The following is a 115,343-nucleotide window of genomic DNA, read 5'->3' as shown; positions in this document are numbered from 1 at the left end:
TGACATGCCATATGCAATTAATACTGCTAGTGGTCCGGTTATTGTTCTTGAAAATAGAACAGCTGGTGCTGCAACACTGATTGTTTCAGGTTTTGCTTCTCCGAGTGTTAATCCAACTGGTATAAAGTCACAACCAACTTGTGCATTAATGGCAAATAAAGCAGGTAAAGCAATACTCATTTCAATATTTCCGCTTCCAATCTCATTACCAATTAATGTACCGATAATAGCACCAATAACTGCACCTGGAGCTAATAATGGAGATAAGAATGGCAACCCTGTAATAAATGCTAATATTACAAGACCGATGAGATTATCCGATAAAGGACTCAGTAATTTGGCAATAATATCACCAATTCCGGTATAATTGATAATTCCAATTAACGTTGCGACAAACGCCATAAAAGGTATAATATTTTTAATTACTGTATCAACTGTATCTCTACCAGATTGATACATAATATTCATAAACTTACCTGCACCTTTAGCGATTTTATCAATGATAAGCATCATTTTGTTTTTAGGTACTTCTTCCTCTTGCTGATGTTCTTGTTTTGCTTCTTTGATTTTTGTTTTTATATCTTCATTTCCAGATTGTGTCTCACTTTCACTTTTAGTAGCAGCTAATTCTTGAGTTTCTCCATCACTTACATTCTCTAAATCTTCCGGTGTTACACCAGATACAAATATATCTTCTGTCATGAACTTAGCTAAAGGACCAGACGGACTCATAACTTTTACATTTATCGTGGGAATCCCTATTCTTGGATAAGTTCCACATCTAGCTGTACCACCACAATCAATTACTGCAACCATTGTTTCTTCTTTTGGCACTGGATCTTTAAAGGAGTCAACTGCAGTTGTTCCCGTCATTTCTGCTATTTTTTTGGCAACAGGGTGAATACCACCACCGGTTACACTCACTACATATTTCAGTTCATCAGTGGCTTTCAATGTTAAGGGACCACCCCAACCTTGTTTCCCTTTATTAACCTTCACTATTTTAGACATTTCTTATCCCCCCTTAAATCATTTATCTTCGTTTAGAATATGATTTAAACCTTGTTTTTTGAATAAATGCATACTAATTTTTTCAGTTATAAAGCCTCTCATCAATATGACAATCAAACCAGTTAATAGAAACATTAAAGCTAGTGATGATTGATTCCCACCTGCTTTTGAAAAGCCATGCGCAATACCTAACCAAATAAATAATTCAGCAGAGTTGGCATGTGGGAAAAGTCCTGTTACTGGATGTAAAAATGAAACCGTTGAATCATAATATGCTGGTTTATATCGTTCAGGCAAAAATCTCCCAACCGTATAACACATAGGATTTGTAAAGAAGAATACAGCTAAAAATGGAACAAGTGTGTATCTTAGAATTGTAAATTTAGTGATTTTCTGAATAAAATTATTTACATTGTCTTCACCAATCAATTTTACTAATGCATTGATTGCCGTGATTAATACGATTAACAATGGAATAATATCCGTCATAAATCCCATAAACACTTCTGCGCCTTCTTCAAACATTCCTATGAAACCATCAGCTACTTTTGTTAAGAAATTCATTAAACATCACCCCTATATTTTTAATAAAGTTTAATCTTTTCATTTAAAGCAAGCTCTGGAAAATGAGATGGTGTTACTAAAATCGCGCCAGGTAAAATTTCTGTATTTTCAACATCTGAGAAATAAATTGAAACATGACCTAATGTATCAAAATTTTCATTGGCTTCTGATCCTACTTGAACAATATGATATTCATTATTTCCAATAGATAATGTGCTACCTTCAACTAAATTATGACCATTGTCTTCTTCAGGTACATGTAAGACTGATATGTCAGCTAATTCAGGTGGTGCATCCTTTCCAAATAATACTAATAAATTTTCCTGTTTAAACTCTTCTACTAACGATCCTATTTCTACTATTTTTGAACTAAACATTTTGACACCTCTTTATATTATTTGAATGTTTGATCTTGTAATTTTCTAAGTTTCCAAACTGTTGTATTTGTATCTAATGAAACATTATCTTCTGTTAAGAATTCACCTTCATTGATATCTTGATTTGCTGTTACATTTCCTGAAATCAAGCCAATCGGAATATGTTTTTTTTCTACAGTTTCTTCATGCGTTTCCATCAACCCTCTTACACAATAACCACCAATACCATCAATGCTTTCGCCGGCTTTTATATCTTTCTTAGCAACTGCAACTGTTTCTGATACTGGCCCTTCAATTGGAATAATGGCATAGTCATGGTTTAATACTGCTTTAGCAATTGTTAATGGTGTTTCTAAACTTGCTAAATGGAAAGGTCTATATAAGATATGGTGATCTCTATCACCTTTTTTCAATAAATAATTTAATTCGTTTGCCACACCAACGTTCTTACCTTTAACAATAATAAATACACCTGGTGCTAACCCATCGACGTATTCAACTACTTCAAAATTATTTAATACGCCACCATTTTCATTTGAATTCAAATCATCTAGTACAGAATCTAAATCTCCTTTTAATCCATGCATACCAACAACATCTGGTTTATATCCAGTTGCATTAGATAATAATGTCATCTCTGCCATTGTTTTTGTACCATCTTGAAAAGCAGCTAACATATGAGGTGCCATATGTTTACTCAATGCTTCTTCCCTTGCAGTATCTGGATTAGCTGTAGGGATAAGCGGATTATTCTTACCTTTACCTGCAACAAGTACTTCCAATCCCATTGATTTAGCAAATTCAAATAATCCAAGTGTTACTGCAGGTTCATCTCCATCAGATCCTGTATAAACTAAATTAGCTGAATCATACAATTTCTTCATGATTGGTCCAATTGTGATATCAACTTCAACATTCAACAATACTAAATGTTTCTTAGCTAATAATGTTTCTAAAGCAATTTGTGCGCCAACTTCAGGTACACCTGTTGCATCAACTATTACTTCTGGTGCTTCGTCATGAATAATTTCTTTAAAATCATTTGATACTTTTATATCTACATGAACTTCACTAGACTCATTAAATGCATCTTTAGCTTTCTCTGCATTTTCTAATTTAATATCACTTATACCTACAATTACCATTCCTGGAATATGCGCAATTTGTGATACCATACCAAATCCCATTTGACCTGCTCCAATAATACCGACACGTATTGGATTACCTTCACTTTCTCTTTCTTGCAATTGGCTGTATATAGTCATTCAAACATCTCCTTTTACATTTGTTCAATCATTGAAATTATGTTCTTGAGTGTTATAATAACAATGTAAGCGCTTAAAGTCAAATGTAAATTTACATAAAATGATTCTAATAATTTCCAATTAATCATGTTATATTTATAAATAAGGAATAGAAAGGATTTAAATTATGTCTATATTAGATGATACAAGAATGATGATTAAAGTATGCAAAATGTACTATCAAGAAGGACTCAGTCAAAATGAAATTGCAAAAAAAATGAAAATAAGTCGACCTACAGTATCGAGGCATTTAAACCAAGCCAAAAGAAAAGGTATAGTCGAAATTAAGATTAATGAAAATGATTTACTAGAATTGGAAAAAGAATTAGAAGAAAAATACAAAATAAAAGAAGTCATTTGTGTTCAAAAAAACCACAACTTAAAATCTACATTAGGGAAAAGCGCAGCCGACTACATTTTAAGAAACTTAAAAGATGGTGATACATTAGCCGTTTCAGCAGGAACTACTGTTGATCAAGTCGCAAAAATGTTAACCACTCATAAAACTTTTCCAAATTCATTATTAATTCCTTTAGTCGGTGGTATGGGGAATGTCACAATAGACATACATGCAAACCACATAGTTGATACCTTTAGCAAAAAATTAGGTACAAAAAGTTTATTCTTGCATGCACCAGTCGTTGTAGATGATAAATATTCGAAAGAATTTATCATGAAACAGAAATTCGTTCAGAACATTACTGAAAACTATTCCAAAACAAAAATAGCAATTGTCGGAATAGGATCTAATCCTTTAGAATCAACAATGGTATCTGCTTATAACGATGAACTATCAATAAGCGATGTTTCTAAAATTAATGCAACAGGTGATATATTCTATAATTTTATCGACAAAGACGGTAAACAACTTGATTGTGAATGGAACGATAAAGTAATCAGTATTTCTTTTGAAGAATACAAAAAGATTCCACTCAAAATTGGTGTCGCAGGTGGTATAAATAAAGCATCAGCCATACATGCGGCATTAAAAAATGAATTAATCGATGTGCTCGTAATAGACGAAGAAACAGCGATTAATATATTGGAGAAATACTGATAAAACAAAAAACTTCACATTAAAAAACCAGTATAAATCCATTTTATAATGGATTTATACTGGTTTATTTTGTTATTTTATTATGTTAGATGTGTTTCATTGAGCTGACTTAATTCGGAAATAATTTTCCTGCTATCTGTATTTAATTGTTTAACAAATACTGTATTGTTTTTATCTTCGAATTTTTTCACCATTGAATCGATTGCATTGACTGCTGAGTCATCCCATAAATGTGCGTGTGTAAAGTCTAATTCAATCTGACTATTCTCAATAGAAAAGTCTAGCTGATTCATCATTGAATCGATTGAAACAAAGAATATTTGTCCGGTGAATGAATATTTATAATAATGATTTTCTATCGTTTGATGAACATGAACATTCGATATTTTAGTAGCAAAGAATAACGAGCTAAATATTACGCCGACAATAACGCCTATAGCTAAGTTATGTGTAAACAACACGATTATCACTGTCAAAATCATAACGACCGCATCTGTTCTTGGAGCTTGCTTAACGTACTTAAATGATTTCCAATCAAATGTACTTATTGATACCATCACCATAATACCCGCTAAAATCGGCATAGGAATTTGTACAACTACATCTCCTAATAATAGGATGAGAATGATTAAGAAGACACCCGCCGTAAATGTTGATAATCTACTTGTTGCACCTGATTTTACATTGATGACAGATTGACCAATCATAGCACAGCCACCCATTCCTCCAAATAGCCCAGTGATAATATTGGCAATACCTTGACCTCTAGATTCTTTATTTTTATTACTATGAGAATCTGTTGCTTCATCAACAATTTTAGCAGTTAATAAACTTTCTACTAATCCTACAATTGCCATTGATAAAGCATACGGCAAAATGATAGTTAATGTCTCTAAGTTAAAAGGAACTTGTGGTATTAAGAAATTCGGAAATGCTCTTGTTATCGTACCTAAATCGCCAACTGTTCTTACATTAGAACCTGTTACCATATATAGCGTTGTTAATAAAATAATTGCGATAAGCGGTGCAGGAATGGCTTTGAAATATTTTGGTACAATATAAACAATAAGTAATGTAACAACTATATAAATATATGTACTTATTGAAATACCGAATATATGCTCAAGTTGAGACATAAAAATCATAATCGCTAAGGCATTTACAAATCCAATCATGACTGACCTTGGTATAAACTTCATGAGTCTACCAATTTTGAGAATTCCTAATATTAACTGTATAATACCCATGAGTATCGTTGCTGCAAATAAATAATCGACACCATGTTCTCTTACTAAAGGTGTTACAATAAGCGCAACAGCTCCAGCAGCTCCAGATATCATAGCAGGTCTACCGCCTACTATTGAAGTTGTCGTAGCAATAATAAAAGCAGCGTACAATCCTACCATTGGATCTACACCTGCAATTATAGAAAACGCAATGGCTTCAGGTATAAGTGCTAGCGCTACAACAATACCAGCTAGTAAATTTTTCCCTGGATTAGAAAGCCATTCTTCTATATAAGATTTAAACATTATACATACTCCTATTTTATATATTTTCAATAGTGCTATTATAAACAAAAGAGTTTCATATGTATACATTTATGAAACTATTGAGGTGAAATTTATGAATTATGGTTATATTAGACCAATCGAATTATATGATACAGTCGCTGAACAACATTCAAAGTTAAGCAAATTTTCGTTAACAATTATTGAAGAATCTCATGCACAAACTGACATCAGAAAAGAATTAAATACTTTATTTTATAGTAAATTACAAAGCGGGGATAAATTATACATAACTGATTTATGTATACTTGCAGATACCTCATATCAGTTAGAAGAACTCATTGAAATTGCCCAGGAAATCAATGTGGATATTCACATTATTAATGCTCAAATAATAATTAGCCGACATGAACAAATGAATTTTAATAAATTTTTAAATCTACTTAATCAGTTTCAAAGCGATATGATTAAATTCAGAACTAAGTCTGGTATTGCAAAAGCCAAAACAGAAGGTAAGACTATCGGAAGACCAAAACGAAATGATCTTAATTTAAAAAATGCCATCGAAATGTACCATTCTAAGAAATATACTTTAGAAGAAATTAAAGAAGCGACAAACATTAGCAGAGCAACATTGTATAGACACTTAAATAAATAATAATTAGGGACACAATTCTGGGAAATGTCTCTTAGACATACTGTTGGAGACACAATTCTGCAAAATGTCCCTTAGACATACTGTTAGAGACACAATTTGGAATTATGTCCCTTAGACATACTGTTAGAGACACAATTTGGAATTATGTCCCTTAGATATGCTATTAGAGACACAATTCGGAATTATGTCCCTTAGACATGCTATTAGAGACACAATTTGGAATTATGTCCTTTAGACATGCTGTTAGGGACACAATTCTGGGAAATGTCCCTTAGACATACTGTTAGGGACACAATTCTGGGAAATGTCCCTTAGACATACTGTTAGAGACACAATTCAGAATTATGTCCCTTAGACATGCTGTTAGAGACAGAATTCTGGGAAATGTCCCTTAGACATACTGTTAGAGACACAATTCGGAATTATGTCCCTTAGACATGCTGTTAGAGACAGAATTCTGGGAAATGTCCCTTAGAAAAACCCTCTCTTATTACCATTATTCAGAATTATGATAGTTAGCGCGTTCTTATTACCACTTTTCAGAATTATGGTAGTTAGCGCGTTCCCATATAACAACTAAAGGCTGAGACAATTTCTGTCTCAGCCTTCTTACTTCTCCTATTATTTCATAACGCCTGCGTCTTTAGGGTGGACGCCATGTTTATAGTAATCTATTTCTTCTGGTTCTAATGGTTTTTTACCACGAATGATGTCTGCTGCTTTTTCTGCTAGCATCAATACTGGTGCGTGGATATTACCATTTGTTGTACGTGGCATTGCTGATGCATCGACTACTCTCAAGTTCTCCATACCGTGTACTTTCATTGTTAATGGGTCAACTACAGCCATTGGATCTGATGCTGGTCCCATTTTTGCACTACATGATGGGTGAAGTGCTGTTTCTGCATCTTTTTTAACCCAATCTAAAATTTCTTCATCTGTTTGTACTGAAGGTCCTGGAGATATTTCACCATCATTATATGGTGCTAAAGCTGGTTGTTTCAAGATGTTTCTTGCAACTCTAATTGCTTCTATCCATTCTTGTTCGTCTTCTTTTGTAGATAAGTAATTAAAGACAAATTTAGGTTTTTCAAATGGATCTTTAGATTTAATCTTCAAGCTACCTCTAGAGTTAGAATACATTGGTCCAATATGTACTTGGAAACCATGTTTCGTATCTGCTTTTTGTCCATCATAACGTACTGCTAATGGTAAGAAGTGGAACATTAAGTTTGGATAATCAACTGTATCATTAGATCTTACAAATCCTCCACCTTCAAAGTGGTTACTTGCTGCTGGTCCTTTTCTACCGAAAATCCATTGTAATCCGATAAATGGCATTTTAAATTTATTTAAACTTGGTTGTTCAGATACTGGTTTAGAAGATGCGTGTTGTACATATACTTCTAAGTGGTCTTCAAAGTTTTCACCTACACCTGGCAAGTGTACACGTGTCTCTATACCTAATGAGTTTAAATGTTCAGAGTCACCAATTCCAGAAAGTTGAAGTAATTGTGGTGTATTGAACGCTCCACCTGATAGAATGACTTCTCCTGCAGCAACTGTATGTGTCTTACCATTTTTCTTGAATGTTACACCAGTTGCTCGTCTACCTTCATAATTGATTTCTGTAACAAAAGCTCTTGTTTGAACAGTTAAATTCTTACGTTTCATAGCTGGTCTTAAATAAGCAAGTGATGCTGAAACGCGTCGACCATTATGAATTTGGCTATCAAATGGTCCAAATCCTTCTTGTCTAAATCCATTTACATCAGGTGTCTTATTGTATCCAGCTTGAACGCCCGCTTCAAAGAAAGCTTGGAATAATGGATTTGTTGCTGGTCCTCTTCTTAATTTAATTGGACCATGGTGACCACGATATTGATCTGATTTATCTGCTCCAAAAGCTTTTTCTAATCGTTTAAAATATGGTAAACAATTCGCAAACTTCCATGTTTCCATACCTTCAGGTTCTCCCCAACCTTCATAGTCCATTGGGTTTCCTCGTTGATAAATCATACCGTTGATTGAACTTGAACCACCGAGTACTTTACCTCTTGTATGTGCTACTTTTCTACCGCCCATGTGAGGTTCGCCATCTGTTTCATATTTCCAGTCATAGAAACGATTACCTGATGGATACATAAGTGCTGCTGGCATTTGAATCAATAAATCCCATGGATAGTCACTTCTACCCGCTTCTAATACTAATACGGTCTTATCTTTATCTTCACTTAAACGATTACCTAATACAGATCCGGCACTTCCGCCTCCAATAATTATATAATCATAAGATTGCTTCATCTCAAAATCCTCCTATATACTCGTTCTTCTTTGTTGTATTTATTTACTAAACCAATTCACCGGCTCAGGTTGAATATTTGTATAAATGTGTTTAGAAATTAAATATTCTTCTAAACCTTCTTTACCTAACTCTCTACCAATACCAGATTGTTTATATCCACCCCATGGTGCTTGTGCAAAATATGGATGGAAGTCATTAATCCAAACAGTACCCATTTTCAATTTATTGGCTACACGATTTGCTTTAGCGATATCTTGCGTAAATACGCCGCCTGCGAGTCCATAAATAGAATCATTCGCTAATTCAATCGCTTCTTGTTCATTAGAGAATCCTTCAATTGTTACGACAGGTCCAAATACTTCTTCTTGGACAATTCTCATAGATGTATCACAGTTTGTAATAACAGTTGGTTCAAAGAAGAAACCATCTTGTAAGTCTGCCCTGTCTGGTCGTTTACCACCAGCAGCAATTGTCGTACCTTCTTCTTTCGCAACTTCTATATATTTTTCAACTTTATCGCGGTGTTCTCCTGAAATTAATGGTCCCATCTCAGTTGTTTCATCAAAGCCATTACCGATTTTAATTTTATTAACACGTTCGACTAAAGCTGCTTCGAATTTATCTTTAATATCGTTATGTACGATAATTCGTGACCCTGCTGAACAAACTTGACCGGCATGGAAGTAGCCACCATTTAATGCTTGATCAATTGCTAAATCAAAATCTGCATCATCGAATATAATATTCGGATTCTTACCACCTAGTTCTAGTGCAATATTCGTTACATGGTCTGCTGCACGTTTCATAATATGCTTACCTGTTTGAATACCACCTGTAAATGAAACTAGATCGACTTCTTTATGAGATGCTAATACTTCACCAACTTCAGAACCTTTACCTAGTACAAGGTTGATGACCCCGTTAGGAAATCCAACTTGTTCCATTAATTCAAATACACGAATTGTTGTTAATGGGGTAATTTCACTTGGTTTCATAACTAACGAACAACCTGTTACAAGAGCAGGTGCTATTTTCCATGAAGCTTGAAGTAACGGATAATTCCAAGGCGTAATTTGCGTTACAACGCCTACAGGTTCTTTTACTAATTTACTTTCTGAATGAGGTATTGGAGAATCAATAATTTCACCACCATCATGTCCTGCTAAACCTGCAAAATACATAAATACATTATGAATATCATCCATATCTGCATATGATTCTTCTAATGTCTTACCAGTATCTAATGTTTCAAGTTCTGCTAGTTCTTCTTTATGTTCTTTAATTAAATCTGCAATGGCTCTAACTTTACGACTTCTATTCTCAGTCGTTTCACCTGACCATTCACCAGTTTCAAATGACTGCCTAGCTGCTAAAATTGCTTTTTCAGCATCTTCTCCTGTACCTTCTGCTACTGAAATCACAACTTCTTGATTATATGGATTCACAATGTCGCGAGTCGCTTTATTAGAAGCTTCTACCCACTCACCATTTATAAATTGTCGTCTAGATAAATGCTCTATATATCCCATTCAAAATACCTCCGTTAACTTTGTTAAATTTTTATTTAACGAACTTTACAGATTTTATGTTAGCATAGAATTATGAAAGACGTCAAATTTCCAAAGTTCATTTATGGTTTGTTTTTAATAGGTATTTCAAATAGACAAGTAATGGAAAAGCAACTACAATGTATAAGGATTCATGGTACAATTAAGGTAACTATTGGAGGTGTATGTAGTGGTACGTTCAGATAACTACGAAAAACAATTAGACCAAGCTAAAGACATCGTGATTAACGGTATTGGAGAAACGATGGATTTATATGGTATTAATCGAAGTGTTGGAAATTTATATGGGACGATGGTATTTGAAGGTAGTATGACACTAGATGAAATGCGCGAACAACTTCAAATGAGCAAACCAAGCATGAGTGCTGGTGTTAAGAAACTACAAGAATTTGATATCGTCAAACAACAATTTACAAGAGGAAGTAGAAAACAACATTTCATCGCTGAAAAAGACTTCTTTATCTTCTTTAATAACTTTTTCTCTAGAAAATGGGATCGAGAAATTTCTATTAATATGGATTCTGTTAAAGACGCAGAAATCTTGCTACAAAAAATCATAGATGCAGATGATGTCGATGAAGAAACTAAAGAAGAAGCAATCACCATTCATACACAATTAGAAGAATCAAAAGTATATTATGAATGGTTAGCAAATATCAGTAATGCTATTAAAACTGGAGAGATATATAAGTATTTCCCAATACCAAGTCATGATGACAAATAAGTAAAAGCGCGAGGTAGCAATGCATACCCCGCGCTTTTGTTATTTTTAGTGATATTAGTATTTGCACCTTTGGCCAGAACTGCTTGTAACGGCTACTTTATTTACAAAACTCGTAAAAATTGTAAATACTAACAGCCTTATGAACACTTCTTGCCAAACTTGTTCATAAACACTCCACCACAATACAAAAAGCTCACAACACTAGCTAGCGTTGTGAGCTTCTTCATTATAAATATTGATTTTCTTTTAAGTATGCAACGATTTTATCTACAGATTCTTCTACACTTTCGTTTTCTGTATCAATGACTATTTCAGGGTTTGATGGTTCTTCATATGGTGCATTAATGCCAGTGAATTCTTTAATTTCACCGCTTCTTGCTTTCTTATACAGTCCTTTTGGATCTCTTGATTCACACTCGTCTAAACTACATTTAGTGAAGACTTCGATGAATTCACCGTCTTCAAGGATATCTCTAACTGTATTACGGTCTTCTTCATATGGTGAAATGAATGCTGTCATTGTGACAACACCTGCATCTACCATTAATTTACCGACTTCACCGATACGACGGATATTTTCTTTTCGATCTTCTGGACTGAATCCAAGGTTTTGGTTTAATCCATGACGAATATTATCTCCATCTAAACGATATGAAGTGATATTTTGTTCAAATAATGCTTTTTCTAATGCTACAGATATTGTTGATTTACCTGATCCTGATAAACCAGTAAACCAAATCACAACACTTTTATGACCGTTACGTTCTTGTCTTTGTGCTTTTGTTACTTCAGAATCATGCCATGTAATATTTGTTGACGCGCTCATTATTCCACTCCTAAAGAAATTAATTTTGTCTTAAACCTTTAATTAATACATCTGCTACTTCTGGTCTTGAGAATTCTTTTGGTAATTGTTCACCGTTACGAAGTTTCTCTCTTACTTTTGTTCCACTTAAATGAACATGATTTGATTTGTCATGAGGACATGTCTTTGCTGTTGTCATGTTGTCACAAACTGTACAGAAGAATGCATGTTCAAATTTAAAGATTTGAATGCCAATTTCATTTTCATATTGTGAAATTAATTCTTGTGCGTCATATGTACCATAGTAGTCACCGACACCTGCATGGTCACGTCCGACGATAAAGTGCGTACAGCCATAATTCTTACGTACTAATGCATGTAAAATGGCTTCACGTGGACCAGCATATCTCATTGCTGCTGGATAAATAACAAGACGTGTTCTTTCTTTAGGATAATAATGTTTCAAGATAACTTGATAACTTTCCATTCTTATTTCAGCTGAAATATCATCAGACTTCGTTTCACCAACTAAAGGATTTAATAATAATCCATCAACTGATTCAAGTGCTATTTTTTGAATATATTCATGCGCACGATGAACTGGGTTTCTCGTTTGGAAACCTACAACTGTTTTCCATCCTAATTCTTTAAATAATTCACGTGTTTCACTTGGGTCTAAATGGAAATCACTAAATTCATCATGCTTTGGTCGATCAACTAATTGGATTGGACCAGCTAAATAAACATTACCTTTTTCATATACACGTTTCACACCTGGATGATCCACATCTGTTGTGCCGTATACATTTTGAGCTTCTTTAGCTTTATCATACGTGTATTTCTCTTCAAGTTTTAACACACCATATAAATGATTGTCTTCTCCATATAAAGCGATGTCTGAACCTATTTCATATTTGTTTGCTTCTTCTTCAGTAACCGGTAATGTAATTGGAATACTCCATACAAGTCCGTTTTCTAGACGTAGATTTTCAACGACACTGATATAATCTTTCTCGCTTAAAAATCCTGTCAGTGGACTGAAACCACCAATTGCGATTAATTCTAAATCTGATAGACTCCAAGGATTTAATGTTAATTTAGGATATGATTGTGCCGCTTCAATAAGTTCTGCTCTTTCTTGACCTGTTACTTGGCGATTAATTAATTCTCCACCATGAGCTTCGATTGTTTCTTTAGTCTTTTGAGTTGCTGATACCATCAATATTCACTCCTATTAATTAATTTGATCTACTTCTTTTGATTTTTGATTTTGAATATTAAAAGGAAATTTATTATGTTGGTAAAGTGTGAATAGTACTAGACCTAACCAAGCAAGGATAATAACACCTTTTATAATATTGACTGTTGCTTCACTGCTAATTAAAGTACCTAATAAAACACTACTATTTGTAAATATGATTAGACCACCGACAAGTACTGCTAAAACATACACCGGTAAAGTCTTCACTAGCCATGCTGAGAACGGTGCTGCTACGACGCCACCAAATGCTAACGCAACGACGAGTAAAATATTTATTTGACTCCAACCTAAGAAGATAATAAATCCTAATGAAGTTGAAATTGTCACAAAGAACTCACTCGCTGAAACTGTTCCGATAACATATCTTGGTTCAATTTTATTTCTTGATAGTAATAATGGTGTGTTGACTGGACCCCAACCACCACCACCAATTGCGTCTAAGAATCCTGCAATTGCACCTTGTGGAACAAGTAATAAAGCTGAAAATCTGCCATCTTTCACTTGTTGGTTTTGCTGTTTTTTAAATACAAATTGATAAATAATATAAATTCCCATTGATAATAAGAATAAGGCGATGAATGGTTTAATAAAATCACTGTGCAGGTTGCTCAATACACCCGCACCGATAAATCCAGTTATCGCGCCTGGTAAAGCAAGTTTTAGAATAATAGACTTGTCAACATTTTTAAACTTTAAGTGTGAAAGTCCTGATGCTGCTGTTGTTGCCACTTCTGAAAAATGAATGGTTGCAGATGCGATTGCTGGTGCCACTCCAAAAGTTAATAGTAATGATGAAGAGGTTGCACCAAATCCCATCCCAAGAGAACCATCTATAAGTTGTGCTAAAAAACCTACTAATGCAAATATCGTTAACTTTCGCATAAGCTACTCCTCTCTGGCTTTCTATTTAAGTTGTCGTTTCAACCAATTGATTAATTTATTTTGCTCATCCGTATCAAAATATTGATGAGACAAAATGTTCTCTAATAATTGGTTTTTTTCTGTTTGCTCTATTTCTAGTGATTTAATGATTGTGCGACATTCATATAAAAAATCTACATATTCTGTATAATCTACTGAATATTGTTGTTCTAAATCTTTCAAAATATTACGCACTAACTTTGGGCTTGCACCATTTGATGTGACGCTTATCTGCAACTTACCTCTATTTAATGTCCCAGGAAATATCACATTGCCATCTTGTGCATCACCGACCATGTTGATTAGACAATGTTTAGGGGTGTTATCTTTAATGACATCGGTTATTTCTGGTGAGTTCGTGGCATTTATAATAAAATCAACATGTTCTATATCAGATATTTCAAAGTCCTTTTTGTGCCATTTCAATTTCCCTTCAATTTCATATTGCTTTAAATGGTCTGTAAGTTCTGGTGAAATAACATGAATCAACGCTCCACTATCTATCAGTGCGTTCACTCTACGTTCAGCAATTTTACCGCCACCAATAACTTTGACGATTTTATCTTGTAAATCTAAATTGATTGGAATGTATGCCACAATAAATCATCCTTTAATCTGATATTTAAACTGTTTGAGTCGTCAGTGTTTCTAATACGCGATCTTTCAATGCTTCTTGTATGGATGGATGATGACCTAAATGTTCGCATACAATGATGTCGCTTTTCGTATTATGTTCTGCTGCTGTTTGCTCTATGTGACGCTCCAAGACACCTGTAAACCAAAGATACGGTGCAATGAATACTTGTGAATATTCTTCATGTAATGCATCTTGCAAAGCTTCTTCAAAAGATGGCTCACAGGCAGCTAAGTAACACACTTCTACATTTTTAAATGCTGTCGATTCATATAAAGCTTGACCTATAGCTGTTATATCTATCTTCGTTTGCGGATTGTAACTGCCTCTTCCAACAACAAGTAATTTAGCATCTTCTTGAATCGCAACTTTCGTTTCTTCAATACGTTCTTTAAGAATGGCTGTTAATCTTGATTGAACACCTAAAGGCTCTCCATAAGTGAAAGTTACTTCTGGATATTGTGTCTTAATTTCATCTATCTCTTTCGGTATATCTTTAAAATAGTGACCTGCACTTAGTAATAATACGGGTATAACGGATATTTCGGTTGCACCTTTTGCTATTAACTTTTCGACACCTTGCTGAATATCCGGTTGTGCTAATTCTAAGAAACAAATTTCTTGTAAAGGTATATCAATAGACTGTTTCACTGATTCTATAAAAGAAATTGCCTCATCTGTCGCTTCTTTAATTCTGCTACCGTGACTGACATATAACACGCCTATCATTGTATCCCTCCAGTATTAATAAATAAGTTGTGGAACGTTCTGTTCTGATGCCACTTCTTCAAACCAGCTCATGCGTTCTCTTAGTTTGACGACTTCTCCAATAACAATCATTGCAGGGTTTGTGATTTGTTCTGATTTCTCTACGATGTCTTCTAAAGTCCCTGTCACTGTTACTTGTTTCTGTGAAGTTCCACAATGAATTAATGCTACTGGTGTTTGAATATCTTTACCATGTTTCACTAATAATTTTTGGATGTCAGGCAACTTCTTTACACCCATATAAATACAAAGTGTCTCAGGTCCTAGTGCTAAGTGTTTCCAATATTCATCTTCATCAACACTGTCTTTCATAACACCTGTTATAAAGGCAACAGATGAACTATAATCTCTATGTGTTACTGGAATACCAGCATAAGCTGGTGCTGCAACACCAGCAGTAATACCTGGAACCACTTCGAACGGAATATCATAGCTATTTAATGTTTCTGCTTCCTCGCCACCACGACCAAAGATAAATGGATCGCCACCTTTAAGTCTTGTTACGGTATAACCTTCTAGAGAAAGTTTTACGAGCAATTCATTAATTTCTTCTTGAGTTAAAGAGTGCTTATTTGGACTTTTACCGCAATAAATCATTCTCGTGTCTTCAGTTGCATAATCTAATAATGCTTTATTAACGAGTCGGTCATATAATATGACATTAGACTGTTTAATGGCTTTAATACCTTTAACCGTTATTAAATCTGGATCGCCCGGTCCTGCACCAACCAAAAATACTTTCCCCATTCTTACACCCCATTTTCTGATTAACTGTGGAAGTCTTGTCCTGAATGCACTTCTTTAATAATGCCTTTACGGATAACAAAGTCTCCAAAGTGTTCTCCATCATTTTTTTCTTTACCGTATTGAATCAGAATTGGTTTTAAGCTTTCTAAAATCTCATCTTCACCAATATTTTCTTTAAATAGTTTATTTAAACGATCTCCAGTGAATCCACCGCCAAGATACATATTATATTTACCTGGCGCTTTACCAATAAATGCAATTTCAGCTAATGCTGGTCTTGCACATCCATTTGGACACCCTGTCATACGAATCGTTATTTCTTCTTCATTTAATCCTGCTTCATCTAAAAGTCCTTCTATTTTATTAATAAGTGTTGGTAGATAACGTTCTGATTCAGCCATCGCTAAACCACACGTTGGAAACGCAACACATGCCATTGAATTTCTTCTAAGTCCTGTGTAATGTTCACCATCTGTAATTCCGTATTTATCAATAATTTTTTGAATTTGTTGTTTTTTACTTTTAGCTACATTGGCAATGATTAAGTTCTGGTTTGGTGTTAGACGGAAGTCTCCAGTATGAATTTCAGCAATTTCTCTAAGTGCTGTCTTCAATTTGTAGTCAGATGTATCTTTGACACGTCCATTTTGAATAAATAATGTAAAGTGCCATTTTCCGCTTCCTTCAGTCCAGCCATATCGATCACCATTATGTTTAAATTCAAATGGTTTCGCTTCTTCAATTTCCCAACCTAAACGTTTATTCAATTCTTCACGAATAAAATCAACACCAAGACGGTCAACAGTATATTTAAATCGTGCATTCTTTCTGTTTTCTCTATTACCATGATCACGTTGGATAGTTAAAATTTTCTCACAAACATCTACCGCTTCTTCTTTAGGGAAGTAGCCTAATAAACGTCCTACTTGAGGGTATGTCTTCGTATCACCGTGTGTCATACCCATACCGCCACCGACTGTCACATTAAATCCGACTAATTGTTCACCTTCAATAACTGCAATCAATCCGATATCTTGTGAATAAACATCAATATCATTTGATGGTGGTACGGCGATACCTATTTTGAATTTTCTTGGTAAGTATGTCTTACCGTACATTGGTTCAACTTCTTCTTTTGTATCGATAATTTTTTCATCGTCTAACCAAATCTCGTGATACGCACCAGTTTGAGGTGATAAGTGATCACTTATTTGTGTAGCAAGTGTATCTACTTCTTTGTGCACGCCTGACTGATATGGATTTGGATTACACATGACGTTTCTGTTAACGTCACCACATGCTGCTAATGAATCCATGACTGCATGATGGATACTTTGCATTGAACTTTTTAAATTTCTTTTCAAGATGCCATGGAATTGAAACGCTTGTCTTGTTGTAAGTTTGATTGTGTTATTAGCGTATTCTGTTGAAATATCATCCATCGCAACCCATTGATCAGCAGTAGCCGTACCACCTGGAACTCTAACTCTAATCATGAAACTATATGCTGGTTCTAACTTTTGTTTACGACGCTCATCACGAATATCCCTATCATCTTGCATATAACTACCATGGAATTTAAGTAATTTAGTATCGTCTTCAGCTATTGCGCCAGTTATTTCATCTGCTAAACCTTCTTTAATTGTTCCTCTTAAATAATTACTTCTATTCTTAATGTGTTCCATTTCATCTAATTTGTCGGATAAATTAGTTTGAGTGCTCACAATATTGCCCCCTCTTAATAAATATCTCTTTGATATCTTCTCTCTTTTTTCAATTCAGTTAAAAATTCTTCTGCTTCTTCTTCGTTATAATGTCCTTCTTTTTGAATGACATTTAAAATGGATTGATGCACATCTTTAGCCATATGTTTTTCATCTCCACATACATAGATTGCTGCACCTTCTTGAATCCATTGATAAAATTCTTTACTGTTTTCTTCAATTCTATGTTGTACATATACTTTTTCTTCTGAATCTCTTGAGAACGCGACACTTAATTTATCAAGTACGCCATCTTTCAACCAACCTTGCCATTCCGTTTGGTATAAGAAGTCTGTCGTAAAGTGTTGTTCACCGAAGAATAACCAAGCTTTATTAGTAAGTTCTAATTCTTCTTTTTCTTGAATATATGATCTAAATGGCGCAACACCTGTACCTGGTCCTATCATAATGACAGGCGTTTCACTTGTTTTAGGGAACTTAAAGTTAGGATTCTTCTTCAAATAAATCGGTACTGTATCACCTGGTTGTAATCGTTCTGCAAATTGTACTGAGCAAACACCTTTTCTATCTCTATCATGAGAGTGATAACGAACTGCTCCTATAGTAAGATGTACTTCATCAGGTGCTGCTTGATGACTACTTGCGATTGAATATTCACGAGCTGGTAATTTTCTCAATATTTGATGCAAAGCATCTGGTTGCAAATCTTCAGGTGGAAAATCATTTAATAAGTCTATTAAATCGCGACCTTCAACGTATCCGTAAATCCATCGATCTTTTTTAACTTTTTCAGATAACACACCATTCCCGAAGATATTCGCAGCCTTTGTGACGATTGGTTTAGTTAATTTTGTAATTTCGAAATGATTAGTTAATGCATCACGTAAACTTAATGTATCGCCTGAATCATTAATTGGCACAATTTCTTCTGGATCCCAAACGAGTGTTTCAATTAACTCTGATACAATTTCGGGATCATTTTTAGGGAATATGCCGATACAATCGCCTGGTTCAAATGAATCATTGAAACCTTCTAAAGAAAGTTCGATATGTCTAACTTCTTTATTTGAACCTCTACCGTTTAAATTAATATTCTCTAAAATTTCAGCTTCATACGGATTAGAGCGTGAATATGTTTGAGTAGCTGATAAATCTTCAGCATCTAATTTAACGGGTTCCTCTGCCGCTTGACCTGATACTTGTCCGATTGAATTTAAAATGTCTTCCATCCATTTCTCAGCAGGTTCATCAAAGTCTAGATCACAATCTACTCTTGGATGTATTCTCTCTGCACCTAACTCTTCTAATCTCTTATCAAAATCTTTACCAGTCTGACAGAAGAATTCATATGATTCGTCACCAAGTGCTAACACTGAGAATCTAACATCATTCAACTTAGGTGCCTTACGACTATGTAAAAACTCATGGAATGTAATTGCATTATCTGGTGGATCTCCTTCTCCATGAGTCGCTGTGATAATAAATAAATCTTCTACTTTCTTTAAATCTTTAGTCTTAAAATCTTCCATACATGCAAGATTGACATTGAATGATTTTTCTTTTAATTTACTTTCTAACGTTTCAGCTAAACCTTGAGCATTACCTGTTTCAGAACCAAACAATACCGTAATATCTCGCTTCTTAAACTTAGGTTCACTGCTTACTGCTGTAGATTGTTCAACAACAGGTGCACTTGCTTGACCACCTTGCACGACTGACGCCGATAAGTAACCACTCAACCAAATCTTTTGTTCAGTTGTAAGTGTTGCAAATACTTGATTTAACTTTTCTGACTGCTCTTGATTAAAAGGGCTATTTGTTACTGATAATTCCAAAGATGTCACCTCATCCTGTCCAATTATTTAAGTTTTAAATACTATTCTTATGGGAATAGTCTGATTTATGCTAAAAAAAGATTAATAAATCTCTTAATTAGATTACTTAGGTTTATTATTTACTGTATGCAAACCACATTCAGTTTTGTTGAAATTCGTCCATCTTCCTTCACGTGAATCACCTGAAGAAGATACTTGAGCTGTACAAGGAATACATCCAATACTTGGATAATTAAAGTCATGAAGTTCATTGTAGGTTAAATCGTGGCGTTCAATATATGCCCATACATCGTCCCAAGTCCAATAAATTAAAGGACAAACTTTTATAGATTTAAATCTTTCATCTTTATTAATAAAATCGGTATTTTGTCTGCTTGGAGATTGTTCTCTTCTTAATCCTGAGACCCAAGCAGTAGCGCCCGATAATACTTCTTCTAATGGTTTAATCTTTCTGATATAACAACATTGATTCGGGTCACTTGTCCATAGTGCCGGTTCATATTGATCTGCTTGTTGCTCTAGCGTTAAATCAGGCTTTTTAAGTTCAATATTTAATGTTGGATATCTTTCTTTCACACGGTCAATCAAATCGTACGTTTCTTGAAAATGTAAATCAGTATCTAAGAAGACAATTTTGGCATCTGGTTTAACTTTTGATATTAAATCTATCAAAATCATACCCTCTGCCCCAAAACTACAAGAATACACGATAGAATCTCCATAATGTTCATACGCCCATTTAATTATTTGATATGCACCTTTAGTTTCATCGTCAATATCAATATCTTTAAAAGGATCAGTGTCAAAACGTTCATAAGTTAACACTTCGGCCATAATATATAACGTCCTCCTTATACTTATTTCTACAAGCTTTTATGTTTAAAACCAATGTTTTTAGCAGAAATTATTTTAAACAGATAAGTTTACTAAGAAATAATAAATTATGATGATTAGCATACCCGATACATCATATGATGTCAACTATTCTTTTTAAATTTTCAGTCTATTTAATGAAGAAATTATTCACTGAAAATGTTAGGTATTGTGAACACTTCAGTGTTAGTTTGTTTTTAACTGGGGGCTTAGTTACAAAACTACTCAAATTTGTAACTACTCCTATCGTTATTCACACTTCTCATGAAAAATGCTTCTAACAAAATTAAGATATAAAAATTCCAACAAAACTATAAGATTTTGTTGGAATTTTTATTATAAGTTATCGTCTTCTTTTTCTGCCCGTACTTGAACGATTCTTAATGATCGTCGTTCTACTGCTTTTAATTTTTCAGCTCGTTCTTCTAATTTAATTCGATCTCCGCCTAGTGTCCGGATAAATGAAACCATCATCATCACAAATATAACGGTTAGTGGCACACTCGCTAATATGGATGCGGTCTTCAAGACGTCTAACGCGCGTTCTCCACCTACTAACATTAATGAAAATGGCAATAAGCATAATGCAAACGCCCAGAATAATCGATTTGCTTTTAATGGTTCGTCTATGACTTCTTTTTGAGTTGCTGCTGCTAATATATATGACCCTGAATCAAATGTCGTTGCTAAATATAAAAATGCTGAGATTAAGAATAGAACAATCATTACTTTTGGAAATGGTAATTGATGCATCACTTCTATTATAGTGGCTTCAGCGCTATGTTGATTCAAGAATTGAATGACATCAAATTGTCCTGAAATTTGTAAGAACACTGCATAGTTACCAAAGATACCAAAGAATAATACACATCCTAAAGTTCCATAAATAATTGTACCTAATACGACTTCTTTTAACGTACGGCCTTTGGAAATTCTGGCAATAAATAAGCCAATAAATGGCGCATATACTAACCACCAAGACCAATAGAATATCGTCCAATCTTGAGGAAAGTTTGTTTCTTTTCTATCTCCTACACCACCAAATGGTTCTAACCATGTTGCCATTCTAAAGAAATTCTTCAACATATTTCCTAATCCTGATACAGTCGTTTCCATAATAAATATCGTTGGCCCAACAATCAGTACGATTCCTAAAATTAAGAACGTTAGCCAAACGTTAATATCACTTAATTTTTGTATACCCTTTTTCAAGCCAGTATAAGAACTAAATGCAAAGATGACTGTAATGATGAGTAAGATAATGCTTCTCATAACCATATTCTCACCGTCAAGCCCTGTAAGTCGCTCTATCCCAGCAGAAATCATTGGTACACCCAATGCTAATGATGTCGCTGCACCGCCTAATAATCCAAAAATAAATAAAATATCTACAATTTTACCGAGTAATTTATCCGTTTGACCTTTTAAAATTGGTCTACATGCTTGGCTGATTTTATAAATTGGTTTCTTCTTAACAAATACTAAATAACCAATTGGCAAAGCAGGTAACACATAAATCGCCCAAGCTATTGGTCCCCAATGAAACATGCCATACATTGTTGCGTATTCGAGTGCTTCATCCGTCATACTACCTGCCCCATACGGCGGCACTTGATAATAGTATGCCCATTCGATGACACCCCAGTATAGAATATCAGAACCGATACCCGCACAAAACAGCATCGAAATCCAACTAAAATTATTAAATTCAGGTTTATCACTTGCTTTACCTAAAGTGACATTCCCGTATTTCCCAAACGCTATGTATAATACAAATGCAAAAACAATCAATCCAAGTAATAGATACCATGATCCTAATGAGTCTGAAATAACATCATTAATACTTGTGATGACTTCTTGACTAGCTTTAGGGAATACCATCATCGGTATAACAGCGATAAGTAATACTGCAACCGTCCCATAAAATGTCCACCAGTCCATTACTTTATGTTTCTTCACTTCTGAACACTCCTCGTTGTCGATTAATGTACATCGTTAAATAATCATTATTAATGAACACGATGATTTAAATCACAATGAAGACACTATAGAACTTTAAATAAAAATGCAAATTACATACAATGAAAAGCATCATTACTTATGAATAAATATATATAATACACTTTTTATAATCATTATAAATATTGCTACAACGGTTGTGTTAAGTTAAAATTTAACGAACGTAACAAATCTAACGTTCTTTTATTATGAATTTTTATACATATTCAATGAATATAAATTTATATAAAAAAGAAGGAGATATGACATGAATTTTGCCATATCTCCTTCTATATCTCATTAAATATAAGTGGTCATTAAATAAAGTACTGGTAACATAATCGCACTGAGTACAGCTGTTAAAATCATACCAATTGTACTAAATGCACCTGCTTCAATATTGGATTCTAAAGCTTTTGCTGTACCAAAAGCATGTGAAGCATTACCATATGTTAAACCTTTCGCTAAATCACTTTTAAACTTCGCTTTACTAATATAAAAATTACCTAAAATACTACCAATTAAGCCTGTCGCTATAATAAACATAACCGTTATCGTATCTGTTCCACCCATTTGATGAGACACTTCAATGCCTACTGCTGCTGTCATCGATCTAGGTAAAATTGTTACAATCGTTGAACTCGGATATCCCATTATATATAGGACACCATAAATAAGGACAAAGTTAACCATGATACCTGCCAATACACTTGAAATAATAATTTTGAAGTTCGCGACAATCAACTTTCTATATTTATATAACGGATACGCTAAACTCACAACTGAACAATCTAAAAATTGATGAATCCATGAACCACCTACCATGTAGTCTTTGTAATTCATACCTAAGACTAATAAAATTGCGACAATCATAATTGAAGCAATCAGTGCTGGATTAAGAATAGGATGTTTATATTTAATTTGTAGTTTCTTAGCGATGATAAAACAAGCTAATGTTAAAAGTACCATCAATAAAGACTGTATAATCATGATGCATTCTCCTTATCCGTTTTATTAATATTTAAAAACTTCTCACAAACATAACCAGATGACAGTGCTACTAAACTTGTACTCACAATGAGTAACACGACCATAATGATATAACCTGGTCCAATCTGATCTGCAATATCCATAATACCTACAATTGAAGGCACGAAAAACAAAATCATAACATTAATTAATTTATTAGCACCGACTTCTATCCATCGTTCAGGTAAAATACCTGTTAGAAGTAATAAAAATAATAATGCTAGTCCAACAATACTACCTGCAATTGGTATATGTAATATTTCTTGAAGCCATTTACCAATTTGAGTAATCATATATATGAGAGATACTTGAAATAGTATCTTTATAAACGTTTTAATCATCTAAACTCATCCTTTTAATAAGACCTTATAGACAATATTATAGGACGGTTCAAAGTATTAATAAAATACATATTATCGATTACAACTATTCCACTTTGGAATAGTTCAATTATATTTTTATTGTTCAAAGCAAAAAACAGGCTAGAACATTATGTTCCAGCCTGTTTCTTGATTAATGATTCTTTTAGAAATAATATCCATTCTTTTGTAACGCGATTCACATAGGCACCTTTTTTCCAAATTAATCCGAGATGCCAATATATCTTTTCACCTTCAAGTTCAATCATTGTCACATCATCACTCATTTGTTCAGCAATACTTCGTGGCACAATAGATAGACCAAGTCCTCTTTCTATCATATTGCTGATAAAGGTAAGCTGTGATATTTTAGCAACTGTCTTTGGATAGAAGCCTTCTTTCCGGCAGTTCTCAATAATCATATCTCTTAAATAGTAGTCATCGTGGAACAAAACAAATTCTTCATCTTTCAATTCACTGATTGATACTTGATGTCTCTTGGCAAGTTTATGTGACTTATTCACTACTAAAAACAATTCCTCTTTATAAAGTGGCACGCTGTTATATTTAGATGAATCTACAGGTAATGTCGTCACACCAATATCTACTTCATCTTTATTAATATAATGTTCTACCGCTTTACCGCCACCTTCAGTAACTTCGTATGTGACGTTAGAATATTTACCATGAAAATTCTCAAGACTGTCTGTTATAAGATCCACTTTAATCATAGGCGACAACCCTAATCTAATATGTCCACGTTGCACTTCAAAGATATCATTCAATTCGAGCGTCAAATGATCAAATAGCGTTAAGAATTCTACTGCTTTATCGTAAAATACTTCGCCAGTATCTGTTAGTTTAATGTGTTTTTGTGAACGATCAAATAGCGTGACATCAAATTCATTTTCAAGATTTTTTACAGCTTTACTAATTGTAGATTGCGCTACAAATAAATGTTCTGCAGCTTGTGTCATACCACCATTTCTAACAATTTCCACAAAATATTTTAACTGTTTAAACTCCATTTGCTATACCTCATTTCATGGATTTCATGACAGAATTAAAGCGAACATATAAATACGATAAGTATAATAATCGGAATGATATATCTCATTAAGAATTTCCATAATTTAAACCATTTTAAAGAAAGTTGATTCCCCATTTGGAATTCTCTTTTTACAATAGCTTGATCCATTCTAAACGAAATAAATATTGCGATTAGTAAACAGCCAATTGGCAATAATATGTTGCTCACTAAATAATCTGTAGCATCAAATATAGACTTCCCAAAAATCGAAACATCTGCAAGAACACCATATGACAGTGATGATGGAATACAAGCGATAAATGTCAGTAATCCTAATACCCATACTATTTTTGAACGCGATCTTTTGCCTTCTTTTTCAAAAGCTGAAATGATAATTTCAAATTGACTAAATGAAGAAGTCAATGTCGCAAATAAGAATAACAGTAAAAATAACGTTAAGAATACTGAACCAAATGCCATTTGGCCAAATACATTAGGTAATACGATAAATAATAATCCAGGACCTTCAGTAGGTTCTAATGAAAAAGCAAATACAACTGGGAATATCGCCATTCCCGCTAATATAGACACGATAATATTCATAATCGATACCGACATAGCTGACGTTGGTAAACTTTCTTTTTTACTTAAATACGAACTATAAGTAACCATACATGAGAATCCCACAGCTAACGCGAAGAATGACTGACCTAACGCATATAACACGCCTTCAGCTGAAAAGTCTTCAAAGTTGAAACTAAAGAAGAACGATAATCCTTCAGATGCGCCTTCTAAAGTTACTGCTCTCACAACAAGAATAATAAAGAATATAAATAATAAAGGCATTAATACATTATTTGAACGTTCAATACCTTTTTTAATACCGAAGTTTAACACAACAACATTCATCAAAATAAAGACAAACACACCGATTAATACAGTAAATGGCTCTCCTATAATTTGTTCAAAGACTTTACTGTAATTTGTATCATCAGATATAAGATTGCCTGTTAATCCCAATGCTGTATAAATTGTAATCCAACCACCTACAACACTGTAAAAGGATAATAATAAGAAACATCCAATAACACCAAGTCTTCCCGTTATTCTCCATGGTGATTTGGGTGCTAGCGTATCATAGGCAGCAACAGCTTCTTTGTTTGTTGCACGTCCAATGATAAATTCAGAAATCAACATCGGTAATCCGATAAATAATGTAAATATAATAAATAACAATAAGAAGGCGCCACCACCGAATTGACCTGCAACATAAGGAAACTTCCATATTGCGCCAATACCGATTGCAGCACCTGCTGATGCCATAATAAATCCTATCTTAGATGACCATTGATCTCTTTGATTGACCATGTTATCACTCCATTCAGTTCTTCCTTAATTGAAGTATAACGTAAATTAATCATCTACACAGTAAGAATTTTTATGACATTTGTTCTACATCTGTAAATATACTGCCCATTTTTTTAGCAGCATTATTTGAAAACATTAAATCTAAATTATCTTGAGATTCTTGTGCGTGCTCTTCAGAAGCTTTGTACATTTCATCTTCGTATGCTGTTATCACATCTTCTAAATTGTCATGATTTTTAAATGCACGTGCTAATAAATACGCATCATATAAAGCTGTATTAACACCTTCACCAGCGAATGGACTCATAACGTGAGCAGCGTCACCTAACAATGTCACATTCGATTGACGTTCCCATTTAAAACCAATTGGCAATTTATAAATTCTTCTAAACAGAACTTTATCATCGGCATATGAAATGTATTTTAACAGCTCTTTATCCCAATCTTTAAAATCTTGTAATAAACGTGATTTTAGTTGGTCAGGTGACAAAGCTTTATACGTATCTAAATCTTTATATGGTATGCGATAAGTGATATAAACTTTAATCGATCCATCACCGTTTAATTGTCCAAGTATAGCTTGATCCCCGCCAAGCGCCATTATTTTACCATTCTTATTAAAAGCAGCTAAATCTGGAAATTGTTGTTTCACATCAGAAATGTTTAGTTCGACCATTGATATGCCTGTGTAGCTGATTTCTTGCTCTGTAATAAATGGTCTCACTTTAGAAAAGGATCCGTCTGCACCTACTACAACATCAAAGATTTCACTCACATTATGATTAAAAGTAACTTTCACTTTATGATTATCTAACGTTTCGATTGCTTTAAATTCATAATGATAACGGATGTTTTCTGGATTAATTTCGTTAAGAATCATATCGCAAAGTTCGCCACGATCAATCTCTGGTCTTCCGCCTTCACCTTCAGCATCATCTTCAAAATACAATGTGCCATCTGGTCCAAGAATTTTTGTATCTTCGCCTTCAAATCTTGCCATACTTTTAAATGTTTCAATAAGACCAGCTTCTTTAATCGGCAATTGTCCTGATTCTTCGTGAATATCTAATGAACCACCTCTGTTGCCGTTAATATCACGTTCACCTTTTTCAAATATAGTAAATGGAATTCCTTGTTTTTGTAGTAACAAACCGAGCATTAAGCCACCAGGACCGCCACCTATAATTGCGACTTTATTATTTTTATTGCTTTTCAACATTTTTACCTTCTTTTTAATTTTTATATAAGTTTTTTGCTTTTTCTTTTGTTTCATTTATAAATGATTCGAATTTCGCTTTTTTCTCATCATCTTCCACTGCTTCTCTTCCTGCTAACATAATTTCTTTAAATAAATCTCTAAGTTGATTTCGTGCATCTTCCATTGCTTTAATATCAACATTTTGGAATCCTTCTAATCGTTTCGTAAATTCATCTTGATTGATGTTTTCATTTAAAAATACTTCGCCTTCATCTGTAATTGTATAAACTTTTTTACTACCATCTTTAGAAATTGATACAAAATCTCTATCTTCTAACATTTGTAAAATTGGATAAACAGAACCAGGACTTGGTGCATAGAATCCTTTAAATCTTTCTTCTAAATCTTTAATGACTTGATAACCATGTTTCGGTTCTTCTTTTAACATTTTTAAGATAATAAATTGTAAGTTCCCTTTCTTAAAGAAACGATCTCTTCCCGGATGACCGCCAAAACCTTTTCCAAAATCAAAGCCATCACGATTCATCATATGGCCTCTGTGATTGTTAAATCTTCCCTCAAAATTTCTTCTAAACATATAATCACCTTTCTCCTTTTCGATATATCGTTATATTATCCGATATATCGAAAAGAGTCAAGCGATATATCGAAATAAATTTTATCGACATCTTTTCATACAATATTTTTACAATTTTATGTTATTTTCATGGAATTCCCTAATACTGAGAATGCTTCTCATATAATATAATTGAGATATATAGAAGGTAACTATTTTAAAGGAGGTCATTACATGATTACTAAAGAGCGTCATGTTGCTGATGTCGTAACAGATATTCCAAAGTCTGCTGATATTTTCCGTAAATACGGTATCGACTTTTGTTGTGGAGGTGATGTATCCATTGATCAAGCTGTGTCTAATAATAAAAAGGTCGATTTAGAAACATTGTTAAATCAACTCAATAGCATACCTGTCGATCAACAAAATGGTGGAATTGATATTAAATATTTAGATGCTGCTTCACTTATTCAGTACATTCAATCTCGATATCATGAAGCATTGAGAACTGAGTTCCAAAACTTAACACCTTATGTTACAAAGTTGGCTAAAGTTCACGGTCCAAGTCATCCATATTTATTAGAACTAAAGGACTTATATACTAAATTGAAGTCTGCATTATTAGAACATATTGACGAAGAAGATCATCAGTCGTTCCCTAAACTTTTAGATGTATCAGCAGGTAAACAAGTTAATCAATTAAACGAAACCATTACATCCCTAGTTGATGACCATGACGAAGCAGGACAATTATTACGAGAGATACGTGCCATCACAAATGATTACCAACCACCTCTAGAAGCATGTGGTACATGGAGACTTGTCTATCAACGTTTAGAACAATTAGAACGCGACACACATGAACATGTTCATTTAGAAAACCACGTATTATTCAAGAAATACAAACATCTACTTTAAAAACTTTTTAAAGGAATGATTCATTATGAAAAAAGAAGCTGGACATACATTTTTAGCAAAGTTAGGTAAGAAACGATTAAGACCTGGTGGAAAAATTGCGACAGATTGGTTCATTAAAAAAGGCCATTTTACGAGAGATAAATATGTATTAGAAGTTGGATGCAATATGTGTACGACAGCTATGCAAATTGCGAAAACTTACGGTTGCAGAATTGAAGGTGTCGACTTAAATGCTAAAGCTCTAGAAAAAGGCATTAAAAATGTATCATCTGAAAACTTATCTCATTTAATTAATGTTCAAAAAGCTAATGCGATGAACTTACCATTTGAAGATGAACAATTTGATATCGTATTAAATGAAGCGATGCTTACAATGTTGCCAATCAAAGCGAAAGAACAAGCATTAAAAGAATATTATCGTGTCTTGAAACCTGGCGGCATCGTATTAACACATGATATCGCAATTATTAATGTTAAATCTAAAGATGAAATCATCTATCATTTAAGTGATGCCATTAACGTGAAAGTAACCCCACTACCAACAGCAGAGTGGTACAAACTTTATCAAGATGCTGGTTTCAAACAAATAGAATCGCACATCGGCACATTAACACTTATGACACCTGCTGGCATGATACGAGATGAAGGTGTTCTAGGTACATTTAAAATTATTAAAAATGCCTTAAAGAAAGAAAATCGATCTATGTTCTTTAATATGTTTAAAACAATGAAACGATATAAAAAAGATATGAATTATATTGTTCATGCTGTTAGGAAATAACCGTCTCAACAGATATAATAGTTATAATATAACTATTAACTGAATTGGAGATGTAAACATGAAATTAAATAAAATGGACCATGTAGGTATTATCGTTGAAGATTTAGAATCTGTTAAAGCATTTTTTACTACGTTAGGATTGGAACTGATCGGAGAACAAAATATTAACGGTGAATGGATCGACAATATTTATGGTGTAGATGCTTTAGAAGCAAGTATTGCTATGATGAAAGTTCCTCACGATGAAACAGCTATAGAACTCATACAATTTCGTGACCAATCATCAACGACCAACAAATCTATACATTTCCCAAGAAATGTAGGCGCTAATCATTTTGCATTTTCAGTTCAAAATATTGAACAAGTTGTAGAACAATTGGCCGCAACATCTTCCAATGTGATTGGAGAAATTACGCAATTCGAAGACATGTATAAATTGTGTTATATCAAGGGTCCAGAAGGCATATATATCGAATTAGCTGAAAAACTCAAATAAGTTATGGTAAAAACATTTTGGAAATCAGGATAAATGGTTTCTAAAATGTTTTTATTTGTATTTTAGTGGAATATTATATATAATAAATGTAAAAAAATAGGAGATTGATAGATGGAACTCACACGATATAATAAGGCAATCTTTGGTCGAATAGATGCCAATCAAGACACCCAAGAAATTTATCGACAAATCCAAGGTGAAGAAGGTGAACAAATTGTACAACAAATGTTAGAACAAGAACTTAAGTTAAATTATGTACATAACATTGAATTAAATATAAAGAACAAAATTCAACTCGATTTCCTCATTGTGGATGATGATATGATAATCAATTTAGAAGTCAAACACTATAAAGGCGACTACTATATCATCGATAATCAAATGAAAAATAGTTACGGGAATATATTCCAAACCCCCTTTTTACAAATGAAAAGAGCCGAATATGAACTCGAACTGATTAAATCACATCTCAATATTAAACGAGATATAATATCTTATCTCGTCTTTACAAACCCCACATTTACACTTCACTCTGACATACCTAATCGTAAACAGGTACTGTTACCAACAGAGTTACACAAAATTCCAAAGCTATTTAATAATTTTAAAGTAGACGAAAATAGAGCCATCCTCAATAAAATCCAAACACTTAAACAAGATTTTTCGAAGACCTACCCTAGACATATAATTCCATTCGAACAAATCAAACCAGGCTTAAGATGCCCACATTGCCGTAAAATCAACCAAATACAATTAGAAAAACGGATGAGATTCGGTCCTTGCATGTATTGCTCAAGACAGATACAGAGACAGTTACTCTACTTAGAAAATTTAAAAGAATTATACGTATTAAAAAATGGGCCGTTTACATTGAAAGAAGCAGAACTGTGGTGTGGTGCGGATGCGCATGCTATCAGAAGAGTATGTAAACGTCATTTTAAAAAGAAGGGGAAACATAAAAGTTATTTTTATTTATAGAATAGTACCTTCTTAATCAAAGAATTTGGGCTCTTCTTGGCTTTACTCCTACTTTAAGCCAAGACTTGGGGGATCTCTTGGCTTTACTACCTCTTTAAGCCAAGACTTAGGCAACCTCTTGGCTTTACTCCTGCTTTAAGCCAAGACTTAAGCGATCTCTTGGCTTTACTACCTCTTTAAGCCAAGACTTAGGCAACCTCTTGGCTTTACTCCTGCTTTAAGCCAAGACTTAAGCGATCTCTTAGCTTTACTACCTCTTTAAGCCAAGACTTGAGCCCAAATTTATAAAATGACTATATGTTTCCCTATATTTCTAATTTTGAAAAGTGAATCTACTGACCCCCATCCCCCATAGATTCACCCCCTCTCAAAAATAAAAACCATGGTATCAGCACCCAAGCTGAAACCATGGTTTTCTTCATGCCCACCATATATTATCTAACGATTCGTTTATATTCACTGTTTGTAAATTATGTGCTGCTTTTTGGAATCCTTCTTCTACTGACATGATTGGGTCTTCATGTTCTATACTCACGACATAATCATATCCATTGATTCTCAATGCACTAATAATATCTCCCCATACTTGTGGGCTATGTCCATAACCGACTGTTCTGAATGTCCAAGCTCTTGATTGAACTGAACTATACGGTTGCATATCTGTTAATCCGTACATATTGACATTTTCTTGGTCGATATAAGTATCTTTTGCATGAAAATGATGAATCGCACCAGCTTTACCTAAAATTTTAATAGCTGCTATCGGATCAATGCCTTGCCACCATAAATGACTTGGATCTAAGTTCGCACCAATAGCATCGTTTGTCGCTTCTCTAAGTTTTAAAAGTGTATGTGGTGTATGTACTGAGAATCCAGCATGTAGTTCAATCCCTATTTTAACGTTGTGGTCCTTAGCAAACTGCGCCGCTTCTTTCCAGTAAGGTATCAACTTCTTCTCCCATTGCCACTCTAATATTTCTGAGTATGCTGTTGGCCATGGTGTTACTGGCCAGTTTGGATGTTTAGCGTCTTCATCTGATCCTGGTATACCTGAAAATGTATTAACAACTGGGACACCTAGGATTGAAGCTAATTTTACCGATTTAATAAATGTCTCATGTGCTTGTTTAGCATGTTCTTTATCTGGTGAAACAGGATTGTCATGACAACTGAATGCACTGATTTCTAATCCACGTTTCTTTATAGCGTCCATAAATGCTTGTCTTTTACTTTCATCTTCTAACAATTCATCTACATTACAAAAATGGTTACCCGGATTCCCACCTGTACCGATTTCGACCATTTTCAATCCAGATTCTGCAACATGATCTAACATTTCTTCAAACGTTTTATCTTGAAAAAGTACTGTAAATACACCAATTTTCATATGTAACACCCCTTATTTTATTTTAACACTCGTTCCTTGTTCACTACTTTCATAAATTGCATCTATTAATGCACTCACGCGTCTAGCTTCTTCAGGTTTCACGACCAACGACTCTAGTCCTAAACAACTGTTCACAAAGTTTAAAGTCTGACGTTCTGCAGCAATATTTTCATTATGATCAGCATATGCTTGTTCGTTGAAAAATGTACCAAATCGAGGTTGATAAATTTCAAATGGATAAAGGTTAATGCCTCCATCTACACCAGACATACTTAAGTGCATTTTATCTTCTTTAATATTCGCAGACCATGAGCATTCAAACTGCATCGTTGAACCATCTTCAAATGTTATAAATGATGAAACATGGTCATCTACTTCAAATGTTTCATGATCAAATGTTCCCCAATCATTGATTTGATTAGGTGTTTTACTCAAACGGTTGTATGTCTTACCTAATACTTCGACTGGTTTCGCATCTGTTTGTAACCATAAAGCAAGGTCTAATAAATGGCATCCATAATCAATTAGACTGCCTCCACCTTGAAGTTGTTTATTTGTAAACACACCCCAGCCCGGCACTTTTCTTCGACGCAATGCTTGTACTCTCGTTACAAGCGCATCACCTACAACACCTTCGTCAATTGCACGACGGGCTGTTATTGCCGCATCTGTAAACCGATAATGATAGCCTATTGCGAGCTCTTTACCGGATTGATTTGCCGCTTCAATCATTGCATCACATTCTTCGCGATTCATAGCCATTGGTTTCTCACAAAATACATGTACACCTGCATTTAACGCTGAAACTGTTATTTCTGCATGAAATTTATTCGGAGTACATATGACGACCGCATCTACACTTTTGAACATCTCCCCATATTCAGAAAAGACATTTGGAATTTGAAATTGTGATGATACTTTTTTAGCGAGCTCTTGATTGATATCTTGTACACCAACAATTTCAACTAAGTGATTTAATTTTTGTAAAGCTGGTATATGTCTGTTTTGTGCGATACCGCCGACACCTATAACACCTAGTTTAAGTTTATCCATAAATATAATCTCCTATTTTATTTCTTGCTAATTTCTTCTAAAGGTTGTGCATTACCATATTGATGTTTTGGTGTGCGATCATTTTTCGCCCACTTAACAGCATTTTTAATAACTTGTTGAATTTCTTCATTATAATAAGTAGGGTAACTTTCGTGTCCCGGTCTAAAATAAAAAATCTTTCCGTTTCCGCGCTTAAATGTCGCACCACTTCTAAACACTTCTCCACCTTCAAACCAACTGATAAATACTGTTTCATCTGGTGCCGGTATATCAAAGTGTTCGCCGTACATTTCTTCTTTTTCTAATTCAATATACTGCCCTAATCCATCTGTAATTGGATGCGTTGGGTCAACTACCCAAAGTCGCTCTCTATCATCTGCTTCGCGCCATTTTAAGTCACATGTCGTACCCATCAAACTTTTGAATATTTTAGAGAAATGTCCAGAATGTAACACGATAAGACCCATACCATCTAGTACACGTGCTTTTACTTTTTCGACGATTTCATCTTTCACTTCATCATGTGCTTTATGACCCCACCATAACAAGACATCAGTCTCAGCTAATACTTCATCCGTTAATCCGTGTTCTGCTTCATCTAATGTTGCTGTTTTAACGTCGTGCTCTTCACCTAAAAATTCAGCAATTACATTGTGAATACCATTAGGATAAACTGCTTTAATTTCTTCACTTTCTACTTCGTGTCTATATTCATTCCATACTGTTATGTTCATTAATAAAACCCCTTTTTAGTCAAAATATACTGCTTTACCAGTCTTAGCTGATTCATAAAGTGCTTCTAATATTTGTGTAATCACAATTGCTTGTTCTGGTTTCACAACAGGCTCTGTATCATTAAGAATACTGTCAATCCAACTACGTGCCTCTACTTCAGCTTCATCTACTTTTTCGCCTTCATAAAAATCAACGCCTTTATTCTCAAGTTCTACTTGCGTTGTATATAAAGAACCAAAGTCTTCTCCGTGGATTCTTAAGCCATCTTTCATATCGGCACCACCTTCAGTACCAGATAATGAACATTTTGCTTCATCTACTTCTAAAGAGTTTAACGCCCAACTTGATTCAAGCATGATTGTCGCACCATTTTTCATCTTAATAAAACCAAAAGCTGAGTCCTCTACTTTGAACTTTTCAGGATCCCATGGTCCCCATGCATTAGCTGCATTTTCTTTCTTACCTAACTTATGGAAAGTTGAACCCATTACTGATTCTGGTTCGTAATTATCCATCATCCATAATGTTAAATCGAGTGCATGTGTCCCTATATCAATTAAAGGACCGCCACCTTGTTGTTCTTCGTCTAAGAAGACACCCCAAGTCGGCACTGCTCTACGACGAATAGCATGTGCTTTCCCAAAATAAATATCCCCTAAGTCGCCACGTTCTGTCGCTTTATGTAAATATTGACTGTCAGGTCTAAATCTATTTTGATAACCAATCGTAAGTTTCTTGCCATTACGTTTAGCCGCTTCAATCATTTCTTGCGCTTCTTCTGTCGTCTTAGCCATAGGTTTTTCACACATAACATGTTTACCTGCATCTAATGACGCAACCGTTAATTCCTTATGAGAACTGTTCGGTGTACATACATGAATGACATCAATAGCATCATCCTTTAAGAGTGATTGGTAATCTTCGTAAACTTTCGCATTATCTGTACCATATTCCTTAGCTGCTACTTGTGCTTTTTCAATATCGATATCACAAAAAGCAACAATGTTCACTTCGTTTATTTTTTGTAAACTCGGTAAATGCTTACCATTCGCAATACCACCACAACCAATAATTCCTACATTCAAACTCATATGTACAACCCCTTTTATGTATTTATGCTCAATTTAATAACATTAAGCAATCGCTTACATTTTTGTTTATATAACTATGTTAAAATAAAAAACAATAAACACCAACGAATAACACTTGCAAAGACACTTATATTTTACATCTGAATATATTTTCATAAGTTAAAAATATTTTCAGTATGATAAATAGAAAAAACAATTGAATTATTTGAAATAAAAGACCAAGACCAAAATCGCAAATTATAAAAATACCACCTCATTTCTAACTGATTAAATCAGCGAAATGAGGTGGTATTTATTTTTATTTTATTTATATCTTCACTTCAGTTGTTTGTGTGTATGAATGTTCTCCGAGGTTAATCATGGATTCTGATATATTTCGTGAATGGTAACCAATTCTTTCAAGAATTGATATCATGTCGATATATACAAGGCTACCTTCTGGTGAACATTCGCCAGAGCTTAATCTTTTGATATGTTTTTTACGCAAGTCATGCTCTAGTACATATGAATCTTGGCTTCGTTTAACAACTTCGTCTTTTTTAAGATTGTCATAAACATCAAATACTTCAAACGTTTTTTCATATGAAATTTTTACATGATCATATAATCGTTCAATGCTTTCTTCTGCTTTTGATGAAATTTGAATATCAGCTGATTGTTTCTTCTGCAATTCTTCTAAGTATGATTCTGTTAAAGTTGATACTTTCAATATTGTTCTATTAACATCATATAAAACAGATAGCCTTTCAGCATCTTTAGCTGATAGTTTTTTCTCAGATAATTTATTTAAATATTGACGAACATTATCATACATATTATCTACTGCAAGGTGTTTATCTTTATGCTTTTTAATTGCTTTTTCATCAATATTTTCAACATTATTCAACATTGAAACAGTCATTTTACCGATATTTTGAATTTCATCTTGAGCCTCTTGAAGTGCGATACTAGGCGCTCGATTAATTAAATTATTATCAAGATATTTCGGTTTATATTTTTCATTTACATCTTCACCTGGAATGATTTTCGTTACAATCCAAGCTAGTGCGAAGATGAATGGTAACTGTATAAGTGTATTTGTTACATTGAATGTTCCGTGTGCAAATGCTATAACCATTTTTGGATTTAAATTCATAGCGTGTTGAATCCATTCCATTGTCATTTCGTAGAATGGTAATATTAATAGAAATACTGCTGCACCGATAACATTAAACATAACATGCGCCATCGCAACACGCTTAGCAGCGATAGAGCCAGCTAAACTTGCTAATACAGCTGTAATCGTCGTTCCAATATTGTCACCTAATAAGATTGGTAATGCACCATGCAATGAAACTAAATCATTGGCATAGAACCCTTGTAAAATACCAATCGTTGCACTTGAACTTTGAACGATTAACGTCACAAATGTACCTGCAAGTACACCTAATATCGGAGTAGAAGACATATCTAACATAATTTGTTTAAAGCCTTCTAAATTAGCAAGTGGTTTCACTGCACCACTCATTAATTCTAGACCATAGAATAGTGATCCAAATCCGAAGAAAATCATACCGATATTTTTAACTTTTCTTTTTTGAATGAAGAAAATTAAAAACGCACCTAATGCTAGTATTGGTAAAGCATACTCACCAATGTTAATCCCAATAATAAACGCTGTGACCGTCGTACCGATATTGGCACCCATGACAACACCTATTGCTTGTCGCATCGTCATAAATCCAGCACTTACGAGTCCAATTGTGATAACCGTTGTTCCTGAACTACTTTGTATTAAAATTGTCACGATCATACCTGCAAGTACACCCATAATAGGATTACTTGTAAATCTATTTAATATACTTCTTAATCTATCGCCTGCTGCTGCTTGTAATCCATCCCCCATTTGTTTAATCCCGTATAGGAAAATACCTAATCCACCGATGAATGTAAAAATCATTTGTAAAGCCGAGAGTTCCATAACACACCTCTTTAAAGTTATTGTAACCATTGTGAATAATAAACTATAATTGTTAAGCTAATGTAAATTTTTAATTAACTTTTATTAAAATTATGATTATTCTTTGCTACTTAATTTTTAAAAGGTTTTCATTATAGATATCTGGCAATTATTTATTAAATTGTTCTTCTATATTATGATGCATTTTAAAGATCATCATACGTTCACCTGTTCGTGAACTTAAATCTGTATGGAAACTTTTGACGTCTTGTTGTGTAATTTCAAATATCATTTGATATAAATGATCCATATCTGATTCTACTAATTTTGAACGTGTACGTTTTATACTCAGTAAACCTTCTTGCGTTTCACAAACGCTATACTCTGCAGGTGTAAGCACACCTTGTAAATCAACAATAATCATATCTCTCATAATATCTGTCTTTACAGATAGAGATCCTCTACCTAAATATTCTTTTTCCCATTGTGTAATGGCTTTACTAATTTTTGATTCACATGCTCCTTTTGTCATTTCCATATTTGTCTCTCCTTAATGCTTATTTTGCTTTATGTTAAATATTCAGCAATTGTTTCAATATTGCTTTGATTAATGGTCATACCGTTTATTGTAATACCAGATGGTATAAGTGGATGATTAGAAACTTGATGAATACTTTGTTTAATACTTTGGTGAATATCACTTTCACCATTTAACCATTCATGAATATTGTCACTACTAAACTCAGGCTTACAGTTATTAAACAAGTAATCGAGTGTTTTAATTTTTTCTGTATGACTTTTAACACTTTCAGGTAATGCGATAACCTGTTTATCGTCTGACTTTCTAATGATATAAATATTCTCTATATCATATTCATAAATCGCGATAATAATAGATCGCATCACATCACCATATGCATGCGAAATTTCTGCTTGATAGCTTTGTATCGACATAACATGATTAGGGTTGAAATTTAAAGATTCAACAAGTTGGCTTTCTAGATGTGTATTTAAATCAGATAGTATGAGTATATTTTTTTCATCATTCATATTATACATCCTCTCGAGTCTAGGACATAAATTGTTGTCCTGCTCATTTATTTACCATTTATGCCATTCACCATTTTCATCTATACTTGATAGCAATAACCAATCATTTTTAACTTTTGTGTTAAGCGCGGTATTTTCATTGAGTAATTTACGAATATAATCATTCGGCGCTTGTATTACAACTAATAATCGAATCGGTGCATGATAATATTCTCCATCAGCTTTCATGACTGATTGCCAAGGAAGACCTGTCAGTAAATCACTACCATTTCCTTGCATAACACCAATACCACTCGTCACCGTTTGTGTGATTTTATTGCCGCTTCCGTAATAGTAAGGTGCTACCGTTGAAGCATAATATTGTAAGTTAATCCATTGTGCAACTGTCGCTGGACCACTTAAAATTGTATTTAAAATTTCACCGTCATGATCTTTCATCCAGTCATAATTATGCAGAAATGCACGACCATTTAATTGAGATTGCTCTGTTAATGTTCTCTTACCAATAACAAACGTTGCATTTCTAGCTAATCCCCATTCTGGTCGGATTTCACTCCAGTCACTTGCTAACTGTTCTGCTTTAGTTGTGGATTGTGCATTTGAATGTTCCATGCCCGGAATATCTTCAAGTCTTAAACGATTTGCTTCTTGACTAGCTTTAGGCAAAGCTGATTTTAATTTTTCTAAAGCACGCTCAGCTTGATTCGAGAGTTCGGGTACATAAAGCCATTCTAATTGATCTGTTGTCGTGCTATGTTCAGCAGCAACAAATACTGTATCTTCCGGAATTATAATGTTATTGCTTTTGAGTCCTTCTCTAACTTCAGGCAAATTACATAAAGTCGCTAATACTTTTCCATTAAAACCACTCGCTGATCCACCACACGCGCCACAATCTAATGAAGCTGCATAAGGGTTGTTTGCACTATGACTACCATGTCCGCAAATGACAACTAATGGCGCAAAATCTTCCGTTAAATCCATTAATTTCAATGCTTCTCGTGCGTAAGTAAGCTGTTCTTGTTTCGTAAACCCAATAGGTAAATCACCAAACCGATTTGACGCATAATCTATAGAAAGTTTCGTTTCCGGTTTATTCATAAGATTTTTATTAAATCGATTGACCAAATCTCCCGTACGTTTAGGCATAAAGCTTCTCGCTATCGTTTGTACACTTAGCCATGAACCTGTTAGTTCTGGAAGCAATAGACTTGGTAATACATTTTGTTTCATTTTTTTAAATGTATAAAATATTGACGAAATACTTTTTTTCTTTTCAACGTAATGATTGGATTGATGTGCATCTTCGTATTCATAAATCTTATGTTGCGGTTTATTCATTACTGGTAAAGCATTGTGTGTATGTTGATGTCCGAGTTCACACTTTTCAATTGGTAGTCCAAAGAATCCTGCAATACCAATCGTTTCGAAAGGACCTTCCATTTCTAATTGTCTTCTAAAAGGTTCTGACCGTGTATCAATACAAAAAGCGAGCTGTGCCTCGACAAATGCTTTATCATCTTCATGATGGAAATGAGATTGAATTTCACTTTGTAATTGTGACCCATACGTATCTTCCCAAGCTTCTAGCAATAATTTATGTTGTGTAATGCGATCAAATTGATGCGCAAATGTTACATAATCTTCTCGTTCACCTTGAGATAATGCGAACCAATTTTCCAACGTTAAGATTCCACTTTCAAACCAAGATAGCACTTGAGACATATCTTCTTCAGTATGTTGTTGCTCTTGAGCATGTTCACTCATCAATGTCCATTCTAAAGCCAATCTTATGGCTAAATAATCCGTCAGCAAGTTTAAACGTTCGTCTTTCCAAAGCATCATACCTGCCCATCCTGGTAAAGCCAACAAGTGTATTTCAAGATATGATTGTACTTGTGCTTCTGATATACCAAGTTTGTCTAAACAACTTTCAATTGTTTCAATAGATGTTGATGGTAGCATTTTTATTTTATGCCTTTCTGCCTTCGATAAAGATGGATCCAAATGAGCTAACCTTTTCCAATTTTTGAAGAAACCTTTACCATCTTTATGGATTGCCCATCCTGATTGATTATCATCAAGATATAATTTACTCCACTTAATCATTTGTGCATCCAACTTATCTAAATATGCCTGTCCAGAATATTGTTTAATACGCGTACTTAAAATAATGTCATCCTCTTTTTGTTTACTCAGTTCAACATTTTCTAATGATGTTCTTAATTGCTTTTGATCTTGTTCAGTAAGATTTACTTTGTGAGTTCTATTAAACAAGATACTTTCAGCGTATTCTCTTAACATCACTTTATTTAATGGCGTATTATCATTCGATAGCCATGCTGATAACCGTTCTTCTATATATTCCTGTTTAATTTCTCCTTTTTTAATTGCAGCAAATAATAAACTTTCATTCGGATACAAATCGACATTCTGTACCTTTTGAAACCATCTCGCGACATTTTCAAAAGTACAATCTTCTAGGCTTGCCCAAGGATGTCTTGCTGCAAATATATTAATAGGAGAAAGTGGTGTTATGACACGACTCGCCTCTTTAATTGAATATGTGATGTCATTTTGTGATTCAATTGTTTGCGTCATGCTGATAACCTCCTTTAAACTCATGATTTTTCAAATAGCGTGGATGTGTTTCAATATTTTGCACTTTCGATTCACCTAAATGTACAATCCATAAATATATAATCGTGACAATTTTAGATGAATGATTTCTTGCAACCCACAAGTTCAGTGCACTTCCTATTAAAAGCAATACAATCATGATAATGACTGCAAATATTGGTGTATGATTCACACTTGTAGCGTATTGATGTAACAAATCATGGAATAAATGATGTACACCAAAGTAAGATAAACCAACAATTAATAGTGCTAATAATCCAATGATTCTACCTAACTTGCCCTCACCATATGCGACAAGTTGCGTCCATGAAACAGACAATGACCAAGCTAATATAAGTGCACTAATGATTTGGTAACTACTTGTTGGATCCATAAGCCAAAAGATAATACCAATCATAATTGATAATAATCGACCAACTAGAACCCATATATAAGACACACTTTCATTTATTCTTGAAGGCATATCAAAAGTTCTTACAGCAGAACCAGAACGTAAAAATAGCGTCGCTTTAAATAATCCATGTAACATAAGATGAACGATAGCTGCTGAATAAACACCTAAAGCACATTGGATAAGCATAAAGCCCATCTGTCCAATCGTTGAACCTACTAACTGCCTTTTGTAATCCACATGTACTAAACTAATGCCCGCTCCCATCAATACTGAAATCGTTGCGATAATGATAAGTAACCCAATTATCCATTCATTTGTAAAAATCGGTGCAAATCTCGTTAAAATAACACCACCTACATTTACAATACCAGCATGCATAATCGCTGAAACAGGAGTTGGTGCCGCTACAGATTCTATTAGCCATCTATGAAATGGCCACTGAGCTGCTGGAATGATGACCGATATCACTAACATCAACTGAATAACCACACCTTGCCACGAATCAAATTGGTCAAGTTGGCTTTCACTAAATATAGTAGACTGTTGCCATTCACCCGTTACATTGTATGTCAGTATAATCGCGATTACTAAAGCAACCCAACTAACGATAAAGATCATGCTAGTACTTTTCGCTAAACGTTTCGTAATGTGCCATTGTTTGTTTAAACCGATTAAACGCGTTAAACAAAATAATGTTAACCCCCATAATATCGCCATTAATCTTAAATCATTACTTAACCATGCAATCGAAGCAAACACTGTCATAAAAGTAAATAATGAAAAATATTTACGATACTGTGCATCTCCATCTAAATAACGTACGGAAAACCTTTGAATAATAAGACCAATACTCAAAATAAAGAGTGAGAGCAACCATGACAATTTATCTAAATGCCAAAATCCTATATATGTATTTCCGCTTGTCATACACAAGCCTATTAATGCGATAATCACTGGTATAAATGCGATTACTAAGTGAACATTAATATATGACTTTGCCACTTTTGGCAGTAAATATATGATGCTACTTATAAGCGCTAATCCAATTGAAATAAAAAATAATACTAATAAACCTGTCATGTCGGTCGCTCCTTTTCTGTTAAAAGCAATAAAAAAAGCCGACAATTTAAAACAAACCTCTCGTGCAGATTTGCTTTAATTGTCGGCTTCAATCAAACTAACGCTTACCGTTATTTTAATTGCTTCCTTATTATTTATATGTAATCTTTTTGAAATTTTTAATCGTGAGTCATTGCAACGTTTTTACTTTTTCAATTAGCCAATATCGATTAGCCACTTGCTAAAGTTTAGATGCTATGAAATTTTATATACTTTTATAACATATATTTATTTTCAACAAATGTCAATAGTTTGACTATTTAAAATATTCTATAGTTTCATTTATTCGTATTAATGATTATTCACTGTTAAAATAAAACAATATCTTAAACAAACGAGGAGATTAACATGAATAGATCAGACTTAATAGCACCAGAAACATACAATATTGTTAATGAAATCGAAAGACATGCAGTAGATGAAACGAAAGAAGCCATTATATTCGAAGATGTCGATGGCAACGTAGAAACGATTACGTACGCTAAACTTCTACAAAATTCAAATAAAGTGGGCAACATCTTTAAAGCACAAGGTCTTCAAAAAGGCGACAAAGTACTTATTATGATGCCACGCTCAATAAAAACATATGAAGTATACATTGCTGCACTTAAACTTGGGCTTATTATCATTCCAAGTTCAGAAATGTTAAGAACTAAAGACTTACAACATCGCATTACGCATGGTGAAGTCAATGCAGTCGTAGTCATCGATCAATGTACAGGCGAATTTGAAAATATTCAAGAATATGATCAACTCACTAAATTTATTGTAGGCTCTAAACAACAAGATTGGATTTCTATCGATGAAGCAATACAAACTGCAAGCTTAGAACTTACAGTTGATGAAACAAAACGTGATGATATCGCAATTTTATCATATACATCTGGTACAACTGGATTACCAAAAGCTGTTATACATACACATGGATGGGGATTTGCACACATCCAAACAGCGCCAAAACATTGGTTAAGTATTACAGACAAAGATACTGTATGGGCAACTGCAGCACCAGGTTGGCAAAAATGGATTTGGAGTCCATTTCTATCAATATTAGGTTCTGGCGCCATCGCATTTGTTTATAATGGTAAATTTAATGCAGCTAAATATTTGGACTTACTCGAAAAACATCAAATTAACGCATTATGCTGTACACCTACTGAATATCGATTAATGGCTAAACTGCCAAATCTTTCAGACTATACATTGAAACATTTACACAGTGCAGTATCAGCTGGCGAACCATTAAATAAAGAAGTCATCGAACAATTCAATCATAACTTCAACATTAAAGTAAGAGATGGATATGGCCAAACTGAGAATACATTACTTATCGCATTTTTAAAAGATACAGAAAGCAGACCAGGTGCCATGGGTAAAGCAATACCAGGTAGTTATGTAACCGTAATAGACGAAGATGGCGACCCAATAACTAACGGTGCCACAGGAGACATTGCCGTATCATTAGATTCACCATCATTATTCCAAGGCTATTTTAAAGACGAAGAACGTACCGAAAAATCAAAACGTGGAAACTATTATGTAACTGGAGACCGCGCAAGATTAGACGAAGATGGGTACTTCTGGTTTAAAGGAAGAGAAGATGACATTATCATTAGTTCAGGTTATACAATCGGACCATTCGAAGTAGAAGATTCACTTACTAAACATCCGAAAGTGCAAGAATGTGCAGTCGTCGCAAGCCCAGACGAAATCAGAGGCAATATCGTCAAAGCATTTGTCATTTTACAAAATGATATCGTAGGCGACGAAGCACTCGTCAAAGAACTACAAACTTACGTAAAAAGTGACGTCGCACCATATAAATATCCAAGAGCAATCGAATTTGTATCCGAACTACCAAAAACTAATTCAGGCAAAATACGCCGCGTTGAATTAAGAGAAGCAGAAAAAGAAAAATATAATAAACAATCATAGGAAAAGAAGTATTGAAAAGTAGTGACTGGAGGACGAGACAAAATGTATGTCTCGTCTTTTTTTGTTTGAGATGAGATATGTAGAGATGTCTTGGCTTTACTCATCCATTAAGCCAAGAATCCCCCACCTCTCCCACCAAATCTCCAACACACCCACCTTATACCATCAAAAAAGCATTCGACCGTATGATCGAATGCTTTATAAATATTATCTAACATATTCAAATATGCCAGCTGCTCCCATTCCGACGCCGATACACATTGTTACCATACCGTATTTGGAGTCTGGGCGTTTACTCATTTCTGACAATAGCTTACCTGTTAACATAGCACCTGTAGCACCGAGTGGGTGTCCGAGTGCTATTGCACCACCGTTAACGTTTGTCTTATTAATATCTAACCCTGCTTCGTTTATAGATGCTACTGTTTGTGAAGCGAATGCTTCATTGAGTTCTACTAAATCGATATCATCTACTGATAAATTTGTTAATTCTAATACTTCTGGTATTGCATAAGCTGGTCCTATGCCCATTAATTTAGGGTCTACACCTACTGCTTTAAATCCTACAAATTTAGCAATTGGTTTAACACCTAATTCTTTTACTTTGTCGCCTGACATCAATACAACAAATCCTGCTCCGTCTGTAAGTGGAGCCGATGTACCTGCTGTAACTGTGCCGTCAGCTTTAAATACTGTTCTTAATTTAGATAATGTTTCTAAATCTGTTTCTGGACGAATGAGTTCATCTTGTTTAAATATTTCTTTCGTTACATTTGGACCATTCTCATCGTATTTAACTTTATGCACTTCAATTGGTATAATTTCATCTTCAAACTTACCTGATTTTTGTGCTTCTGATGCTCTTTTATGACTTTCAACTGCATAAGCATCTTGTTCTTCTCTTGAAACTTTATATTCTTCAGCAACCATTTCTGCCGTTAGTCCCATAGGATAAGAAACACCTGTATCCGCTTCTTGTAACTCCGGATTATTTGTTGGCTCATTACCCCCCATTGGTACGGCACTCATTAATTCAACGCCACCTGCTACAAGCACATCTGCCTGCTTAGACATAATTTCATTTGCTGCTATCGCAATGGTTTGCAAGCCTGAAGAACAATAACGATTAACCGTTTGTCCAGGAACTTCATTTGGTAATCCAGCAAGTAATGCTATTGAACGTGCAATATTTTGACCTTGTAATCCTTCTGGAAAAGAGTTCCCCACGATAACATCTTGAACCATACTTCCATCAAATGTACCACCTACACGATTGAGTACACCTTTTAATACTTGAGCTGCAACTTCATCAGGTCTTTCATGAAATAATGCACCACCTGGTTTAGCTTTACCTGCTGCAGAACGTCCGTATGCTACTATATATGCCTCTTGCATTGATATCCATCCTCTCTTATTCAACACTTCATTAGTTACGTAATGGTTTACCTTTTTCTAACATATGCGTGATACGATCATATGTTTTTTCATTTTTGAGTAGAGATAAAAAGCCTTCTCGTTCAAGCTTTTGAATATATCGTTGATTAATATACGTATTACGAGGTAAATCTCCACCTGCAAGTATATGTGCAACTTTTAAAGTAATTTCGTAATCATAATCACTAATGAAGTGACCAATTCTTTGCGCATCTAGTTCAGCTTGTGCTAAAGCTTTAAAATCTCTGCCTAGCGCTGGATATTGAGCTTTAGGTTTAGGAATATAGTTTGTTTCAGATTCATATCTCGCTTTATTTAAAGCAACTTCAACACGTCTTTCTTTGTTGAAAATGATTGTATCGATATCTCTTAAATAACCATATCTCTTAGCTTCGTATGCATTTGTAGATACTTTAGCTAAACCGACATTCATTAATACTTTCGTAATCGATGCTTGTTTATCATCATTTTTATGATTTGTTCTAAGTACTCTATCTGCAAACTCTGCTAATCCACCACCTGAAGGTAATAGACCTACACCAGTTTCAACTAATCCAATGTATGTTTCACTCGCAGCAACGATAAATGGTGAGTGTAAGACAACTTCACAACCGCCACCTAAAGCTCTACCATGAACTGCAGTTACGATAGGTTTTAGTGAATATTTCATTCTTCCGAAACTTTCATGTAATTTATCAATTGCCGGACCTACTAATTCATCTACTTTCTGACTTTCATGTGCTTGTTTCATTAAGAACAAGTTTGCACCAACACTGAAATTATTGCCATCTGCATATATAACCATGCTTGTATAATCTTCTTGTTCTAATAAATCAATCGATTCTATTAAGTCGTTCGCAAAGCCATCAGATATAATATTATTTTTACTTTGAATTTTAAGTAATAATTGATCTTTATTTGCTACTGATAAATTAGAATCTTCTCTATTCCATACTTCACGGTCAATAAAAGCTGATGTCGGTGTGACACGTTCTATTGATTCGCCTTCTTTATAGAACCCACCACTTTGTTGTTCGATCCATTCAGGTAATTCACCGAGTTCTTGTTTCATTCTATCTTTAACACGGTCAAAGCCCATTAAGTCCCAAAGTTGGAATGGTCCCTTTTTCCAGTTAAATCCCCATACAAGCGCACGGTCTACATCTTTAAAGTCAGTTGCAGCTTTAGGAACATTAATCGCTGAATAATAGAAATTATTCCTTAATGTTTCCCATAAGAATTTACCTCCATCATCTTCAGCATTAAAAATGACATCTAAATTGGATTTTAAGTCTTTACTAAATCTAGTAAGAATTTCGAATTTAGGCGGTTCAGGTTGTACGTACGAATCACTTTCTATATCGTAAACAAGTCTTGTCTTTTTATCTTTTTTATAGAAACCTTGTTTCGTTTTTCTACCTAACGAGCCATTTTTGACAAGTGTATCGGCAACTTTAGTATCTTTGAAATACGGTTGCTCTTCAGGCACTTGTTGGAGTCCTCTCGTAACAGTAACGGCTATATCTAAACCAACTAAGTCAGATAAACCATATGTTCCGGTACTCGGTCTACCAATTGCTCTACCCGTTAAAGCATCTACTTCAATAATTGAAAATCCTTGTTCTTCGCCACGATACATAATGTCATTCATCGTTTGTGTACCGACTCTGTTCGCTACAAATCCAGGCACGTCATTCGCAATGACAACACCTTTACCAAGTACTTCTTCAGCAAATACTTGTGTTCTTTCAACAATCGCATCTGACGTATTACGATTCGGAATGACCTCTACAAGTTTCATAATGCGAGGTGGATTAAAGAAATGTAATCCTAAAAATCTTTCTTTATCTTGATCACTAAATGCTTTAGATATTGCTTCAATTGGAATACCTGAAGTATTCGTCGCAAATATCGCATTATCTTTCGCAACTTGAGTAACTTGTTTCCATACTTGATGTTTAATATCTAATTCTTCTTTAACCGCTTCAATATAAATATCTGCATCATCTTCACCTATTAAATCATCTTGAAAATTACCGTAAGATAAATTAGATGCAAATTCTAAATCGAATAATAAAGGTCTTTTAGCATCTGTAATTACATCATATGCTTTTTTAGAAATTTTATTCGGGTCTTTTTCATCGATTACTATATCTAATAATTTTACTTTTAAACCTGCATTCACTAATAGTGCAGCAATTTGGCTACCCATTGTACCTGCACCTAGAATGGTCGCTTTACTTATCGTCATAAAAAGTCCTCCAAATTCATATATTCTGAGTGTGTTTCATCTTGCTCAGTTAACTTAAATAAATGCTGAATCTCCAGTTAATGCACGTCCAATTAACAGTGCATTGATTTCGTGTGTACCTTCGTATGTGTATACTGCTTCTGCATCTGAGAAGAATCTCGCAATATCATATTCAGCTAAAATACCGTTACCGCCTGTGATACCTCGACCCATTGCGACAGATTCTCTTAATCTAAGTGAATTCATCATCTTAGCAGTTGAAGTGGCAACTTCGTCGTATTCACCATTTTCTTGCATTCTAGCAAGTTGAGCACATATAGACATTGAATGTGCTAAATTCCCTTGCATCATTGCTAATTTCTCTTGGATTAATTGATATTTACTAATTTCTTTACCGAACTGTTTACGTTCTGTTACATAATCAAGAGTTGCGCGTAAAGCACCTGCTAAAGCACCCGTTGCCATATATGCAACACCTGCACGTGTAGAATAAAGTACTTTCGCAATATCTTTAAAACCATTTATATTTTGAAGTCTTTGATCTTCTTCAACTTCTACATTGTCTAATTTAATAATTGTATTTGGAATGATTCTTAAAGCAATTTTATTTTCAATCACTTCAATATCCACACCTGCTTGTTCTGGTCTAACAATAAAGCCTTTAGGTTTACCTGTTTCAACATCTACAGCATACACCGGAATAACATCCGCTAAATTTGCACCGCCAATCCATTTCTTTTCACCATTTAAAATCCATTTATCGCCTTCACGTTTTGCAGTTGTTTCTAACCCACCTGCAACATCTGATCCGTGTTCTGGTTCAGTTAACGCAAAGCATGTTCTTAGTTCATGTGATTGTAATTTAGGGATGTAGTATGCAACTTGTTCTTTACTACCACCGAATAAGAATGAATTATGTCCTAATCCTTGATGGACACCTAATAATGTTACTAAAGATACATCGAATCGTGCTACGACATAAGACATGAAAAATTGGAATAATTGACTAGGTGTCTTAGCACCTTCACGCCCTTCAAATAATAATGGATTTTGGAAATAGTTGAGTTTCCCCATATCATCGAAGAAGTCTTCTGGCACTGTCGCATTCACCCAATGTTCGTTGATTGTTGGACGATATTTTTCTTCTAATAAATCATCAAGTTGTTTTAAGAACTTGACTTCACCATCTGTTAATTGTTTCGAAATATTCAATACATCCTCTGGAAATAATGCTTTTAATGTTTCTAATTTTGTTGACATATATATGACCTCCAAATGTTATTAAAGCGCTTACATAATTCTCTAAAAAAATTTAGTATTCATGTTAGCGTCATCTTTGTTTATTGTTGAAACTTTCTCTTCATCATAGCTTTCACTTCTAACTTGTCTGGTTTAGCAGTTGAAGTTAATGGCATTTTCGTAACGGTTAGATAATTTTTAGGCACTTTGTAACTTGCCAAGTTTTCACGCATATAAGCATCTAATTTCTCTACGAAATCTGGATCTTGTTCATTAAGTAACACAGCAGCCGCTACAGTTTCACCAAATTTTTCATTTTCGTAACCTACGACAACACATTGTGCGACGAGTGGATGACCAGCTAGAACGATTTCAACTTCAGATGGTAAGACGTTCTCTCCACCTGTAATAATCAGTTCTTTTCTTCTATCTACAATAAATATATCGCCATCCTCATCTATACGTGCTAAATCACCTGTTAAGAAAAAGCCATCATGGAAAGATTCTTCCGTTTCTTTTGGTTTTTGCCAATAACCTGGTGTAACTTGTTTACCTTTAATCGCTAATTCACCAATTTCACCTACAGGTACGTCGTTGAAATCTTCGTCAAATAATCTTGATTCTACATACATAACTGGCTTCCCTATACTCATTGGCTTTTCAAGTGAGTTAGTAGGTGTATTAATCATCGCTAATGGTGCTTCTGTTAAGCCATAACCATTAATAATATTTAACCCCATGCTTGCAAATTTTTTCTGAACACCAGGCAATGGTGCTGAACCACCTTGAATAAGAAAATCAATATTGTCAAAGTTCTTCACATCAAAGTTAGGTGCTACTAACATGGCATAATACATTGTTGGAATAAGCGATAAGTAATTCGGTTTATATTTAGCCATTAAATCGTTGAGTTGTTCACCTTCGAAGTAACGATGTAATACGAGTGAACCACCCGCCATCAACAATGGAATCACTAAATCATTAAATCCAAATACATGGAACATCGGTAACGAAATAATAGATGAAAATCCTGAATTCACTTTATAAGTGAGTATCGTATTAATCGCATTTGATGTGAATGAATCATAAGTAAACATGACACCTTTTGGTAATCCTGTTGTTCCACTTGTGTACATTAATGCCGCTAAATCATCACGACCTACATCTACTGTCTTGAATGGTTTATGATTTTTAGGATTTACAAGTTCATCATATTCAGGTGAATCGATATCCATGTGTAAATAGTCATCTGCAATCCCTTGTAAACTACTTAAATGACGATTCGCATAGAATATAAACTTCACACCTGAATCTTCTATGACACTTTCAATTTCGTTCGGTTTGAGTCTCCAGTTCATTGGGAAGTATACTGCGCCAATCTTAAATGAAGCGAATAGTAGGTCAAGAACCGCTACATCATTTGGTGCAAATATCCCAACGACATCTCCCTTTTTAATACCTTGTTCTTCAAGATGGTTGGCTAAGTTCTCAGCACGAATATTTAAATCTTGATAAGTCCATTCTGTTCCTTTTAGTGGATCGGTAACTGCTGCCTTTTCTTCGTCATATTGCGCTCTTGTTTTAATCCAATCGTAATTCATATTAAACTACCCCCTTAATAGTTTGAACCATTGTCTTTAATACATTGTTGCAATCCTCCCCAATTTTCTTGATAAATTTGCTGATCCGTTACTTTAAGTTCTTCAGCAATTATCGGTTGAAATGCTATATTGGCTAGAATATCTTTCTCTAAATCTAATCCAGCTGCAATTTCAATCAATTTCACACCTTCATCGGTTAATTGGAATACAGCGCGTTCCGTTACATAATAGATCTCTTGATTTAATGACTTAGCATAAGATGCATTGAAGTCCATATTATGCACTTGTTCAACAAATTTCTTTGCATGACCTTCTGTTTCAATAACTAAACCTTTATCATTCCAAGTAGCCTTACTTCCTACTACCATTGTTCCTGAGAAAATAATTTTTTGGACCGTTTGGCTAATATCTATGAATCCCCCACAACCATTCATTCTATCGCCATATTTTGAAACATTGACATTACCAAACTGATCCACTTCAGCAAAGCTTAAATAAGCTACATCTATGCCTCCGCTATAAATAAAGTCCCATGTCATTTCATGTCGCATCTTCGCATCTAAATTGTAATTTAATCCGAAGTTTTGACCACTTCCAATCATCCCACCAAACACTCCTGTATCTATATTCAGTTGAACTAAGTCTTCAGCTTTTTCCTCAACCAATAAATTCGATAATTCATTGTTAATACCAAACCCTATACTCACAACATTATCTACATTTAAAAATTGGGCAGCACGTCGTAAAATCACTTTACGTGTACTCAATTCATTAATTGGTTCAGGCATACTAAGTACTTTATATTCACCCGAAATAGCTGGGTCATAATAATCTTGAATGGTTTGTCTATGATGTTTTGGGTCATCATTTACACATACATAATCCACAAGCTCTCCAGGAATAAAGACTTCAGTTGGTTTGAAGCTACCATGTTGTACAATTTCTTTAACTTGTACAATAACTTTCCCACCATTTTGATGCGCCGCTAGAGCAGCACCATAGCCTTCTCCTAAGTGTGCTTCATGATGCATATAAATGTTCCCCTCGCTATCAGCGTATGTACCACGAAGCAATGCAATATCAACTTTAGGAAATTTATATTGTAAATATTCCTCATTATTAATTTCTAATAAAGAAACGATATCTTCCTTAGTCACATCATTGACTTTTCCGCCATCAAATCTAGGATCCACGGAAGTGTGTAAACCTATTTTAGAAATCATATCTGGAAATTTGGCTAACGAATTCCGATAATGTGTAGCTAACAATCCTTGCGGTACAAAATATGCTTCTACATCATTATTCTTTATCGCTTCTATCGTTTTAGGTGAACCAATGATAATACTCATAATGAGTCTTTTAACCATACCTCTACTCACAAATGAATCTAAATCATAACCATCACCACGATAATCACTAATATCATTCGCAACCATAAAAGTTAAATCATTAAGGTTTCCATATTCATCATGAGCTTTAATCAAATGTTTTAAGACACTCACTGGTAAATTACTCACTGATAAAGCTGCCAGTGAAATAACATCTCCACTTTTTACAATGTCTTTCAAATCTTCGAACGAAATAATTTGCATACGATTATCCCCTATCTTTCATAATTACAATCATTCCATAAAAGACCTCCCCAATAAAATGTAAGCCCTTACATTAGTAAATATAACATAGTGTAAATATGAAAGAAAAGTAAAAAGGTATACGACAATATCTTTTTAATTACAAATTAGAAATAATTACAACTAACACTTAGTACCTCCTCACATACCGTAGTTGTAATATTTTTTAAAATAATTACTGCTCGTTCAGAACATACGTATACCCTGAAAATTATCACACACATAAAAAACTTCATTATATCAATAAAATATTACGGTCATTAAATTACTCATGCATCGTATAATCAACAACATTGAAATACCAATCACCAAGCGAAAATATCACTTCTCACTCTAAAATAATTTGAAATTTTATTATTTGATAAATGAAACATTAACACACAAGTAAATAATTAGAAGGAATAGTTGGAGTGGACAATTCTATATGTAGGATTTCTTAAAAATTGAACGATTCATTTATACGCGCACGATATCTCGAAGTCTTCGTGCGATACACCCTGATTTTATACCTCAGCGCACGATATCTCCCAGTCTTCGTGCGATATGCCCTGATTTTATACCTCAGCGCACGATATCTCCCAGTCTTCGTGCGATATGCCCTGATTTTATACCTCAGCTCACGATATCTCGAAGTCTTCGTGCGATATGCCCTGATTTTATACCTCAGCTCACGATATCTCGAAGTCTTCGTGCGATACATCCTGATTTTATACCTCAGCGCACGATATCTCGAAGTCTTCGTGCGATATGCCCTGATTTTATACCTCAGCGTACGATATCTCGAAGTCTTCGTGCGATACACCCTGATTCTGTACCTCAGCGCACGATATCTCCCAGTCTTCGTGCGATACACCCTGATTTTGTACCTCAGCGCACGATATCTCGAAGTCTTCGTGCGTTTAAACATAAAAAAGTCATTCCGACTTACCGGAATGACTTCTTTTTTCAAAATTATTTATTTAATTCTAAAGCTTCTGCTGTTTGTTTACGTGTTTTCTTCAATAATGCTGAGTCTTCAATTAAAGATTCTCCATATGAAGGGATGATTTCTTTAATTTTAGATTCCCATTTTTCCATATATTGAGGGAAGTTTTTCTCAATTACTTCTAAAGCTACAGATACTGATGTTGATGCTCCTGGTGATTCACCTAATAAAGCAATTACAGTATGGTCTTCTGAATTTACAACTTCTGTACCGAATTGAATAAATCCACGGCCATGTTCTTCTGTATCTTTAATAACTTGTACACGTTTACCAGCGATATGAATATCCCAATCTTCGTCTTTTGCATCTGGTACAAATCGACGCAATTCTTTCATACGATCTTCTTTACGTTGTAATACTTGTTGAATTGAATATTTTACAAGTGATAAGTTTTTAACACCTGAAGATAACATTGTCACAACATTACTTGTATTAATAGATTTAAATAAATCTAAGTTAGATCCATTTTTCAAGAATTTTGGACCGATTGCTGCGAATGGACCAAATAGTAAACTTTCTTTTCCTTGAATATAACGTCTGTCTAAGTGAGGTACAGTCATTGGTGGTGTGCCAGGTGGCTCTTTACCATAAACTTTGGCATTATGCTCACTTACTACTTTAGGGTTGTTACATACTAAGAATGCACCACTAATTGGGAATCCTCCAAGATGTCTACTTTCAGGAATTTTTGTTTTTTGTAGTAATGGAATGGCATGTCCGCCTGCACCGATAAAGATATAATCAGCAACATGCGTTTCTACTTTACCAGTTTCTAAGTTACGAACTTTAACTTCCCATTTACTATTAGAAAGTTGTTTAAAGTCTACTACTTCATGACGGAAATGAACTTGTGCATTTTCGTGTTTTTCGATATTTTTAACTAATTTACGCGTTAATTCACCGAAGTTAACATCTGTACCTTCGTCAATTTTACTTGCTGCAAGTGGTTCGTTTGAATTACGACCTTGCATCATCAAAGGCATCCATTCAGCTAATACTTTATGATCTTCTGTATAAGTTAAGCCTTCAAACATAGGTAAAGATTTTAATGCATCATAACGACGTTTTAAGAAATCTACATTTCGAATACCCATTACGAAACTGATGTGTGGTAATGGTCTAATGAATTCTTGTGGATTCTCGATAGCTTTGCTCTTAACTAAGTATGACCAAAATTGCTTAGAAATTTCGAATTGCTCGTTGATTTCTTTCGCTCTTTCAACATCAATTGAACCGTCCTCTTGCTCAACTGTGTAGTTTAATTCGCATAGCGCAGCATGACCTGTACCAGCATTATTTTTTTCATTTGAACTTTCAATAGCTGGTTGTTCTAATCTTTCGAATAACTTAATATTCCAATCTGGTTCAATATTTTTCAAAAAAGAACCAAATGTCGTACTTAAAATACCAGCACCAATAAGAATAACGTCTTTTGGTTGGTTATTATCCATTTTGATCACCTTTCTAAAATTTAAGATGTATTATATTCATGAATTGGGTGTACATAAATATAATAGTCTGAAAGAATTGCAACTTTCTTTAAGAGATATCTTAATTCTTTATATACCAATTCTAAATCAATATTGTGTAAAAGTAAATCATAAGGTGTGCAGGTCATATGATGTGTTGTAAAAATACATTGAAAATTTTATTTGAGCTTTCTAGTTGTAATTTCTACCTTGTAATAATACACTAATATTAAATAGATATTTGTCTCTTGCTTTGAATTTTGGATATTCATTATGCGTAATCAAGGAGGTTTTTCAAATGACTGTTGAAGGTAAAAATCTTATAAAAGTGAACCGACAGAATGAACAAAGATCTTCAGAGATTTCAGTTATGATTGAAGAAGGTGGATTAGGCGCTGATAATTACTATCAAATTATTAAGCCAAACGCGAGCCATAGGGAAACAGAAGAAAACATTTTCCAATTCGAAGATGAAGTTAATCAAAAAAGTGATTCTGATTTAATCGACTTACTTATTGTCAATGCACAGGAACATACTGCAGAAAATTACAAAGAAGCACAAAATATTATTAAAGCTGAGTTATTGAAACGAATGTGTTAAGTAGATTTATATTATGAGGCTGGACCATGATTGATTTGGTCCAGTTTTTTTATTTTACCGCCTAACACATCTTGTTTTACTTTTTTTAATGTTACCATTGCCTCTCTTATTGAATTAACCTCCTAATCATCATCCTTTTTTGTAAATATTTTGTAAAACATGATAGAATAGACTTCACCAAAGATTTTATAATATATTGAGGAGTTATTGAGTAATGATTGAACGACAAAGAAAAAGTACGAATTCAAACTCAATTCGTTATTTATATGGTTTAGATGGCTTACGCGCAATTGCTGTTATAGCTATCATCATTTATCACCTTAATCCTAAGTGGTTATCGGGTGGTTTTTTAGGTGTGGATACTTTTTTTGTTATTTCTGGCTATTTAATTACAAGCTTATTAATCTATGAATATCAACATACTGGCACGATTGACCTCTTACACTTTTGGAAGAAACGTATTAAAAGGTTACTCCCAGCAGTCTTATGTTTATTATGTATTGTTTTAATATATACCTTATTATTTGAACCGAGCATTATTAAAAATGTAAAACAAGACACATTTGCAGCTTTATTTTATGTATCTAATTGGTGGTATATTTTTCATCATGTTAGTTATTTTGATAGCTTTAAAGTGATGCCACTTAAACATTTATGGAGTTTAGCGATTGAGGAGCAATTTTATGTATTTTGGCCAATTTTATTAATGATGTTACTTCGCATAAAAAAATTAAAAAGACATTTCTTTTTAATTGTGTTTATAACTTCTCTTATTTCATTATTGTTAATGATCTTAATTGCTGAACCGAACGTTGATAATTCGAGAGTATATTTCGGCACTGACACTAGGTTACAAACTTTGCTATTAGGTGTTTTACTGGCATACATATGGCCGCCTTTTAGATTGAAGCAGCAAATTATAACACCGTTAAAAATAGGTATTGAAACAATAGGTTGTATTTCATTAGCGCTATTAATTTACTTTATGTGGACTGTCTCATCCAATAACAATTGGTTATACTTTGGTGGCATTTATCTTATATCTTTAAGTTCTTTACCTATCATTGCGAGCGCCGTTCACCCTAGTACGTTATTATCAAAAATATTAGGTAATCGATTATTGGTATGGATTGGACAAAGATCATATAGTTTATATTTATGGCATTATCCTGTCATAACATTTATCAATAAACATTTTGTTCAAGGGCAAATACCTATATATATTGTATTAGTTGAAATCATCCTAACGTTATTGCTAGCTGAAAGCTCTTATCGATATGTTGAAGTACCTATTCGAGTAAATGGGTTAGCATACTTCAAGCCTGGAAAATCACAATTAAAATCACTCATTGCTAAGAGTAGCATTACTTTAGTATTAGTTGGTCTTACGTTAACAATACTTTCAGGGCATTTTGATTATTTACAACAAACGCAACATCATCATGCTAAGACGACTTTTAAAGTTTCAAATCACGACCATAAGAATAGTTTGATATTACCTATTCCTAAAATAAATGTTAATAGCGAACAAACCATTAATCATAAAGGAAAGCATCAAGATAAAATGTTATTTATCGGTGATTCCGTCATGGTTGATATCGGGGAAGAAATACATAAGACATATCCAGGTGCAATTATTGATGGAAAAATAGGTCGCAATTTAAATGACGCTATTCCACTCGTTCAAGAAAAATACAATAACTTTAAAAAAGACAATCAAAAAGTAGTGCTCGAGCTTGGTACGAATGGTGATTTTTCATACGATGATTTGACAAAGCTCATTAAAATGTTTGGCAATGCGCATGTATATGTCGTTAATACACACGTACCAAGAGATTGGGAACAAAGTGTAAATGAGAAACTTTCGAAAGCAGCAGATTCACATAAGAATGTTCAATTAATCAATTGGTATCAAAAAGCTAAAGGCAATCCTGGATACTTTGCATATGACGGCGTTCATTTAGAATACAAAGGTGTACAAGCACTCGTGTCCGAAATAAATAAACATGTAAAATCATGATATTTGAAATTAACAAAAAAACAGTCTAGAACCCTATTTTGTTCTAGACTGTTTTTTTCGTTTAGCTCGTATTGTTTCTTCTATAATTGAACCGACTATGAGACCGACTGAGATGATGATTTTTCCTATTAATAAAATCATACGAAATCATCCTTTAATATCATATTTGAGTTCTGAAACAAATATTTATATTTGTGCTAATAATCTATAAGATTGCATTCTATCCTCATGCGTTATTGTATTTGTACTTACCATGATTTCATCACATTGATATTCTGCTTGAATAGCTTGAAGTCTTGATTGAACGGTTTCGACATCACCTATGATCATATTGTCTTTCATGTCATAAAGCATTTCTTTTTCTCGTTCACTTAACGCATCAAATGTCAGTACTTTTTCTTTTTTATCTTCACCTTGTGCTTTAGTTATTAAACTTTCTATAGCAAGTGCTTCCGCTTCTTCTTTAGTCTCAGCACATATGACAGATACCGTAACAATCACTTTAGGTGTTTCTTGATTTCTTTGCTCAAAATGTTCACGGTAACGATCCACAATTGCACGGCCATCTTGATCACTCATAAAAGCACCGTACACATAAGGCATACCATTTTTAGCTGCAAGTAAAGCACTTTTCTCACTTGTTCCCAATAACCATGGTGTTGGTGATACATCAGGTTGCGGTAACACATTTACTTTATGATATTCGTGTTCTAAAGGGAATTGCCCTTCCAAGAACATTAATAATTCTTCTAACAGTTCTGGTAAAGCCCACACCTGCTTTAAAAACTGCGTCGATAATGCATTAGTAGCTTCCGCTGAGCCACCTGGTGCTCTACCTATACCTAAATCAACTCTATTTGCAAATAAAGTAGCCAATGTATTAAACTGTTCTGCAACTTTATAAGGTCTATAATGTGGTAACAATATGGCACCTGCGCCAATTCTAATATGATTCGTATGTGCACCAATATATGAAAGTAATACTTCTGGCGCTGAACTTGCAAGGTTAGACAAACCGTGATGTTCAGTTAGCCAATACCTTTCATAACCTAAATCCTCTCCTAACTGTGCTAATGCCAACGAATCTTTAAAAGCATCACTGGCTGTTTGACCAGGCACAATCGGTGATTGGTCAAGTATACTCAATTTCATATTGCTCATCCCTTTTGGTCCTCTCGTATTTCTTTAAGCACAAGACGGTACACCGCAACTTGATTGTCTTTATATAAATTTGTTAAAGATGTTGAATAATTATAAATTTCACCTTTAAATTTCTTATCTTTATCCGGAATTTCTACATCAAAACGCCCTCTATATAATAAAACAGCAATATCGTGATACGCTTTACTCGTTACATTAAATTCAATTGTTACTTTATATAAACCATCTACAGTTTCATCTTCAAAATGTGTTAATGGAATTTGCGTTTTATCTAAATATATATTTTCAACCAATTATGTCACCTTCAAAGTTTATATTTATTATCTAACTTCAGTATAATATGTTGAAAGATATAATACATGCATTCTGTTTATAGCGCATGAATACTTGAATGAGTGTCTAATCATTTATTTGTCACCCATTCTTTAAACGCTTACAATATAATATGAATCTAAATGTGGACTTGAAATGTGGTGGGATTATTGTTAAAAAGACATGTGAAATTAATGAGACTATTACTTTTAAATCGTGATAGTTATTTAAACGGGACTGAAATAGCTGACTATTTGAATGTTTCAAATAGAACTGTAAGAAGCGATATTAAATATATTAATAGTGAAATTAAAGATGTCATTATTAGTATTAAAGGGCGTGGTTATCAACTAAATCACGAGTTGTATCAAGCTGAAGAGATAGAGTCTATTCTGAATCAATATACGGAAAAGAATGGTCAGACGCTCATCAAGATGGCTTATCAATTATTAATGTATAAGCAATCTGTTACCCTTGAGCAATTATCTGATGACTTTGCTTTAACGAAGAATGAACTTATCGATCATTTAAACCAAATTCAAGCTTGGTGTGAATCTTATGATGTTGTGATTAATCTTGTTAAAAGAAAAGGTATTACGGTAAGTGGTAATGAAATGGATATTCGCAACGCCATTCTTCATTTAAACCAACTCTCTACAAACAATGTTAAAGTAGAAGACTTTATTATGAATGAAATACCAAAAGCACATAGAGAATTAATGATGCAAATTATGGAACAACATTTAGAACATTACCATATTCAAACTTCAAAAGTGCATATTAAACAGTTGCTCGTACACCTTATTATCATTTTCAAAAGAATCCACGATACGACAGAGCAATGGGATATTAATCAAGAAGCTTTAGTCATTTCCCGAGCAATAATAGAAGACATCAACCGAAAGCTTAAATACACCTTAAGCGATGAAACAGCAAAGCTATTTTCATTTTTTATTAGCTATTATTTTGATAAATATGACCTCGGCTTTAAACAAATATTTATTCAAAGTTATATTGAACGCTTAATTTATCAAATGAACTCGAAAGTCGGTATAGATTTTATGCAAGATGCTGTACTTCGTGAAAATGTTTATTCGCATTTTAGTAGAACATATTTGCGTATCGTTAAGAATGTTTATATTAACAACCCGCTTACAGAGGATATTAAACAGCAATACCCTTTTGTGTTCAACGCATTATATGAAACGGTTCATTTACTTGAAGAAGATGCACAACTCAATTTAAGTGAAGATGAGATAGCCTTTTTAGCATTGCATTTTCAATCATCAATAGATCGTAATGTACAAGATCAATTTAATGTTGTCATTACTTGTTATTATGGACTGGGCATTTCAAGCTTGTTAGAAGCAAAAATTCAAAAGTTAAACCATAAAATTAATATTATCGATACGATTAAACTTGAAGATGTTTCAACATACCCATTCACTAACACAGATATACTTGTTACAACACACGACATTGATATGACACATCTACCTAGTAACGTACAAGTTGTTAAAGTATCGCCGTTATTTTCAGAAGAAGATGCACATAAATTTCAAACCATTTTAAATCAGAAGCAAAACCCTGTTTTAAACAACGACGCATTATTGCCTATCGATTTTCTATCAGTACCGATCGAAACAGACATACATTCTACTGTTGATATATTCCAACATGCAGAACGTTTGCTTAATCAACAACATGCTATATCAAGTGGGTATATTGAAAGTGCATTAGAAAGGGAGAAGTTCTCATCAACTTATATTGGAAACGGCATTGCTATTCCACATGGCGATCCTACTAAAGTCTTTAAGTCACATGTATTAATGTTTAGACTCCGCCAAGATATAGCATGGAAGCAGCATAAAGTTCATTTAGTATTTTTCTTATCTATTGCAGACAAAGATAAACAAGTAATGAAGAAAATCATGCACAGTATTGCTACATTAACAGAACAAGATGTTACGCATTTACTAAAAATAGAAGATGAACCATTCAAACAATATATCATTGAACGTTTTAAAGAATAATTGCCACTACTAACGGCAATTATTCTTTTTTATGTTTTAGTGAATGCGTTTACAATTGAATTAAGAAGGAGCTGACGTTATGAAAATTTTAGCAATTACATCATGTCCAAACGGGATTGCACACACTTATATGGCTCAAGAAAAATTAGAACAAGCCGCAAAAGAGATGGGCATAGATATTAAAGTAGAAACACAAGGTGGTGTCGGTGCAGAAAATGTTCTGACATCAAAAGAAATTAGAGAAGCGGATGGTATTATTATCGCTGCTGACAGACAAGTCGATTTATCAAGATTTGACGGGAAACGATTAATTAACGAAAGTGTTAGAGAAGGTATTCACAACCCTAAATTATTAATCCAACGCATCATCGATCAAGATGCACATATTCATCATGAAAAAGGTGGCAACAAACAAACTCATGATGACGAAGAACAAAAAAGTGGTCTACAAATGGTCTACCAACATTTAATGAATGGTGTTTCATTCATGGTGCCATTTATCGTAGTTGGTGGTTTATTAATGGCCATTGCTTTAACTTTAGGTGGAGATACAACACCAGAAGGTCTTAAAATTCCTGATGATTCATTCTGGAAATCTATTGAAAATATTGGTAGTTTAGCATTTAGCTTTATGGTTCCAATCCTAGCTGGTTACATTGCAGTCAGTATTGCTGATAAACCAGGTTTAGTACCAGGTATGATTGGTGGCGCAATTGCTGCTGATGGTAGCTTTTACGGAAGTGAAGCTGGTGCAGGATTCCTAGGTGGTATTGTCGCTGGTTTCTTAGCAGGTTATATTGCTAAATGGATTAAAAACATTAAAATTCCTAAAGCAATGGCACCTATTATGCCAATTATCATTATTCCTATTATTTCTTCAATTATTGTAGGACTTATTTTCATATTTGTTATCGGTGCCCCGATTGCAAGTATTTTTGAAGGTTTAACAACATGGTTAAAAGGTATGCAAGGTACAAATAGCATTATCTTAGCACTTATTATCGGAGCTATGATTGCATTCGATATGGGTGGCCCAGTTAACAAAGTTGCGTTCTTATTCGGATCAGCTTTAATTGCTGAAGGAAACTATGCCGTTATGGGTATGGTTGCAGTAGCTGTATGTACACCACCAATTGGTTTAGGTCTTGCTACTTTTATCAATAAACGTAAATTTAATAAAGGTGAAATTGAAATGGGTAAAGCATCATTTACGATGGGATTATTCGGTATTACTGAAGGTGCTATTCCATTTGCCGCACAAGACCCATTACGTATTATTCCTGCAAATATGATTGGTGCAATGGTCGCAGCAGCCATCGCAGCTATAGGTGGCGTTGGAGATAGAGTTGCACATGGTGGTCCAATTGTAGCCGTACTTGGTGGTATCGATAAAATACTATGGTTCTTTATTGCTGTCATTATCGGAAGTAGTGTTACAATGCTTGTTACACTTTTATTGAAGAAAAAAGAAGCAACAGTTGCATCACCTGAAATGGAATCATCTAATAGTGGTATGACAACATCATTTATGGGATTAGATGAAGATGATAACGATCAAAAAGAAATATCCACTTCAAATGATGAAACTAAACCAGATTCAGAACAAGTCTTTCATGAAAAAGTCATTACGATAGAAGATGCTGAAATGTCACGAGATGACGCAATAGATAAACTGATTCACAATTTAAAATATCACAACTTTATAGACGATGAAGAAATGTTAAAAGAAGCTGTATTGAAACGCGAATCAGAATCAACAACAGCAATCGGTATGAATGTAGCCATCCCGCATGCTAAATCAAATGTTGTCAAACAGCCTGTCGTAGCTGTTCTGAAAAACAAACATGGTGTTGAATGGGAAAGTTTAGATGAAACACAACCTAAAATCATCTTCTTAATTGCTGTACCAAATGATAGTAGTGATACACACTTGAAGTTATTACAAAGACTGTCACGTACACTTATGGATGATGAAACAAGAGAAAAATTAATCAACGCTGAAAGCACAGAAGCTATTTATCATATTTTGAAAGAAATTTAATTTAAAAAGCCTGGAACGAATTTGTTCCAGGCTTTTCTATGTCTTATAAATCTAACTGCATTGCTCTATTTCGTGATACTTTTCACCTATCTTACGTGCTGCTTCTCTTCCACCCATAATATTTCTAGCGAAAGGTCCCAATTCTAAATCAGCTAATCCACCTGATACGAATAAATTCGGCAGCCATTCCAAATGTTTGCTAATTTCAGGATAACCACATTTATTGAGTGGTGCTTCATACTCATGAATTAAACGATTTAATATCGGTTGTGTTAATAAAGTATTATCAAATCCTGTTGCCAACAATATATGATCATAATCAATATGTTTCCCATCTACTGTTATGATTTGATGATTGTTAATATAGTCTAGTTCATTGAGATGTATCGTTAGTCTGCCCTTTTTCACATATTTCTTTAATCTAATGAACAACTCCTGAGGCATAGAACCTTTATGACGTTCTTTTAAAACAATATCCATCTTTTCTTCTGGATCTATCACTTTTGAAAAGCTTGCCATATTTTTAGGTCCTAACCATCCTGGATCAGCATCAAAATCATGAATTTCTAACGGCTTATTCGTCCATAAATGTACATGTTTTTCATCATCATGATAAATTAATTTTAAAGCTAAATGTGCAGCTGATATCCCACTTCCAACAACATGAGAACTTTCATTAAATTGAATATTTGCATCTTCAAAAATATGTTGTACATCTGGTGCATGCTCATATATTTCTGGAACCTTTGGCTTATGATTACAACCTGATGCGATGATGACATTCTGTGTATATATCATCTCCCCTGATTCCAATACGATACACCAATTATCTCGATATTTCTTTATATCTATTGCAGTATCTTTAACATGACATTCATGTAATCGGTAATATTCAACTTGTTCCGCTGTATGGTCCATAAACATATCTCTTTTCGGCCTTTTATACTTACCATAAATACCACCTGCATAATCCATTTTCTTAAAATATTGTTTTAAATGAAAAGGATTTGGGTGAACATGGTGTACGATTGGAGACCTTAAATAAGGCATACTAATATTCTGTGTTCGATGGTCAAATTGATGACAGAACACATCGTGCGGGTCAATAATTGTTAAGTCTTTATTTTTTAATCCTTTAACTTTTAATTCTAATGCTATCGTTATAGCGTGGATGCCACCACCTACTATCGTCCACTTCATCTTATCACCTTCATTTTATAAATCGTAATCAATACGTTTTATATCATAACCGATTTTCCCTATCATTTGCAACTGACATTTAAACAAACTTGACATCGATTATTAAAAACTATACATTGATAGTAATTAAATAGATGCACTAGGGGTGTTTTTTAACTGAGATGAGGATGAACTCGAACCCTTTGAACCTGAACTAGATCGTACTAGCGTAGGAAAGTGTTTGTGAAATGAATTTATAGGGATGACTATGCCCTTTTTATAAATATCTTTGTTTTTACACAACTTTCTTACGAGAAGGTTGTGTATTTTTTTATTTAAAATTCTATATGGGAGTGTTACATATGACAAAGACTATATTAGTAACAGGTAGTAGTAGAGGATTAGGCGCAACAATCGCACGTACATTAGCATCTGAAGGACATCAAGTCATCATTAATTATCATAATAGTAAAGCGTTAGCAGAACAGTTAGTTGCTGAAATTGGAGCAGAACAAGCGATTGCTATTCAAGCGGATGTGACGAATCGCGCTGAAGTTGATCAGTTAATTGATGAAGGTACGAAACATTTTGGAAAAATTGATGTCGTCGTCAACAATGCCTTAGTTAACTTTAAATTTGACCCAGTAAAACAAAAAGCATTCGTCGACCTTGCATGGGAAGACTATCAACAACAAATTGATGGCACATTAAAAGCAGCATTTAATATTGTGCAAAGTGTTGCACCTCAATTCATTGAAAGAAAACAAGGTGCGGTTATTAGCATCGGTACGAATTTATTCCAAAATCCTGTCGTACCTTATCACGAATATACAACTGCGAAAGCTGGTTTAATTGGCTTCACGCGTAATATCGCTGCTGAATTAGGTCAACATGGCATTACAGCCAATGTTGTTTCTGGTGGCCTACTCAAAACGACCGATGCCAGCTCTGTGACAACATCTGAAGTGTTTGACTTAATTGCTCAATCAACACCTCTTAAAAAAGTCACTTCACCACAAGATGTCGCAAATATGGTGAGCTTCCTTGCTTCTGATAAAGCAAGTGGTATAACTGGACAAAATTATACTGTAGATAACGGCTTAACAATGAACTAGAATTCCAAAAGAGAGATAAGGAGAATAGAAATGCGTAATTTAAGAAGCGATCAACTCAATATTGGTGTCTTATTATATGGATGTGGCCATCATCAAGCAGCATGGCTTATGGAAGACTCCTCTATTGAACAGATTGGTGATATCTCTTATTATCAATCATTAGCACAACTATCAGAAAGAGGTTTATTAGATGCTGTGTTCTTTGCAGATAATCAATCATTCCCTGCAAAATCAGATAGTGAATTACCAGCATTCTGGTTGGATCCAATTGTGAACTTGACTGCTATATCACAAGTTACAAAACATATTGGTTTAGTTTCAACAATATCAAGTTCATTTTCAAACCCTTATACTGCGGCTAGACAAATTTTAACCCTCGATCATGCAACGAATGGTCGTGTCGGTTGGAACTTAGTAACATCCATGACAGATATTGAAGCCCAAAATCATAGTATGAAAGCTTTACCTCAACATGATGATAGATATCATAAAGCACAAGAATTTGCTGAGTTGATGGACAAATTATTTACATCTTGGCATAAAGAAGACTTCGTTCATGACCGTCATAACAATAAAGTGATTAATCATGAGCATGTGCATGCTTTTCATCATTCTGGCAATTATTTCCAAGTAAATGGACCGTTATCCACACCGAGTAGCCCACAAGGCAAACCGGTCGCTATGCAAGCTGGTGCATCCAAACAAGGTATTGCATTAGCCGTCAAACATGCTGATGCTGTTTATTCAGTATCATGGAATTTGAAACAAGCGAAAGCTTATAGAAATAAATTAAATAAGGCCATTAGCGAAAGTGATACACCCGAGAAATATATTAAAGTCTTTCCAGGATTGGTTACTTATGTTGGGGAAACACGTGAAGAAGCACTACTTAAAAAAGAAAAATTAGATAAAGCTTTACCAATTGAAAATGCCATCAAACAATTAAGTACATTTGTTAGGCAAGATTGTTCGAAATGGTCATTGGATGAACCTGTCCCAGAATTGCCACCTGTAGATGCATTCGATGGTCCAGTAGGCAGATATGAAACGATTTTAGAAATTATAGAAGATACCAAACCTACAGTGAGAGAATTATTAGGTTATCTCAATGCAGGTGGTGGGCATCTCACATTAATAGGTACATCTGAAGAAATAGTAGATGAAATGGAACTTTGGTTTAAGTCTGGTGTTGCTGATGGTTTTAATCTAATGCCACCTACTTTACCACATAGTCTCGAAGATTTTGTAACATATATTGTTCCAGAATTACAACGACGCGGACTCTATAGAGAAGCATATTCAAGTCAGACATTTAAAGAACTTTTAAATGTAAATTAAAAAATTAAATAAGATAAATAAATGACAATAACAACAGAAATAGAACTAAACAACGTCGACATGAAGACTAATTCTGCAGCTAAAGCAGGATAATTATCATATTCTTGTGCAATAACTGAGCTGTTCACGGATGTCGGCATCGCTGAAGCAATAAATAATGTTTGAGCGATAATGCCGTCTAAACCCATGCATTTTATAATGACAAATGCGATAGCTGGTCCAACTACTAATCTTATAAAGATATAAATATAAGAAGATGACCATTTAAAATTAAGTTTAATATTAGCAATTTGTGCACCGAGAAGAATTAAAGCAATCGCAATCATAGCATCAGACAAATAACTGACAGTCGTCCACATGAATTCAGGAATTGGAATATGATTATAGTTTAAAATAATAGCAAGAACGAGTGCATAAATAATGGGCATCTTAAAGTAATTGAGTAATGCTTTAAGTTTACCTAATTGAACGGATTGAATTGCGAAGACACCATAAGTAAACGTGAAGACATTTTGTAGCGTTAATACAATAACTTGTGCAGACATTGCAAGTGGATCACTTTTAAATACAATATCATTTAACGGCGCACCGTAGTTACCAGAGTTAAAGAAGAGCACACTATTTGTTAAAGTCGTCTCTTTACCCTTATCTAAATTTTGCATTTTGGCGATAGCAAATGCGACGATATATAATGCAATTATGTATATAACGAAGAATACGATGATTAATAATAATAAATTTACTGCTAACTCAGCTTTGTAAAACTTCGCAAAAATAAATCCAGGCACAAACACATTGATATTTAATTTTGCGAGCGTACGTAAATCAAGTTTCACACGCTTTTGAAGAACATAACCTAACGCTGTCATTAGAAAAATCGGTACAACAACCGTTAGTAAAATATTGAGCATTTCAGACAAAAAGACACCCCCACGATGTATAAGATAAGTTTTTGATAGTAATATCATAACATTCTTAGATAATTGTTGGGGGCGTCTTTTTAGTATTGCAAATAATCGTGTGCTATATGTGAGAAAGTGATACAGACTTTGAATCGGATTAGGGGCTGAGATGTGGGATAGAGCTGGGTTTTTATGGAATTTGTGAGTTTACTAGGGTATTAACTCACGTCTTTTGCGATCTTGTGAGTTTACTGACTCTTTAACTCACATCTCACCCAATATTCTCATTCCACTCATCACTCAATTTATAAAATATACATTATGGCTTCATGAACCTCTTTTTCTACACCTCATCATTTACATAAAAAAGAAGAATCTGGGACAAAAATTCATTTGCCCCAGATTCATTCACACTAGTAAATATAATGGTTTCATTATATTTGTATATGCTCGTAATTGAATTATATCATGCCTTCCAATTACTACCAACTACTTGCACTTATTACATTAAAATGCAGCAAAATTTATTATTATACATAATAGAATTTTTAGTAAATTCAGTTTATTTTATTGAAAACCATTTTCATTTGTATTATGATTTTATTTAATATGTTTTTTTTAGACATTATTTTATCCAACAAAGGAGCGTCAATCATGAGTGAAAATAGCAATCTTGTAACTTCTACACAAAATATAATTGAACAAGCTTTATATAAATTAGGATACGACGAGGGTCTTTTTGAATTGATTAAAGAACCTGCTAGATTTTTAAGAGTTCGTATTCCAGTTAAAATGGATGATGGATCTGTAAAAACTTTTACAGGATATCGATCTCAACATAATAGTTCAGTAGGACCTACTAAAGGTGGCGTCCGCTTTCACCCTGATGTAGATGAAAATGAAGTAAAAGCATTATCTATGTGGATGACTTTAAAATGTGGTCTCGTTAACTTACCTTATGGTGGTGGTAAAGGTGCAATTCAATGTGACCCTCATAGCATGAGTCAAAATGAACTAGAAAGATTGTCACGTGGATATGTTAGAGCAATTGCTCAAATCGTCGGACCAACTAAGGATATTCCTGCACCAGATGTATATACAGATGCTCAAATCATGTCTTGGATGATGGATGAATATAGTATTATGCATAAAGTTAACGCGCCAAATTTCATTACAGGTAAACCCATTTCTTTAGGTGGTTCACTTGGTCGTGAACAAGCAACAGCATTAGGTGCTGTGATTACGATTGAAGAAGCGGCTAAACGTAAGCATATTAATATCGAAGGTTCAAAAGTTGTTATACAAGGGTTTGGTAATGCAGGTAGCTTTATCGCTAAAATCCTCCATGATAAAGGTGCAAAAATCGTATGTATCTCAGAAAGTCGTGGTGCTATATATGATCCAGAAGGTTTAGATATTGATCATTTATTAGAGCTTCGTAAAGAACACGGTAGAATCACACCTTTATTTGATAACATTATTCCGAACGAAGATATATTTGGAATTGATTGTGACATTTTAGTACCAGCAGCTTTAGCAAACCAAATCACCGCACAAAATGCAGGAGACATAAAAGCGAGTATAGTAGCAGAAGCGGCTAACGGTCCTACAACACAAGAAGCAACTCGCATACTAACAGAAAATGATGTACTTTTAATTCCAGATGTACTTGCCAGTGCCGGTGGTGTAACTGTTTCATACTTTGAATGGGTACAGAACAATCAAGGACTTTATTGGTCAGAAGAAGAAATAATTCAGTTATTAAGAACTAAAATTGTAGAAGCTTTTGACAAAGTATATGACATTTCACAAAAAAGAAAATTAGACATGAGATTATCAGCTTACGTTGTAGGTGTTAGACGTACAGCAGAAGCAACACGTTTCAGAGGATGGGCTTAATAAATAGAAAATTAAAGAAAATAATCTAAGTCGTGGCTTTACTCGGTACTTAAGCCATGACTTGGACGTTCTCTTGGCTTTATTCATCACTTAAGCCACGACTTGCCCTATCTCTTGGCTTTATTCAGTACTTAAGCCATGACTTAGGCTATCTCTTGGCTTTACTCGGTACTTAAGCCATGACTTGGACGTTCTCTTGGCTTTACTCGACACTTAAGCCATGACTCGGGCTATCTCTTGGCTTTACTCGGCACTTAAGCCATGACTTGGACAATCTCTTGGCTTTACTCGGTACTTAAGCCATGACTTGGACGTTCTCTTGGCTTTATTCATCACTTAAGCCACGACTTGGGCTATCTCTTGGCTTTATTCATCACTTAAGCCATGACTTGGACAATCTCTTGGCTTTACTCGGTACTTAAGCCATGACTTGGACGTTCTCTTGGCTTTACTCGACACTTAAGCCACGACTTCGTCTATCTCTTGGCTTAACGTCCCTATTAAGCCTTGAATCTCCTATTCCCCTTATATTTCATCCTCAATAGGTATCAAAAAAGCAGGAACCGCACTTGTGGTTCCTGCTTTTTACTATATTAACTATTCAAAGTAGCGATGTTCTTTAAGAAATTTTTCTGCGATTATAGCTGGCTCTTCTTTTTGACCGTCTGCTCTATAATTCAATTCTTGCATTTTTTTAGTAGATACTTTCCCAACCAATTTTTCTATAGATTTTTTAGCTGTTGGATTATTTTTTAAATAATCATTTGTTGCTAATGGGCTAGCGTCATAAGGTGGGAAGAAGTGACGATCATCTTCTAGTGTCACCAAATCATACGCAGCAATTCTACCATCTGTTGTATATCCAAGTGCTGCATCGATGCTCTTATTCTTCAATGCATCATATACGAGTCCTATTTGCATTGTTCTAATATCCTTAAATTCAAATCCGTATGCTTTTGAAAAAGCTGGATAGCCGTCCCCTTTTCTCTTAATCCATGTAGGATCACTTGCTACTCTTAGTTCATCTTTATGTTTAGCTAGATCCGAAACTTTTTTTAAATTGTACTTTTTAGCTGTTTCTTTAGTGACTGTAAATGCAAAGGTATTTTCAAATCCATATGAGTCAAAAAATGTTTGATCAAATTTCTTTTGGAAACCTGTTTTGACAGCTTTCTCAGCTTTTTTAGTATTTGTAATGGGTTCAGAGTTTAAAGCACCTACTAAATCAGTACCTGTATATCTTGTAGCAGATATTTGCGCATTATCATTTAATATCGCGTTATGTTCAATTACCGCAGAACCAAGATTATTTACAATTATCGGTTTTACTTGCCCTTTTGTATCATGCTCGATTTGCAAGCGAATCATATGCGCCATGATTTGAGACTCGCTTGTAGCAAGCGCCGTAATTTTCACTGTATCAGACGATGCGCCACCTAAGCCTGGTAAAGTACAACCGCTTAATAATAATGTACAAATTAAAATTAAAGTAAGTTTTTTAAATTTAATAACGATTCTCCTCCATTTTATGTATATTTGTATAGTATTAATATTAGCATAAATTGTTTGATTGATTTTTCAGGTATTTGGAAAAAGATTTTGAAGCGGATTGTATAACAATGTTTAGTTTATATTCAATTATACAACTGCTATAATGTGTATTAAGATAAAATATATCATTAAACATAAAGACGCACGGAGGATAAATGAATGGACGACTCATTAAGAAGCAAAAGGAAGAATGAACATATTCAGCTGGCATTAGATACGTATTCACCAGTTAGTACTGATTTTGATAAAGTACAGCTTATACATCAATCCATTCCTTCTATTAATAAAAATCAAATTGATTTATCAGTAAAGTTTCCGCATTTCACTTTTAAATACCCTATTTATATCAATGCGATGACGGGTGGAAGTGAAAGAGCAGCAACTATTAACAAAGAGTTAGCTCAAATAGCTAAAGCTTGTAACATACCTATGGCAGTTGGATCTACACATTCAGCACTAAAAGACCCTAACGCTGAATCAAGTTTCACAGTAGTACGTGACGAAAATCCTGAAGGTCTAATATTTAGTAATGTTGGAGCAGATATTGAATATGCAAAAGCTAAGAAATCAATAGAACTTTTAAATGCTGATGCCTTACAAATTCACGTCAATGCACCTCAAGAACTTATAATGCCTGAAGGTGATACTGAATTTGAAAATTGGTTAACGAACATTCAAGAAATTCAAGATAATATTGATATACCAGTGATCATCAAAGAAGTTGGTTTCGGTATGAGTGCTGAAACGATTCAAAAAGTTAAAGATATTGGCATTCAATATGTAGATGTCAGTGGTAGAGGCGGTACGAATTTTGCGGACATTGAAAATCAAAGAAGACCATTAAAAGATATGGCATTCTTAAATCAATGGGGACAAAGTACTGTTCAGAGCTTATTAGAAGCACAAGTATTAAATGCAGATATTCACATATTAGCTAGTGGTGGCGTTAAAAACCCACTCGATGCCATTAAGTCTCTTGTACTAGGCGCAGAAGCTGTTGGCTTATCTGGATATGTTCTCAAATATTTAGATGCTTATGGCGTAGAAGATACAATTGAACATATGAAACAATTTATAGAACAAATGCATGTCATTGCTAATTTATTGAATGCATCAAACGTATCTGATTTAAAATCAGTCAGCTATGTATTGTCTCCAGAATTACAGACATATGTAGAACAACGCGCGAAATCAATTAAAGCTTAATCATAAAAAACAGCTTTTCTTCTTGTCGAAAAGCTGTTTTTTATATGACTATAATATCTCAAACATCATTCATATTTTTCGCAATTTAATATTCATTTTCATTGTAAGTTAAAAGTGATAATATTAAACATATATATTAAACATATCTTTAAAGTACATGTGTACTTTTCTATATTGTACAACTTAAAGGAGAGATTATCATGTCTGATCAACATATACCATCTTTATATTATACGGAAGCTTCAAAAAGTGCTGTACCGCTACTTGCGCATGAACAGCACTTGCAAACTGTAACAGCTGAACCTTGGATCAAAATTTCTGATGAAGGTCTTCAATTAGAAGGTTTATGCTTTGATAGAAATCATAATCTTTTCTTATGTGAAGTATTTGGCGGAACTATTTTCCGCATAGATTTACCTGAGAAAAAAGTTAATACAGTATTTAAATCTGAGAAAACTAACCCGGCTTCTGTTAAAATACATAAAGACGGACGATTATATATGTCTTATTTAGGTGACTTCAAAAGTTCTGGTGGTATTTTTGCTACTGATGCAGACGGCAGAAATCCACAAAGTATCGTTTCTGATATCGATACAGAATATTGCGTTGATGATTTAGTATTCGATAGTAAAGGTGGATTCTACTTTACTGATTTTAGAGGATATTCTACAAATCCACTTGGTGGCGTATATTATGTCTCACCTGATCATCAAACGATTACACCTATTATTCAAAATATCGCAGTAGCAAATGGTATTGCATTAAGTACTGATGAACGTGTACTATGGGTGACTGAAACAAATGCGAATAGATTACATCGTATTTCATTGGAAGAAGATGGTGTAACAATCGAACCTTTTGGTGCATCTATTCCATATCATTTTACAGGTCATGAAGGTCCAGATTCTTGTTGTATTGATAGTGACGATAATCTGTATGTTGCTATGTATGGTCAAGGTAGAGTACTTGTCTTTAACAAAAGTGGTTACCCTATCGGTCAAATATTAATGCCAGGTCGTGACCAAGGGCATATGTTAAGATCGACACATCCTGCATTTATACCAGGTACAAATCAATTAATTATTTGCGCCAATGATATAGAACGTGGTGGCGATTCTTGGTTATTTATAGCAAAAGGCTTTGCAAAAGGTCATAATAGCTATCAATTTCATTAAAAATTGTAATTATTGCACATTAATTAGTTAAAGTTTTTGAATATATGGTGACAGAGCTTTATAATAATAAAGTGTTTAACAAAAATAAAATAAGAAATACTAAAGGTGATTGAAAATATGGCACAAATAGGATACGGGGAAGCAAATGGGAAAGTTATTTTAATAGGAGAGCATGCTGTTACTTTTGGGCAACCAGCAATAGCGATTCCATTTACAACAGGTAAAGTGAACGTAACTATCCAGTCACTTAACGCTGGTGATACTTCATATATTAATAGTGATGTATTTGAAGGAACGTTACAAACAGCTCCTGAACATATTAAATCTGTTATCTCAAGATTTATCGATAAACATCATATCAAAGAGCCTATAAATGTTAAATTCGAAACAAATCTCCCCCCTTCAAGAGGATTAGGTTCCAGTGCTGCTATGGCTATCGCCTTTGTAAGAGCAAGTTATGATTATATAGGAGAGCCTCTTTCTGACGAATTATTAATAGAAGAAGCAAATTGGGCAGAACAAATCGCGCATGGCAAACCTAGTGGCATCGATACACAAACGATTGTCTCTAATAAACCAGTATGGTTCCACCAAGGAAAAGTAACTACTTTAAAACCATTATCCATAAACGGCTATATGGTGGTGATAGATACAGGTGTTCAAGGTTCTACTAAACAAGCAGTCGAAGATGTCCACCAATTATGTGATCATAACGAACAATATATGCAGTACATAGAGCATATTGGTACGCTCGTATATGATGCTAATGAAGCAATCGAACATCATGATTTCACACAATTAGCACACGTATTTGAACGTGCACAAGAAAATTTACGCAAGTTAACAGTTAGTCATGACAATATTGAAGCATTACTTGAAATAAGTAAATTACAAGGTGCAACTGCGGGCAAGCTTACAGGCGGCGGCCGTGGTGGCAGTATGATTGTACTCGCTCAAAATCTCGACATTGCTGAAAAAATTGCAACAAGTGCTGAAAAATTCGGTGCTCATCATACTTGGATTGAAAATTTAGGAGGTTAACGAGATTGAATATGAGTGGTAAAGTCCGTGCGCACACAAATATTGCTTTAATTAAATATTGGGGAAAAGCCGATGAATCACTTATCATCCCCATGAATAATAGCTTATCCGTTACGCTTGATAAATTTTATACAGAAACAAAAGTAACATTTAGTCCTGAATACACGAAAGATATACTCGTTCTAAATGGTGAAGAAGTAAACGAAGAACAATCGAAGAAAATTTATCAGTTTATGAATCTTGTAAGAGAACGTAGTCATACTTCACACTATGCTTATATTGAAAGTGTCAATTATGTTCCTACAGCAGCAGGTCTTGCTTCATCATCAAGTGCATTTGCAGCCCTTGCTGGAGCTTGTAACGAAGCACTTAACTTAAATATGTCAGATAAAGATTTATCAAGATTAGCTAGAAGAGGTTCTGGCTCAGCTTCTAGAAGTATTTTTGGTGGATTTGCTGAATGGGATAAAGGTCACGACGACGAAACCTCATATGCACACGCAATCGATGCACAAGGTTGGGAAGAAGATTTATCAATGGTATTTGTTGTCATCAATAACCAATCTAAAAAAGTATCTAGTCGTTCAGGCATGTCACATACAAGAGACACATCTCGTTTCTACCAATATTGGTTAGATCATGTTGATGAAGATATTGCATTAGTTAAAGAAGCGATACGTAACAAAGACTTCAAACATTTAGGTGAAGTCATCGAAGAAAATGGCTTACGCATGCACGCTACTAATTTAGGTGCACAGCCACCTTTCACATACTTAGTACCAGAAAGTTATGAAGTTATGGATATTGTGCATCAATGTAGAAAAGCTGGATATCCATGCTATTTCACAATGGATGCAGGTCCAAATGTTAAAATATTAGTCGAAAAGAAAAACCAGCAATTTATAATAGACGCTTTACTTAAATCTTTTAATAAAGAACAAGTTATTGCGAGTGATATTACAAACACAGGAATTGAAATTATTGAGTAAGGAAGAGATATAATGATTCAAGTCAAAGCGCCAGGAAAGCTGTATATTGCTGGAGAATATGCAGTAACAGAGCCCGGATATAAATCTGTCTTAATTGCAGTTGATCGATTTGTGACGGCCACAATTGAAGATACGAATTCTTCATCAGGATTTATCCATTCTAAGACTTTACATCATGAGCCGATTACATTTACAAGAGAACAAGACAAAATCATCATTTCTGATAATGATGCTGCAGATCAGCTTAAATATATTACACAAGCTATAGAAGTCTTTGAACAATTTGCTAAAAGTTCCAATGTCACATTAAGACATTATAACTTAACAATTGATAGTAACCTCGATGATGCATCCGGTCATAAATATGGTTTAGGTTCTAGTGCAGCAGTATTAGTATCTGTTATCAAAGCTCTAAATGAATTCTATAACTTACAATTATCAAATTTATTTATTTATAAATTAGCTGTTATCGCTAATATGAAATTACAAAGTTTAAGTTCTTGCGGTGATATCGCAGTAAGTGTTTATACAGGTTGGTTAGTCTATAGTACTTTTGATCACGTTTGGGTCAAACAACAAATAGAAGAAACATCTGTAATGGACGTACTATATAAAAACTGGCCAGGCTTACACATAGAACCACTTCAAGCACCAGAGCATATGGAAGTATTAATCGGTTGGACAGGCTCACCCGCTTCTTCACATCATTTAGTTAGTGAAGTAAAACGTTTAAAAGCAGACCCAACAATATATACACAATTTTTAGATCAATCACAGAAATATGTTGAACAACTAATTAAAGCATTTAAGACAAATAATATACAAGGTGTTCAAGATACAATTAGAAAGAATCGTACCGTTATACAATATTTAGATTCATTCGCTACAATAGATATCGAAACACCACACCTTAAAAAATTATGCGATATCGGAGAATCATACGGTGGCGCAAGTAAAACATCAGGAGCTGGCGGTGGCGACTGCGGTATCACAATTGTAGAAAACGATAGAAATAAACAAAAAATATATAATGAATGGTCGAGCAATGGCATTAAGCCACTTAACTTTAGTATTTATCACGGACAATAATATAATTAAAGCTAGGACTTTCAACAAGTCCTAGCTTTTTTGTGGAAAAATATATGGTGAATGTTGCTAGTTAGAGCTATCTTGCAATATTCGGTCGCTCTATGTTGCTAGTCAGAGCTGTCTTACAATATTCGACGGTTCTATGTTGCTAGTCAGAGTCGTCTTGATAAATACAAAGCTCCTATTTATCTTGTTTCACCTGTCTTGATAAATACAGCACCTCTGAACACATCTCTCATATTTCTTTTATTTATATTTATTCATCATTTCTTGGGAAATGTGACAATAATCGTCTGGGCATTTTTCTAAACGGTCTTGGTGTTCTTCTGCGCTTCGTACATAATTCTCTAAAGGTTTAACCTCAACTGCAATTCGGTCTGCATCACTTCTATTTGCTATAAATTGGCGTGCTGCTTCTAAATGATACTCTTCTTCACTATAGACACCTGTTCGATATTTTAACCCGACGTCTTCACCTTGTTTGTTCACACTATATGGTTCTATGATTTCAAACAAGTATGTCATCAAATCTTCTACTTGAACGATTGCAGGATCAAATACAGTCTTTACACATTCTGCATAACCATCGTATTCACCTTCAAGTGTACAACTACTTCCATTCGCCCTACCCGCTTCTGTCTCAACTACACCGGGTAACGTCTTTACAAAAGCTTGTACGCCCCATAAACAACCACCCGCTAAATATATCGTTTCCATAGCCAACTCCCACTACACTTTTATATTAAGTGTTTTTGATTAATACAATTTTATTATTAAATCGATTTTTAAAAAAGACTATATACTTAAACCATTTCAAATGTCGCCATCTATGTGAATATCTATCAAAATAATTATATTCTTTAACAACTTTCCAATTTCCCGGCAAAATATCTTTTAGTTCCACCACATTATTATAACCAAACTTAAATAATGGTTTACTAGAAAGCTTAGAGACAGATGGATGATGATTTGTATGTTTAGTCATAAACTTTGAACAAAATTCTGAAGCAATTACTAATTGATGCTTGTCAAATGACCGAGCAATTTCTTTATACAAAGCTTCAATTTCTTCTTTCTCAAAATACATTAACACACCTTCAAATATTATTAAAATTTCACTATCTTCTTTAATATGTACATTACGTTTAACTTCATCAATCCAAGTATAATCAAACATAGACTTATTAATCATTTTATAAAAATATGTTTCATTAAAAAATTGTTTTCTAAGATTTATACTTCCGGGCAGATCAATATCAATCCATGGAATATTGGTCAATTTCAATCGACTGAAACGCGTATCTAACCCACATCCAATATTGATAATAAATGGATGATTAGACTGTTTAATAAAGTTTATAACAATTTCGTCTAAAATTTCTGTCCTAATACTAATACCAAGCTGCGATCGCCAGTCCACATATGTATCAAGTACAAGATTATCTATTTCTTTTATTATTTTAACAGATAACGGATCATTGATTATTGGCATATCACTTAAAGTCTCTCTCGCCTTAGCAGCAAGTGGTATTAACATAGATTCAGGTATTCCTTTTAATTCTGACATACCATAGCCCCCCACTAGAATTTTAAATTTATTATTGCACATTGTTAAAAAATGTCAATTTAAACTTTTTATTCTTTTTGAGGAAGGATATTCAAATTATGATAAAATACAATAAACTAAAATCTAAAAAATCAAATTGGAGGACTACTATGAAATTAATTGCATATAACGACAATTATTATGATAAAGTGCAGTCATATCAAATGGATGATTCACAACTTCAGTTTACAAAGTCTCCACAAGAAAATATTGAACTGGCAGCACAAAATAAAAATAGACATTGCATATTAGGATTAACAGAAGATGATAATCTGGCTGTATTCTTCGTCTTGCATGAACATAGCGAGTTTACAAAGTACTTTTCAACACCTGACGAATCCACAATTTTTGTAAGATCATTATCAACAGATAAACGATACTTAAGACAAGGTTACGCAAAACAAAGCTTACAACAACTCAATCATTACTTATCAGAACATATGCCACATATAAATCACATTGCACTCTTAGTTGATATCCCAAATCGAATTGCATATGAGCTATATATTAAATTAGGCTTTGTAGATACCGGCGTAGAAATAAATAACGATGGTGATTTAACAATATTAATGGAGAAGCATTTATAAGAAGTTGATTAGCAACTTTTTCTACTTGAAGAAACTATATCCTCAACATAATTTATAAATTTTTCTTTTTCTTCAAAGAAAGGATAATGATTACTTTCATTAAATGTTTCTAATTTTGCATTAGGCATGTTAAGTGACACTTCTTTACTAAACTCATATGGACATTGTGCATCATAAATCCCACAATATATATAAGCTCGAGTTTCTGTATCTCTTAATTGATTAGTAATATTATAGTAAGGTAGTTCTTCACTAAAATAATTCAGTCTATCTGACAATACTTTTCCACTTTGTTTTATATTAATCATTTCATAGTAAGCATCCTTTTGATGTAAAGACATCATAACCCATTCTTTATTTAATGCTCTTTTTTCTTCAATAGTTAATTCTTGGTTTTCTAGCAACTTGAATATTTCCATCAATCGATTATGATTCGGATTACCTTCATTATATATACTTTTTGCATGTTTCATATACTCACCAGAAGCTGCGATTCCACCAGCAATAATTTCCTTTAAAGATTTAGGATATAAAATCGCATAATAGAGTGCTAAAAAACCTCCAGTAGAATGACCTGCCATAGTCCATTTCTTAATACCCAACTTTTCTTTGATACTTTCCAAATCTCGAACAGTATCTTCCATACTATATGTGCACTCTTTTGTACTGCCGTCTGAGTTACCAGCACCTCTAAGGTTAATTATATACACTGTATAATACTTACTTAATAATTGTGAAAAGTAATCACCATTTTCATTAAATTGACTATAATGGTGCGTATATATTAATGGTTCTCCATTGCCCTTTTTAAAGACTTCAAACTTACCCCTTTTGGCATCCACATATAATTTTTCAAACATTTTCTTCTCCCCCTTTAGTTATTTCTCCCCTATTTCTTAACTCATTCTTAACTATTATTAAATAACTTTTAACTGCCTATTTTTTTGGAATTTTTATATTATAATCAACTCATCAAATGATTGGAGATGGTTATATATGAAATTCAAAAAATTAATTCCTGTTACTTTATCTGCTGTTATTTTAGGTTTTGGTGCGATTACTATTACTGATTCTCATCATGCTGATGCTAGAACGTATTCTCAAAATGGATTAACGCTTCATGATGATACGCGCTTACCTTTCCATACTGATCAAGATTTAACTACTCTATTAAGTAAAGATACTGATGCATTAACTAAAAAGCAACTTATTCATTATTTTAAATTATTAGGCTTTAAAAATGTAGGACAAGTTATTAAAACTGCTGAAAAGCAAAACATTGATGTTTCTGTTTTTTATAAATATAGAAATCATAAAGGCTGGAAATAGGAAATAAAGAGTTGAATGGCATAATTCATGTCATTCAACTCTTTATGTGAATATACATATTATGATTCACATACATTTAATTGTGCTTAACAACTAAACTTTTTTATACTATTTAAGAAATTTTACTTTTTTTATAATTGAAAGTTTGGTAAAATCTTAATGCATTAATTAATTTAATGGAGGAATACAATATGGAAAATATAGAGAAAGAAGAGTTATTACAAGATTTTAAAACTAAGCTTTTACGATTGAATACTAATTTTAAATTTCTATGTGGACATGTTGCTAATAGTAATGGTTATTCATTAAATTACCTGAACTTATTGTATTTTATTAGTGAAAATGAAGGTATGACTTTAGCTGGACTTGCCGAATCCATAGACATGGATAAAGGAAATTTAAGTCGATTATTAAATGAACAAATTAGAGAAGGCTATGTAGAAAAGAAAATGGATTGTCAAGATAATAGAAAAATTCATGTCTTTATAACAGAAGTTGGTAGTGAAAAAATTAAAGAATTAAATAAAATATGTATCACAAATCTAGATCACTTGTTAAAAATATTACCTAATGAAGAATTTACGAACTTCATTTCCACTTTAGATAAATTAGACAATCATTTTAGTAATTATGCAAAAGTAATTAAAGACGGGGAACTCCAAGTTTAACTTCATAAAAAATAGTCAATATTACTCCAATTCGACCTCAAACTCACTTTTAAGAAAGATAAAAACGATTTCATATTATTTTACAAAATCAAACAATTGAAAAATGCAACTTTTTTGATACAATATAATGAGGATAAAAATGTGCATTCATATAAAAATTGTTCCATATCAACTAGATACTTTCAAATTGACATATCATATAAATAAAAAAAGAGAATTAGAGGAGATAAGAAAATGGATTATAGAGTACTATTGTTTTATAAATATACAACAATTACTGACCCCGAAACTTTTGCAGCAGAACATTTAGAATTTTGTAAAGAGCTTGATCTTAAAGGACGTATTTTAGTAGCAACTGAAGGTATCAACGGGACACTTTCAGGTACGAAAGCTGACACGGATAAATACATGGAACAAATGAAAGCAGACGAAAGATTTGAAGGTATTACATTCAAAATCGATGAAGCAGAAGGACATACTTTCAAGAAAATGCACGTGCGTCCAAGACCAGAAATCGTAGCATTAGACTTAGAAGATGATGTAGACCCTAGAGAATTAACTGGTAACTACTTATCACCAAAAGAATTTAAAGAAGCTTTATTAGAAGAAGATACAATCGTAATTGATGCAAGAAATGATTACGAATACGACTTAGGACACTTCCGCGGTGCAATTCGTCCAGATATAACAAGATTCAGAGATTTACCAGACTGGATTAAAGAAAATAAAGAACAATTTATGGATAAGAAAATCGTCACTTATTGTACAGGTGGTATCCGTTGTGAAAAATTCTCAGGATTCTTATTAAAAGAAGGTTTCGAAGACGTAAGCCAATTAGAAGGCGGAATCGCAACATATGGTAAAGATCCAGAAACTAAAGGTGAATTCTGGGACGGTAAAATGTACGTATTCGATGAAAGAATTAGCGTAGACGTAAACCAAGTTGAAAAAACAGTAGTCGGTAAAGAATGGTTCGACGGCACACCATGTGAAAGATACATTAACTGTAGTAACCCAGAATGTAACCGTCAATTCTTAGTTATAGAAGAGAACGAACACAAATATCTTGGTGCATGCTCCCACGAATGTGCATCACACGAAAGAAACCGTTACGTAAAAGCACACAACATTAGCGAAGAAGAAAAAGCAAACCGCTTAGAAAACTTTAAATCATTAGTATAAAAAATATCACTAAATAACCCCCTTACTACGCAACTAGTAAGGGGGTTTGGTGATGCCTATGGAAATTATGTTATGTATTCATTATATGAAATATTCCATAATTTGTAAATGAATAGTTTTTTAACTTCTATTTATTATTTAAATAAATGCGAGATGACATTACGTTCTTTATCTGATTCTACGTCCATATATTTATCAATGAGTCGTGTATCTATATTTGCGATTTCATTTAAAAATTTTGGACTTACTTTTAAGTCATTTAATAAAAATTCTGGTGTCATAACCTTCTCTTTAAAGTAAAAATCTAATAAACTATTTATTTTAACTGGTTTTGATAACTTGATTTCCTCATCAAGTGGCTCTTTTCGTCTATAACCCTTTTTATTTACAGATTCCCAAAAATATCTATTTTGAGTTTCAGTCAATAATCCTAAATAATAAGCTCTCAATTCTATAGATTGTATCGAAACAAACCACTTTTCTTTTAATATTTTCATATGATCTGGATTAGATTTTTTAGTAAGCTTATTAAAATCTTCTATAAACTCAGCTTCTGGTAATAAAAACTCAGCTGCAAAAATATTAGCTTCATTTTCTAATTGTTTATACTCCGCTTGTGACAAATTATCAAACTGAATGTGTCTGTGTAAAAGTATATGGCATAGTTCATGCGCTATATCAAAATTCCTTCTTACAGCTATGCCTTTGTTATTACCTAATATAATATATGGTATTTCACGATTTGACCAAAAACTAAATGCATCAGCATCATTATCAATATTTTTTTCAAATATCATGATGCCTGATTTTTCTAAATTAAACAATAAATGATTATTACTACAGTTTCCTAATAATTTTTTCCTACTTATACTTGCACATTTTTTTATAATTTTAATGCGATCTAAATCCTCTAAAGATTCTATCAAGTCATCCAACTCATCAATCAAAGCTTTTATTTCCATTAATGGTGATTTAACATATGCTAGTAAATAATTGGTTAAATTCGACACATAATTAGCCTGATAATGTTGTTTGTTTAATAACTTAGTAGATACCTTATAGCTCACAGCTCTGAACGCGATTGTTTGTTTTTCAACAGATTTTTCCTTAAGTATCTTAGGTTGATCACTTATAAAATAACTTGTTTGCACATTAAATAAGTTTGACAATTCATATATCTTATTAATTTCAGGCATCATATTTTTCACTTCATACTGCCATATAGCTTGCTCACTTACACTAACCTTTTCAGCAAGTTCTTTCCGGCTGTATCCATTAAGTGTTCTCACACACTCAAGATTGCTACCTATAAACATTCTTTTCACCTATTCCTTAATCTTTATTAGATTCATCTTCATCTTCTTCTGTAAGACTATATCTAAATTCTTTTTCAATATCTACAATTCCTTCTTCTAACTCTCTATCAGATTTAAGCACTTCTAAATCTTTATAATCAATAAAATATTGTTCCTCATTTTTAATTAAATTCAATAAATAGTCAGTTAAATCCGGAAGATAATACTGCAGTATTATCTTCCGGATTTGGGATCCATAATTTCACAGAATTTAACTGTCTCGTTATAACGTCAATACCATATGTAACAATAGTAAATATATGACCATCACTATTATCTTCATTTCTAATATCATCAAAAAGTACTCTATCAGCATCAAGTTGATAAGGTTCTTCACTTATTGTTTTAATTTTTTCAAAATTTAATCCATAATTGTCATTCATTAAATCTTTTAAATATTTTTTCTCCTTAGTCTCTTTATCATTTAATGCATTCTTACCATAAGTGACATTCTTCTCATCAAAATACCTTTCATTCTTAAAGATAAAACTCACTTTCCTGTTACCCTGATTCTCAATTGTGTTGAATTTTAAAAATTTCCAAGCTGGCCCAGCATTTTGTTTAATAAATCCACAATATTCATCTATATGTCTATATACTTGATTCTCAATATGATTAGACTTTACGTGAGCATAAGCATCACTAATATACATTTCATTTTCTTTCTCTTTTCTAACCTCAATATAATCCTTATATCCTGCAACAATACCTTTTACAATTGAATCCAATAAATTAGAATTAATAGAAATCATATTATCACCTCTTGAAGTTTAAAATAATTATCTTCAATATACACTATAAAAACTGTAAATTCAAAGATTTTTTTAAAGTTATATAAGGTATTTTATTTTAAAATTAAAGTAATTATGTATTGATTCATGTTATTCTAAACAAACACTATTCGTCATTATCGACTTGGTAATCATTGTAACTTTTGATAACTGCTATATCTTGTATCGTCAACTTTCCCCTGTGTTATCCTATTGGAATACCGATACTTTATTCCACTAAAAAAACTCAGAAATCCTATTTATTAGATTTCTGAGTTTAATATATAATGAATCTTTAATTAAAACGAAATAACGCCTATTATTCCAGCAACAAATATCATAAACACTGAGGAACCTATTGCCCACTTCATAACAACTTTTTGGTTTGTACCATAATCTATGCCTAACATACCGACTAATAAATAACCGGCGGCGTAAAGCGGACTTAATACGTGTAATGGTTGTCCTAATATCGATGCTCTTGCCATTTCAGCTTTTGCTACACCGAATTGTTGGGCAGACTCTGCTAAGATTGGCAATATACCATAATAAAATGGATCATTGGCCATAAAATATGTGAATGGCATACTTAAGATTGCTGTGATGAGTGCAAAGTGATTCCCCATTGATTCAGGAATAACATTTACTAATGCTTTTGCCATCTCATCTACCATTTCTGTACCATTCATAACCCCTGTGAAAATTCCAGAAGCAAACACTAACCCTACAACTGCTAATACATTGCCTGCATGACGTTTAATCAATTCAGATTGCACTTCAAGGCTTGGATAATTGATTAGTAATGCAATTGCAAAACCAATCATGAATAATACTGGAATTGGTAAGAAACTTGTAATTAATGCGATTAATAATAATATTGTTAAAAGTGCATTAACAATCACAATTTTTGGTCTTAATAATGCTTTTTCATCTTCATCTGTACCATTAGAATTATGCATTTCATCAAGTGTTAAACTTAAATGATTTTTAATACCGACTCTTTTTCTTTCTTTAACACCTAATACATAAGCTGAAAATACAGCAAATAGTATACCAGCTATCATTACTGGAATAATCGGTGTGAATACTTCTTCAGTCGTTAACTGTAGCGAAGAAATCGCTCTAGCAGTTGGTCCACCCCATGGTGTCATATTCATAACGCCAATAGATAGTAATGCTAACGTTGATAATATGTATAAGTTCATGCCCATTTTCTTATATAAAGGAAGCATAGCCGTAACAGTAATAATAAACGTTGTCGTGCCATCTCCATCTAACGCAACTAATGATGCTAAAGCAACTGTTCCAATAGTAATCTTAACTGGATCTCCTTTAACAGCTTTCATAATTGCTTCAATAACAGGATTAAATAATCCTGCGTCAATCATAACCCCAAAGTATAAAATTGCGAATACGAGCATAATACCCGTTGGTGCCACTGTTAATAGTCCATCCACCATATATTCGCCTAATTTTGAATAAAATCCTCCAATCAGTCCGAAAACTGTTGGCACTATAATTAATGCTGCTAAAGCTGACATCTTTTTGCTCATAATGAGAATCATAAAAATGATTACCATTACGAATCCAAGTATTGCCAAATTCATGATGTTGTACCCCCTCTATTGTATTTTATTATTGTAAGCGTTTTTATAAATATTCGCAATAGACTATTTTAAAAATTTTCAGAATATTAATTAACATTTTTTAATATAAAAAAATACCATCCAAATATAATTTGGACGGTATTATGATTAATTACTTAAAGCTAATTTAATATGTGCTAAATGATGTTCTTCGTGCCATGATAATTTTGCGATTTTAAAGGCTACTGTTGTTTCACCATTATCTTCATGAATGAATGCGCGTTTCAGTTGTTCTTCAGATAAACTTCGTCCAACTGCAACTATCCGTTCATTAATACCTTCTAACATTCTAAGTGAACATTCGATAGGTAATTCATTATCTGGTAATTCAATCCATTTTTCTTGATCAAAACCAACTATTGTCGGCTTTCTATCATCAGTCAAAGCAATCTTCAAACGTTGATACATATTAAGTTGAGAATCAGCTATATGATGGACAAGCTGTCTAACTGTCCAACTACCTTCTCTGTACTTTTTCTTTAATGCTTCGTCGTTTAATCCATCAACAACTTTTCTTAATCGATTTGCGTAATTACCAATCTCATCTAACCACTGATTAATATCATTCATTGTTACTTTTTCAGGTAATTCTAATTCTCCAATTGGAAATCTTACATCCACAATAATCACCCTTTTCATTAGATTAAATTCACCTTTATTATAGGTTATATTTATGATTAATGAAAATTAAACATATCGTGTCGTGCGGTAAATTATTAATTTCCAAAAACAGGAACACCCATTGGCGTTCCTGTTTTTTTATTTATTTTGTAATTTTTACTTTACCGACTGAGTTGTCTTTACTTTTTGCTGATACTTCAAATTTCAAGCCATTATTCGGTAATAATACGCCTGCATCTTTTTGTCCTTGGTTTGAGTAATCTTGACTATCATCGAATACAGGGTTTTTCTTCGTTTTATTATCGTGTAGTTTATAGCCCTCTTCGTTTTTCAATTTTAATTTTGGTTGATGATCTAAACTAAATGCTGCGTCTCTAATTTGGAATTGTGTTGTTGCTGGATCATCAGCTACACCTTTCTTCTTCCAATTCAATGCATTTTGGTCAGCATCTACAACGCTTATGAAACCTTGTCCTTGATGAGAACTTACGTTGTTATCTGAGAAACTCTTATCAACGTACCAAACTGTTAAACCTTTGTTGTAAGACATCGTTCCGCCACCGCGTTTAATGTGTTGTAATCCTTTATCTGGTCCTGTAAAGTTTCTCCATTGTAATAAATAGTAGTTCTCATCATATCTATTACCATCACTTTGTTCGAAGCCTTGTAAATCAAATTTCGCTTTACCTTCTGCATTATCACTGAAGATGTTTTGTCCATCTTCTGAAGTTACTTTAACTTTATCGACAAACCAACCTGGGTTTGTTTCAAATTTATCTGTTACATATAAGAATCTTAATTTTACTTTTTTACCATCATATTTTGATAAATCAAATTTAGCATTAACATATCCTTCAGACTGACCATCAATACCATTACCTTGGTTCTGTCCACTCTCTGATGGGTCATCATTGTTCGTAATATTACCTGCTACGTTTTCCCAATTTTGACCATCGTCAGTAGATACTTGAACATAACCATAGTCAAATCCTTGTTCTATATCATACCAAGTCTTAAATTTTAACGTACTTGATTTAGCAGAACTTAAATCTAATGCAGTTTCCATAGAATATTGAGAATCATCATCTGCACCACTCCAGTATGCTTTCTTACCTTGAATTGGCTTTTGAATTAAAGTCGATTTGTCAGGGAGCTTAACTTTTATCGCATCATTGTTTGTGCCTTTAGTAGAGGCTTCATCTATAAGTTCTGACGTTTCACCTTTAAATTCAGATGCATTGATTTCATTACCTGTTTGCCAATTACCACCATGTAATTGTTGAAGCATTTCTTTCATGTATGGATCAAATCCAGTCGGTTCAGTACCTGGAACAGTACCTGCCCAACTACCTGATGACATAATAGACCAGAATGAAACGGGTTCACCTTTACCTGAATACTCAGTATCATATTCATCTGGTAATCCTAAGTCGTGTCCAAATTCATGAGAGAACACACCTGCTGCACCATCTTCAGGTTGAACGGTGTAATCAATTGCTGCTAATTTCCCATCAAATTGATCAAGCCCTGAATCAGTACCAGGAATTGTGTAAGGTTCACCTTTATCATCAAAATCAAGTGACCATCTATGTGACCAAATGGCATCTGTTCCTAATTTACCGCCACCCGCTTCTTCACCAGGACCAGAGTGTACAATCATAATGTGATCAATGATACCATCTTTCTCATCATAAACACCATCACCATCAATATCATCACGATCCCATTGGTCATAATCACTTAAATTAATATCTGGATCTTTCGCTGCTTGTTCTAGCGCTTCTTTAATCAATTCTTTCGGTTTACCATCGCTGCCACTTTCGTCTGGCACATTCCCACCATAATAACTTGCAGGATGTTTAGCTTTATACCAACCATGCACTTTTCCATCTATATCATAACTACCACCAGATTGGTTTTTGTAATACTGTTTCATACTCATTAAATTCTCGCCATTTGGACCTTTATAGCCATTTTCTCCAAATACCATATCTTGAAAATGAGAAACTGGGTAATCATCATAGTACATATCCGTTTCATCTTTTGTAATCGAACTATGAGGATAATCTGGAAATTCCATCGCTAATACTAACACTTTATCTTGTCGTACTTTACCTTTATATTTTTCTTCTTCAACATTATCAACACGTTTACCGTTGTTTTTCTTTTTATACATTTCTTTTTGATTCTTATTTAATGGTTCTAAACGCTTACCATTGTTCCCCTTGTTGTATTTCTTATCAAAAAGCCCTTTATTCGGTATGTATTTTTGATGATATTGCTCACCTTTACCATCCATATACTCTCTGATTTTCTTGTTTTTCTGTTCAGGTGTTTCAGTTGATTCAATGACACCTTCTTTTTCTAATGTTTCGAGTAACCTGTCTTCATTTGGTGCGACACTATTTGCAGATGCTTGAGTAGCAAATGCAGGTAGTACAATCAGAGCACTTAATGAAGCAACTGATAACTTTTTCATAAATAAATTCACTTTAAAAAATCCCCCTTATTTATATAATCTATATACATTATATACATATTCCCATAAAATAGTAGTAAGAATTCTAAAAATTCTAATTTTTCTTTTTAATATATCTAAATAATATACCTCCGTATAATTTTACATTAAGCAAATTATACGGAGGTATATTGTTGGTTATTCTACAATAAATTGGTGTTCTTTTAAATCTCTTACAGCATTGTCTAAAATCTTTTCAGTATGTGCAGAAATCGTATGTAAATGAAGGTTATCTGTTAAGTGCGCTAACATTTGTCCTTCAAACTTTTCCATTTCACTAATGAATTTTGATAAATCTTCATACGTTTCAATCATTAAATCTGCTTTAATACTACCATATACAGGATGATCAATTGAAACATCATCAATCATTGCCCCATTATCCAATATAAGCTTTAACTCTTCTTCCATTCTGTCATTATCATGTTGGCAAACAATGACACGTTTATATCTTTTACCACATTGTACATTATTAACAACATAACCACGACTTGTTGAATCAATATTATAATTTTGTGATTTCAATATAGAAATATCTTTCACAATAATCTGTCTCGAAACATCAAATTGTTGACTCAATTGTTTACCGCTGATTGGTTCATCTGAAGATTCGAGTAATTGTAAAATTTGCTCTCTTCTTTTAAAAGGGTTATTCATTTCACTAATCTCCTCTTATAGCTGTTTTTAAATGGTGCAAACAAGTATCTATGTCATTTCTAGTCGTAAATTTCCCAATAGACAAACGTATATATTGGTCATACGTTTTCTCAGGTATTGAATCTATTTTAACTTGTAAACCACTACTTAACAATGCGCCATGACCACATGCAGTGCCTGTCGAAACACATATATTTCTATTCGACAAATATTGCATAATATATTGCCCTTCATATATCGGTGTTAATACTGCAATAATATGTGGTGCTTGCGCTTTGTAAACAATAGGTGAAAATGACAAGTCACTTAATTGTTCGATGAAGTATTGTTGTAAATTTTGCATATGTTCAATACTTGGTGATATTGATAATGCTTTTGTCATCGCGATAATACTTGGTGAATCTATTGTACCATTTTGTGTATACATTTCATGAAAGTAATGTTGATTTAAAGGCTTTACATACTCATGATTAATCATTAACACACCTGAACCTTTAGTACCGTGAAACTTATGACCTGAAAATGCATATGAACTGAACCATTTTACATTAATATCCTTTAATTTATGAACTGCTTGTACGCCATCAACATGCATTGAAATATTGTTATCCTGTGCCATTTGACTCAATTCTTCAACAGGTAATATATATCCAGTCTCAGAATTAACATGTTGAGCAATGATGAGCACAACATCATCCGTCATTAAGTCAGTCGTCTGTTCTAAATCTATTTCGCCATTGTTGTCTAAAGGCAACATAATGATATCAAAATCATCTTGATAAACTTCTAAAGCAGCATGTATAGAGGGGTGTTCATAAGGCGAAACGAGTACTTTACCGCCCTCCTTCTCTTTCAAAAAACTATGTATCGCAATTTCATTTGCATGAGAACCACTTCTTGTATAAATCACTTCTTTATCTGTTGAGAAGTAATTCTTTATAAATTGTTTACACTCATTCAACAACTGTCTAGTATGTACACCACCTATATGTAAACTTTCGCTATTGTAATATGCTTCACGCTGTATATCTTGATAGACATCCATCACTTGGCCATCAACCATTGTAGTTGATGCGTTATCTAAATAAATCAATTATAATCCCCCTCTTGTTATTTACGTTTCTTTGTGTCAATATATTGTATATAAAATGATAACATATATGTAAAGTTAGGTGTAAACTTTGAGAAAAGTCATTGTAGTAGGTTCTGGCATCGCTGCATTAGCAGCTATACAATCATTTAATGAGCAAACTGAAATTCATTGCATTACGAAAGATAAACTAAATAAACATAATAGTTCACTAGCTCAAGGCGGAATTTGTTGTTCTCAATACGAACATGACAATGGTCATGCGCATATTGTAGATACGTATAAAGCTGGCAATGAACTTGGAGATATTGATGTCATACAATCCATCATCCAACATAGTCATCTTTACATTGAGCAACTCATTCAAAATGGATTGAATTTTGATACGATTACAAATCAACATGATTTAGATTTTGCGATGGAAGGTGCGCACACTCGCCCTCGGATTTTACATATTGGTGGTGATCAAACGGGTAAATATTTAACGCACCATTTGATGAATCAATTATCATCCAAGCATATTAAGATTTATGAAGAAACTGAAGTAATCGATTTGTTGAAAGATACAGAACATGCTGTTTGTGGTGTACGTGCACTTAATAAACATGGACAACAGCTTGATATCATAGCCCATGATGTCATTTTGGCTACAGGTGGTTACAGCAATTTATTCCCTACTCATTCAGGCGCATCCAGTTCAATAAGTTCAGGGCATGTTATCGCGCATCATCACGGCATTCCATTAAGGCATATGGAAATGATTCAATTTCATCCGACTTTACTCGGTAAGCCTGGACAAACATACGGTTTAGTTTCTGAAGCAGTAAGGGGGCATGGTGGTATTTTAGTCAGTAGCCTTGGGGATCACTTTATGGAAGATAAACATCCTTTAGGCAGTCTCGCTCCTAGAGATGTGACAAGTAGAGCCATCTTTCAGCAACAACAACTTGGTCATCAATGCTTTATTAATATCGAACAAGTTGAAGCATTTTCTAATAGATTTCCAACGATTTATCAAAACGTCATTGAACATTTTCCAGATGAATATGCGAACCATCTCATTCCTATTACACCTGGTGCACACTATACAATGGGTGGCGTAAAAACAGATATTTATGGTCGAACGAACTTGAGCCACTTTTACGTTATAGGGGAAGCGAGTAATACAAATTTTCATGGTGCAAATCGTTTAGCAAGTAATTCCTTACTTGAAGCACTTGTTATGGGACATCTTTGTGGGGAAGCTATTCATCAATCTGAAATAAGAGATATTCATATTAGCGAATCTGAGCAACGACATATTCCTAAAATAAGTGATGAAGACATACAATATTTTCGTCAACAAACTTTTAAAGTGTTAGGTATAGAGCGTAATGGTACAGACATTACAGCTTACTTAAATTCAATAAAAGATTGTCTTAGCAATGCGATGACTTTAGCTGAATGGACTCAATCAGATTGGCAGAAATATATAGAAGTAAAGACTTTAGAAATGATCTCTATATCAGCTTTAAGTCGTTTAGAATCACGCGGTGTCCACTATAGATTAGATTATCCGAATACTAAATCAACACTACAACATACTGATATCGAAATACTAATGGAGGATTCAATTCATGCTAAACAAGTTATACGTCCAAGAAAAACTCAAACAATTTTACCTTGAAGATAACCATTATGGTGATTTGTCTTCAAGCTTATTCGACGCCACTCAACAAGGTACATTAACAATTTTAAGTAAATCAGAAGGCATATTTTGTGGTGAAATGATCATTCAAGAAAGTTTTAAACTGCTTGATGATGCTATTACGACCACTTTGTTCGTTCAAGACGGTACGTTCATAGAGAAAGGTCAGAAGCTCGCTGTTATTAAAGGTAGCATTTCAACACTCTTGACGATGGAACGCATCACTTTAAATTTAATTCAAAGAATGTCAGGTATCGCTACAGCTACACATGAAATCGTCCAAAAGGTTCAGCATACAAACGTCAAAATTGTAGATACGAGAAAGACAACGCCAGGATTAGGTATGTTTGAAAAACATTCAGTATTTATTGGTGGTGGCTATAATCACCGTCGAACGCTTAATGACGGATTAATGTTAAAGGACAACCATATCAGTTTCAGTCCATCGATTCGTGAACTTGTATCTAAAGCTAAGCAACATATCGGACCTATGGATAAAATCGAAATAGAAATTGAAGATGAACATACTTTAGATGAAGCCATTTTATCCAATGTGAATATCATCATGTTTGATAATTGCAAACCAGAATGGATCAAAGCACATATCACGAAAGTGCCTGAACATATACAAACTGAAGCATCCGGTAATATCAATATTAAGAATATTGTTGATTACGCTGAAACGGGTGTCGATTATATTTCTATAGGTTCGTTATTTTATGAGCAACATGCATTAGATATCTCTGCAAAGGTGGTTATATAAATGTTTAATCTCACAATTGAGAATGCGCAATCTATCCCTGAAAAGTACATAAAAATGTCTCATAAAGAACTTGAAGACAAAATTAAATCTATTAAAGCTTCACTAGGTGATCGTTTGTTTATGCCAACGCATCACTATCAAAAAAATGAAGTTGCGCAATTTGCTGACATTATGGGTGACTCTCTTGAACTCGCACGTATTTGTAAAGAGAATACAAAGGCTCAATATTTCGTCTTTAATGGTGTTCATTTTATGGCTGAAACTGCTGACATCTTGACTGACGATAATCAAGATATTTACTTACCTGATTTATCTGCTGGTTGCTCTATGGCAGATATGGCAAATATCGAACAAGCACTTCATGGTTATGACATATTAACGAATCGTTTAGGTGATAATATTCTACCGCTTACTTATGTGAATTCGACTGCTGCAATCAAGAAATTCGTCGGAGCAAATGGTGGTTCTTGTGTAACAAGTGGTAATGCTGACAGTGTGATTCAATGGGCTTTAGATCAAGATAAACGTATATTATTTTTGCCTGATCAACATTTAGGTCGTAATACCGCTTATAAATTAGGTATCAAACTTGAGGAAATGGCTGTCTGGGATCCAATACAAAAGAAACTAGACTTCGATGGTCGTGATGAAGATATTAGAATCATCTTATGGAAGGGACATTGCTCTGTTCATGAAAAGTTCTATCCCATTCATATAGATCAAGCGAGAAAAAAAGACCCAGACGTGAATGTTATTGTACATCCAGAATGCCAATTTGATATCGTACAAATGGCAGACTATGCAGGTTCAACTAAATATATTATCGACACAATAAAAAATGCGCCAAAAGGTTCTCATTGGGTGATTGGTACTGAGATGAACCTCGTACAACGTTTAAAGGAGACCTATACGGATATTACGATTGAATCACTTAATCCACTTATGTGTTCTTGCTTAACAATGAATAGAATTGACTTACCTCATCTCGCATGGTGTTTAGATAAAATCATTGCCGGAGAGCGATCAAACATTATTAAAGTAGATAAAGAAACATCTCATTTTGCGAAACAATCATTAGAACGTATGTTAAGTATCGTATAAAAAATAACCTTTCACCTTCAATACAATCGAGGTGAAAGGTTATTTAATATTAAAATGGATTTCGATTTAACCACTGACCGCCATCCATTGTGATACAATCGCCATTGATATAAGCCGCTTCATCTGAGAATAAAAATCTTGCTAATCCTGCAATTTCTTCAGGTTGGCCCATTCTACCTACAGGAACACTATCTAACGTTTGTTGTCTGGCATCTTCAGATAACGTTAACTTCTTAGCACCACCTGTATTATCAATCGGTCCAGGTGCAATGGCATTAACTGTAATACCGTATTTACTTCCCCATTCAACTGCTAATGTTCTCGTCATAGCAAGCACACCTGCTTTGGCACTTGCTGAATGTATAACTCCTGCACCAGCTGTCCATGAATATGTTGCTACAATATTCAATATACGACCTTTATGACCACCCTTAATCCATTCTTTACCTACTGCTTGCGAACAATAAAAAGTCCCATTTAATACAATATCAATAACTGAATTCCAACCGTTATAAGATAAATCTTCAGCTGCACAAATAAAATTTCCTGCTGCATTATTGACTAATCCGTCTATTTTACCAAATGTTTTAATCGTTTCATCTACTGTATACTGAACGCGTTCTGGATCACGTACGTCCATATCAATACATAATACTTGTCCTTCTTCTTGTTCTATATCCTTTTTCGCTTCTTCAAGCCTTTCAAGTGAGCGTCCAGTTATGACAACTTTTGCACCATCTGCTGCAAATCTCGTTGCCATCGCTTTACCCATACCACTGCTACCACCCGTTACAATGATCACTTTATCCTTCATATATATTCTCCTCATATTTACTATATTAAAATACTTGTCTTTAGTAAGCGCTTACATATAGTGTACAACAAGTTGCAATAAAGGACAATTAAACAGAAGTTACACATCACATAAAGCTTTAAAAAATATTTATTAGTATAATAAAAAGACCTTTGAACGTTACGCTCAAAGGTCTTTCAATATATTAATATCCTGATCCGACTTCTTCTCCATCTTCATCATACTCAGTCACTTTACCGTCATCGTCTATAATATAAGAACCTGCTAAATTGCCATCTTTATCTTCAAATGAGAAGCCCCACTTACCTTCATCTGTCTTCTCAGGTTCTTTAAACGTATATTTATCTGTATCTAACGTTTCATCTTCATACGATTCTACTTTATCAATAACATTCTCTCGTGTTACTTTTTCAGAATTACTATCATCATCTGAATCAGCACCATCATCTATAGAAGACGTGCCATCAAACATTTTCACAGTTCTTGCTATTTGTTCGTCAGACGCATCATAAAGCTTAATGACTTTCGGATTGTTTAAAATCTTTTCAGATTCTTGTTGAGAGTACTCATCATCTTCAGTCCATCTTTCATCATGAAAATGTGAAGGCACATTATAAATAGAAATCGTACCATCTCCATTATTTTTATACACAACATGTCCAGCAGCAGTAGGAGAACCTGCTAAACGATACACACCTTTAGGATATTTCACCGTATTAGCTTTGTTGTATGGATTTAAATACTCACCCTCAAGATTATTAAATTCAAGCTCTGCATTCATTTCACTTTCATCCATATTTCGATAACTCGGTAAAGCCGTTAACCATACCTTTGCATAGTATTCATCACTATTTACATTCTCGTTAGAAGTCTTATTATCATCTGAATCATCATTAGAAGGTAATGGATCTACATACTCAATCTTACTTGCTACATTAGAAACTTTGCGATTATCTTTATATTTCTTATATAAATCAGCAATGTTCAAACAATCTACTGTTCCATCATCTATTACATCATTAAAATCTTGAACAGCACTTTGAGTTTTAATATATACAACTTCATCCTTATTTACACCGACTATTGTCGCATAGCTACCTTTAGTAGCATTCAAACTATAGAACTTCATACCATTTGGTTTGTTTTTCATCTTATTTAGTTCCGGACTTTCAGCAAGTTCTAACGTATCAATATTACGTTCTTTCTTCTCTCCAGCTCCAAAAGTTTGCGTATATTTTCCAGATAATAATTCATCACCTGTTACAATATCATCTTCAACACTAGGATCTAACATAGCCATCGCAATACTCTGTTGTTCAGTGATATTCGATTCATCTTTAATGCCACTTTCATTACTATTATCCTCATTGTTTGATGAATCATTAGACTGATTATCTTGTGATTCACCCTTTTGAGCATTTTCAGATGACTTGCCATCATTCGAATCTCCACCAATACTAAAACTACAACCACTTAATGCCACTACAGACATAAGTACAAGGCCAGAGAACAGCTGCTTCTTCAAAAGAATCACCCCTTATAAATTTATAATATATTCGCTAAATAATTATAAAAAAGTTATATACATGTTCTTTACTATTGTAACAAATACAATGTAAATTGAAATGTATTCAGAGATATTTCACTGATGCTTTTAATATAAAAGTATCACATCATCTCACTTCAACTCTTTCACTCTTTAATATTCTTTTATTCCAAACTATTCAATTTCCTTCACATTCCCTAAGTGACGGGTTTTTGTGCATATTTGTACGTTGTTTTTTAATTGATTAACAGTTATGTATGATTTTTGGCTTTATAGGGAATTTTTAACATAAATGGGTTAAGTTTTTTTATACTTAATGTATCTTAAAAGGAAAGAGGTTTTGCAAATGGATATCGCTGGTGTTATTACAAGCATTATTGATTTAATCAAGACTTGCATTCAAACTTTCGGTTAATTTCAGTTTTATTGCATTAAAAAGGCAGAGGAAATATTCAATCTTTTGATTGTTTCCTCTGCTTTTTTAAATATATAGTTGTAAAATACAAATGATTTTAAGTTTAATGTTTTAATTTATAAGGTATCGTTGATATGACGATATTCTTTCTATAGAATAAATGGACTTTTAACATAAAGCTTGTTTGATTGTGTAATAAATTATGCCATCTTCTATTTGTAATAAATTGCGGTATGATGACAGTTATTAAATAATCTTCTGCTGTTGCTTTATGATTAATTTTATCTATAAAACGCGTGATAGGTTTAATGACGTCTCTGTACTCTGAATGCAATATGACAAGTCGTATATCTGGGTACAATGACTTCCATTTCGCTTGTAATTTCTTCTCATTTGTTTCACCTACTGCTACGTGTACAACGATGATATCGTCAGATGTTAATTTTGCATATGCGATAGATTTATCTACTGCATTTGTGATACCGCTTATTGGAATAATGGCTAAGTTCTTACTTTTTGTTGTAGTGCTTTTGTGTGATTCTGAAACGTGTAATTCTTTCGCGATATTTATATAGTGTTTATGAATTCGAACAAACATCAATACGACGATCGGTAAAAAGATTAAGATTGGCCACACGTGTGGCATTTTTGTTATGAGTAAAATCATAAATATTGTAAATGTTATAACAGTACCTAATGTATTGATTGCTAATTTCTTTTTCCAATGTTTCGGTTTTTCTTTGATCCATTTTATCATCATACCGAGTTGTGCTAACGTAAACGGAATGAACACCCCCACTGCATAAAGTGGAACTAAGTTTTCAGTTTTGCCGTTAAAGCCTATTATTAAAAATATTGCTAAAACACCTAATATAATAATAGAGTTCGAATAACCTAATCTATCACCACGAACTGTAAACATATGTGGCATGTACTTATCTTTAGCCATATTTGCTGCGAGTAGTGGAAATGCTGTAAATCCAGTATTAGCCGCTAATATCAAAATGAGTACTGTTGCACCTTGAATAAAGTAGAATATCACATTCTCTCCAAAGACTTGTTTCGCAAGTTGAGATAATACAGTCGTTTCTCTTTGTGGCATAATGCCATAGAAATAAGTTAAATAGACCATACCTACAAGCATAAATCCTAAAATACTTCCCATTGCGATTAAAGTCTTAACAGCATTTTTGGGTGCGGGATCTTTGAAACTTTTAACTGAGTTCGATATCGCTTCAACACCTGTTAAAGATGATGCACCAGATGAAAATGCTTTTAGTAATAGAAAGAACGTTACACCCGGTACTGAGCTACCGACAACGGATGTTGTTTGTGGTTCAGCTTGGCCAGTTGCTACTTTCCATACACCTACGACGATCAGCATAATCAAACCAAATATAAATAAATATACGGGATACGACAACACCGTTGCAGATTCTGTTAAACCTCTTAAGTTCAAAATTAATATCAAAATTACTAAAATACATGCTATTAAAATTCGTTTTTCATATAAAGATGGAAATGCGGCTACAAATGCATCAGTACCTGATGAAATACTAACAGCGACTGTTAATATATAGTCTACAAGTAACGACCCACCTGCGAGTAGCGACCATTTTTCTCCTAAGTTATGTTTTGAAACGGTATAAGCACCACCACCATGAGGATAAGCGTAAATAACTTGTCTATATGACAGCACTAATGTGATTAACAAAATCAATATAAATGCCGTAATCGGTAGTGTATACCAAGCTGCTATAGCACCTAACACAGAGAGCACAATTAATATCTGCTCTGGTCCGTATGCTACAGAGGACAATGCATCTGATGAAAGTATGGCTAACGCTTTTGTATTACTAATCTTTTCATTTTGTAACTCTTTGTTTTTCTTTGGTTTACCTATTAGTAATCTTTTAGCTTGAGAAAATATCATATCTAATCTCCTAATCATATTTAATAAATTGAACAAAACGTTAACGATTGATGACATCAAAAGCATATATATATTTATACGCTCATCAAATTTAAAAGTATATATAAGCAACCATCTTTTAAGTGTATTATTTCTCTTTATTAATAAAATAACTCTTAATTAAAGTGTATAATTACTCCATTAATAAACTTTCTCAATAAGAGTAAATTGATTATTTATGTTATATTTGTATTCACAACTTGAATAACTAAAACACTCATTCTTAGTCCTAATTCTGGGAGGATTCTTATGAAAAAATTAATCATCGCCATCGTTATTGTAATCATCGCTGTTGGTTCAAGCGTATTCTTTTATGCATCTAAAGATAAGAAAATAAACGAAACAATTGATGCCATTGAAGATAAAAACGTTAAGCAAGTCTTTAAAAATAGTACTTACCAATCTAAAAACGATAATGGTGAAGTAGAAATGACAGACCGTCCTATTAAGATTTATGACAGTCTCGGCGTCAAAGATATCAACATTAAAGATCGTGATATCAAAAAGGTTTCAAAAAACAAAAAACAAGTCACAGCAAAGTATGAACTTCAAACGAATTACGGCAAAATTAATCGTGACGTTAAATTAAACTTTATTAAAGAAGATAAAGATTGGAAATTGGATTGGAATCAAAGTGCCATTATTCCAGGCATGAAGAAAAATCAATCCATCAATATTGAACCATTGAAATCAGAACGAGGTAAGATTTTAGACAGGAACAATTTAGAGTTAGCCACTACAGGAACAGCACATGAAGTTGGTATTGTTCCTAATAATGTTTCCACAAGTGATTACAAAGCAATCGCTGAAAAGTTAGACCTTTCAGAATCGTATATTAAACAACAAACAGAACAGGATTGGGTTAAAGATGATACATTCGTCCCTCTCAAGACTGTTCAAGATATGAATCAAGATTTAAAGAATTTTGTTGAAAAGTATCATCTCACATCACAGGAAACAGAAAGTCGACAGTATCCGCTTGAAGAAGCAACAACGCACTTACTTGGATATGTTGGCCCTATTAATTCAGAAGAATTGAAGCAAAAAGCATTTAAAGGTTATAAAAAGGATGCCATCGTTGGTAAAAAAGGTATCGAAAAACTATACGATAAAGACCTTCAAAATAAAGACGGATACCGTGTCACAATAATTGATGATAATAATAAAGTTATTGATACATTAATAAAGAAAAAGAAAATAGACGGCAAAGATATTAAATTAACCATCGATGCTAGAGTCCAAAAAAGTATTTATATCAACATGAAAGATGACTACGGTTCGGGGACTGCTATTCATCCACAAACTGGTGAACTCTTAGCACTTGTCAGCACGCCATCTTATGATGTTTATCCATTTATGAATGGAATGAGCGATGAAGATTATAAGAAATTAACTGAAGATGATAAAGAGCCACTCCTTAATAAGTTCCAAATTACGGCATCACCAGGTTCGACTCAAAAAATATTAACATCCATGATTGGCTTAAACAATAAGACATTAGACGGCAAAACAAGTTATAAAATTAATGGAAAAGGTTGGCAAAAAGATAAATCTTGGGGTGACTACAACGTTACAAGATACGAAGTTGTGAATGGCGATATCGACTTAAAACAAGCTATTGAATCATCAGATAATATCTTCTTTGCGAGAGTTGCACTTGAATTAGGCAGCAAAAAATTCGAAGAAGGAATGAAACGCCTTGGTGTTGGTGAAGATATCCCGAGTGATTATCCATTCTACAATGCACAAATTTCAAATAAGAACTTAGATAATGAAATATTGTTAGCTGACTCAGGTTATGGCCAAGGTGAAATATTAATCAATCCTGTTCAAATTCTTTCAATATACAGCGCATTAGAGAACAAAGGTAATGTGAATGCTCCACATGTACTCAAAGATACGAAAAATAAAGTCTGGAAGAAGAACATCATTTCCCAGGAAAATATTAAATTGTTAACAGACGGTATGCAACAAGTCGTGAACAAAACACATAGAGAAGATATTTATAGATCATATGCTAACTTAGTTGGTAAATCAGGTACAGCTGAACTCAAGATGAAACAAGGTGAGACAGGACAACAAATAGGTTGGTTCATTTCATATGATAAAGATAATCCAAATATAATGATGGCTATTAATGTGAAAGATGTACAAGATAAAGGCATGGCAAGTTACAATGCCAAAATATCTGGAAAAGTGTATGACGATTTATATGATAACGGTAAGAAAACGTATCGTATTGATAAATAAACAAACAGAGCAACATCCGCGTTTGGATGCTGCTCTGTTTTTATGTCTTTAAAAAATATTCATAACAATTCTAGAAATATATAGCAACGCAATGATTAAACTGCATAGAAATACCATGCTCATATATTTTTTCTTTTTAGGCTTTGCTGCTTCAATTTCGTCTTTATTCTCTAGATATTCTAGCAATTCTTTCTCTATTTCCTCGTTAATATCTTTGTCATGATTTTCACTCACAACCATCCCTCCACGACTACATGTTCATCTTTAAATTTATATTATTACAATTTCTGTAAAAGGACAATCTTTACTTTGTATTAATTACAAGTTATCAATTCTAGTACCTTTTTTCAATTTGTGAGCACCACATTTGATTAGTCGCGCACGATAGTTTAATATATAATCAATCGCACACGATAGAAAGGAGTATTTAATGGATTACAATATGAAACTAGCCAATCAAGTATGTTTCTCAGCATATAATGTAAGTCGATTATTTGCCCAATTTTATGAAAAAGAGCTTAAGTCATTTGGTTTAACTTACTCACAATATTTAGTCTTACTTTCATTATGGGAGGAAAATCCTCAAACATTACATTCAATTGGTCATAAATTGGACCTTTCAAGCAACACGCTTACCCCACTACTTAAAAGATTAGAACAATCAGGATGGGTCACTCGACAAAAATCAGACCAAGATAAAAGACAATTAGTTGTTTCGTTAACACAAAAAGGGAAAGAACAAAAACAACCTATTTACGATGCTATCTCTAAATGTGTATCAGAAGAAATGGATTTAGAATTATACAAACAAACGAAAGACATTATGAATCAATTAGAAACAACTTTAAGAAAGCAATTAAATAAATAACATATAAGGATGATAAACTATGAAAAAATTTGATGTTGTATTTATAGGAAGTGGCCATGCTGCATGGCACGCTGCGTTAACGTTAAAACATGCAGGCAAATCTGTAGCCATTATAGAAAAAGACACGATAGCTGGTACATGTACAAATTACGGTTGTAATGCCAAAATCTTACTTGAAGGACCTTATGAAGTATTAGAAGAAGCTAGTCATTATCCTCAAATTATTGAATCTGATCAATTACACGTAAACTGGAAGAACTTGATGCAATATAAGAAAGCTGTCATAAATCCCCTTTCCAATACACTTAAATCTATGTTTGAACAACAAGGTATTGAAGTTATAATGGGTGCCGGTAAATTAGTAGATGCTCATACAGTTGATGTTGAAGGTACGCCTATTCAAGCTGAAAACATCGTCATTGCAACAGGACAACATAGTAATAAATTAGATATAGAAGGTAGCGCATTAACACATGATAGTCGTGACTTCTTATCTTTAGATAAAATGCCAAATAGCATCACATTTATTGGTGCTGGTATTATTAGTATCGAATTCGCTTCAATCGCAATTAAATCAGGTGCTGAAGTTCATGTCATCCACCATACAGATAAACCATTAGATGGATTTAATGAAAAGCACATCGCGAAATTAATTCATAAACTTGAATCAGAAGGCGTACAATTCCATTTAAATGAAAATGTTCAATCTGTACAACAAACTGGTAGCAGTTATCACGTAACAACAGAATCAGGACTTAGCGTTGATACTGACTATGTTCTAGATGCTACTGGACGTAAACCAAATGTACAAAATATAGGACTAGACGAATTAGGCATCGAATATAGTGAAAAAGGTATTCAAGTCGATGATCATTTAAGAACAAACATACACAACATATATGCAAGCGGAGATGTATTAGATAAAACAATCCCTAAATTAACACCAACAGCAACATTTGAATCTAACTACATCGCGACTCATATATTAGGTATCAATCCAAACCCAATCCAATATCCAGCAATACCATCAGTATTATACTCATTACCAAGACTTTCACAAATAGGTGTTACAGTTAAAGATGCAGAGCAAAGCGAAGCATATACAATAAAAGACATACCATTCGGTAAACAAATGGTATTTGAATATAAAAATGAAACAGAAGCGGAAATGACAATTGTATTAAACGCAGACAAACAACTCGTAGGCGCAGAAATTTACGCAGACGATGCAGCAAACTTAATTAACCTACTCACATTTATCGTTAACCAAAAACTAACATCCAAAGACCTCAACCAACTCATCTTTGCATTCCCAGGATCATCAAGCGGCGTGCTAGATTTATTAAAAGTAGCAATGATGTAGAATATATTGCCACCACTTTTCTAACAACGAAAAGTGGTGGTTTTTTATATAGTAAAAAGCTGATAAACTAAAAGCCTTTAAAACATAGTAAATTTCTCAACTTTGTATTGACATTTAGTGGTATTGCGCGTAATGTTTTTATATAATTCTGAATATTTAAAAAGAAAATCTGGAGGATTATTATGGGAAATTTTTTAGTATTACAATCTGATTTTGGATTGGAGGATGGTGCAGTAAGTGCTATGTATGGTGTTGCTCATACGGTAAGCAATGATATTGAAATTAGTGACTTAACGCACAATATCCCACCATATGATATATGGGTAGCATCATATCGTTTATATCAAACTGTTAAATATTGGCCAAAAGGCACGGTGTTTGTTTCAGTGGTAGATCCGGGAGTTGGAAGTGATAGAAGAAGTATTGCATGCTTAACTAAATCTGGACATTATATTATTACACCAGATAACGGGTCATTAAGTCATACTCAATATTACGAAGGTATTGAAAAAGTAATCGCAATTGATGAAGTTAAAAGCCGCTTACCTCACTCTGAGGAAAGTCATACATTTCACGGGAGAGATGTATATGCTTATAATGGCGCAAGACTCGCTTCAAAACAAATTACTTTCAATGAACTTGGCCAACCTATTGAGCTTGATTCCATTAAACAATTAGAAATTATTGAAGCTAAAAATGAGAATGATATTTTAAGTGGTAGTATTGATGTATTAGATATAAGATTTGGTTCTTTATGGACAAATATTCCTTTAGACTATCTAAAAGAAGCAAATTATTCACACGGAGATCAAATTATGGTGTCTATTTTCCACAATGAGAATAAAGTGTATCAAAATATTATTAAATTTGTACGTTCATTTGCTGATGTAAATATCGGAGAACCACTTGTCTATGTTAATTCACTTGTTAACATCGGTATTGCCGTTAACCAAGATTCATTTTCAAAACTATATCATATCGGAACAGGTAAAGAATGGACAATCCAATTATCGAAGGTATCATTCAATTTATAATGAAAGGAAGAATATATCATGAATAAACAAGGTATATCAGTTAAAACTATCGTAGCTATAGGTATTGGTGCAGCAGTATTTGTTATTTTGGGTAGGTTTGTTGTAATTCCAACTGGCTTCCCAAACACTAACTTAGAAACATCTTATGCATTTTTAGCTTTAATTTCTGCTATATTTGGTCCTTTTGCTGGATTTATGATTGGCCTTATTGGTCACGCTGTTAAGGACTTCACGACTTATGGTAGTGCTTGGTGGAGTTGGGTAATATGTTCAGGAATTATTGGCTTTTATTACGGATGGATTGGGCAAAAAATCAATTTAGCTACTGGACAATTTAGCAAAAAAATCATTTTATATTTTATAGTCGCTATTATTATTGGAAATATTGTATGTTGGGGTTTAATCGCACCAATTTTAGATATTTTAATCTATAGTGAACCGGCTAATAAAGTATTTACACAAGGTGTCATTTCTACAACATTAAATATTGTATCAGTAGGAATTATTGGTACACTACTTATAAAAGCTTATGCATCAACTCAAGTACAAAAAGGCAGCTTGAGAAAGGATTAGATTAACAATGGCTAAACCGATTATTACCTTTAAAAATGTTAATTTCAAATATTATAGCCAATCTGAACCAACACTTCACAATATAAATATTAATATTTATCCTGGCGAAAAAGTGCTTATAGTTGGTGCTTCAGGTAGTGGTAAATCGACTTTTGTAAACTGTATAAATGGACTTATTACCTTTAAGTATGAAGGTGACTTAACTGGCCAAATAATTATTAATGGGGAAGATGCTAAAGAATGCACTTTTCATGAACGGTCAAATATAGTAGGAACGGTTCTTCAAGATACAGATGGTCAGTTTATTGGATTAACAGCTGCTGAAGATATGGCGTTTATGTTAGAAAACAATAATGTTCATAAAGAAACCATGCATAAAGACGTCCACCACTGGTCTAAGGTTGTCAATATTGATGAACATTTAAATAAGCGTCCACAAGATTTGTCAGGTGGTCAAAAACAACGTGTTTCATTAGGTGGCGTACTCATACATCAGCCTCCTATTTTAGTACTTGATGAACCTCTAGCAAATCTAGATCCTCATTCTGGCTACCAAACAATGAAACTTTTAGAAGAGTTACATCAATATACAGATTCAACTATGATTATGGTAGAACACCGCTTAGAAGAAGCGCTTGATGACACTTTTGATCGCGTCATCTTATTTAAAGATGGAGAGATTTATGCAGATTTAACACCTAATGAGCTATTACGTAGCAACTATTTAAATGAATGTGGTATTAGAGAACCTTTATACGCATCAGCTGTGAAATACACTCAAATACCTATTCAAGAAAAAATAAATTTCGCTAATGTTAATGAAGTATCCACAAATAGTGAAATTAAACATGCTATCAAAAATTGGCAATCTGAACAAATTGTCCCTCAAAATCAATACAATCAATATAAACCTTTATTAACTTTAGAGGATATTAATTATCAATATAATCGCACGAGTGGAAAAATATTAAATCATATAAATCTCAATATATATCCTGGAGAAATGTTAAGTATTGTGGGACATAACGGAGCAGGTAAATCTACATTAGCAAAAGCAATTTGTGGTTTTATACATACTAAAGGAAAAATGTTTTGGAACAACGAATCATTCCACAAACTTTCAATCAGCGAACGTTCTGAACATGTTGGCTATGTCATGCAAAATCCAAATCATATGATATCAGAAAAGATGATTTTTGATGAGGTTGCTTTAGGTTTAAAACTCCGAAACATAGATGAGGCTGAGATTAAATCACGCGTTTTTAATATTTTAAAAACATGTGGTTTATACTCTTTCAGAAATTGGCCAATTTCTGCATTGAGTTATGGACAGAAAAAACGTGTAACAATCGCATCTATACTTGTACTAAATCCAGAAATCATCATTTTAGACGAACCAACAGCAGGACAAGATTATTATCATTACACGGAAATGATGACTTTCTTAAAATCCTTAAACGAGGATGGACAAACAATTATCATGATAACGCATGATATGCATTTACTAGCTGAATATACGGACCGTACTATTGTTATTTCTGATGGTAAGATTATTGCTGACACTACTCCAATAAAATTACTAGCAGATCAAAATCTATGTGAGCAAGCGGCTCTGAGACAAACATCATTATATAAACTTGCGCAACGTGCTCAAATTACATCTCCTCAAAATTTCGTGAGAACATTCATAGAATTTGATAAAGAGGTGAAAAAATCATGAATGAGTTTAATACACTAGGCTATCATCCAGGAAATAGCCCTATACATTATATAAACGCAACAGCAAAACTCATTTTCTTTTTATTACTATCAATTTCTGCAATGATGACTTATGATACACGTTATTTGATTATAGTAAGTATTTGTTCTCTGATTCTTTTTAAAGTTTCTCAACTTAAATGGTATCAAGTTAGTTTTGTTGTTAAATTTATCGCTTTTTTCACAGTAATCAATGTTATCGCCGTTTACTTATTTGACCCTGAATACGGCGTCCGCCTTTATGGTGTTAGAACAGAATTATGGTCAGGTGTTGGAAGATTTACTTTAACAACTCAAGAATTATTTTATTTGTTTAATCTATTATTAAAATATGTATGTACCATTCCTTTAACACTTGTATTTTTATTAACAACAAACCCTAGCCACTTTGCAGCAAGCTTAAATCGTATAGGTGTTAATTATAAAATCAGTTATGCCGTAGCATTAACATTAAGATACATTCCTGATATCCAAGAAACATATCTAGAAATATCACAAGCACAACAGGCTAGAGGCTATGAAATGTCTAAAAAAGCAAGTATCATTAAACGTCTTAAAGGCGTATCACAAATTGTAATGCCTCTAATATTTTCAAGTATTGAACGCATTGATACTGTCAGTACAGCAATGGAACTTAGACAGTTTGGTAAACATAAAAAAAGAACATGGTATGTAAGCGAACCATATCAATTCAAAGATTATATGACCATTGTTATTGTAATATGCTTTGTCGCAGTAGCGATTGCATTATTCTTTATCAATGGCAGTAGGTTTTATAATCCATGGCATTAATAAAACAGAGGTAAGACTACCGTCTCTAATACGGAAGACTTACCTCTGTTTTTATTTCGGAAAATCTAGTGTAAGAAACTATTTAGTCTCTCCTACTCAGACAAATGCACCATTTTATCTGCGCTATCTGTAAATATCCCATCAACACCCCAGTTTGCAAGTTGGTTTGCGCGTGCTGGTTTGTTTACGGTCCAAACGTTTAATTCATAACCCGCTTCTTTGACCATTCTCACTTTTGCTTTTGTGAGTTTGGCATCTTCTGTATTCACTATCTTTGCATCGCAATAGTCTAACAATGTTCTCCAGTCTTCTTTGAATGATGTCGTATGGAAGATGACAGCTCTTTTATATTCTGGCATGATTTCTTCTGCTAGTTTAACGAGTACGAGGTTAAAGCTTGATATGAGTACTTCTTGATTTTGATTTAAGTTTGCTAATTTTTCTTTAACTTGCTTTACCATACTTTTAGATAGAGCGAGTCCATTCGCGCCAGTGACGCCTTTCAACTCTACATTTAAGTTCATGTTATATTCATTTGCTATTTCTATCACATCATCGAATGTTGGTAAGCGTTCATCTTTAAATTTCGCACCATACCATGATCCTGCTGATGCTTCTTTTAATTCTTCATAGTTTAATGCTGTTATTTCCCCGGACATACTTGTTGTACGGTCTAAATAGTCATCATGAATGATGATTAATTGTTCATCTTTTGTAATGGCAACATCTAACTCTAGCCATTTTACACCTTCTATTTCTGAAGCTGCTTTAAAAGATGCTATTGTATTTTCTGGAGCTTTACTTGGTAATCCTCTATGTCCATATATTGTTAGCATATTACCTCTCCTTGCGCTTTTTATTTTTAAATTGTTAATTTTTTGATTCTTAGGGTATATATTTACAACAAACATCCGTAGAATCAGCATACCTGTATTATCACATTATTGGTCTGTTTATTGCCAACAAAATGTGTATAGATTTTTTAAGGAGGGTATGGTTATGGCTAGTGAAACAATTACAATACATACGAAACAGGATATTATCGATTATGTGAACGAACGTAAGACGACAAAGCGTACGTCACTATTATTAATTATCGTATTAGGCACAATATTTTTAGATGCTTATGATTTAACAATTTTAGGGACAGCGACTGATCAACTTACTCAAGAATTCAAACTTTCTCCGACTTACTTATCATTCATTATGACAGCAATGCCATTCGGTGCATTATTTGGTGCTGCAATTGGTGGATTTTACGCCGATAAATTAGGTCGTAAATTAATTCTATCTGTCTCATTGATTTCTTTAATCATTGGGGCAATTGGGGCTGCGTTATCACCTGCACCAGCTATTTTATTATGTTTCAGATTATTGATGGGATTTGCAATTGGTATGGATAGCCCAGTTGCTTTTACTTTTATAGCAGAAATCAGTAATAAAAAAGATAAAGGCCGTAACGTCAACTATTGGCAAGTCGTTTGGTATATCGCCGTTGTATCTTCGGCTCTTATCGTTATTTTGTTATATTCTCTTGGTACAGGTGCTTGGTTATGGCGTTATTCCGTAGCACTCGGCGCAGTGTTCGCAACGATTATACTCGTTTTAAGATTATTTTATTTAAGCGAAAGCCCATCATGGTCAATGAAAAATAAAACCTTAACAGAAGCGAGTAAAGAACTCGAGAAGAACTACAACATCAATGTGAATATCGAACCTAATAAAGGTGAAGATGAATCATTTAGTAAAACAGAAGTTAAAAATCCTTTACGTACATTGTTTAATAAACGCTATCGTAAAAGAACAATATTAGCGACTTCCATTGCAACATTACAAGGTATGCAGTACTATGCAATCGGTCTATATATTCCTTTAATCGCAATTTATATAATCGGAGAAAACAAAATCGAATCCTTATCAGGTACTGCACTCATTAATATCGCGGGTATCATTGGTGGTTTAACTGGTGCATTACTCACAACAAAATACGGCGCACGTAAATTAACAATTGTTGGGTTTAGCATTGTAGGGACAGCCATGATTATTATAGGTTTATTTTATGGACATACCTATACTTGGTTGATTGCGTTAATGGTGGCATTCTTCCTATTTGGACATTCAGGTGGACCAGGAACTCAAGGTAAAGCAATTGCCGCCCTTTCATACCCTACAATTCTACGAGGTAAAGGAACAGGCTTTGTAGAATCCGTGAGTAGATTCGGTAGTATGTTTGGTACATTTATTTTCCCAATTATATTAGCTAACTTAGGATTAAATAAGACAATGCTGCTATTAGCATTAGTGCCTATAGTTGGGCTAATCATTACTACTTATATTAAATGGGAACCAGTCGGTAAAGATGTCGAACACGAAGATCAATATATTGAAAAAGTTTAATACAAAAAGCAAAAGCCTAGGACGTCTTAAGTGATGTCCTAGGCTTCATTTATTACTCTTCTGTTTTATATGTTCTAATGTGATCTGCGATACTGTGTAAGTATACTTTTGAATATGGATCTTGTCTGAGTTCACGTTCGAAGTCAAATTCTTGATTATCAAATCTATTAAAGAAAGTTTCGTATTCTTCTACAGATAATTGTTCTCTTGATGCAAGCATGTCTAAGTGTTTTTCTTTATCTAGCGCTTTATCATAACCATCTACGATTGAACCACTAAATATTTCAGCTACTGCACCTGAACCATAACTAAATAGACATACTTCTTGTCCTGCTTGGAATGTATGGTTTTGTAATAAAGAAATTAAACTTAAATACAATGAACCTGTATAAATATTTCCTACGTCTCTATTCCATAGTACAGAATCTTGATATGCATCCATTAATCTGTTTTTAATTGAATCTTCTACGTTTTCGTTTAAAATAGTCTTGAAGGCTTTTTCACCCATTTTAGTAAATGGAACGTGGAAACAGAATGATTCAAAATCATTTACTTCATGACTTGTACGTTTAGCGTATTCATTCCAAACTGTGTTGAATGATTCAATGTATGCATCTTTAGATAAAGCACCATCTACGACAGGATATTTTTCAGATGTTGGTCTCCAGAAATCATATACATTATTTGTATATGCAACGCTATCGTCATTTAATTCTAAAATTCTAGGATTATGACTCAATAGTAAAGCGACTGCTCCTGCACCTTGTGTAGGTTCTCCACCTGAATTTAATCCGTAACGTGCGATATCAGTTGCGATTACAAGTACTTTTTTACTCGGATTGTTAGATAAGAAGTCTTTAGCAAGTTGGATAGCTGCTGTAGCTGAGTAACACGCTTCTTTCATTTCAATACAACGTGCAAATGGTTGAATATTTAATTGGTCATGAATCTCTATTGATGCTGCTTTAGAGTGGTCGATTCCCGATTCAGTCGCTACAATCACCATGTCGATATTTTTTTTATCTTGTTCAGATAAAATATCTTGAGCTGCGTTAATACCCATTGATATAATATCTTGGCTTACTGGATTAACGGCCATTTTATTTTGACCGATACCTATTTTAAATTTATTTGGATCTACTCCACGAGCATTTGCCAAATCGTCCATACTTACATAAAAACTTGGGATGTAAAAATCTAATTTATCAATACCTATTGCCATAATAATTTCCTCTCAATATGTTATTTTATATATTGAATGATATCAAACTACATCAAATATTGACAATTATTAATAAATAAATTTTTAAGGAGAACATAAAATATGAATAAAGTTGTAATCGTAAGTGCTCAAAGAACCCCTGTAGGAAAATTCAGAGGAAGGTTGAGTAACTACTCTGCAGTAGAATTAGGGACTGCTGCTTTAAAATCTGCAATTAATAAAATCCAACTAGATCCTAAAGATATCGAAAATGTTATTTTCGGTAACGTTGTTCAAGCTGGTACGGGACAAAATGCTGCTCGACAAATTGCTGTAAATGCCGGTTTACCATATGAAACACCTGGTATGACTGTAAACGAAGTTTGTGGATCAGGACTTAAATCTATCATTTTAGGCAAACAACTTATTCAACTTGGAGAAGCAAATGTTGTTGCTGTAGGCGGCATCGAAAGTATGACGAACACACCAGACCTTATTCTTAAAAAAGGCGACACACCTGTTAAAAGTTTCATGCATGATGGTTTAACTGACGTCTTTCATAATATGGCGATGGGCTTAACTGCAGAAGCAATTGCAACTAAATATGAAGTTACCCGTGAAGAACAAGATACGTTTGCATTAAATTCACATTTAAAATCTGATAAAGCAACAAAAGCTGGTAAATTCAATGAAGAAATTGTTCCATTAGAAGATGTTAATGGTGAAACAATAACTTCAGATGAATTAATCAGACCTGAAAGTACAATAGAAGATCTTGCAACATTAAAGACAATTTTCAAAGAAGACGGTACAGTTACTGCGGGTAACGCTTCAGCTTTAAGCGACGGTGGTTCTGCTTTAATTTTAATGAGTGAATCATACGCGAAAGAACACGGCTACACAATCTTAGCAACTGTCGGACAACACGCTGAAATCGGCTGTGATCCATTATATATGGGTTATGCACCATTCTATGCCGTAGAGTCACTATTAAACAAGACTGGAAAAACAATTCAAGATATCGATTTAGTTGAGATGACAGAAGCATTCTCAGCACAAAGCATTCCTGTTAAAAAAAACCTTAACATTCCAGATGAGAAATTTAACATTTATGGTGGCGCGATTGCTTTAGGTCACCCACTAGGATCAACAGGCTCAAGATTGGTTACAACACTTGCACATGCCTTAAAACAAGAAGATAAGCAAACGGGTATTGCAACTGCATGTATCGGTGGTGGCTTAGGTATAGCATTAATGATAGAAAAAGGAGTAGGACTTTAATGAAACCTTTAACGAAAGACTTCAGACATTTATCACGACCTGAGAAAATCAAACAATTAAAAGATCATGGTTGGATTAAAGAAGAATCTGAGCAAATATTACTTAACAATTCAGAAATAGATAAAGAACTTTTAGAGAATTTAATCGAAAATGTCATTGGTCAAGGTACGCTACCAGTAGGTGTCTTACCTGAAATTATAGTAGAAGATAAAGCGTACGCTGTACCTATGATGGTTGAAGAACCATCAGTTGTTGCAGCAGCAAGTTTCGGTTCTAAACTTTTCAACAAATCTGGTGGTCTTAAAGTCGTTCAAAGTGACAATATTAAATTAGGTCAAATCGTATTTGATAATGTTACAGATACTGCTCAACTATCTAAAGATATTTTAAATTTAGAATCAGATATCCGCCAAGTAGCCGATCAAGTCTACCCTTCTATCCTTAAAAGAGGTGGCGGTTACCGCAAAATCGAAACGGATGAATTTCCTGAAGAAGGTATGCTTTCTTTAAAAGTTCATATCGATACACGTGATGCAATGGGTGCTAATATTATCAATACCATTCTTGAAGGAATTGCGCACTATTTAGAAACTCAATTAAGCGATACAAACATACTAATGAGTATTCTTTCAAACTATTCAACAACATCTGTTATTCGCATTGAAGGTAAAATCGCCATTTCAGACTTAGAAAAAGATGAAGTAAGCGGTGCAGAAGTCGCACACCGTATGGAACGAGCATCTGTATTAGCTCACATCGACCCATACAGAGCAGTCACACATAACAAAGGTGTTATGAACGGGATTAGCTCAGTCGTATTAGCTTCAGGAAACGATACGAGAAGCGTTGAAGCAGGTGCGCATGCTTATGCAAGTAAAGACGGACAATATAGAAGTTTAACAACTTGGAAATATGATAGTGATAACCAATTTTTAGTAGGTACAATAGAATTACCATTAACACTCGGCATTATTGGCGGAAGCATAGACCTCTTACCAATATCTAAAGTTACACTAGACTTACTAGGTGTTAAAACAGCACAAGAATTAGCACACATTGTAGCTGCAGTCGGACTCGCACAGAACTTTTCAGCATGTCGTGCACTCGTATCAGAAGGTATACAGCAAGGTCATATGAACCTTCACTATAAATCCTTAGCAATTAAAATCGGTGCAAAAGGTAGTGAAATCCAACTTATAACAGAAGCACTTAAAAGTATGGATAAGCCAAACCTAGAAGCTGCACAAGGATTACTTTATGAGATGAGAAATAATTAGAAATTTGGTGCGCTAACGATCTTGTTTCACTTTCTTGAACGTTAGAATTTCTAACAATCTTGTTTTCGTTTCTTGATCGATAGCACCACAATAAAAGTATAAAAGAGCCTAGAACAACAATGTATATCGTTGTTCTAGGCTCTTTTTATGTATATCCTCAATATCAATTTGACATCTTCTTACAAAACACATTAAGATAGTGAAGTTGATTAAAAAAATAGGAGAAATTTATCATCATGAAAAATAAACTTACTTTTAAAGAAAATATATATATCGGATCATTACTTTTTGGCTTGTTTTTTGGAGCGGGAAATTTAATCTTCCCTATTCATTTAGGTCAATTGGCAGGATCGAATGTTTTAACGGCCAATATTGGTTTCTTAATTACTGCGATTGGTTTACCATTCTTAGGAATTATCGCAATTGGTATTTCTAAGACGAATGGTATTTTTGAAGTAACGACACGTGTAAATCGCAAATATGCTTATATATTCACGATTTTACTTTATCTTGTAATTGGTCCTTTTTATGCTTTACCTAGGCTTGCAACGACATCGTTTGAAATTGCATTTACACCGTTTATTTCAGATTCATCTGTCACATTATATTTATCGATATTTAGTATTTTATTCTTCTTAGTTGCTTGGTTTTTCTCAAAAAAACCTTCAAAAATTCTAGAATATATCGGTAAATTTTTAAATCCTGTATTTTTAGTCCTTTTAGGCTTATTGATATTATTAGCGTTTATTAATCCAATTGGACAAGTATCAAATGCTAATATTAGTCCTGATTATGAAAACAGCGCGTTACTAAAAGGTTTCATTGATGGTTATAATACGCTAGATGCTTTAGCTGCACTTGCATTCGGTATTATTATCGTATCAACTATTAAAAAGTTAGGTATTACAAACCCAAATCATATTGCGAAAGAAACATTCAAATCTGGTACGATTAGCATTATTTTAATGGGTATTATTTATAGTTTATTAGCATTTATGGGTACGATGAGTTTAGGTCATTTTAAAGCGAGTGAAAATGGTGGCATAGCTTTAGCTCAAATCGCACGATATTATTTAGGTGATTACGGCATCATATTACTATCACTCATCATTATTGTAGCTTGCTTAAAGACTGCTATTGGCCTAATCACAGCCTTTTCAGAAACATTCACAGAACTATTTCCAACGCAAAACTATTTAATGTTTGCAACAGTTGTAAGTATTATTTCATGTATTTTT

97 protein-coding genes, 2 pseudogenes and 1 riboswitch (2 of these 100 cut by a window edge) are annotated in these 115,343 nt (G+C 33.7%); of the genes and pseudogenes, 39 read left to right on the top strand and 60 right to left on the bottom strand.

Annotated features, from left to right (window positions below; all coding sequences use genetic code 11):
- The 4 genes in view from srlE to MHH94_RS01500 are tightly spaced (at most 20 nt apart) and all read right to left on the bottom strand, a layout consistent with a single transcriptional unit that may run on beyond the window.
- A protein-coding gene (gene srlE, locus MHH94_RS01515) for a PTS glucitol/sorbitol transporter subunit IIB (RefSeq protein ID WP_232181810.1) crosses the window boundary here: on the bottom strand, window positions 1-1,011 show its 5' portion. The gene continues 12 nt to the left of window position 1, outside the view; 1,011 of the gene's 1,023 nt are visible here — the first part of the coding sequence; its start codon is at window positions 1,009-1,011; its stop codon lies beyond the left edge, outside the window.
- 18 nt (window positions 1,012-1,029) lie between these two features.
- Window positions 1,030-1,575 (bottom strand): PTS glucitol/sorbitol transporter subunit IIC, encoded by a 546-nt coding sequence (gene srlA / locus MHH94_RS01510; RefSeq protein ID WP_078355263.1) that lies wholly within the window; start codon window positions 1,573-1,575, stop codon window positions 1,030-1,032.
- 20 nt (window positions 1,576-1,595) lie between these two features.
- Window positions 1,596-1,952: a PTS glucitol/sorbitol transporter subunit IIA gene (locus tag MHH94_RS01505; protein ID WP_084755984.1), complete on the bottom strand. Its 357-nt coding sequence runs from the start codon at window positions 1,950-1,952 to the stop codon at window positions 1,596-1,598.
- A 17-nt stretch (window positions 1,953-1,969) separates the two neighbouring features.
- A complete protein-coding gene (locus MHH94_RS01500; protein ID WP_078355265.1) occupies window positions 1,970-3,217 on the bottom strand; it encodes an NAD(P)H-dependent oxidoreductase in 1,248 nt (415 codons plus the stop codon).
- A 166-nt stretch (window positions 3,218-3,383) separates the two neighbouring features.
- Between MHH94_RS01500 and MHH94_RS01495 the strand changes: the two genes are divergently transcribed.
- Complete coding sequence (locus MHH94_RS01495; RefSeq protein ID WP_084755987.1) at window positions 3,384-4,313, top strand: sugar-binding transcriptional regulator; 930 nt, start codon at window positions 3,384-3,386, stop codon at window positions 4,311-4,313.
- Between the two features lie 80 nt (window positions 4,314-4,393).
- Here the strand turns inward: MHH94_RS01495 and MHH94_RS01490 are convergent, their stop codons facing one another.
- Window positions 4,394-5,845 (bottom strand): SulP family inorganic anion transporter, encoded by a 1,452-nt coding sequence (locus MHH94_RS01490; RefSeq protein WP_107603124.1) that lies wholly within the window; start codon window positions 5,843-5,845, stop codon window positions 4,394-4,396.
- 94 nt (window positions 5,846-5,939) lie between these two features.
- Here MHH94_RS01490 and MHH94_RS01485 point away from each other — a divergent pair, with 94 nt between their 5' ends.
- The gene (locus MHH94_RS01485) at window positions 5,940-6,482 is read left to right on the top strand and encodes a recombinase family protein (protein WP_078355268.1); all 543 of its coding nucleotides are present in this window, start codon (window positions 5,940-5,942) and stop codon (window positions 6,480-6,482) included.
- Window positions 6,483-7,103: 621 nt separating this feature from the next.
- On the opposite strand, the gene betA is transcribed toward MHH94_RS01485, so the two are convergent.
- Entirely contained in the window at window positions 7,104-8,786 is a 1,683-nt protein-coding gene (gene betA, locus MHH94_RS01480; protein WP_058592143.1) for a choline dehydrogenase, read from the bottom strand.
- A 39-nt stretch (window positions 8,787-8,825) separates the two neighbouring features.
- Window positions 8,826-10,316 carry a betaine-aldehyde dehydrogenase gene (gene betB / locus MHH94_RS01475; RefSeq protein ID WP_058592142.1) on the bottom strand — a complete coding sequence of 497 codons (1,491 nt, stop codon included), beginning with the start codon at window positions 10,314-10,316 and terminating at the stop codon, window positions 8,826-8,828.
- A 208-nt stretch (window positions 10,317-10,524) separates the two neighbouring features.
- Here betB and cudC point away from each other — a divergent pair, with 208 nt between their 5' ends.
- Window positions 10,525-11,079, top strand: coding sequence for a choline uptake/conversion transcriptional regulator CudC (gene cudC, locus MHH94_RS01470; protein WP_048540526.1), 555 nt, complete (start codon window positions 10,525-10,527; stop codon window positions 11,077-11,079).
- A 226-nt stretch (window positions 11,080-11,305) separates the two neighbouring features.
- On the opposite strand, the gene cysC is transcribed toward cudC, so the two are convergent.
- From cysC to MHH94_RS01390, 16 genes are all read right to left on the bottom strand, one after another.
- The gene (gene cysC / locus MHH94_RS01465; RefSeq protein WP_084755998.1) at window positions 11,306-11,905 is read right to left on the bottom strand and encodes an adenylyl-sulfate kinase; all 600 of its coding nucleotides are present in this window, start codon (window positions 11,903-11,905) and stop codon (window positions 11,306-11,308) included.
- Between the two features lie 19 nt (window positions 11,906-11,924).
- Window positions 11,925-13,103 carry a sulfate adenylyltransferase gene (sat, locus tag MHH94_RS01460; protein WP_084756001.1) on the bottom strand — a complete coding sequence of 393 codons (1,179 nt, stop codon included), beginning with the start codon at window positions 13,101-13,103 and terminating at the stop codon, window positions 11,925-11,927.
- A 15-nt stretch (window positions 13,104-13,118) separates the two neighbouring features.
- Window positions 13,119-14,027: a sulfite exporter TauE/SafE family protein gene (locus tag MHH94_RS01455; RefSeq protein ID WP_025907279.1), complete on the bottom strand. Its 909-nt coding sequence runs from the start codon at window positions 14,025-14,027 to the stop codon at window positions 13,119-13,121.
- 21 nt (window positions 14,028-14,048) lie between these two features.
- A complete protein-coding gene (locus tag MHH94_RS01450; protein ID WP_078355270.1) occupies window positions 14,049-14,663 on the bottom strand; it encodes an NAD(P)-binding protein in 615 nt (204 codons plus the stop codon).
- Window positions 14,664-14,688: 25 nt separating this feature from the next.
- Window positions 14,689-15,429 (bottom strand): sirohydrochlorin chelatase, encoded by a 741-nt coding sequence (locus tag MHH94_RS01445; RefSeq protein WP_058592138.1) that lies wholly within the window; start codon window positions 15,427-15,429, stop codon window positions 14,689-14,691.
- A 15-nt stretch (window positions 15,430-15,444) separates the two neighbouring features.
- Window positions 15,445-16,215 carry a uroporphyrinogen-III C-methyltransferase gene (cobA, locus tag MHH94_RS01440; protein ID WP_058592137.1) on the bottom strand — a complete coding sequence of 257 codons (771 nt, stop codon included), beginning with the start codon at window positions 16,213-16,215 and terminating at the stop codon, window positions 15,445-15,447.
- A gap of 20 nt (window positions 16,216-16,235) precedes the next feature.
- Complete coding sequence (locus tag MHH94_RS01435; RefSeq protein WP_411353507.1) at window positions 16,236-17,939, bottom strand: NADPH-dependent assimilatory sulfite reductase hemoprotein subunit; 1,704 nt, start codon at window positions 17,937-17,939, stop codon at window positions 16,236-16,238.
- Window positions 17,940-17,953: 14 nt separating this feature from the next.
- On the bottom strand, window positions 17,954-19,774 hold the full coding sequence (locus tag MHH94_RS01430; protein ID WP_232181808.1) for an assimilatory sulfite reductase (NADPH) flavoprotein subunit: 1,821 nt from the start codon (window positions 19,772-19,774) through the stop codon (window positions 17,954-17,956).
- 102 nt (window positions 19,775-19,876) lie between these two features.
- Window positions 19,877-20,608 carry a phosphoadenylyl-sulfate reductase gene (locus MHH94_RS01425; RefSeq protein ID WP_048540518.1) on the bottom strand — a complete coding sequence of 244 codons (732 nt, stop codon included), beginning with the start codon at window positions 20,606-20,608 and terminating at the stop codon, window positions 19,877-19,879.
- A 375-nt stretch (window positions 20,609-20,983) separates the two neighbouring features.
- On the bottom strand, window positions 20,984-22,606 hold the full coding sequence (locus tag MHH94_RS01420; protein WP_048540517.1) for a BCCT family transporter: 1,623 nt from the start codon (window positions 22,604-22,606) through the stop codon (window positions 20,984-20,986).
- Between the two features lie 339 nt (window positions 22,607-22,945).
- Window positions 22,946-23,635, bottom strand: a complete 690-nt coding sequence (locus MHH94_RS01415; protein WP_048540516.1) for an LrgB family protein — start codon at window positions 23,633-23,635, stop codon at window positions 22,946-22,948.
- Entirely contained in the window at window positions 23,632-24,015 is a 384-nt protein-coding gene (locus tag MHH94_RS01410; protein ID WP_058612111.1) for a CidA/LrgA family protein, read from the bottom strand. The genes MHH94_RS01415 and MHH94_RS01410 overlap by 4 nt, the downstream gene beginning before the upstream one ends.
- A 149-nt stretch (window positions 24,016-24,164) precedes the next feature.
- Entirely contained in the window at window positions 24,165-25,061 is an 897-nt protein-coding gene (cidR, locus tag MHH94_RS01405; RefSeq protein WP_058592132.1) for a cidABC operon transcriptional activator CidR, read from the bottom strand.
- A 35-nt stretch (window positions 25,062-25,096) separates the two neighbouring features.
- A complete protein-coding gene (locus MHH94_RS01400; RefSeq protein WP_232181806.1) occupies window positions 25,097-26,431 on the bottom strand; it encodes a sodium-dependent transporter in 1,335 nt (444 codons plus the stop codon).
- Window positions 26,432-26,501: 70 nt separating this feature from the next.
- Window positions 26,502-27,650 (bottom strand): FAD-dependent oxidoreductase, encoded by a 1,149-nt coding sequence (locus MHH94_RS01395; RefSeq protein WP_340839327.1) that lies wholly within the window; start codon window positions 27,648-27,650, stop codon window positions 26,502-26,504.
- A 13-nt stretch (window positions 27,651-27,663) separates the two neighbouring features.
- Entirely contained in the window at window positions 27,664-28,227 is a 564-nt protein-coding gene (locus MHH94_RS01390; RefSeq protein WP_119469335.1) for a PadR family transcriptional regulator, read from the bottom strand.
- A gap of 213 nt (window positions 28,228-28,440) precedes the next feature.
- Between MHH94_RS01390 and scdA the strand changes: the two genes are divergently transcribed.
- The 4 genes from scdA to MHH94_RS01370 all read left to right on the top strand — a co-directional run bounded on the left by scdA (window position 28,441) and on the right by MHH94_RS01370 (window position 31,379).
- Complete coding sequence (gene scdA / locus MHH94_RS01385; protein ID WP_048540511.1) at window positions 28,441-29,124, top strand: iron-sulfur cluster repair di-iron protein ScdA; 684 nt, start codon at window positions 28,441-28,443, stop codon at window positions 29,122-29,124.
- Window positions 29,125-29,149: 25 nt separating this feature from the next.
- Window positions 29,150-29,905, top strand: coding sequence for a class I SAM-dependent methyltransferase (locus tag MHH94_RS01380; protein WP_325878319.1), 756 nt, complete (start codon window positions 29,150-29,152; stop codon window positions 29,903-29,905).
- Window positions 29,906-29,963: 58 nt separating this feature from the next.
- Window positions 29,964-30,401 (top strand): VOC family protein, encoded by a 438-nt coding sequence (locus MHH94_RS01375; protein ID WP_340839322.1) that lies wholly within the window; start codon window positions 29,964-29,966, stop codon window positions 30,399-30,401.
- A 111-nt stretch (window positions 30,402-30,512) separates the two neighbouring features.
- Complete coding sequence (locus MHH94_RS01370) at window positions 30,513-31,379, top strand: nuclease-related domain-containing protein (RefSeq protein WP_325878318.1); 867 nt, start codon at window positions 30,513-30,515, stop codon at window positions 31,377-31,379.
- 418 nt (window positions 31,380-31,797) lie between these two features.
- Here MHH94_RS01370 and MHH94_RS01365 read toward each other — a convergent pair whose 3' ends face one another.
- The 9 genes from MHH94_RS01365 to MHH94_RS01325 all read right to left on the bottom strand — a co-directional run bounded on the left by MHH94_RS01365 (window position 31,798) and on the right by MHH94_RS01325 (window position 42,748).
- Window positions 31,798-32,766 (bottom strand): sugar phosphate isomerase/epimerase family protein, encoded by a 969-nt coding sequence (locus MHH94_RS01365; RefSeq protein WP_048540507.1) that lies wholly within the window; start codon window positions 32,764-32,766, stop codon window positions 31,798-31,800.
- 12 nt (window positions 32,767-32,778) lie between these two features.
- A complete protein-coding gene (locus MHH94_RS01360; protein ID WP_078355282.1) occupies window positions 32,779-33,819 on the bottom strand; it encodes a Gfo/Idh/MocA family protein in 1,041 nt (346 codons plus the stop codon).
- Window positions 33,820-33,836: 17 nt separating this feature from the next.
- Entirely contained in the window at window positions 33,837-34,553 is a 717-nt protein-coding gene (locus MHH94_RS01355) for a ThuA domain-containing protein (protein WP_025907242.1), read from the bottom strand.
- A 15-nt stretch (window positions 34,554-34,568) separates the two neighbouring features.
- Entirely contained in the window at window positions 34,569-35,645 is a 1,077-nt protein-coding gene (locus MHH94_RS01350) for a Gfo/Idh/MocA family protein (protein WP_084756035.1), read from the bottom strand.
- Between the two features lie 307 nt (window positions 35,646-35,952).
- A complete protein-coding gene (locus MHH94_RS01345) occupies window positions 35,953-37,605 on the bottom strand; it encodes a Na/Pi cotransporter family protein (RefSeq protein WP_058592122.1) in 1,653 nt (550 codons plus the stop codon).
- Between the two features lie 148 nt (window positions 37,606-37,753).
- Window positions 37,754-38,122, bottom strand: a complete 369-nt coding sequence (locus MHH94_RS01340; RefSeq protein ID WP_058592121.1) for a DUF2294 domain-containing protein — start codon at window positions 38,120-38,122, stop codon at window positions 37,754-37,756.
- A gap of 29 nt (window positions 38,123-38,151) precedes the next feature.
- Window positions 38,152-38,634: a hypothetical protein gene (locus tag MHH94_RS01335; RefSeq protein ID WP_048540501.1), complete on the bottom strand. Its 483-nt coding sequence runs from the start codon at window positions 38,632-38,634 to the stop codon at window positions 38,152-38,154.
- A gap of 51 nt (window positions 38,635-38,685) precedes the next feature.
- Complete coding sequence (locus MHH94_RS01330; RefSeq protein WP_325878316.1) at window positions 38,686-41,235, bottom strand: DUF2309 domain-containing protein; 2,550 nt, start codon at window positions 41,233-41,235, stop codon at window positions 38,686-38,688.
- The gene (locus tag MHH94_RS01325; RefSeq protein WP_078355287.1) at window positions 41,219-42,748 is read right to left on the bottom strand and encodes an NADH dehydrogenase subunit 5; all 1,530 of its coding nucleotides are present in this window, start codon (window positions 42,746-42,748) and stop codon (window positions 41,219-41,221) included. Before MHH94_RS01325 ends, MHH94_RS01330 begins: the two co-directional genes overlap by 17 nt.
- A 387-nt stretch (window positions 42,749-43,135) precedes the next feature.
- On the opposite strand from MHH94_RS01325, the gene mbcS reads away from it, so the two are divergent.
- Window positions 43,136-44,722 carry an acyl-CoA synthetase MbcS gene (mbcS, locus tag MHH94_RS01320; RefSeq protein ID WP_106417379.1) on the top strand — a complete coding sequence of 529 codons (1,587 nt, stop codon included), beginning with the start codon at window positions 43,136-43,138 and terminating at the stop codon, window positions 44,720-44,722.
- 207 nt (window positions 44,723-44,929) lie between these two features.
- Here the strand turns inward: mbcS and MHH94_RS01315 are convergent, their stop codons facing one another.
- From MHH94_RS01315 to mqo, 6 genes are all read right to left on the bottom strand, one after another.
- Window positions 44,930-46,117, bottom strand: a complete 1,188-nt coding sequence (locus MHH94_RS01315; RefSeq protein ID WP_058592116.1) for a thiolase family protein — start codon at window positions 46,115-46,117, stop codon at window positions 44,930-44,932.
- Window positions 46,118-46,148: 31 nt separating this feature from the next.
- On the bottom strand, window positions 46,149-48,407 hold the full coding sequence (fadB, locus tag MHH94_RS01310) for a 3-hydroxyacyl-CoA dehydrogenase/crotonase FadB (RefSeq protein WP_325868116.1): 2,259 nt from the start codon (window positions 48,405-48,407) through the stop codon (window positions 46,149-46,151).
- Window positions 48,408-48,461: 54 nt separating this feature from the next.
- Complete coding sequence (gene fadE / locus MHH94_RS01305) at window positions 48,462-49,667, bottom strand: acyl-CoA dehydrogenase FadE (RefSeq protein WP_025907634.1); 1,206 nt, start codon at window positions 49,665-49,667, stop codon at window positions 48,462-48,464.
- 80 nt (window positions 49,668-49,747) lie between these two features.
- Entirely contained in the window at window positions 49,748-51,247 is a 1,500-nt protein-coding gene (fadD, locus tag MHH94_RS01300; RefSeq protein WP_058592114.1) for a long-chain-fatty-acid--CoA ligase FadD, read from the bottom strand.
- Between the two features lie 14 nt (window positions 51,248-51,261).
- A complete protein-coding gene (gene fadX, locus MHH94_RS01295; protein ID WP_058592113.1) occupies window positions 51,262-52,839 on the bottom strand; it encodes a fatty acid degradation protein FadX in 1,578 nt (525 codons plus the stop codon).
- A 990-nt stretch (window positions 52,840-53,829) separates the two neighbouring features.
- A complete protein-coding gene (mqo, locus tag MHH94_RS01290) occupies window positions 53,830-55,314 on the bottom strand; it encodes a malate dehydrogenase (quinone) (protein WP_058592112.1) in 1,485 nt (494 codons plus the stop codon).
- Between the two features lie 316 nt (window positions 55,315-55,630).
- On the opposite strand from mqo, the gene MHH94_RS01285 reads away from it, so the two are divergent.
- Window positions 55,631-55,933 carry a hypothetical protein gene (locus MHH94_RS01285; protein ID WP_048540492.1) on the top strand — a complete coding sequence of 101 codons (303 nt, stop codon included), beginning with the start codon at window positions 55,631-55,633 and terminating at the stop codon, window positions 55,931-55,933.
- 214 nt (window positions 55,934-56,147) lie between these two features.
- Window positions 56,148-57,953, top strand: coding sequence for an acyltransferase family protein (locus tag MHH94_RS01280; RefSeq protein WP_084756056.1), 1,806 nt, complete (start codon window positions 56,148-56,150; stop codon window positions 57,951-57,953).
- 186 nt (window positions 57,954-58,139) lie between these two features.
- Here the strand turns inward: MHH94_RS01280 and MHH94_RS01275 are convergent, their stop codons facing one another.
- Together MHH94_RS01275 and MHH94_RS01270 are read right to left on the bottom strand one after the other, a co-directional pair.
- Window positions 58,140-59,105: an LLM class flavin-dependent oxidoreductase gene (locus tag MHH94_RS01275; RefSeq protein ID WP_088592726.1), complete on the bottom strand. Its 966-nt coding sequence runs from the start codon at window positions 59,103-59,105 to the stop codon at window positions 58,140-58,142.
- 5 nt (window positions 59,106-59,110) lie between these two features.
- A complete protein-coding gene (locus MHH94_RS01270; protein WP_232156917.1) occupies window positions 59,111-59,407 on the bottom strand; it encodes a DUF3219 family protein in 297 nt (98 codons plus the stop codon).
- A gap of 189 nt (window positions 59,408-59,596) precedes the next feature.
- On the opposite strand from MHH94_RS01270, the gene MHH94_RS01265 reads away from it, so the two are divergent.
- The 3 genes and pseudogenes from MHH94_RS01265 to MHH94_RS14340 all read left to right on the top strand — a co-directional run.
- A complete protein-coding gene (locus MHH94_RS01265; RefSeq protein ID WP_340839316.1) occupies window positions 59,597-61,459 on the top strand; it encodes a BglG family transcription antiterminator in 1,863 nt (620 codons plus the stop codon).
- A gap of 79 nt (window positions 61,460-61,538) precedes the next feature.
- Window positions 61,539-62,925 (top strand): annotated as a pseudogene (locus MHH94_RS01260) (PTS fructose transporter subunit IIC); the annotation flags it as partial.
- Between the two features lie 140 nt (window positions 62,926-63,065).
- Window positions 63,066-63,500 (top strand): annotated as a pseudogene (locus MHH94_RS14340) (PTS sugar transporter subunit IIA); the annotation flags it as partial.
- 51 nt (window positions 63,501-63,551) lie between these two features.
- Here MHH94_RS14340 and MHH94_RS01255 read toward each other — a convergent pair.
- Window positions 63,552-64,700 carry an NAD(P)-binding domain-containing protein gene (locus MHH94_RS01255; protein WP_078355294.1) on the bottom strand — a complete coding sequence of 383 codons (1,149 nt, stop codon included), beginning with the start codon at window positions 64,698-64,700 and terminating at the stop codon, window positions 63,552-63,554.
- A gap of 131 nt (window positions 64,701-64,831) precedes the next feature.
- A riboswitch (TPP riboswitch) is annotated at window positions 64,832-64,932 on the top strand.
- A 109-nt stretch (window positions 64,933-65,041) separates the two neighbouring features.
- Between MHH94_RS01255 and MHH94_RS01250 the strand changes: the two genes are divergently transcribed.
- Both MHH94_RS01250 and MHH94_RS01245 read left to right on the top strand, forming a co-directional pair.
- Window positions 65,042-65,794: a 3-oxoacyl-ACP reductase gene (locus MHH94_RS01250; protein ID WP_340839315.1), complete on the top strand. Its 753-nt coding sequence runs from the start codon at window positions 65,042-65,044 to the stop codon at window positions 65,792-65,794.
- A gap of 30 nt (window positions 65,795-65,824) precedes the next feature.
- Window positions 65,825-67,132 (top strand): NtaA/DmoA family FMN-dependent monooxygenase, encoded by a 1,308-nt coding sequence (locus MHH94_RS01245; RefSeq protein WP_084756064.1) that lies wholly within the window; start codon window positions 65,825-65,827, stop codon window positions 67,130-67,132.
- On the opposite strand, the gene MHH94_RS01240 is transcribed toward MHH94_RS01245, so the two are convergent.
- Window positions 67,129-68,052: an AEC family transporter gene (locus tag MHH94_RS01240; protein WP_058592100.1), complete on the bottom strand. Its 924-nt coding sequence runs from the start codon at window positions 68,050-68,052 to the stop codon at window positions 67,129-67,131. The genes MHH94_RS01245 and MHH94_RS01240 overlap by 4 nt on opposite strands.
- Before the next feature lie 636 nt (window positions 68,053-68,688).
- Between MHH94_RS01240 and MHH94_RS01235 the strand changes: the two genes are divergently transcribed.
- Window positions 68,689-69,933: a Glu/Leu/Phe/Val family dehydrogenase gene (locus MHH94_RS01235; protein ID WP_088592106.1), complete on the top strand. Its 1,245-nt coding sequence runs from the start codon at window positions 68,689-68,691 to the stop codon at window positions 69,931-69,933.
- Between the two features lie 597 nt (window positions 69,934-70,530).
- Here the strand turns inward: MHH94_RS01235 and MHH94_RS01230 are convergent.
- Complete coding sequence (locus MHH94_RS01230) at window positions 70,531-71,442, bottom strand: osmoprotectant ABC transporter substrate-binding protein (RefSeq protein WP_058591896.1); 912 nt, start codon at window positions 71,440-71,442, stop codon at window positions 70,531-70,533.
- A gap of 201 nt (window positions 71,443-71,643) precedes the next feature.
- On the opposite strand from MHH94_RS01230, the gene fni reads away from it, so the two are divergent.
- The 5 genes from fni to MHH94_RS01205 all read left to right on the top strand — a co-directional run bounded on the left by fni (window position 71,644) and on the right by MHH94_RS01205 (window position 76,984).
- The gene (fni, locus tag MHH94_RS01225; RefSeq protein WP_078355298.1) at window positions 71,644-72,690 is read left to right on the top strand and encodes a type 2 isopentenyl-diphosphate Delta-isomerase; all 1,047 of its coding nucleotides are present in this window, start codon (window positions 71,644-71,646) and stop codon (window positions 72,688-72,690) included.
- Between the two features lie 200 nt (window positions 72,691-72,890).
- Window positions 72,891-73,865 (top strand): SMP-30/gluconolactonase/LRE family protein, encoded by a 975-nt coding sequence (locus tag MHH94_RS01220; protein ID WP_058591898.1) that lies wholly within the window; start codon window positions 72,891-72,893, stop codon window positions 73,863-73,865.
- Window positions 73,866-73,982: 117 nt separating this feature from the next.
- Window positions 73,983-74,906: a mevalonate kinase gene (mvk, locus tag MHH94_RS01215; protein ID WP_048540479.1), complete on the top strand. Its 924-nt coding sequence runs from the start codon at window positions 73,983-73,985 to the stop codon at window positions 74,904-74,906.
- Between the two features lie 5 nt (window positions 74,907-74,911).
- Complete coding sequence (gene mvaD, locus MHH94_RS01210) at window positions 74,912-75,895, top strand: diphosphomevalonate decarboxylase (protein WP_340839314.1); 984 nt, start codon at window positions 74,912-74,914, stop codon at window positions 75,893-75,895.
- 12 nt (window positions 75,896-75,907) lie between these two features.
- Window positions 75,908-76,984: a phosphomevalonate kinase gene (locus MHH94_RS01205; RefSeq protein WP_037589206.1), complete on the top strand. Its 1,077-nt coding sequence runs from the start codon at window positions 75,908-75,910 to the stop codon at window positions 76,982-76,984.
- 246 nt (window positions 76,985-77,230) lie between these two features.
- On the opposite strand, the gene MHH94_RS01200 is transcribed toward MHH94_RS01205, so the two are convergent.
- The gene (locus MHH94_RS01200) at window positions 77,231-77,701 is read right to left on the bottom strand and encodes a peptide-methionine (S)-S-oxide reductase (RefSeq protein ID WP_058591899.1); all 471 of its coding nucleotides are present in this window, start codon (window positions 77,699-77,701) and stop codon (window positions 77,231-77,233) included.
- A 25-nt stretch (window positions 77,702-77,726) separates the two neighbouring features.
- Entirely contained in the window at window positions 77,727-78,551 is an 825-nt protein-coding gene (locus tag MHH94_RS01195; RefSeq protein ID WP_325887470.1) for a class I SAM-dependent methyltransferase, read from the bottom strand.
- Between the two features lie 149 nt (window positions 78,552-78,700).
- On the opposite strand from MHH94_RS01195, the gene MHH94_RS01190 reads away from it, so the two are divergent.
- A complete protein-coding gene (locus MHH94_RS01190; protein WP_182679462.1) occupies window positions 78,701-79,177 on the top strand; it encodes a GNAT family N-acetyltransferase in 477 nt (158 codons plus the stop codon).
- Between the two features lie 8 nt (window positions 79,178-79,185).
- Here MHH94_RS01190 and MHH94_RS01185 read toward each other — a convergent pair whose 3' ends face one another.
- Complete coding sequence (locus tag MHH94_RS01185; protein WP_340839313.1) at window positions 79,186-80,037, bottom strand: alpha/beta fold hydrolase; 852 nt, start codon at window positions 80,035-80,037, stop codon at window positions 79,186-79,188.
- 136 nt (window positions 80,038-80,173) lie between these two features.
- On the opposite strand from MHH94_RS01185, the gene spn reads away from it, so the two are divergent.
- From spn to trhO, 3 genes are all read left to right on the top strand, one after another.
- Window positions 80,174-80,506 carry an SPIN family peroxidase inhibitor gene (gene spn, locus MHH94_RS01180; RefSeq protein ID WP_340839312.1) on the top strand — a complete coding sequence of 111 codons (333 nt, stop codon included), beginning with the start codon at window positions 80,174-80,176 and terminating at the stop codon, window positions 80,504-80,506.
- A 191-nt stretch (window positions 80,507-80,697) separates the two neighbouring features.
- Window positions 80,698-81,174: a MarR family winged helix-turn-helix transcriptional regulator gene (locus MHH94_RS01175; protein WP_217844087.1), complete on the top strand. Its 477-nt coding sequence runs from the start codon at window positions 80,698-80,700 to the stop codon at window positions 81,172-81,174.
- A gap of 234 nt (window positions 81,175-81,408) precedes the next feature.
- Window positions 81,409-82,356, top strand: a complete 948-nt coding sequence (gene trhO, locus MHH94_RS01170) for an oxygen-dependent tRNA uridine(34) hydroxylase TrhO (protein WP_107603327.1) — start codon at window positions 81,409-81,411, stop codon at window positions 82,354-82,356.
- Window positions 82,357-82,490: 134 nt separating this feature from the next.
- Here trhO and MHH94_RS01165 read toward each other — a convergent pair whose 3' ends face one another.
- The 8 genes from MHH94_RS01165 to MHH94_RS01130 all read right to left on the bottom strand — a co-directional run bounded on the left by MHH94_RS01165 (window position 82,491) and on the right by MHH94_RS01130 (window position 91,016).
- Window positions 82,491-83,672, bottom strand: coding sequence for a spr1629 family repressor/antitoxin (locus tag MHH94_RS01165; protein WP_058591905.1), 1,182 nt, complete (start codon window positions 83,670-83,672; stop codon window positions 82,491-82,493).
- 16 nt (window positions 83,673-83,688) lie between these two features.
- Window positions 83,689-83,847 carry a hypothetical protein gene (locus MHH94_RS01160; RefSeq protein WP_182679484.1) on the bottom strand — a complete coding sequence of 53 codons (159 nt, stop codon included), beginning with the start codon at window positions 83,845-83,847 and terminating at the stop codon, window positions 83,689-83,691.
- Between the two features lie 7 nt (window positions 83,848-83,854).
- Window positions 83,855-84,463 carry a spr1630 family ClpXP-sensitive toxin gene (locus tag MHH94_RS01155; RefSeq protein WP_325887471.1) on the bottom strand — a complete coding sequence of 203 codons (609 nt, stop codon included), beginning with the start codon at window positions 84,461-84,463 and terminating at the stop codon, window positions 83,855-83,857.
- A 317-nt stretch (window positions 84,464-84,780) separates the two neighbouring features.
- Window positions 84,781-86,088, bottom strand: coding sequence for a CitMHS family transporter (locus tag MHH94_RS01150; protein WP_058591906.1), 1,308 nt, complete (start codon window positions 86,086-86,088; stop codon window positions 84,781-84,783).
- 147 nt (window positions 86,089-86,235) lie between these two features.
- Window positions 86,236-86,748 carry a YfiT family bacillithiol transferase gene (locus MHH94_RS01145; RefSeq protein WP_058591960.1) on the bottom strand — a complete coding sequence of 171 codons (513 nt, stop codon included), beginning with the start codon at window positions 86,746-86,748 and terminating at the stop codon, window positions 86,236-86,238.
- Between the two features lie 142 nt (window positions 86,749-86,890).
- The gene (locus MHH94_RS01140; RefSeq protein WP_107609159.1) at window positions 86,891-89,227 is read right to left on the bottom strand and encodes an immune inhibitor A domain-containing protein; all 2,337 of its coding nucleotides are present in this window, start codon (window positions 89,225-89,227) and stop codon (window positions 86,891-86,893) included.
- A gap of 177 nt (window positions 89,228-89,404) precedes the next feature.
- The gene (locus MHH94_RS01135; protein WP_153654093.1) at window positions 89,405-89,923 is read right to left on the bottom strand and encodes a transcription repressor NadR; all 519 of its coding nucleotides are present in this window, start codon (window positions 89,921-89,923) and stop codon (window positions 89,405-89,407) included.
- Between the two features lie 4 nt (window positions 89,924-89,927).
- A complete protein-coding gene (locus MHH94_RS01130; protein WP_153654096.1) occupies window positions 89,928-91,016 on the bottom strand; it encodes a cysteine desulfurase family protein in 1,089 nt (362 codons plus the stop codon).
- 88 nt (window positions 91,017-91,104) lie between these two features.
- Between MHH94_RS01130 and MHH94_RS01125 the strand changes: the two genes are divergently transcribed.
- The 3 genes from MHH94_RS01125 to nadA are packed head-to-tail and all read left to right on the top strand — an operon-like array spanning window position 91,105 to window position 94,564.
- A complete protein-coding gene (locus MHH94_RS01125; protein ID WP_106417321.1) occupies window positions 91,105-92,679 on the top strand; it encodes an L-aspartate oxidase in 1,575 nt (524 codons plus the stop codon).
- Window positions 92,630-93,463 (top strand): carboxylating nicotinate-nucleotide diphosphorylase, encoded by an 834-nt coding sequence (nadC, locus tag MHH94_RS01120; RefSeq protein ID WP_078355306.1) that lies wholly within the window; start codon window positions 92,630-92,632, stop codon window positions 93,461-93,463. Before MHH94_RS01125 ends, nadC begins: the two co-directional genes overlap by 50 nt.
- Window positions 93,464-94,564 (top strand): quinolinate synthase NadA, encoded by a 1,101-nt coding sequence (gene nadA, locus MHH94_RS01115; protein ID WP_084756095.1) that lies wholly within the window; start codon window positions 93,464-93,466, stop codon window positions 94,562-94,564.
- Window positions 94,565-94,613: 49 nt separating this feature from the next.
- Here the strand turns inward: nadA and fadH are convergent, their stop codons facing one another.
- From fadH to MHH94_RS01100, 3 genes are all read right to left on the bottom strand, one after another.
- Window positions 94,614-95,378 (bottom strand): 2,4-dienoyl-CoA reductase, encoded by a 765-nt coding sequence (gene fadH / locus MHH94_RS01110; RefSeq protein ID WP_107603321.1) that lies wholly within the window; start codon window positions 95,376-95,378, stop codon window positions 94,614-94,616.
- 184 nt (window positions 95,379-95,562) lie between these two features.
- The gene (locus tag MHH94_RS01105) at window positions 95,563-96,903 is read right to left on the bottom strand and encodes a hypothetical protein (RefSeq protein ID WP_325887472.1); all 1,341 of its coding nucleotides are present in this window, start codon (window positions 96,901-96,903) and stop codon (window positions 95,563-95,565) included.
- Window positions 96,904-97,442: 539 nt separating this feature from the next.
- Window positions 97,443-99,269: an APC family permease gene (locus tag MHH94_RS01100; protein ID WP_058591962.1), complete on the bottom strand. Its 1,827-nt coding sequence runs from the start codon at window positions 99,267-99,269 to the stop codon at window positions 97,443-97,445.
- A gap of 291 nt (window positions 99,270-99,560) precedes the next feature.
- Between MHH94_RS01100 and mecA1 the strand changes: the two genes are divergently transcribed.
- Window positions 99,561-101,561, top strand: coding sequence for a PBP2a family beta-lactam-resistant peptidoglycan transpeptidase MecA1 (gene mecA1, locus MHH94_RS01095; protein WP_340839311.1), 2,001 nt, complete (start codon window positions 99,561-99,563; stop codon window positions 101,559-101,561).
- A 48-nt stretch (window positions 101,562-101,609) separates the two neighbouring features.
- Here mecA1 and MHH94_RS01090 read toward each other — a convergent pair whose 3' ends face one another.
- Entirely contained in the window at window positions 101,610-101,795 is a 186-nt protein-coding gene (locus tag MHH94_RS01090; RefSeq protein ID WP_025907530.1) for a hypothetical protein, read from the bottom strand.
- Between the two features lie 196 nt (window positions 101,796-101,991).
- On the opposite strand from MHH94_RS01090, the gene MHH94_RS01085 reads away from it, so the two are divergent.
- The 6 genes from MHH94_RS01085 to MHH94_RS01060 all read left to right on the top strand — a co-directional run bounded on the left by MHH94_RS01085 (window position 101,992) and on the right by MHH94_RS01060 (window position 107,949).
- The gene (locus MHH94_RS01085) at window positions 101,992-102,429 is read left to right on the top strand and encodes a MarR family transcriptional regulator (RefSeq protein ID WP_058591914.1); all 438 of its coding nucleotides are present in this window, start codon (window positions 101,992-101,994) and stop codon (window positions 102,427-102,429) included.
- Window positions 102,430-102,448: 19 nt separating this feature from the next.
- Window positions 102,449-103,792 (top strand): dihydrolipoyl dehydrogenase family protein, encoded by a 1,344-nt coding sequence (locus MHH94_RS01080; RefSeq protein ID WP_107609155.1) that lies wholly within the window; start codon window positions 102,449-102,451, stop codon window positions 103,790-103,792.
- Window positions 103,793-103,974: 182 nt separating this feature from the next.
- Window positions 103,975-104,826: an SAM hydrolase/SAM-dependent halogenase family protein gene (locus tag MHH94_RS01075; protein ID WP_232182744.1), complete on the top strand. Its 852-nt coding sequence runs from the start codon at window positions 103,975-103,977 to the stop codon at window positions 104,824-104,826.
- A gap of 18 nt (window positions 104,827-104,844) precedes the next feature.
- Entirely contained in the window at window positions 104,845-105,399 is a 555-nt protein-coding gene (locus MHH94_RS01070) for an ECF-type riboflavin transporter substrate-binding protein (RefSeq protein ID WP_340839310.1), read from the top strand.
- Between the two features lie 7 nt (window positions 105,400-105,406).
- Window positions 105,407-107,119: an ABC transporter ATP-binding protein gene (locus tag MHH94_RS01065; RefSeq protein ID WP_340839309.1), complete on the top strand. Its 1,713-nt coding sequence runs from the start codon at window positions 105,407-105,409 to the stop codon at window positions 107,117-107,119.
- On the top strand, window positions 107,116-107,949 hold the full coding sequence (locus tag MHH94_RS01060) for an energy-coupling factor transporter transmembrane component T family protein (protein WP_048540458.1): 834 nt from the start codon (window positions 107,116-107,118) through the stop codon (window positions 107,947-107,949). Before MHH94_RS01065 ends, MHH94_RS01060 begins: the two co-directional genes overlap by 4 nt.
- A 92-nt stretch (window positions 107,950-108,041) precedes the next feature.
- Here the strand turns inward: MHH94_RS01060 and MHH94_RS01055 are convergent, their stop codons facing one another.
- Window positions 108,042-108,785, bottom strand: a complete 744-nt coding sequence (locus MHH94_RS01055) for a glycerophosphoryl diester phosphodiesterase (protein ID WP_078355314.1) — start codon at window positions 108,783-108,785, stop codon at window positions 108,042-108,044.
- Between the two features lie 163 nt (window positions 108,786-108,948).
- Here MHH94_RS01055 and MHH94_RS01050 point away from each other — a divergent pair, with 163 nt between their 5' ends.
- Entirely contained in the window at window positions 108,949-110,346 is a 1,398-nt protein-coding gene (locus MHH94_RS01050) for an MFS transporter (RefSeq protein ID WP_088592724.1), read from the top strand.
- A gap of 52 nt (window positions 110,347-110,398) precedes the next feature.
- Here MHH94_RS01050 and MHH94_RS01045 read toward each other — a convergent pair whose 3' ends face one another.
- On the bottom strand, window positions 110,399-111,568 hold the full coding sequence (locus MHH94_RS01045; RefSeq protein ID WP_340839308.1) for a hydroxymethylglutaryl-CoA synthase: 1,170 nt from the start codon (window positions 111,566-111,568) through the stop codon (window positions 110,399-110,401).
- A 102-nt stretch (window positions 111,569-111,670) separates the two neighbouring features.
- On the opposite strand from MHH94_RS01045, the gene MHH94_RS01040 reads away from it, so the two are divergent.
- The 3 genes from MHH94_RS01040 to brnQ all read left to right on the top strand — a co-directional run.
- Window positions 111,671-112,828 (top strand): thiolase family protein, encoded by a 1,158-nt coding sequence (locus MHH94_RS01040; protein ID WP_078355317.1) that lies wholly within the window; start codon window positions 111,671-111,673, stop codon window positions 112,826-112,828.
- Entirely contained in the window at window positions 112,828-114,105 is a 1,278-nt protein-coding gene (locus MHH94_RS01035) for a hydroxymethylglutaryl-CoA reductase, degradative (protein ID WP_208182559.1), read from the top strand. The genes MHH94_RS01040 and MHH94_RS01035 overlap by 1 nt, the downstream gene beginning before the upstream one ends.
- Window positions 114,106-114,338: 233 nt before the next feature.
- Window positions 114,339-115,343, top strand: partial view of a branched-chain amino acid transport system II carrier protein gene (gene brnQ, locus MHH94_RS01030; protein WP_058591925.1) — the 5' portion only. Its footprint extends 354 nt past the window's final position; only the first 1,005 of its 1,359 coding nucleotides appear in the window; it begins with the start codon at window positions 114,339-114,341; the stop codon falls past the right edge of the window.

The sequence above is a fragment of the Mammaliicoccus sp. FSL K6-3158 genome, from assembly GCF_038005105.1.
Taxonomy (GTDB): Bacteria; Bacillota; Bacilli; order Staphylococcales; family Staphylococcaceae; genus Mammaliicoccus; species Mammaliicoccus sciuri.
This window is presented reverse-complemented; position numbering and strand designations above follow the sequence as displayed.

Excerpts from the sequence above, each read along its gene's own strand:
- srlA (WP_078355263.1), bottom strand. The coding sequence starts at position 1,575 with ATGAATTTCTTAACAAAAGTAGCTGATGGTTTCATAGGAATGTTTGAA.
- MHH94_RS01505 (WP_084755984.1), bottom strand. The coding sequence starts at position 1,952 with ATGTTTAGTTCAAAAATAGTAGAAATAGGATCGTTAGTAGAAGAGTTT.
- MHH94_RS01500 (WP_078355265.1), bottom strand. The coding sequence starts at position 3,217 with ATGACTATATACAGCCAATTGCAAGAAAGAGAAAGTGAAGGTAATCCA.
- MHH94_RS01495 (WP_084755987.1), top strand. The coding sequence starts at position 3,384 with ATGTCTATATTAGATGATACAAGAATGATGATTAAAGTATGCAAAATG.
- MHH94_RS01490 (WP_107603124.1), bottom strand. The coding sequence starts at position 5,845 with ATGTTTAAATCTTATATAGAAGAATGGCTTTCTAATCCAGGGAAAAAT.
- MHH94_RS01485 (WP_078355268.1), top strand. The coding sequence starts at position 5,940 with ATGAATTATGGTTATATTAGACCAATCGAATTATATGATACAGTCGCT.
- betA (WP_058592143.1), bottom strand. The coding sequence starts at position 8,786 with ATGAAGCAATCTTATGATTATATAATTATTGGAGGCGGAAGTGCCGGA.
- betB (WP_058592142.1), bottom strand. The coding sequence starts at position 10,316 with ATGGGATATATAGAGCATTTATCTAGACGACAATTTATAAATGGTGAG.
- cysC (WP_084755998.1), bottom strand. The coding sequence starts at position 11,905 with ATGAGCGCGTCAACAAATATTACATGGCATGATTCTGAAGTAACAAAA.
- sat (WP_084756001.1), bottom strand. The coding sequence starts at position 13,103 with ATGGTATCAGCAACTCAAAAGACTAAAGAAACAATCGAAGCTCATGGT.
- MHH94_RS01455 (WP_025907279.1), bottom strand. The coding sequence starts at position 14,027 with ATGCGAAAGTTAACGATATTTGCATTAGTAGGTTTTTTAGCACAACTT.
- MHH94_RS01445 (WP_058592138.1), bottom strand. The coding sequence starts at position 15,429 with ATGATAGGCGTGTTATATGTCAGTCACGGTAGCAGAATTAAAGAAGCG.
- cobA (WP_058592137.1), bottom strand. The coding sequence starts at position 16,215 with ATGGGGAAAGTATTTTTGGTTGGTGCAGGACCGGGCGATCCAGATTTA.
- MHH94_RS01425 (WP_048540518.1), bottom strand. The coding sequence starts at position 20,608 with ATGGCCGAAGTGTTAACTTATGAACGTTTTGACACTGATCCTTTTAAA.
- MHH94_RS01415 (WP_048540516.1), bottom strand. The coding sequence starts at position 23,635 with ATGATTATACAGTCTTTATTGATGGTACTTTTAACATTAGCTTGTTTT.
- MHH94_RS01410 (WP_058612111.1), bottom strand. The coding sequence starts at position 24,015 with ATGATTAAAACGTTTATAAAGATACTATTTCAAGTATCTCTCATATAT.
- cidR (WP_058592132.1), bottom strand. The coding sequence starts at position 25,061 with ATGGAGTTTAAACAGTTAAAATATTTTGTGGAAATTGTTAGAAATGGT.
- MHH94_RS01400 (WP_232181806.1), bottom strand. The coding sequence starts at position 26,431 with ATGGTCAATCAAAGAGATCAATGGTCATCTAAGATAGGATTTATTATG.
- MHH94_RS01395 (WP_340839327.1), bottom strand. The coding sequence starts at position 27,650 with ATGTTGAAAAGCAATAAAAATAATAAAGTCGCAATTATAGGTGGCGGT.
- MHH94_RS01390 (WP_119469335.1), bottom strand. The coding sequence starts at position 28,227 with ATGTTTAGAAGAAATTTTGAGGGAAGATTTAACAATCACAGAGGCCAT.
- scdA (WP_048540511.1), top strand. The coding sequence starts at position 28,441 with ATGATTACTAAAGAGCGTCATGTTGCTGATGTCGTAACAGATATTCCA.
- MHH94_RS01380 (WP_325878319.1), top strand. The coding sequence starts at position 29,150 with ATGAAAAAAGAAGCTGGACATACATTTTTAGCAAAGTTAGGTAAGAAA.
- MHH94_RS01375 (WP_340839322.1), top strand. The coding sequence starts at position 29,964 with ATGAAATTAAATAAAATGGACCATGTAGGTATTATCGTTGAAGATTTA.
- MHH94_RS01370 (WP_325878318.1), top strand. The coding sequence starts at position 30,513 with ATGGAACTCACACGATATAATAAGGCAATCTTTGGTCGAATAGATGCC.
- MHH94_RS01365 (WP_048540507.1), bottom strand. The coding sequence starts at position 32,766 with ATGAAAATTGGTGTATTTACAGTACTTTTTCAAGATAAAACGTTTGAA.
- MHH94_RS01360 (WP_078355282.1), bottom strand. The coding sequence starts at position 33,819 with ATGGATAAACTTAAACTAGGTGTTATAGGTGTCGGCGGTATCGCACAA.
- MHH94_RS01355 (WP_025907242.1), bottom strand. The coding sequence starts at position 34,553 with ATGAACATAACAGTATGGAATGAATATAGACACGAAGTAGAAAGTGAA.
- MHH94_RS01350 (WP_084756035.1), bottom strand. The coding sequence starts at position 35,645 with ATGAGTTTGAATGTAGGAATTATTGGTTGTGGTGGTATTGCGAATGGT.
- MHH94_RS01345 (WP_058592122.1), bottom strand. The coding sequence starts at position 37,605 with ATGGAACTCTCGGCTTTACAAATGATTTTTACATTCATCGGTGGATTA.
- MHH94_RS01340 (WP_058592121.1), bottom strand. The coding sequence starts at position 38,122 with ATGGAAATGACAAAAGGAGCATGTGAATCAAAAATTAGTAAAGCCATT.
- MHH94_RS01335 (WP_048540501.1), bottom strand. The coding sequence starts at position 38,634 with ATGAATGATGAAAAAAATATACTCATACTATCTGATTTAAATACACAT.
- MHH94_RS01330 (WP_325878316.1), bottom strand. The coding sequence starts at position 41,235 with ATGACGCAAACAATTGAATCACAAAATGACATCACATATTCAATTAAA.
- MHH94_RS01325 (WP_078355287.1), bottom strand. The coding sequence starts at position 42,748 with ATGACAGGTTTATTAGTATTATTTTTTATTTCAATTGGATTAGCGCTT.
- mbcS (WP_106417379.1), top strand. The coding sequence starts at position 43,136 with ATGAATAGATCAGACTTAATAGCACCAGAAACATACAATATTGTTAAT.
- MHH94_RS01315 (WP_058592116.1), bottom strand. The coding sequence starts at position 46,117 with ATGCAAGAGGCATATATAGTAGCATACGGACGTTCTGCAGCAGGTAAA.
- fadB (WP_325868116.1), bottom strand. The coding sequence starts at position 48,407 with ATGACGATAAGTAAAGCGACCATTCTAGGTGCAGGTACAATGGGTAGC.
- fadE (WP_025907634.1), bottom strand. The coding sequence starts at position 49,667 with ATGTCAACAAAATTAGAAACATTAAAAGCATTATTTCCAGAGGATGTA.
- fadD (WP_058592114.1), bottom strand. The coding sequence starts at position 51,247 with ATGAATTACGATTGGATTAAAACAAGAGCGCAATATGACGAAGAAAAG.
- fadX (WP_058592113.1), bottom strand. The coding sequence starts at position 52,839 with ATGCAAATTATTTCGTTCGAAGATTTGAAAGACATTGTAAAAAGTGGA.
- mqo (WP_058592112.1), bottom strand. The coding sequence starts at position 55,314 with ATGGATAATAACCAACCAAAAGACGTTATTCTTATTGGTGCTGGTATT.
- MHH94_RS01285 (WP_048540492.1), top strand. The coding sequence starts at position 55,631 with ATGACTGTTGAAGGTAAAAATCTTATAAAAGTGAACCGACAGAATGAA.
- MHH94_RS01280 (WP_084756056.1), top strand. The coding sequence starts at position 56,148 with ATGATTGAACGACAAAGAAAAAGTACGAATTCAAACTCAATTCGTTAT.
- MHH94_RS01275 (WP_088592726.1), bottom strand. The coding sequence starts at position 59,105 with ATGAAATTGAGTATACTTGACCAATCACCGATTGTGCCTGGTCAAACA.
- MHH94_RS01255 (WP_078355294.1), bottom strand. The coding sequence starts at position 64,700 with ATGAAGTGGACGATAGTAGGTGGTGGCATCCACGCTATAACGATAGCA.
- MHH94_RS01250 (WP_340839315.1), top strand. The coding sequence starts at position 65,042 with ATGACAAAGACTATATTAGTAACAGGTAGTAGTAGAGGATTAGGCGCA.
- MHH94_RS01245 (WP_084756064.1), top strand. The coding sequence starts at position 65,825 with ATGCGTAATTTAAGAAGCGATCAACTCAATATTGGTGTCTTATTATAT.
- MHH94_RS01235 (WP_088592106.1), top strand. The coding sequence starts at position 68,689 with ATGAGTGAAAATAGCAATCTTGTAACTTCTACACAAAATATAATTGAA.
- fni (WP_078355298.1), top strand. The coding sequence starts at position 71,644 with ATGGACGACTCATTAAGAAGCAAAAGGAAGAATGAACATATTCAGCTG.
- MHH94_RS01220 (WP_058591898.1), top strand. The coding sequence starts at position 72,891 with ATGTCTGATCAACATATACCATCTTTATATTATACGGAAGCTTCAAAA.
- mvk (WP_048540479.1), top strand. The coding sequence starts at position 73,983 with ATGGCACAAATAGGATACGGGGAAGCAAATGGGAAAGTTATTTTAATA.
- MHH94_RS01205 (WP_037589206.1), top strand. The coding sequence starts at position 75,908 with ATGATTCAAGTCAAAGCGCCAGGAAAGCTGTATATTGCTGGAGAATAT.
- MHH94_RS01200 (WP_058591899.1), bottom strand. The coding sequence starts at position 77,701 with ATGGAAACGATATATTTAGCGGGTGGTTGTTTATGGGGCGTACAAGCT.
- MHH94_RS01195 (WP_325887470.1), bottom strand. The coding sequence starts at position 78,551 with ATGTCAGAATTAAAAGGAATACCTGAATCTATGTTAATACCACTTGCT.
- MHH94_RS01190 (WP_182679462.1), top strand. The coding sequence starts at position 78,701 with ATGAAATTAATTGCATATAACGACAATTATTATGATAAAGTGCAGTCA.
- MHH94_RS01185 (WP_340839313.1), bottom strand. The coding sequence starts at position 80,037 with ATGTTTGAAAAATTATATGTGGATGCCAAAAGGGGTAAGTTTGAAGTC.
- spn (WP_340839312.1), top strand. The coding sequence starts at position 80,174 with ATGAAATTCAAAAAATTAATTCCTGTTACTTTATCTGCTGTTATTTTA.
- MHH94_RS01175 (WP_217844087.1), top strand. The coding sequence starts at position 80,698 with ATGGAAAATATAGAGAAAGAAGAGTTATTACAAGATTTTAAAACTAAG.
- trhO (WP_107603327.1), top strand. The coding sequence starts at position 81,409 with ATGGATTATAGAGTACTATTGTTTTATAAATATACAACAATTACTGAC.
- MHH94_RS01165 (WP_058591905.1), bottom strand. The coding sequence starts at position 83,672 with ATGTTTATAGGTAGCAATCTTGAGTGTGTGAGAACACTTAATGGATAC.
- MHH94_RS01155 (WP_325887471.1), bottom strand. The coding sequence starts at position 84,463 with ATGATTTCTATTAATTCTAATTTATTGGATTCAATTGTAAAAGGTATT.
- MHH94_RS01150 (WP_058591906.1), bottom strand. The coding sequence starts at position 86,088 with ATGAATTTGGCAATACTTGGATTCGTAATGGTAATCATTTTTATGATT.
- MHH94_RS01140 (WP_107609159.1), bottom strand. The coding sequence starts at position 89,227 with ATGAAAAAGTTATCAGTTGCTTCATTAAGTGCTCTGATTGTACTACCT.
- MHH94_RS01135 (WP_153654093.1), bottom strand. The coding sequence starts at position 89,923 with ATGAATAACCCTTTTAAAAGAAGAGAGCAAATTTTACAATTACTCGAA.
- nadC (WP_078355306.1), top strand. The coding sequence starts at position 92,630 with ATGCTAAACAAGTTATACGTCCAAGAAAAACTCAAACAATTTTACCTT.
- nadA (WP_084756095.1), top strand. The coding sequence starts at position 93,464 with ATGTTTAATCTCACAATTGAGAATGCGCAATCTATCCCTGAAAAGTAC.
- fadH (WP_107603321.1), bottom strand. The coding sequence starts at position 95,378 with ATGAAGGATAAAGTGATCATTGTAACGGGTGGTAGCAGTGGTATGGGT.
- mecA1 (WP_340839311.1), top strand. The coding sequence starts at position 99,561 with ATGAAAAAATTAATCATCGCCATCGTTATTGTAATCATCGCTGTTGGT.
- MHH94_RS01085 (WP_058591914.1), top strand. The coding sequence starts at position 101,992 with ATGGATTACAATATGAAACTAGCCAATCAAGTATGTTTCTCAGCATAT.
- MHH94_RS01080 (WP_107609155.1), top strand. The coding sequence starts at position 102,449 with ATGAAAAAATTTGATGTTGTATTTATAGGAAGTGGCCATGCTGCATGG.
- MHH94_RS01075 (WP_232182744.1), top strand. The coding sequence starts at position 103,975 with ATGGGAAATTTTTTAGTATTACAATCTGATTTTGGATTGGAGGATGGT.
- MHH94_RS01070 (WP_340839310.1), top strand. The coding sequence starts at position 104,845 with ATGAATAAACAAGGTATATCAGTTAAAACTATCGTAGCTATAGGTATT.
- MHH94_RS01065 (WP_340839309.1), top strand. The coding sequence starts at position 105,407 with ATGGCTAAACCGATTATTACCTTTAAAAATGTTAATTTCAAATATTAT.
- MHH94_RS01060 (WP_048540458.1), top strand. The coding sequence starts at position 107,116 with ATGAATGAGTTTAATACACTAGGCTATCATCCAGGAAATAGCCCTATA.
- MHH94_RS01055 (WP_078355314.1), bottom strand. The coding sequence starts at position 108,785 with ATGCTAACAATATATGGACATAGAGGATTACCAAGTAAAGCTCCAGAA.
- MHH94_RS01050 (WP_088592724.1), top strand. The coding sequence starts at position 108,949 with ATGGCTAGTGAAACAATTACAATACATACGAAACAGGATATTATCGAT.
- MHH94_RS01045 (WP_340839308.1), bottom strand. The coding sequence starts at position 111,568 with ATGGCAATAGGTATTGATAAATTAGATTTTTACATCCCAAGTTTTTAT.
- MHH94_RS01040 (WP_078355317.1), top strand. The coding sequence starts at position 111,671 with ATGAATAAAGTTGTAATCGTAAGTGCTCAAAGAACCCCTGTAGGAAAA.
- MHH94_RS01035 (WP_208182559.1), top strand. The coding sequence starts at position 112,828 with ATGAAACCTTTAACGAAAGACTTCAGACATTTATCACGACCTGAGAAA.